Annotated in this window: 120 protein-coding genes and 2 tRNA genes (1 of these 122 running past the window's edge); 52 read left to right on the forward strand and 70 right to left on the reverse strand. The window is 38.9% G+C overall.

Annotation, left to right across the window (positions count from 1 at the left end; genetic code table 11):
- Positions 1 to 1398 (reverse strand): hypothetical protein (locus F3059_RS00005; RefSeq protein ID WP_151165878.1); only part of this gene is annotated, 1398 nt, incomplete at its 3' end.
- Between the two features lie 126 nt (positions 1399 to 1524).
- On the opposite strand from F3059_RS00005, the gene F3059_RS00010 reads away from it, so the two are divergent.
- The gene (locus F3059_RS00010) at positions 1525 to 1887 is read left to right on the forward strand and encodes a helix-turn-helix domain-containing protein (protein ID WP_151165879.1); all 363 of its coding nucleotides are present in this window, start codon (positions 1525 to 1527) and stop codon (positions 1885 to 1887) included.
- A 6-nt stretch (positions 1888 to 1893) separates the two neighbouring features.
- Complete coding sequence (locus tag F3059_RS00015) at positions 1894 to 2547, forward strand: alpha/beta fold hydrolase (protein ID WP_151165880.1); 654 nt, start codon at positions 1894 to 1896, stop codon at positions 2545 to 2547.
- A 312-nt stretch (positions 2548 to 2859) separates the two neighbouring features.
- Here the strand turns inward: F3059_RS00015 and F3059_RS00020 are convergent, their stop codons facing one another.
- From F3059_RS00020 to F3059_RS00050, 7 genes are all read right to left on the reverse strand, one after another.
- Complete coding sequence (locus F3059_RS00020; RefSeq protein ID WP_151165881.1) at positions 2860 to 12216, reverse strand: RHS repeat-associated core domain-containing protein; 9357 nt, start codon at positions 12214 to 12216, stop codon at positions 2860 to 2862.
- 2 nt (positions 12217 to 12218) lie between these two features.
- A complete protein-coding gene (locus tag F3059_RS00025) occupies positions 12219 to 12920 on the reverse strand; it encodes a hypothetical protein (protein WP_151165882.1) in 702 nt (233 codons plus the stop codon).
- A 2-nt stretch (positions 12921 to 12922) separates the two neighbouring features.
- A complete protein-coding gene (locus F3059_RS00030) occupies positions 12923 to 14689 on the reverse strand; it encodes a hypothetical protein (RefSeq protein WP_151165883.1) in 1767 nt (588 codons plus the stop codon).
- 22 nt (positions 14690 to 14711) lie between these two features.
- Positions 14712 to 20249 carry a hypothetical protein gene (locus tag F3059_RS00035; protein WP_151165884.1) on the reverse strand — a complete coding sequence of 1846 codons (5538 nt, stop codon included), beginning with the start codon at positions 20247 to 20249 and terminating at the stop codon, positions 14712 to 14714.
- Complete coding sequence (locus F3059_RS00040) at positions 20246 to 20767, reverse strand: hypothetical protein (protein ID WP_151165885.1); 522 nt, start codon at positions 20765 to 20767, stop codon at positions 20246 to 20248. Before F3059_RS00040 ends, F3059_RS00035 begins: the two co-directional genes overlap by 4 nt.
- Positions 20768 to 20769: 2 nt before the next feature.
- On the reverse strand, positions 20770 to 21273 hold the full coding sequence (locus F3059_RS00045; RefSeq protein ID WP_151165886.1) for an OmpH family outer membrane protein: 504 nt from the start codon (positions 21271 to 21273) through the stop codon (positions 20770 to 20772).
- A 558-nt stretch (positions 21274 to 21831) separates the two neighbouring features.
- A complete protein-coding gene (locus F3059_RS00050) occupies positions 21832 to 22041 on the reverse strand; it encodes a YgaP family membrane protein (protein ID WP_151165887.1) in 210 nt (69 codons plus the stop codon).
- 161 nt (positions 22042 to 22202) lie between these two features.
- On the opposite strand from F3059_RS00050, the gene F3059_RS00055 reads away from it, so the two are divergent.
- Positions 22203 to 22799 (forward strand): MCP four helix bundle domain-containing protein, encoded by a 597-nt coding sequence (locus tag F3059_RS00055; protein WP_151165888.1) that lies wholly within the window; start codon positions 22203 to 22205, stop codon positions 22797 to 22799.
- 159 nt (positions 22800 to 22958) lie between these two features.
- The gene (locus tag F3059_RS00060) at positions 22959 to 23924 is read left to right on the forward strand and encodes a sodium-dependent bicarbonate transport family permease (RefSeq protein ID WP_151165889.1); all 966 of its coding nucleotides are present in this window, start codon (positions 22959 to 22961) and stop codon (positions 23922 to 23924) included.
- 14 nt (positions 23925 to 23938) lie between these two features.
- On the opposite strand, the gene bshC is transcribed toward F3059_RS00060, so the two are convergent.
- Together bshC and F3059_RS00070 are read right to left on the reverse strand one after the other, a co-directional pair.
- Positions 23939 to 25528 (reverse strand): bacillithiol biosynthesis cysteine-adding enzyme BshC, encoded by a 1590-nt coding sequence (gene bshC / locus F3059_RS00065; protein WP_151165890.1) that lies wholly within the window; start codon positions 25526 to 25528, stop codon positions 23939 to 23941.
- A 154-nt stretch (positions 25529 to 25682) separates the two neighbouring features.
- Positions 25683 to 26309 carry a hypothetical protein gene (locus F3059_RS00070; protein WP_151165891.1) on the reverse strand — a complete coding sequence of 209 codons (627 nt, stop codon included), beginning with the start codon at positions 26307 to 26309 and terminating at the stop codon, positions 25683 to 25685.
- A 134-nt stretch (positions 26310 to 26443) separates the two neighbouring features.
- Between F3059_RS00070 and F3059_RS00075 the strand changes: the two genes are divergently transcribed.
- Complete coding sequence (locus tag F3059_RS00075; RefSeq protein WP_151165892.1) at positions 26444 to 27880, forward strand: T9SS type A sorting domain-containing protein; 1437 nt, start codon at positions 26444 to 26446, stop codon at positions 27878 to 27880.
- Between the two features lie 77 nt (positions 27881 to 27957).
- On the opposite strand, the gene F3059_RS00080 is transcribed toward F3059_RS00075, so the two are convergent.
- From F3059_RS00080 to F3059_RS00115, 8 genes are all read right to left on the reverse strand, one after another.
- Positions 27958 to 28272 (reverse strand): HPF/RaiA family ribosome-associated protein, encoded by a 315-nt coding sequence (locus F3059_RS00080; RefSeq protein WP_151165893.1) that lies wholly within the window; start codon positions 28270 to 28272, stop codon positions 27958 to 27960.
- 203 nt (positions 28273 to 28475) lie between these two features.
- Complete coding sequence (locus F3059_RS00085; RefSeq protein ID WP_151165894.1) at positions 28476 to 29819, reverse strand: T9SS type A sorting domain-containing protein; 1344 nt, start codon at positions 29817 to 29819, stop codon at positions 28476 to 28478.
- Between the two features lie 190 nt (positions 29820 to 30009).
- A complete protein-coding gene (locus F3059_RS00090; RefSeq protein WP_151165895.1) occupies positions 30010 to 30924 on the reverse strand; it encodes a glutaminase in 915 nt (304 codons plus the stop codon).
- A gap of 109 nt (positions 30925 to 31033) precedes the next feature.
- Positions 31034 to 31612 (reverse strand): hypothetical protein, encoded by a 579-nt coding sequence (locus F3059_RS00095; RefSeq protein WP_151165896.1) that lies wholly within the window; start codon positions 31610 to 31612, stop codon positions 31034 to 31036.
- Between the two features lie 52 nt (positions 31613 to 31664).
- Positions 31665 to 32174 carry a hypothetical protein gene (locus tag F3059_RS00100; protein ID WP_151165897.1) on the reverse strand — a complete coding sequence of 170 codons (510 nt, stop codon included), beginning with the start codon at positions 32172 to 32174 and terminating at the stop codon, positions 31665 to 31667.
- 37 nt (positions 32175 to 32211) lie between these two features.
- Positions 32212 to 32583 (reverse strand): hypothetical protein, encoded by a 372-nt coding sequence (locus F3059_RS00105; RefSeq protein ID WP_151165898.1) that lies wholly within the window; start codon positions 32581 to 32583, stop codon positions 32212 to 32214.
- Positions 32580 to 32999, reverse strand: a complete 420-nt coding sequence (locus F3059_RS00110; RefSeq protein ID WP_151165899.1) for a hypothetical protein — start codon at positions 32997 to 32999, stop codon at positions 32580 to 32582. The genes F3059_RS00105 and F3059_RS00110 overlap by 4 nt, the downstream gene beginning before the upstream one ends.
- 144 nt (positions 33000 to 33143) lie before the next feature.
- Positions 33144 to 33839, reverse strand: coding sequence for a hypothetical protein (locus tag F3059_RS00115; protein WP_151165900.1), 696 nt, complete (start codon positions 33837 to 33839; stop codon positions 33144 to 33146).
- A 517-nt stretch (positions 33840 to 34356) separates the two neighbouring features.
- Here F3059_RS00115 and F3059_RS00120 point away from each other — a divergent pair.
- From F3059_RS00120 to F3059_RS00130, 4 genes are all read left to right on the forward strand, one after another.
- Positions 34357 to 34635 carry a DUF2089 family protein gene (locus tag F3059_RS00120; protein WP_151165901.1) on the forward strand — a complete coding sequence of 93 codons (279 nt, stop codon included), beginning with the start codon at positions 34357 to 34359 and terminating at the stop codon, positions 34633 to 34635.
- The gene (locus tag F3059_RS13625) at positions 34632 to 35213 is read left to right on the forward strand and encodes a hypothetical protein (RefSeq protein WP_170264952.1); all 582 of its coding nucleotides are present in this window, start codon (positions 34632 to 34634) and stop codon (positions 35211 to 35213) included. The genes F3059_RS00120 and F3059_RS13625 overlap by 4 nt, the downstream gene beginning before the upstream one ends.
- A gap of 16 nt (positions 35214 to 35229) precedes the next feature.
- Positions 35230 to 36477 (forward strand): T9SS type A sorting domain-containing protein, encoded by a 1248-nt coding sequence (locus F3059_RS00125; protein ID WP_170264953.1) that lies wholly within the window; start codon positions 35230 to 35232, stop codon positions 36475 to 36477.
- Positions 36478 to 36678: 201 nt separating this feature from the next.
- Positions 36679 to 37911, forward strand: a complete 1233-nt coding sequence (locus tag F3059_RS00130; protein WP_151165903.1) for a pyridoxal phosphate-dependent decarboxylase family protein — start codon at positions 36679 to 36681, stop codon at positions 37909 to 37911.
- A 13-nt stretch (positions 37912 to 37924) separates the two neighbouring features.
- On the opposite strand, the gene F3059_RS00135 is transcribed toward F3059_RS00130, so the two are convergent.
- Entirely contained in the window at positions 37925 to 39298 is a 1374-nt protein-coding gene (locus F3059_RS00135) for an MBL fold metallo-hydrolase (protein WP_151165904.1), read from the reverse strand.
- 71 nt (positions 39299 to 39369) lie between these two features.
- Positions 39370 to 39663 carry a hypothetical protein gene (locus tag F3059_RS00140; RefSeq protein ID WP_151165905.1) on the reverse strand — a complete coding sequence of 98 codons (294 nt, stop codon included), beginning with the start codon at positions 39661 to 39663 and terminating at the stop codon, positions 39370 to 39372.
- Positions 39664 to 39771: 108 nt separating this feature from the next.
- On the opposite strand from F3059_RS00140, the gene F3059_RS00145 reads away from it, so the two are divergent.
- The 8 genes from F3059_RS00145 (at position 39772) to F3059_RS00180 (ending at position 51299) form a co-directional block, all read left to right on the forward strand.
- Positions 39772 to 40893 carry a glycosyltransferase gene (locus tag F3059_RS00145; protein WP_151165906.1) on the forward strand — a complete coding sequence of 374 codons (1122 nt, stop codon included), beginning with the start codon at positions 39772 to 39774 and terminating at the stop codon, positions 40891 to 40893.
- Positions 40894 to 41178: 285 nt separating this feature from the next.
- Positions 41179 to 43611, forward strand: coding sequence for an alpha-ketoacid dehydrogenase subunit alpha/beta (locus F3059_RS00150; RefSeq protein WP_151165907.1), 2433 nt, complete (start codon positions 41179 to 41181; stop codon positions 43609 to 43611).
- Positions 43612 to 43644: 33 nt separating this feature from the next.
- A complete protein-coding gene (murQ, locus tag F3059_RS00155) occupies positions 43645 to 44451 on the forward strand; it encodes an N-acetylmuramic acid 6-phosphate etherase (RefSeq protein ID WP_151165908.1) in 807 nt (268 codons plus the stop codon).
- Between the two features lies 1 nt (position 44452).
- Positions 44453 to 45160, forward strand: a complete 708-nt coding sequence (locus F3059_RS00160; protein ID WP_151165909.1) for an LOG family protein — start codon at positions 44453 to 44455, stop codon at positions 45158 to 45160.
- Between the two features lie 139 nt (positions 45161 to 45299).
- Complete coding sequence (locus tag F3059_RS00165; protein ID WP_151165910.1) at positions 45300 to 46763, forward strand: hypothetical protein; 1464 nt, start codon at positions 45300 to 45302, stop codon at positions 46761 to 46763.
- A gap of 77 nt (positions 46764 to 46840) precedes the next feature.
- On the forward strand, positions 46841 to 49015 hold the full coding sequence (locus F3059_RS00170; protein WP_151165911.1) for an SPOR domain-containing protein: 2175 nt from the start codon (positions 46841 to 46843) through the stop codon (positions 49013 to 49015).
- A gap of 90 nt (positions 49016 to 49105) precedes the next feature.
- Positions 49106 to 50689, forward strand: a complete 1584-nt coding sequence (locus F3059_RS00175) for a S41 family peptidase (RefSeq protein ID WP_151165912.1) — start codon at positions 49106 to 49108, stop codon at positions 50687 to 50689.
- Positions 50690 to 50732: 43 nt separating this feature from the next.
- A complete protein-coding gene (locus F3059_RS00180) occupies positions 50733 to 51299 on the forward strand; it encodes a DUF1573 domain-containing protein (RefSeq protein ID WP_223274512.1) in 567 nt (188 codons plus the stop codon).
- A gap of 72 nt (positions 51300 to 51371) precedes the next feature.
- Here F3059_RS00180 and F3059_RS00185 read toward each other — a convergent pair whose 3' ends face one another.
- The 8 genes from F3059_RS00185 to F3059_RS00220 all read right to left on the reverse strand — a co-directional run bounded on the left by F3059_RS00185 (position 51372) and on the right by F3059_RS00220 (position 59108).
- Positions 51372 to 53150: a T9SS type A sorting domain-containing protein gene (locus F3059_RS00185; RefSeq protein WP_151165913.1), complete on the reverse strand. Its 1779-nt coding sequence runs from the start codon at positions 53148 to 53150 to the stop codon at positions 51372 to 51374.
- Positions 53151 to 53363: 213 nt separating this feature from the next.
- Entirely contained in the window at positions 53364 to 53957 is a 594-nt protein-coding gene (locus F3059_RS00190) for a nitroreductase family protein (protein WP_223274513.1), read from the reverse strand.
- A 5-nt stretch (positions 53958 to 53962) separates the two neighbouring features.
- Positions 53963 to 54598 (reverse strand): helix-turn-helix transcriptional regulator, encoded by a 636-nt coding sequence (locus F3059_RS00195; RefSeq protein WP_151165914.1) that lies wholly within the window; start codon positions 54596 to 54598, stop codon positions 53963 to 53965.
- A 288-nt stretch (positions 54599 to 54886) separates the two neighbouring features.
- Positions 54887 to 56128 carry a M56 family metallopeptidase gene (locus tag F3059_RS00200; protein WP_151165915.1) on the reverse strand — a complete coding sequence of 414 codons (1242 nt, stop codon included), beginning with the start codon at positions 56126 to 56128 and terminating at the stop codon, positions 54887 to 54889.
- Entirely contained in the window at positions 56128 to 56502 is a 375-nt protein-coding gene (locus tag F3059_RS00205; protein WP_151165916.1) for a BlaI/MecI/CopY family transcriptional regulator, read from the reverse strand. Before F3059_RS00205 ends, F3059_RS00200 begins: the two co-directional genes overlap by 1 nt.
- A gap of 51 nt (positions 56503 to 56553) precedes the next feature.
- On the reverse strand, positions 56554 to 57663 hold the full coding sequence (locus F3059_RS00210; RefSeq protein WP_151165917.1) for an AI-2E family transporter: 1110 nt from the start codon (positions 57661 to 57663) through the stop codon (positions 56554 to 56556).
- On the reverse strand, positions 57660 to 58304 hold the full coding sequence (locus tag F3059_RS00215) for an alpha/beta hydrolase (protein WP_151165918.1): 645 nt from the start codon (positions 58302 to 58304) through the stop codon (positions 57660 to 57662). Before F3059_RS00215 ends, F3059_RS00210 begins: the two co-directional genes overlap by 4 nt.
- Positions 58305 to 58307: 3 nt before the next feature.
- A complete protein-coding gene (locus tag F3059_RS00220; protein ID WP_151165919.1) occupies positions 58308 to 59108 on the reverse strand; it encodes a TIGR00266 family protein in 801 nt (266 codons plus the stop codon).
- Between the two features lie 110 nt (positions 59109 to 59218).
- On the opposite strand from F3059_RS00220, the gene F3059_RS00225 reads away from it, so the two are divergent.
- On the forward strand, positions 59219 to 60385 hold the full coding sequence (locus F3059_RS00225; protein WP_151165920.1) for an MFS transporter: 1167 nt from the start codon (positions 59219 to 59221) through the stop codon (positions 60383 to 60385).
- Positions 60386 to 60414: 29 nt separating this feature from the next.
- Complete coding sequence (locus F3059_RS00230) at positions 60415 to 60912, forward strand: phosphoribosyltransferase family protein (RefSeq protein ID WP_151165921.1); 498 nt, start codon at positions 60415 to 60417, stop codon at positions 60910 to 60912.
- Here F3059_RS00230 and F3059_RS00235 read toward each other — a convergent pair.
- Positions 60869 to 61405, reverse strand: coding sequence for a shikimate kinase (locus tag F3059_RS00235; RefSeq protein WP_151165922.1), 537 nt, complete (start codon positions 61403 to 61405; stop codon positions 60869 to 60871). The two genes, F3059_RS00230 and F3059_RS00235, sit on opposite strands and share 44 nt — an antisense overlap.
- A 159-nt stretch (positions 61406 to 61564) precedes the next feature.
- On the opposite strand from F3059_RS00235, the gene F3059_RS00240 reads away from it, so the two are divergent.
- The 17 genes from F3059_RS00240 to F3059_RS00320 all read left to right on the forward strand — a co-directional run bounded on the left by F3059_RS00240 (position 61565) and on the right by F3059_RS00320 (position 76198).
- Positions 61565 to 61637: transfer RNA gene (locus F3059_RS00240), tRNA-Lys, on the forward strand.
- Positions 61638 to 61989: 352 nt separating this feature from the next.
- Positions 61990 to 63519, forward strand: coding sequence for a hypothetical protein (locus F3059_RS00245; RefSeq protein ID WP_151165923.1), 1530 nt, complete (start codon positions 61990 to 61992; stop codon positions 63517 to 63519).
- A gap of 660 nt (positions 63520 to 64179) precedes the next feature.
- The gene (locus tag F3059_RS00250; protein WP_151165924.1) at positions 64180 to 64935 is read left to right on the forward strand and encodes a toxin-antitoxin system YwqK family antitoxin; all 756 of its coding nucleotides are present in this window, start codon (positions 64180 to 64182) and stop codon (positions 64933 to 64935) included.
- A 169-nt stretch (positions 64936 to 65104) separates the two neighbouring features.
- Positions 65105 to 65614 (forward strand): hypothetical protein, encoded by a 510-nt coding sequence (locus F3059_RS00255; protein WP_151165925.1) that lies wholly within the window; start codon positions 65105 to 65107, stop codon positions 65612 to 65614.
- Positions 65615 to 66352 (forward strand): adenylate/guanylate cyclase domain-containing protein, encoded by a 738-nt coding sequence (locus F3059_RS00260; protein WP_151165926.1) that lies wholly within the window; start codon positions 65615 to 65617, stop codon positions 66350 to 66352.
- Between the two features lie 155 nt (positions 66353 to 66507).
- Positions 66508 to 67404 (forward strand): ExbD/TolR family protein, encoded by an 897-nt coding sequence (locus tag F3059_RS00265; RefSeq protein WP_151165927.1) that lies wholly within the window; start codon positions 66508 to 66510, stop codon positions 67402 to 67404.
- Between the two features lie 152 nt (positions 67405 to 67556).
- Entirely contained in the window at positions 67557 to 68471 is a 915-nt protein-coding gene (locus F3059_RS00270) for a hypothetical protein (protein WP_151165928.1), read from the forward strand.
- Between the two features lie 154 nt (positions 68472 to 68625).
- A complete protein-coding gene (locus tag F3059_RS00275) occupies positions 68626 to 69066 on the forward strand; it encodes a hypothetical protein (RefSeq protein ID WP_151165929.1) in 441 nt (146 codons plus the stop codon).
- A gap of 143 nt (positions 69067 to 69209) precedes the next feature.
- Positions 69210 to 69941, forward strand: coding sequence for an SH3 domain-containing protein (locus tag F3059_RS00280; protein ID WP_151165930.1), 732 nt, complete (start codon positions 69210 to 69212; stop codon positions 69939 to 69941).
- A 156-nt stretch (positions 69942 to 70097) separates the two neighbouring features.
- A complete protein-coding gene (locus F3059_RS00285) occupies positions 70098 to 70973 on the forward strand; it encodes an NmrA family NAD(P)-binding protein (RefSeq protein WP_151165931.1) in 876 nt (291 codons plus the stop codon).
- A gap of 35 nt (positions 70974 to 71008) precedes the next feature.
- Positions 71009 to 71491, forward strand: a complete 483-nt coding sequence (locus tag F3059_RS00290; RefSeq protein ID WP_151165932.1) for a gamma-glutamylcyclotransferase family protein — start codon at positions 71009 to 71011, stop codon at positions 71489 to 71491.
- 81 nt (positions 71492 to 71572) lie between these two features.
- Positions 71573 to 72295, forward strand: a complete 723-nt coding sequence (pxpA, locus tag F3059_RS00295; protein WP_151165933.1) for a 5-oxoprolinase subunit PxpA — start codon at positions 71573 to 71575, stop codon at positions 72293 to 72295.
- Positions 72296 to 72317: 22 nt separating this feature from the next.
- Positions 72318 to 73037, forward strand: coding sequence for a 5-oxoprolinase subunit PxpB (pxpB, locus tag F3059_RS00300; RefSeq protein ID WP_151165934.1), 720 nt, complete (start codon positions 72318 to 72320; stop codon positions 73035 to 73037).
- Positions 73034 to 73885, forward strand: a complete 852-nt coding sequence (locus tag F3059_RS00305) for a 5-oxoprolinase subunit C family protein (protein WP_151165935.1) — start codon at positions 73034 to 73036, stop codon at positions 73883 to 73885. The genes pxpB and F3059_RS00305 overlap by 4 nt, the downstream gene beginning before the upstream one ends.
- Positions 73886 to 73993: 108 nt before the next feature.
- A complete protein-coding gene (locus F3059_RS00310; protein ID WP_151165936.1) occupies positions 73994 to 74845 on the forward strand; it encodes a glycine/sarcosine N-methyltransferase in 852 nt (283 codons plus the stop codon).
- Positions 74846 to 74864: 19 nt separating this feature from the next.
- Positions 74865 to 75695, forward strand: a complete 831-nt coding sequence (locus tag F3059_RS00315) for a methyltransferase domain-containing protein (RefSeq protein ID WP_151165937.1) — start codon at positions 74865 to 74867, stop codon at positions 75693 to 75695.
- A gap of 98 nt (positions 75696 to 75793) precedes the next feature.
- Complete coding sequence (locus tag F3059_RS00320) at positions 75794 to 76198, forward strand: hypothetical protein (RefSeq protein ID WP_151165938.1); 405 nt, start codon at positions 75794 to 75796, stop codon at positions 76196 to 76198.
- A gap of 283 nt (positions 76199 to 76481) precedes the next feature.
- Here F3059_RS00320 and F3059_RS00325 read toward each other — a convergent pair whose 3' ends face one another.
- The 6 genes from F3059_RS00325 to F3059_RS00350 all read right to left on the reverse strand — a co-directional run bounded on the left by F3059_RS00325 (position 76482) and on the right by F3059_RS00350 (position 80002).
- Entirely contained in the window at positions 76482 to 76808 is a 327-nt protein-coding gene (locus F3059_RS00325) for a hypothetical protein (RefSeq protein ID WP_151165939.1), read from the reverse strand.
- Positions 76805 to 77662 carry an MBL fold metallo-hydrolase gene (locus tag F3059_RS00330; RefSeq protein ID WP_151165940.1) on the reverse strand — a complete coding sequence of 286 codons (858 nt, stop codon included), beginning with the start codon at positions 77660 to 77662 and terminating at the stop codon, positions 76805 to 76807. Before F3059_RS00330 ends, F3059_RS00325 begins: the two co-directional genes overlap by 4 nt.
- Positions 77663 to 77719: 57 nt before the next feature.
- Positions 77720 to 78280, reverse strand: coding sequence for a DUF4924 family protein (locus F3059_RS00335; RefSeq protein WP_151165941.1), 561 nt, complete (start codon positions 78278 to 78280; stop codon positions 77720 to 77722).
- Positions 78280 to 78900 (reverse strand): OmpH family outer membrane protein, encoded by a 621-nt coding sequence (locus tag F3059_RS00340; protein WP_151165942.1) that lies wholly within the window; start codon positions 78898 to 78900, stop codon positions 78280 to 78282. The genes F3059_RS00335 and F3059_RS00340 overlap by 1 nt, the downstream gene beginning before the upstream one ends.
- A gap of 89 nt (positions 78901 to 78989) precedes the next feature.
- The gene (locus tag F3059_RS00345) at positions 78990 to 79328 is read right to left on the reverse strand and encodes a hypothetical protein (RefSeq protein ID WP_151165943.1); all 339 of its coding nucleotides are present in this window, start codon (positions 79326 to 79328) and stop codon (positions 78990 to 78992) included.
- A gap of 56 nt (positions 79329 to 79384) precedes the next feature.
- Complete coding sequence (locus tag F3059_RS00350) at positions 79385 to 80002, reverse strand: hypothetical protein (protein WP_151165944.1); 618 nt, start codon at positions 80000 to 80002, stop codon at positions 79385 to 79387.
- Positions 80003 to 80058: 56 nt separating this feature from the next.
- On the opposite strand from F3059_RS00350, the gene F3059_RS00355 reads away from it, so the two are divergent.
- A complete protein-coding gene (locus tag F3059_RS00355) occupies positions 80059 to 80820 on the forward strand; it encodes a DUF1853 family protein (protein ID WP_151165945.1) in 762 nt (253 codons plus the stop codon).
- Here F3059_RS00355 and F3059_RS00360 read toward each other — a convergent pair.
- Positions 80810 to 81292: a glutathione peroxidase gene (locus F3059_RS00360; protein WP_151165946.1), complete on the reverse strand. Its 483-nt coding sequence runs from the start codon at positions 81290 to 81292 to the stop codon at positions 80810 to 80812. The genes F3059_RS00355 and F3059_RS00360 overlap by 11 nt on opposite strands.
- Positions 81293 to 81362: 70 nt before the next feature.
- Here F3059_RS00360 and F3059_RS00365 point away from each other — a divergent pair, with 70 nt between their 5' ends.
- The 12 genes from F3059_RS00365 (at position 81363) to F3059_RS00420 (ending at position 90161) form a co-directional block, all read left to right on the forward strand.
- A complete protein-coding gene (locus F3059_RS00365) occupies positions 81363 to 81995 on the forward strand; it encodes a heme exporter protein CcmB (protein ID WP_223274514.1) in 633 nt (210 codons plus the stop codon).
- Between the two features lie 12 nt (positions 81996 to 82007).
- A complete protein-coding gene (ccsA, locus tag F3059_RS00370) occupies positions 82008 to 82676 on the forward strand; it encodes a cytochrome c biogenesis protein CcsA (protein WP_151165948.1) in 669 nt (222 codons plus the stop codon).
- Complete coding sequence (locus F3059_RS00375; protein WP_151165949.1) at positions 82666 to 82887, forward strand: CcmD family protein; 222 nt, start codon at positions 82666 to 82668, stop codon at positions 82885 to 82887. Before ccsA (F3059_RS00370) ends, F3059_RS00375 begins: the two co-directional genes overlap by 11 nt.
- A 5-nt stretch (positions 82888 to 82892) precedes the next feature.
- Positions 82893 to 83336: a cytochrome c maturation protein CcmE domain-containing protein gene (locus F3059_RS00380; RefSeq protein ID WP_151165950.1), complete on the forward strand. Its 444-nt coding sequence runs from the start codon at positions 82893 to 82895 to the stop codon at positions 83334 to 83336.
- Positions 83337 to 83338: 2 nt separating this feature from the next.
- Complete coding sequence (ccsA, locus tag F3059_RS00385; RefSeq protein WP_151165951.1) at positions 83339 to 85762, forward strand: cytochrome c biogenesis protein CcsA; 2424 nt, start codon at positions 83339 to 83341, stop codon at positions 85760 to 85762.
- Positions 85759 to 86520, forward strand: a complete 762-nt coding sequence (locus F3059_RS00390) for a Rossmann-like and DUF2520 domain-containing protein (RefSeq protein WP_151165952.1) — start codon at positions 85759 to 85761, stop codon at positions 86518 to 86520. Before ccsA (F3059_RS00385) ends, F3059_RS00390 begins: the two co-directional genes overlap by 4 nt.
- On the forward strand, positions 86513 to 87016 hold the full coding sequence (locus F3059_RS00395; RefSeq protein WP_151165953.1) for a KdsC family phosphatase: 504 nt from the start codon (positions 86513 to 86515) through the stop codon (positions 87014 to 87016). The genes F3059_RS00390 and F3059_RS00395 overlap by 8 nt, the downstream gene beginning before the upstream one ends.
- A complete protein-coding gene (locus F3059_RS00400) occupies positions 87013 to 87987 on the forward strand; it encodes a geranylgeranylglycerol-phosphate geranylgeranyltransferase (RefSeq protein ID WP_151165954.1) in 975 nt (324 codons plus the stop codon). The genes F3059_RS00395 and F3059_RS00400 overlap by 4 nt, the downstream gene beginning before the upstream one ends.
- A 357-nt stretch (positions 87988 to 88344) precedes the next feature.
- Positions 88345 to 88533, forward strand: a complete 189-nt coding sequence (locus F3059_RS00405) for a type II toxin-antitoxin system HicA family toxin (protein ID WP_151165955.1) — start codon at positions 88345 to 88347, stop codon at positions 88531 to 88533.
- A 28-nt stretch (positions 88534 to 88561) separates the two neighbouring features.
- Positions 88562 to 88939: a helix-turn-helix domain-containing protein gene (locus F3059_RS00410; RefSeq protein WP_223274515.1), complete on the forward strand. Its 378-nt coding sequence runs from the start codon at positions 88562 to 88564 to the stop codon at positions 88937 to 88939.
- A gap of 15 nt (positions 88940 to 88954) precedes the next feature.
- A complete protein-coding gene (locus F3059_RS00415) occupies positions 88955 to 89311 on the forward strand; it encodes a helix-turn-helix domain-containing protein (RefSeq protein ID WP_151165957.1) in 357 nt (118 codons plus the stop codon).
- Positions 89312 to 89588: 277 nt separating this feature from the next.
- Positions 89589 to 90161: a Maf family nucleotide pyrophosphatase gene (locus tag F3059_RS00420; protein WP_151165958.1), complete on the forward strand. Its 573-nt coding sequence runs from the start codon at positions 89589 to 89591 to the stop codon at positions 90159 to 90161.
- Here F3059_RS00420 and F3059_RS00425 read toward each other — a convergent pair.
- Positions 90151 to 91914, reverse strand: a complete 1764-nt coding sequence (locus tag F3059_RS00425) for a MutS-related protein (RefSeq protein ID WP_151165959.1) — start codon at positions 91912 to 91914, stop codon at positions 90151 to 90153. The genes F3059_RS00420 and F3059_RS00425 overlap by 11 nt on opposite strands.
- A 142-nt stretch (positions 91915 to 92056) precedes the next feature.
- On the opposite strand from F3059_RS00425, the gene F3059_RS00430 reads away from it, so the two are divergent.
- Entirely contained in the window at positions 92057 to 92656 is a 600-nt protein-coding gene (locus F3059_RS00430) for a YceI family protein (RefSeq protein ID WP_151165960.1), read from the forward strand.
- 61 nt (positions 92657 to 92717) lie between these two features.
- On the opposite strand, the gene F3059_RS13630 is transcribed toward F3059_RS00430, so the two are convergent.
- From F3059_RS13630 to F3059_RS00555, 28 genes are all read right to left on the reverse strand, one after another.
- Complete coding sequence (locus tag F3059_RS13630; RefSeq protein WP_170264955.1) at positions 92718 to 92867, reverse strand: hypothetical protein; 150 nt, start codon at positions 92865 to 92867, stop codon at positions 92718 to 92720.
- A 75-nt stretch (positions 92868 to 92942) separates the two neighbouring features.
- Positions 92943 to 93365, reverse strand: a complete 423-nt coding sequence (locus F3059_RS00435) for a hypothetical protein (RefSeq protein ID WP_151165961.1) — start codon at positions 93363 to 93365, stop codon at positions 92943 to 92945.
- A gap of 22 nt (positions 93366 to 93387) precedes the next feature.
- Positions 93388 to 93618, reverse strand: a complete 231-nt coding sequence (locus F3059_RS00440) for a hypothetical protein (RefSeq protein WP_151165962.1) — start codon at positions 93616 to 93618, stop codon at positions 93388 to 93390.
- 125 nt (positions 93619 to 93743) lie between these two features.
- Complete coding sequence (locus F3059_RS00445; RefSeq protein ID WP_151165963.1) at positions 93744 to 95666, reverse strand: coiled-coil domain-containing protein; 1923 nt, start codon at positions 95664 to 95666, stop codon at positions 93744 to 93746.
- The gene (locus F3059_RS00450; protein ID WP_317132333.1) at positions 95653 to 96156 is read right to left on the reverse strand and encodes an ABC-three component system middle component 5; all 504 of its coding nucleotides are present in this window, start codon (positions 96154 to 96156) and stop codon (positions 95653 to 95655) included. The genes F3059_RS00445 and F3059_RS00450 overlap by 14 nt, the downstream gene beginning before the upstream one ends.
- A gap of 1 nt (position 96157) precedes the next feature.
- A complete protein-coding gene (locus F3059_RS00455; protein ID WP_151165965.1) occupies positions 96158 to 96748 on the reverse strand; it encodes an ABC-three component system protein in 591 nt (196 codons plus the stop codon).
- Between the two features lie 6 nt (positions 96749 to 96754).
- Positions 96755 to 96937, reverse strand: coding sequence for a hypothetical protein (locus F3059_RS00460; RefSeq protein ID WP_151165966.1), 183 nt, complete (start codon positions 96935 to 96937; stop codon positions 96755 to 96757).
- A 180-nt stretch (positions 96938 to 97117) separates the two neighbouring features.
- Complete coding sequence (locus tag F3059_RS00465) at positions 97118 to 97825, reverse strand: hypothetical protein (RefSeq protein ID WP_151165967.1); 708 nt, start codon at positions 97823 to 97825, stop codon at positions 97118 to 97120.
- 144 nt (positions 97826 to 97969) lie between these two features.
- The gene (locus tag F3059_RS00470) at positions 97970 to 99418 is read right to left on the reverse strand and encodes a hypothetical protein (protein ID WP_151165968.1); all 1449 of its coding nucleotides are present in this window, start codon (positions 99416 to 99418) and stop codon (positions 97970 to 97972) included.
- A gap of 135 nt (positions 99419 to 99553) precedes the next feature.
- Positions 99554 to 100174: an outer membrane beta-barrel protein gene (locus F3059_RS00475; protein ID WP_151165969.1), complete on the reverse strand. Its 621-nt coding sequence runs from the start codon at positions 100172 to 100174 to the stop codon at positions 99554 to 99556.
- Positions 100175 to 100331: 157 nt separating this feature from the next.
- Complete coding sequence (locus F3059_RS00480; protein ID WP_151165970.1) at positions 100332 to 100880, reverse strand: lysozyme inhibitor LprI family protein; 549 nt, start codon at positions 100878 to 100880, stop codon at positions 100332 to 100334.
- A 139-nt stretch (positions 100881 to 101019) separates the two neighbouring features.
- Positions 101020 to 101193 (reverse strand): GldL-related protein, encoded by a 174-nt coding sequence (locus tag F3059_RS13635; RefSeq protein WP_170264957.1) that lies wholly within the window; start codon positions 101191 to 101193, stop codon positions 101020 to 101022.
- 169 nt (positions 101194 to 101362) lie between these two features.
- The gene (locus F3059_RS00485; RefSeq protein WP_170264958.1) at positions 101363 to 102031 is read right to left on the reverse strand and encodes a fibrobacter succinogenes major paralogous domain-containing protein; all 669 of its coding nucleotides are present in this window, start codon (positions 102029 to 102031) and stop codon (positions 101363 to 101365) included.
- A gap of 31 nt (positions 102032 to 102062) precedes the next feature.
- On the reverse strand, positions 102063 to 102845 hold the full coding sequence (locus F3059_RS00490; protein WP_151165972.1) for a hypothetical protein: 783 nt from the start codon (positions 102843 to 102845) through the stop codon (positions 102063 to 102065).
- A gap of 199 nt (positions 102846 to 103044) precedes the next feature.
- A complete protein-coding gene (locus tag F3059_RS00495; RefSeq protein WP_151165973.1) occupies positions 103045 to 103995 on the reverse strand; it encodes a Fic family protein in 951 nt (316 codons plus the stop codon).
- Between the two features lie 34 nt (positions 103996 to 104029).
- Complete coding sequence (locus tag F3059_RS00500) at positions 104030 to 104404, reverse strand: hypothetical protein (protein WP_151165974.1); 375 nt, start codon at positions 104402 to 104404, stop codon at positions 104030 to 104032.
- A complete protein-coding gene (locus tag F3059_RS00505) occupies positions 104395 to 104772 on the reverse strand; it encodes a DUF3703 domain-containing protein (protein ID WP_151165975.1) in 378 nt (125 codons plus the stop codon). The genes F3059_RS00500 and F3059_RS00505 overlap by 10 nt, the downstream gene beginning before the upstream one ends.
- A gap of 12 nt (positions 104773 to 104784) precedes the next feature.
- On the reverse strand, positions 104785 to 105855 hold the full coding sequence (locus F3059_RS00510) for a S1C family serine protease (RefSeq protein ID WP_151165976.1): 1071 nt from the start codon (positions 105853 to 105855) through the stop codon (positions 104785 to 104787).
- Positions 105856 to 105967: 112 nt separating this feature from the next.
- Positions 105968 to 106531, reverse strand: coding sequence for a hypothetical protein (locus F3059_RS00515; RefSeq protein WP_151165977.1), 564 nt, complete (start codon positions 106529 to 106531; stop codon positions 105968 to 105970).
- Between the two features lie 30 nt (positions 106532 to 106561).
- Entirely contained in the window at positions 106562 to 106984 is a 423-nt protein-coding gene (locus F3059_RS00520) for a hypothetical protein (protein ID WP_151165978.1), read from the reverse strand.
- A 79-nt stretch (positions 106985 to 107063) separates the two neighbouring features.
- On the reverse strand, positions 107064 to 107489 hold the full coding sequence (locus F3059_RS00525) for a hypothetical protein (RefSeq protein WP_151165979.1): 426 nt from the start codon (positions 107487 to 107489) through the stop codon (positions 107064 to 107066).
- A 98-nt stretch (positions 107490 to 107587) separates the two neighbouring features.
- Positions 107588 to 108136: an RDD family protein gene (locus F3059_RS00530; protein ID WP_151165980.1), complete on the reverse strand. Its 549-nt coding sequence runs from the start codon at positions 108134 to 108136 to the stop codon at positions 107588 to 107590.
- Positions 108137 to 108223: 87 nt separating this feature from the next.
- A complete protein-coding gene (locus tag F3059_RS13765) occupies positions 108224 to 108493 on the reverse strand; it encodes a hypothetical protein (RefSeq protein WP_223274516.1) in 270 nt (89 codons plus the stop codon).
- Complete coding sequence (locus F3059_RS00535; RefSeq protein WP_223274517.1) at positions 108490 to 109053, reverse strand: alpha/beta hydrolase; 564 nt, start codon at positions 109051 to 109053, stop codon at positions 108490 to 108492. The genes F3059_RS13765 and F3059_RS00535 overlap by 4 nt, the downstream gene beginning before the upstream one ends.
- 97 nt (positions 109054 to 109150) lie before the next feature.
- Positions 109151 to 109672, reverse strand: a complete 522-nt coding sequence (locus tag F3059_RS00540; RefSeq protein WP_151165981.1) for a hypothetical protein — start codon at positions 109670 to 109672, stop codon at positions 109151 to 109153.
- A 65-nt stretch (positions 109673 to 109737) separates the two neighbouring features.
- Positions 109738 to 110118 (reverse strand): DUF2147 domain-containing protein, encoded by a 381-nt coding sequence (locus F3059_RS00545; protein ID WP_151165982.1) that lies wholly within the window; start codon positions 110116 to 110118, stop codon positions 109738 to 109740.
- Between the two features lie 92 nt (positions 110119 to 110210).
- Positions 110211 to 110903, reverse strand: a complete 693-nt coding sequence (locus F3059_RS00550; protein WP_151165983.1) for an inorganic phosphate transporter — start codon at positions 110901 to 110903, stop codon at positions 110211 to 110213.
- Positions 110904 to 111308: 405 nt separating this feature from the next.
- Positions 111309 to 111382: transfer RNA gene (locus tag F3059_RS00555), tRNA-Arg, on the reverse strand.
- A gap of 145 nt (positions 111383 to 111527) precedes the next feature.
- On the opposite strand from F3059_RS00555, the gene F3059_RS00560 reads away from it, so the two are divergent.
- Entirely contained in the window at positions 111528 to 112217 is a 690-nt protein-coding gene (locus F3059_RS00560) for a DUF6962 family protein (RefSeq protein ID WP_151165984.1), read from the forward strand.
- Here the strand turns inward: F3059_RS00560 and F3059_RS00565 are convergent.
- Genes F3059_RS00565 through F3059_RS13815 form a run of 4 tightly spaced genes read right to left on the reverse strand, consistent with a single transcriptional unit; the run spans position 112186 to position 114406 of the window.
- Entirely contained in the window at positions 112186 to 112983 is a 798-nt protein-coding gene (locus F3059_RS00565) for a TlpA family protein disulfide reductase (RefSeq protein WP_151165985.1), read from the reverse strand. The two genes, F3059_RS00560 and F3059_RS00565, sit on opposite strands and share 32 nt — an antisense overlap.
- A gap of 29 nt (positions 112984 to 113012) precedes the next feature.
- Entirely contained in the window at positions 113013 to 113390 is a 378-nt protein-coding gene (locus F3059_RS00570) for a response regulator (protein WP_151165986.1), read from the reverse strand.
- A 15-nt stretch (positions 113391 to 113405) separates the two neighbouring features.
- On the reverse strand, positions 113406 to 114275 hold the full coding sequence (locus F3059_RS00575; RefSeq protein ID WP_151165987.1) for a hypothetical protein: 870 nt from the start codon (positions 114273 to 114275) through the stop codon (positions 113406 to 113408).
- Positions 114275 to 114406, reverse strand: coding sequence for a hypothetical protein (locus F3059_RS13815; RefSeq protein WP_262713923.1), 132 nt, complete (start codon positions 114404 to 114406; stop codon positions 114275 to 114277). The genes F3059_RS00575 and F3059_RS13815 overlap by 1 nt, the downstream gene beginning before the upstream one ends.
- A gap of 194 nt (positions 114407 to 114600) precedes the next feature.
- Here F3059_RS13815 and F3059_RS00580 point away from each other — a divergent pair, with 194 nt between their 5' ends.
- The gene (locus F3059_RS00580; RefSeq protein ID WP_151165988.1) at positions 114601 to 115191 is read left to right on the forward strand and encodes a YqgE/AlgH family protein; all 591 of its coding nucleotides are present in this window, start codon (positions 114601 to 114603) and stop codon (positions 115189 to 115191) included.
- Here the strand turns inward: F3059_RS00580 and F3059_RS00585 are convergent.
- Positions 115154 to 115343, reverse strand: the final stretch of a protein-coding gene (locus F3059_RS00585) for an aminotransferase class IV (protein WP_151165989.1). 698 nt of this gene lie beyond the right edge of the window; only the last 190 of its 888 coding nucleotides appear in the window; its start codon lies off the right edge, out of view — the gene reads right to left on this strand; the stop codon is at positions 115154 to 115156. The two genes, F3059_RS00580 and F3059_RS00585, sit on opposite strands and share 38 nt — an antisense overlap.

The following is a 115343-nucleotide window of genomic DNA, read 5'->3' on the forward strand; positions in this document are numbered from 1 at the left end:
TAAGTAGTAGTTGTTCACAAGGCTGATTGTCCACCGTTTTTGGTTGCTGTCGTTTATTCTCAGCTTTTTCCTGATTTCTCGATTGGTAAAGGTTTTCTTGTTTTCTACTTCCAAGTAGGATTTGATCTGTTCTAAGTAGTTTCTGCAAGCTCCGTTGAGTTCATCGGATTTGCGGAGCAGGATTTCTTTTAATAGCTGGTTGGTGGCTTCTACATCTTCTAAAGTGGTTTCGATATAGATTTCGCCTGTTTCTTCATCTGCTTTTTGTTCTCGCTGGTGTTGGTGGTAAAAGGTGACGGCTTCGATAAATTGCAAATAGTGGTTGTTGGTTCTCCTGGGCTTAAAGACTTCTTTGGGGATTTGCAGCAGTTCAGCGAACGGGTTTACTACTTTGATCGGTTCAAGTAATCGCTGTGCATTTTGGAGGAGTTTTGCGGCTGCTCTTTCTGCTTCGGTGTTTACTTTTCCTGCACTTAGTTTTCGCTGGTAGTCCATGATCCGGCTGTCCTGTTCTTCGCTTTCATCCAAGTAAATGAGGAAGGATCTGTTGGCATTGTCTTCGTAGATCTGTTCTTTGGTGGTGCAACCGCTCACACTTACCGGACCTTCTACTATGAGGTGCAGGGTTTTGGTTTCTCCTTTGGTGTTCTTGTGGGCTACTGTCTTGCTGATTCGTTTTTTGGATTGTAATTCTCTGAGTGGATAAAGCACATTTTCTGCTCCGTCTAAGTCTTCGATTAAGATCAGTTTGTTTTTCAGTTCTCTTTGGCCGAAGTAGTAAAAAGCGTTTTCTGATAATGTGGTTATTTCAATGCGATCTTCTACGGGCATCAGTTCCCCAACTCTTTCCTGCAGGTGGGTTTTTCCGGTTCCTGAACTTCCAAGGCTGACTATGTGCAAGGGTTGTTCTCGTTTCCTGCTGGTGAAGATCAGGAACATGATCAGGCGGTTTATTTCTTCTCCCACTACTCCGCTTTGCCCGATCAGTTCGTTGGTTCTTTCAAGTAGGTTTTCAGATTTCAGGAGAGTTTCGGCTTCCTTGCGTTCATCATTGCTCAGTTTGGGCGGCTCGTAGGGTTTGGGTTCGTTCTCCTTGATTTGCTTCATCCGGTATTCTTCCAACTGGCCGGTGAGCTCGGCCATGCTCGCAGCAAGTACACTGGTTCCGATCTCTAACTTTTCTGCGGCTCTCCTGATTAGCTTCTCGGTCTGGTTGTCGTTGTACAGGTCTAAGTTGTGCCGCACGGGTGGAACGCTGCTTTCTTTGAGTTCGATTTTCAAAGTGCTGCGCATCCTGTCCAAGCCTTCGAGTTTGATTCCGCCAAGCACGGTGAGTTTGAGTAGATCGTTTTGGTAGATTAAGCTTTCCGGGTTTGTAGTGTTGAACTTTTTTGCCATAGCTACAACTTTTTGTTGAGATTATTTCCACAGCAAAAGTAAAGATTGGTTTATTATTTCTCAACTGTATTTTCTCTTTTCTTTCCACTTATTGCTAAAAATTGAGTATATCTCTACCTTTGTAGCATGTCCATTGGTGAGAACATTAAAGAGATTCGCGAGAAGAAAGGCCTGCTCCAAAAGGAGCTTGCGGCCGAACTCGGTTTGGATAAGTCGTCTTATTCTAAACTGGAGAAGGGTTTGAGAGAAGTAAAGGTTTCAGAGCTGCAGAAGCTTTCTAAGCGCTTTGATATGACCATTGATCAGATCGTCAACTATGAGGGCGACATCCCTTCTGAGGTGTCTTTAGAAGATAAATCTGCGGCCGAACAAAACAGGCTCTTCAACGAGCTGGACGAGGACGACAGACAAACGGTCCTGAAGATCGTGGATAAAATGCTCACCACTAAAAAGTTCAATCAGTTCTTTCAGGAGAATATTGCGAAGTAAGTCACTATGAAATGCTATTGCATCAGTGGTTTAGGCGCAGACAAAAGAGCTTTTCAAAATATAGAGTTCGGTTTCGAACTAATTCATGTGGACTGGATAGAGCCTAAAGTAAAAGAGAGCTTAAGCAGCTACTCCCAAAGGCTATCCACCCAAATTGATAATTCAGAACCATTTGTTTTATTGGGTTTATCTTTTGGGGGCTTGATCGCATGTGAGCTTTCAAGATTATTAGCTCCTGAGCAAACGATTTTAATTTCCTCGCTTACCAATAAAACAGACTTACATCCTTTTATTCAATTGATTTCCAAAACTCATTTACACCGACTTATCCCATTTTCAAGATTGAAGCCTCCCATGTCATTAACGTACTGGCTATTTGGCATTAATACTTCCGCTAATAAAAAGCTTCTGAAGTCTATCATTTCCGATACTAATCCCAAGCTTTTAAAATGGTCAATTGATAAAATTTTGAGTACTGACCTGGTTGTAAAACCTTCTAATTTACTCAGGATTCACGGAACCAATGACAGATTAATTCCTGCTAAAAAAGCTTCAAACGTTCACTGGATAGAAAAAGGTGGTCACTTTATGGTTCTTCAACAAGCAACACAGATCAATAAGGTGCTTTCCTTTTACGCATTAAAAAAGCCCAAACTGTAAAGCCTGAGCTTTTCTTACCATATTCTCGAAGTCAACTTATTTCTGTCATGTATTTAAACAACAGATAAATTTCAAAACCAAGGATCAACAAACTAATACTAGTAATAGCTAGATTTCTACTATAGCGTTTACCATTTTTCCAAACAAAGAATGCAATTATACCTTGAACCAAAATCAAAGGAATACACATAAATATGCTAACTGGACCTGCAAGAAAATTCCCCTTGCTTAAGGTACTTAAGAAGTATACTGGTACTCCACTTAGTAGAAGGAAGACAACAGAGAGCCATTTATATGGGATTTTTTCTAGTGTCATTTTACACCTTCTGATTTTAGCTTATCTGCAGCTTCGCCTATCTTCTTATCTGCTTCTTTACCTGGACGAGCTAGGTCAAAATGTGGGGCATCATCTCCTTCACCTATCGGGGAAGAATCATAAGCACCCTCATAATATTCAAATTCATTAGAAGGGTTACTCAATTTATCCCCTTCAATATCTATCCTCTGTATTCCCCCGATTTTTCCATCAGCCTGATATTCCTTCAATGTTTCCATTAAACTTGACTCATCTGATATAGGACTACCAACAAGAGAGAGGTTATCTACTTGTACTCCTCGATCTGCTAACTCTATAGCTACATGAGCCTGAAGAACGCTTCCGTAACTGTATCCTGCTAAATTTAATTGTTCACCTTCTCCGAGTGGATTAGCTGCTAAATCTTCTACTATCGCATTGGCAGTGGCTTGAATCATGTCAGAGGTGACTTTATCGAACATGCCCTTACTGAAGTTCTTAAATTCATGCGTGAACAAGATATCCCCCATTTTGCCATGAGTAGCACTCATGGTTCTCACATCCTGTATTCCTTTGCTTTCCCATATATCATTAAACCGCTGCTTATAATTCCATCCATCTTGATCATTTCCTGCACCACCAACAAAATAGACTCTTTTCCCATCGGGATCAATCGCCTGAATTGGAGTATTTAAAACAAAATTATAAGGACTAGCAAAAGGATAATCTTGCTGTGCAGGGTCTGTACTCAACCATCTTCCAATACGAGGATCATATATTCTAGCCCCGAAGTCTAAAGAGTTTCCCGATCCTTTTATCTCATCATCCCTTTCCATCCCGTTAAAGCCATAACGATATTCAGGAGAGTTGTAAACACGCCCGGGTTGCATCATACCAAAGGGATAGTAATCCTGCCATGAAACCACTTCTGCTTTTAGTTTGTCACTGCCAACTTTAACTATTTGTATATCATCAACATATGCAGGAGTAGATCCAACATTCTCAAAAGTAATACTCCAGTTTTGAGGGCCCATAAAGCCATCGGATGTTAAATAACTACCACTCGAAGTAGTTTGAGAAATGAGTAGATTTGTTGATATTTTAACTTGTCCGGATACAACACGATACGCTACTGCATAATTTCCAGTGGATAATGAACTAAATGCTTTTGTAGATAAGTCTCCTCCATTAAGTAATTCCATTCGTCCATTTTGGAATACAGCTCCGTTGTTTGAAGACCATCCATGAGACTGGTTATGATCAAAGTGGTGATTCTTGTACCAACGGCCCGCGGCTTGTTGTTTACGATCAGTGACTACGGTTCTTACGTTACCCAAATGATCGCTGATTTCGTATTGTTTTCTACCATAAGTGTTGCTGTAAACTGAAGGTGTATTTTTAGATACTGGATCCGGTAGTGCACAGTTTATACACGTTTCTTCATCGGCCAGGTAGTTCCCTTCCCGCGATGAGCCGTAGATATTCACTTCATTCAAGCTTATATTGTGAATTCCTTTCCTTATATCTTCTTCGTATTTGTAAACCATCAGTACATTACCCTGAGCATCTCTCAAATATATGGTTTTTATAATTCTTCCTGCATCTGAAACTATTTTCATTATACGATTTCCCGAGGCATCATATCTAAACTCGAGTGTAATGCCTCTATTATTAAGGATCACGCGTTTGATCTTGCCGTTTGGATTCCACTCAATATCGAGGTTCTCTCCACTATCATGTATCAGGTTGCCAATTGCGTCATAATCATAATTTGCTGTTGTGGAGGAAGGAAAGTCATCTCCTGCTGATGCGGTAGCATTGTCTTCTACGCTGGTGAGTTTGTTGAGGCTGGCCGGATCTGAATAGTTGTATTCTAATTCATCAAAGGTGTTTCCCTGGCCATCGCTCCTGCTCAACTCCTGAAGGTTGCCGTTCAGGTCGTATCCATAATCTGAATCAAATACGCCTGTGTTTGAATAATGTGAGGTGGCCTGTAAATCCAGCTCTTGTAAGGTATTACTGCGAATTCTGTTCCAGTAATCGTAGCTGTACATATTGAGTTTAGCGCCTATGGCGTAGTTACTTCCTCCTGTGTTTTGACCGGCTCTTGTGTTGGATACCCAGTAGCGAATATTCCCGTTATAGAGATTATCGAATTTATCTTCCCATGGAGATCCGGACTGATTGAATACAGGCATTTGATCTGAAGCGTTTACAGGGCTACCTCCCGAGGTGTAATAACCACCTATATTTGAGCCTTCACGTTGGTAGTCTCCGTTGTAATAGCCTAATTCCATAGCGTACTCATCCGGTGCTGCTGAGTGGTTTTTCTCGAACAAACTGAGTGGGGTTATATTGAAATTTGAATAAGTACCACCATCATAAACGGCCATCGTTTTAGTGTATACTGTAATAATATTTGAAGTTCCTCCATTATTACTCGCCCAAAGGCCATCACCTGCATTGCCGATACTGTTGATCTGCTCCACAATTTCAGTAGCGATATCTACTGAATCTAGCTCATCGAGGTATAATGTAGAACTTATGGCATCAACATTACCTATCCCATAAACTTTAAAATTCATAGAAGATATAGAAGGACCAGGCTGTGTAATTTCATCTACTTTGAACTTAGCTGCATAGAAACCATCTCTACCGGGATCATTTTGGAAAAGTGAATGGTTCATGCTCTTGAGCCAGCCGTGAACCGTGTATGCATTATCATTTCCCTGTACTGAATACTCACCCAGCTGTTTCCTAAATAAGGGGCCGTGTTTATAGTACTCATAAGAAGCGTCTTCATCCCAAACTTCCCCGTTGAGTGAAGTTTGCACATTCGTTATACGGTTATCAGCATCGTATTCGTATTTATAGAAAAAAGATTCATCTCCAATATTTCCACCGTAATTATTGACTTTTACCATGTTTACATTTCCACTTATTTGATCATATTCATACTCAATAGTTCTAAAGCCAAGTGGGTAAATATCTTTTATTAGCAATTTTACATTGCCTTGAATATCATAACTATAATATGTTTTTACAGGATGATTAGGATCTATTTGATCAATAGATTCTGTTTTCCAAATCCTGTTTCTTACGTTTTCAAGAGTTATAGTACCTAAACCACTAGATGCAGGGTCAGTTACCTGTACAGTGTTATCTGTCCCGTAGAATGTTTTTGTTACATTATTGACACTTGCAACTCCATTTGCTAAGCTATTAAGACTAGACCCTGTATAGGGATAATAAGAATCATTTTCCACTAATGGTTTGTAGTAGGTCCTGAAATTATTTACTGAGCTAAACTCTACCTCACCGGAAGCTATCACCCGATCTAAATAATCATAAATGGTAAAAGAGGCTTTGTTATCGATTTTTTGTTGTGCGTTCTGGCTCATTCTCAACTTTTTCTTGTAGTTGTAGATAAACTCTGTCACGCCTCCATCAGGTGTCTTTTGCCAAACAACCTGTTTCAAAGAATTGTAGCGGTATTCCGTTACATTGTCATGCTGGGGGAAAACCGGATTTAACCCATTTTGCCTGTAATCCTGGGCCTGATTAATCTGTGATTGATTCAACGTATTCACTCCTTCAGGCGGTACAGTAGAAATAAGGTTACCGGCCCTGTCATAATAATAGAGTGTATAGCCATCGTAGTTAACCTGATACGTATAAGACAGGTTATCATCCATATTGGCAATACAATCATTATTATAACTTGCAATAAGAGCTTGTTTTTTCGTTTCTAAACATGATGAGAGATAATCAAAAGTTTGATTGGCCACATAATTCGCAAGATCATCCTCACAGGTAATCGGCTCTACCTCAGGTAACGGCTCTTTTTCATCGGGATCTTTGAACTCCCAACGGAGGCAGATTTCGCAGGCATTTACAGAGTTACACGGGCTATCTCCATCCACAAAGTCAGATAAATCATCACCCCAACCATAATGTTCTTCATCAACTATAGTATACCATCCTAATCCATTTGGATTAGATCCTTGTGATTGATTATAGAAAAAAGACGAAGGACTATTTAACTGATTAATGTTACTTTGATTAACCTCAAACACTACATGAAAATCATTGACAGGATCAAGCCTTATATCATCAAAGAAATATTCCCAACCATTAAACTGCATAGGAAAAGGAGAACCTGAAGAGTTTCCGGAAATTGTTAAAGGTCCGCTTGAATAAGGAAAACTCGAGTACTGTGTACAGGCTGAGTCTCCTAAAAAATAATCAACAATTGGCTCTCTCTCTTCTTTACACTCTAACCTGAACCTGATTCCTTCAATTGTTTTAGAAATAAAACCTACTGGAGATATAGAATTTCCTGTAGAAACGTCAATTTGATCATGAGTCATTCCATAAACTTCTACAATAGCTCTGTAATATGCTCCATTTATTAAAAAGTTTTGATCTTTTCTGAATAGGTCAACTTCTCTAACCGTTTCATAACCTCTCTCAGTTGTGGATGTGGAACACACATTTCGATGAAACGGTCTATTGATAACTAGATCCTCTAATGCATCTTTCCAAAAGTCAGATACTTTATCATTAAATTCTGATAAATTCGAGGGTGTCAATTCACTTCCATGGTAATCCCCTTCAACCAAATCGTACCCGTAAGGACAATCTCCCAGTGGTATATCATCAATGTATGTTAAATCACATACAGGTGCAAGATCACCTAATAAATATGGAAGGTTATAATAATAATTGACCACTTCAAATTCACCGTTATTCCCAATTGTAGCAGGTACATTACCACTCTTTAATAACTTCCAGGTAGTTCCACTAAAATCATCTGATGATCTTGCCTTTACAACAATATCAACAGAACTTCCACCTGCATGTTCTGCAAATACATTAGGTGTGCTCCATGTTTGATTGATTTCATCTACAATATCCTGTTCAAAACCAGAAGTTTGCCATGAAACAGCATTATCAGTGATATAATTGAGGTTTGTCAATACGGTATTGCTATTAACCTGGGTTTCCTGACCCATTTCAAGCTGAAGGCTCTGACCTGTAGATCCGCTCCCTACGTTTACCGTAGCCTTTAACATGTTATCATTATCTGAAAGATTCTGATAATAGTACCATGAAGGATGATCTTTACAAAAACCATTAACTTTAGGGACAGCATGCATGATTTGGTAATCATCAAAGTAGAGATCGACCAAAGCAGTTTGCGTTACGTTTTCTGTGAGGCTACCATTACTAAAAATAGGGCAGGTCACATTAGGATCTGGTAAGAATGACCAGGAAACTTTATGATCTGAATTCCAGTTTGTACTGGCATTGTCGCAATGGAAAGCAAAATTAATTTCAGTGATTTGATCATCAGAAAAATCATTTGGATCAGATCCGGGGTCATAAATAACTGAAGTTACAACAGTTAAATTAGCATAATAACCAGAATTCACTCCCTCAAGATCGTAGAAATAATCATCTGTTTGTTGGACAAATCTTAAGTTTGATCCATAGGATGCATTTGGATGAATTCGAGGATCAAAAGGGTTTCCACCTCCTCCCGGATAATTTGCCAGTAACATAGAGTTTGCCTGGCGATAACTTCCTTTGAGTTCTTCATTCCATGATGAATGAATAAAATTAATAATATCGTCTTGTACAACATCAACTTCACCTGCTTGAGAGTATTCAGGTACACTTGGTGGATTAGCTACCCTCTTTATTTTAGGAGTATATAGTAGAGAACGCTTATATGCCTCCTGTTCATTGATCACTTCATCAGTAATACAACTATTACTGGCTGCATCACTAACGCAATCCACAGTAAGTCCGCCCGGGCAATTGGGACAGTTATCCACTAAATCACAAAAATCGGTAGTACAATTAGATCCACCACTACCACAATTGGTACAGTTCTTTTCTTCGAGCTCAGCTACTTTCTTAATAACCTCCATTTGACACCCTTCGAGACAAGTCAGAGCTAAGTTATTTTCAATACACTCTCTTTCTTCAGGAGAGAATATATCATTCCAGCCATTTGCTTCAGGCCCATATAAATTAGGATTAGTTTCCAAATTAACAGCCTGCTCTTCATTGTTAATGGCCATTTCGTAAGATAGCCTTTTAGCCTCGCAAGCCTCTTCACACTTCTCGATCATTTCATCAATAGCCGAAGTGGTGCTCTGACTACCATCTATAGTTGGTACGCTTGGAGGATCATTTAACCCTTTGAGACAATCACAGGCATTTTTTGCTAACTCTTTCCTTATTTCTGCTTCAGTCCCGCTTGTTTGAACTGCAGAGGGATAGAGGTTCGTGTTGATACATTGCCAGTTTTTAATTTCTGATTGATCAGTAGTGCTGGTCGAATTTACAGAAACCGACACTTGATTTATCTGGCTTGAGTATGGCGTTAAAGGAGCAGGTAAAGAATATGATGTAATTGCTCCGTCATGATAGTAGATAATTTTTGCAAAGGGGTCATTCTGCATAACTGCAATAGCGTTCTGCTCTTCTGGACTGTTCCCTCCAGGTGTATATTGCACGATATCAAAATAATTTCCACAAACTTTACCATAAGGGTCAGATCCTATACAGTCGAAAAAGTTTTTCATAACGTCCAGGTGTTGATTTGGTGATGGAGCCGGTGTAGATGGTCCGGTTGCACTCCCTCCTGTTCCCTGACTCAACATTTCCACTTTTTGGATATTCCCATTGAGCATTTCTTCATAAGCCAGTATACACGACATGATTTCACTGGGTGTCATTCCTTTATCACAAATCAAGAAATCCAACCAATCATTAACATCATTAAAACCTCCACTTTGCAACAAATTGTAACTCGTCAGGTCTCCGGGAGCAATTTCAAGGTAATCGGTATAGTCGTTACCATTATCTAAAAGATAATTCTGTTCTTTATCTGCAATATCGATCACCATTTGTGTTAAATCATCGAGTTGCTGAGCGTAATTATCACCATCACAAGTAAATGAACCTTCGTCTGGACAAGAAAATTCATCTGGAGTAAAAGGGCCGCAGCAGTTATCATCAGGCGTCATCTCCTCAAATGATGTAGTTAAATCTTGTATTGCATCTTCAAGTACTCCATCCCCGTTAAAAACTTTAACCTTCCGCTCAATAACATAAGATCCCATTGGAAGGTAAACTTTGGGAGATGGTGCTATACCTGATAACTGAGATAATTCTGAAAAGTGTATTGAGTTATTAACTGATCCATCAGGATTGAACAGCCAATTTGCTCCATCAACAGAAGTAACAACGCTGTTATTTAGTGCTGCTAAATTTCCTATAGCTCCAAAACTATTCAGCTGGGTAATATCACCGCAGTTATCAAATGGCCCTACAACAAAAGAAAGCGTAGCATTTCGATCTGGATCATCGGGGAACTCAACTGATCGAACGCTTATATCAACTTTATAGCTGCAAGAATAACAGTATCCGCAATCGCTACAACCATTACATTCAACTCCAAATGAAGCCGGTGTAAATGAATAATTGAGAGTAACCGGAGTTACTTTATCAACATTGTTTCCGTTTATTTCTGCACTTTGTCCGCCAGAAACAACAATATTGGTTGAGCTAAAATTCTCTTGACCTGAGTTAGCTGATTCAGGTAAACTACCATAAATATCCAAAAAATTATTACCTCCAACTCCCAATAAATTATCCAGAACTACATCATTGTCAAGAAAACTGGCAAGCATTTTCCCGCTCTTCGAGTAATATTTCATTGTTCTAACCCCGTTTGGATCAATCGAAAGAACCTTGTAAGTGTTTTTAGCAAGTGGAGCTTCACTACCAAATAAGCGATCTAGTTCAGATTGGGCCGGAGTTCCGTAAATGTTGGTTGTATTATGATTATCAAGTGGATCAAGAGAATTATTTATTTCGAGGTTTTTTCCCGGAGTTGATTTCTTGTAAACTCGTCCTGAAGGATCGTTTTTATACACCGTTCTCGAAACCACATTTTCAGCTTCAGGAATTACTTCTGAAGAAAGCTGGTCTACGTTATTATCACTGTAATACTCCCTTGCAGCCGATGTATTATCAATAGTTAAAGGATTAAAAGTGTTGGCATCGGTATCAAAATCCTGAGCCGTAAGAGGGTTTCCGTTCTTTGTTGCTACTGATCCGTCATATCCCAAATAATGCTGTTCCACAGGACTAGGTAATACAGATAGTGACGGTCTTCCCATATGATCATAAGCAGACTCCTGTTTCATTACATAATTACCAGAAGATATCCTGCTCTGTTTCTGAATAGGTTGATTTAGACCATTTGCATAGGTAATTGACTCACTTGATTTACCGTGCTCGACATTGACCTTTTTATATTTCCAGTTGACATCATCATCAAAGGCTGCATCAATAAAAAAGTAACCTGAACTCTGCGAACCTGAGCCTAATGAGTAACTCGATAATGATGAATTATAAGTTAACGTCAATGAAGGAGAGCCTGAAGTATTTAAAGTGAAGTGAGTACTAGCCCCCTGTACATCGTTAGCTATATCTCCTCCCCCTGTCCAATCAGAATAATTGTTAATTCTCTCTTCTTCGTCAAACTTGTTACCAATCCCTCTAACTCTCCATGCATAAAGCCCCCTGCCATCAATAGGAGTAAAAGAGTATTGATTGTCGTCTAAAATTACTCGGGTAGCGTTTTTCCAATTGTAATCCCATATTATGTTATAACCTCCATTTCCATCACTTTCTATACCTGGTTCTGCTTTGATTATCTCAACCTCGTATTTTTCAAAATGATATTTAGTGTTTAACCCTACACTTGGATCAGAATAATTAAAGTCATCCCATTTCAAATTAATCCTGTTACAAGCACCATTATGGTTATTTACACAACTGGCATTAAGACCGACAAGCTCTATTTTTGAATTTGTGAATGAATCCTTTCCGGATATTTCAAAGTTGTCTTCTTTGAAAACCTTTACAATCGCTTTTTGACTGAAATTATTTTTAGAAATATTGCTGAATTCTACTGAATAACTCCCATAACTAGAAACTTCATACTCAATCACACTCTTTGTTCTATTTACTACACCTCCAATATTCAATGTTCCACTTTTTACAACATTACCTCCGTTATCTTTTATTTCGATAAAAACAGAAGCATTCCAACTACCTGAGCCTGGTGTTACAAAACCCACATCTGTAGCTAATTCAACTTTTATCTTCTGATAATTATCTATTATTTGGTTATAAGAATTAGCTAGAGATGATGGATCACTCACAGAAAAGCTCACCGTAGGTAGCCCCCCACTATTAGTAAGCAACTTCTCACTAATTACCTGAGGATAAACAGATAAAGAGAGTGTAGAAAAGACAATTATTAGAGTAAGTTTATATAATAGCTTCATAGTTATTGAAGTTTTTTCTGTGTAAGGTTAATGATGTTGTAATCGGAGTATTTTTTTAACAGTGTATTTAAGGTTACTTGTGAATGACATTGTCCATCATGAAACTTATTTAAAATGTATTCCTTCATCACTAAGTCAGTTTCAGGGTCTTTGTAAATCATTTTACTGTAGGTTACAGTATTATATTTCAAATTGACATTAGACTCTACTTTTAATAACTCAACATTTTCAAAGGCATCTTCTTTCATCTGCAAAGCCCATGATATAGCTGATTTACTTTCCTGAAACTTTACAAGATCAAATTTTCTCCTTGCAGAATCCAAAACCGATTGAAAACTATACTCTTCTGGATAAACTGCATTTTCTTTTTTATCTACGTACTTGAAAATTAGCTTTTCATCCTCATGCAGAGCGGTAACCTGAATCGAGTCAACATTGTAAACAGAGATCAATTCATTTTCAAAAACAATGCTTTTACCATTGTAACTGACATTAGCAATAGTCTCATACTCCTGATTATCATTCAAATACCCCCTATTCACAAGATTGAAGCTTATACATTGATTCGCTGTTTTCAACTCTTCAAAGGCAGAGTATTTGACAATCTTATCAAAACACTTCTCTTCATAGGAAGGAGTCAATATTTGAGTCATTCCAAACAATGTCATCAGGTTAAATAATATTACTGTAAGGCAAGTTTTCATAGTTACCAGTTTGATATACCTTTTTGGTTATTACCTCCTTCGGAGATTGTTTGCATTCCTTCTTCTGTCTCTACAAGAATTCTTCTCAAATTCCCTCCACTGTCGTACTGATAAATTTTAGCAAAATGCTGATCAGAAAATACAGCATTCAATCTACCTGCATGATCATACACATAACAACTTGAAGAAGATAGAGAGGGTTTGATAACAACATCATCAATGTGTGCATTTATAGAACTACTATTATCATAATGAAGACCAATAGACAACTCAGAGCCTAAAGACAAACCTTGAGACTGAAGATCAGTAGGCTCAATTATAGCTTCAACAAGACACCATCCTGAAACACACTTGATAATATTAAATTGCTTTTTAATTACAGTAGAGGTAACTGTCCAATCACTATTCACTTCAACAGCCCATAACTCAAGGTTATTATTGTATATAAAATTATTCCCTTTTGATTTAACCCACATACGTGTAGTCAAGCCGGAATTTATAACGTTAGCTGTTACAGGTTGAGCATCCTGATTCTTTTTTCTCAATACAAAGGCATCTACAGATGTTCCTCCACTAGCATTAGAATGCAAGTCATAAAGTTTCATACATTTTGTACCTGTATGAGCAAATTGAGTTTCAATAACACCATCTACAGTGTTATAATAAGCACCGTTATCAAGGGTCGATTCAGCAACAGGAGTAATGGTATGATCAGGTATTACATATTCATTCTCGAAATCCTGATAGTAAACGGCATCCTTTTGAGCATTTTGAAAAACTGCTGAAATTTTGGAGTTATCGTATGACTTATACAAAGCTGAGCTTACTATATCACTGGCATTAACTTCCTCTTCAGGTTGACCATTTGCTGATCTTTTATCAATGCGTGAAGTCGCAAACCAATCTCCACTTGCACTTACACTTGGATTATCCCAATCGAAAGGAACATAGCCAAAAGTTCCCCGATCAAACATTTTGTAATTGCTACCTGTTTGGTTAGCCAGAAGATCATCATCTAGTGAATGATCGTAAAGGTAAGATGCCCTAACTCTCCATTTATTTCTTTCGCCTGTTTCATATTGATTCGCGTGATCCTTGAACCTTTCAATATCAGCTTGGCCTGCGGTTGATGATCCGTTAAACTCAAAAGGATACTCCTCATAATCATAATTCCATACATCTGAGAGCATTTTTGCTTCTGTATGTATTACTCCGGGATTTGATTCTAAATCCTCCTTTAAACTAATGCAACCAAGTGAAATATCATCAACACAATCACTATATGACATAAATACAAGTTCCCCATTATTTTGGTCTACTGCAAACTGTCCCTGATCAGATAACATCGATTGGCCTGAAGACAAATCCGGTACAGAAATTCTATCATCGCAGCACCCGTAGTCTCCGTTCGATTTTTGAAGGATTACATTACGACAACGTTCTGTACATGTATAACCTGTGGCGCATGGAGTGTACCAATAATAATTAATATCTAACCCTTTTGCACAAATTTCATGTCTTCCTGAATAGTAAAAAGTCAAAGTGATACTTGATCCAACTTGAGCGTTATAAAGATTTCGAAAAGTTCCATTTCCCTTATCAATCCGAACTAAAGGAATGCAGTTCGCATTATTGATATTTGTAATAGTCAATATCGCCTGATTCCAATTACTTGGATGTTGCGTTACCGTAAAATCAAAATCACAAGATAACATCCTTGTACTCAACAGAGTTAGGAAAATAAGTAATATTAATATCTGTTTCTTCATATTGAAAAGGGTTGATTAGTAATTACCAGGTCCAGGCTTGTTCTTCACAATGAATAGTTTTAGTTCCTCCACCACTTAGAATAACAACTATTTCTTTAATTGCGAGATGTACAACACCAGGTACACCATTTGCTGCAGGTTCATAATAGATATCATATACAATCTCCTTAACATCAGCGCTTGAATAGTTGATATTTATGTTAAGAGCATTACCCCAACTAGAAAAATTCGTTAGATCTACGTTGTAAAACGGACCTGATACAGTATGATCATTATAATAAAAAGATCCGGGTGTAAAGTTTATACTTCCTAGCTGATTCTGCATTGCTTGAGCAAGCGGATGATTAGGATCCAGGTTGGATGTGTATGACATGTAGTTCCCGTTTTGGGTAAGAAATACTGTTTCACCAATTGTCGTTGTTAGGTCATTAGTATAACCACTTTCATGAACTTTTATTGAGAGTATTGAAGAGCTAATCTGACCACTTGCATTGCCGTTATACATTGATTTAGCCAGGTAAACTCTATTCGTAGTGTTATCGACCTCATCTATATGAAATAACTCTGGCTCACTTAACCCAGGATCTCCATTGAGTTCAATAAAGTCTCCTTTCACAAAATTACTTAGTTGAGAGCATGCGACATTTCCACCTGCATCAAATTGCAAATAATATCCATCATTTGAATCGTAACCTCCCGTTATAGATCCACCTACAGGAGGCAATGTAATTAAGTCCTCATTCACATATGATGGTCTCAGGTTTTTGTACTTCCAACTTCCCTTGAATTTTTGGGTGGTTAAAGTATTATTCATCTCAGGAGGTGCATTTGTACTGGCGAGATAATCTGTAAAGTCTTCACTTTCAGATGTCACAACTGCTTCACCGGTATAATCATCAAAAACAAGATTTTCAGTAACTTTTTTTCGACCTTCTTCAACAGCCGTTATCTTTTTGAGAATGAAGGGGTGTGATACAATTTTAGTTATTGCATGTTTCCTAAGGTTATTTTTTGAAATATTAGCAGATATGCTTGCAGAAGCTGGTATTGGAGCAACAATTGGAGTTACTATTGGCGGTAAAATAACTCCAAAATTCATTCCAGTTAGCATTACATCAACTCTTCCCCCAAATGAAACATCATCTAATTTTTGACTGAATCCGCATATTTCAGCTTCAGTCCCTAGTTGATTCACTGGTACATTGGTGATTTTTAAATCTTCACCCATTAATTTCACGGTTCCATTTTGATCATAATAAGTATAATCCTCTCTACTGTAAAGAGTATTGTTACCATCATATTTTGTCGTACTTTTTGGACTACCATGTCCTTGAAAAGTATGAAACTCAAATCCCTGTGATAAATACCTAGTTTTCCCAGTATAACTTACACTGACTCCAATATTTCCAAAGCTTACACTTCCTGCCAAGCTGGTTGGCAAGTCTCCCATAGGACCGTTATCAACTTCTAATTGAGTTTTTTTACTTTCAAAACCAATATGGTCTTCTTTGACGGTATGAAATTCATGAACTGTTTTACCTGTTGTGTTTTTTCCTTTATAAATCGGCTTAACCTCTACCCTTGAATAACCTATACTGGGGGATGGAAGTACACCTTCCCCTATCGGGCCTTCCTGACTGTACATATCTCTTCCAAAAAGAATAGCCTGTAGATTTCCCTGACTACCTCTTTCAATTGGAGTTACTAATGCATTTTCTTTACGACCAGATGAGGGTTCATTAGTAGCAACTCCACTAGAAATAATTTCATCATCAGCATTCGTAGTAGTGTAAGAATATTCAGATCCAAGCAATATTTCCCCATGATTATCTGATGATGTTCCTTCATCCATGAATAACAATCGTTTTACACGAAGTCCTCCTCCGAGTTTACTGTAATAAGTTCTTGACGAAGACACCGATCCATTGTATTTATATTTCCTGAAATGACCGGAAGGAACCGCCAATCTTACCATTGACATATCAGGCTGAAAATATTTACATACATCAAAAGTGGAAAAGCTATATGCTAAAGCGCTTAAAAAGGAAAGCCCCAGCGCTTCTTCATCACCTGAGTCAACGGATGAAGACATAGAAGAAGCATTCGAACCACCATCTATTTTTAATTTTCTCTTTGTTTTATAATATGACTTACAAACTTTTTGAGGCATCTCTCTCTTCGAAGTAGTTCCTGAATATGAAAAATGCCACTCATTACTTCCCAGAGAAGATGGAGTCTTAAACCTAAAGAATATACCATATGAGTCATATCCATAACTATCCGGTCTGGCATACCCCTCAATAAACTCCGTATCATTCTTTTTATAATTAGGAGACTGGCCCAGTAAAGCATATAGATAACTAAAATACAACCGTTCTTTATTCACTAACTGATGTCTAAATAAATCATCCGTTAGCTCTTTCTTTTGACTAGAAGTTAAATTGTTAAAGTCATGAATTCCGAGCGATGAAAGATCCAAATAATATTTCCGGGTAGAATAATCTTTTGCTTTAGGACTGGTATGTTTTAATCTGACCATCACACTTGCATTCTTATTTTGCACGTAGTGATAATCATTCTCTTCATATTGGATAACCATCTTTCCACCTGAAGGCAATTTTATTTGCTTGAGTAGATATGCTGCAGGATCAGATGATTTATAATCTGGGTTCTGATAAGTGTAAGGGAAAAACTTTTCAAGGTCAGTCACATGCGTTCCCTGAAACTCGCTATCTAAATAAGAATAATCACGATAACTTCCCCATCTGTCAGAATTTACAGGGCTGTAAGGAGGGTTTGAGTTACCGAAATTACCGGCAGTGTACCATCCTACTCCTTTAAAATCAACATAATTCCCGGAGTTATATGGAGCTGGATATGAATTAGGATAATCATAAGTGAATTCGTATGGTGATATCTTGCTTTTCACAGCCCCACCAGACTCAATATAAACTCGTTTAAGTGTTAACTTTCCTCTATTTCCTGTACTGTTATTTAACACATTAGGAGTTAAGTCATAATCATATTCAAACTTCACTACCTTTTCCGGCTGTGCTCCCGATTTAGGCTCATAAAAATAATTAGAAGAGCCACTCTTAAATTCACAGTTATCAATTGCATATAACTCGATTCTATCTAGCTTCTGTAACGCTCCTGAAGGTTGACTCAAATCTGCATCAAGTGCCTGAGCAGCAGTTGCATTATTCGGAACTCTAGCAGGCTTACCATCATTTCTGTCTTTTGTAATAAAAAATGCTACGTGACTCTTAGATTCAATCGAATGGATATAATAGACTTCTTTTTCACCGTAGGAAAAACTTCCCATATCGTCATTATCCTCAGATAAGCTTCCAAGGGAGAAATTAACTCCCTTGTACGGAGACCTGTAACCAAACCACTTATTTCCTGATTGCTTTCCTCCGAATTCTCTCTTATAATTTACCTTCGTATAATTTCCAAAATCATCACGGCTTGGGCCATTGCCTGTCCTGTCAATATAATCCTTAGAAAGCATTGAGGTCAATAAAAAAGCTGTCGGATAAGAGTTACCATCCTCAACTCCTGATTTCCTTAGTGAGTTTGCATCAATATCGCTTGCAGAACCGGAAACATCCTCAAGTACATTTTGAACAGCCCATTGTGGTGATGAAGAGAGCCCACTCCCTTTAGGGAATGAATATTGTAATTCTTTCTCGTTTCTGACATAAGCAGGTAAACCATACACCTGTTTATTTCCATCGGGAGTTGTCATCGCAAATTCACCCAAGCCATTTTCCTTGTAAGTTGATCTTTCAGTGTTAATATCCACAATTGAGCCATCACTATCTATTATCTTTAACTCTTTTTGGTTGACAGCATAATGAGTATTGGATGAATTTGAAACACTACCATTTGCTTCTTTATCAAATGCAGTATTTTTAGATGTTTCAATATATTGACTGCGTTGTTTCGATTTATTCAAGCTACGGTAATCGGCTCTGTTTGAACCATTAAAAGGAATATCAATATCTGCATTAGAAAGAGAGGATGTATTAGTTAAGTTCCCCTTTAACATGGGTTGGTTCCAACTAAGATCGTAATACCCTGCCTTGTCCCCTGAGTTTCTAAAAAAATACTTTTCGTTAGATTTTGGAAAATCAATATCATTTAGAAAAACTAAATTATCTTCTTTCCACTTATCAGTCTCAGTAGAATGATAGCTCCCCCCAATTCCACCTCCAACTCCAGCAGTCATGTTATATGGAATAACACCTGGAACTGGTCCAATGATAGCAGGAATATCTGTATCAATACTTACATCGGCAGAAACATCAAAGCTATAAGTTTTATTTTTTTTATAATGTCCAAAATCTCCTCTAAAAGCTCTGAAACTACCATTACCAGCAAGTCCTGAATAAGAGAAATTATCATTAGAAGGAATTGGATACCCGATCACACTTTCTCTGGGCTGAAAAGTTTTATCCATTTCTAAACCAAAGTCCATTGCCGCATTTGGATCAGAATCATACCCCTTTTCATTATGAAAATATCCATAAGCATTTAGTGTGTTTTTCTCTTCAGTATTTTGTTTAGTAAAAGTACCAAATATCCCAGCTTCAAAATTTAGTGGCAACATCAAGGGGTTTACCCCAGCTTCAAATGCAATTTCAGTAAAAAAACCTTTGTATTGGGTCTGTAACGAGGGATAAGGCTGAGTCTTCATTGACATATTTGAACTAAATGAAAATGAATTTATTCCTGTTCTATTACCACCAGATTGAGATTTTTTAATGGCTGTTAATATTTTTTTTGTTTCTCCTGGCGATCTCAATAATTTGCCAATATTACCTGAGGTAAGCGCTTGGATATCGGCTATAGCGAGAGTAAGTTGAGCATTCTTTGTAGCTTCTTCTTTTTGTTTTTTCCTTTTTTTGTATGTGACAGCGTTCTGTAGAATAGCAGCAGGGTTTATTGATGGATTAAATCCAAATTGTCCTGCTGAGTATGTTAAATTCAAATTAGCAACGCCAGCAAAATTGAACCCCATACTAAGTGTTGTTTTGAGGCCAGTGTAATTATTATAAGACTTACTGGCACTTCCTGAAACACCCAGATTGCCAAATTTCATAACATCCATACCCAGTCTTGTCCCTGCACTTACTGTCCAGTTTGGCTCTGTTCTGGAATGCTGTACAACTTTTTGAGACCCATCATATTCATCAGGGTAGCCGTTCTTCACTCGATCAACAGACCCTACATTGAGATCCCATCCTAAACCTACCCAACTGGAAAGTGAATTTGTATTAACCTTTGAACTGTTGTAAGTGAGGTTCAATGGATAGCCGTTAGGAATCTTTAAAACTGGTAATGAATAATTAAAGCTTCCATTAAATGTATTTACTGCATTTGAAGAAGTTATTGGTGAAAACGAGCCATATTCAGGCATTTTAGAATGGCCTGTAATTGCATAGGTAATTGATGGTCTCCACATCTCTATTAAGAAAAGCAAAATCAAACAAATAGCAGATAAACGCTTTCCAGTGGTTATTCCTTTTAATTTAGGTCTTTTATTATTAATCATTTATAGGATAAGTTTTTAAAGTGTAGTTGATATTCAGGTATACCTTCATGTGAAAAAATAAAGGAATATTCTTCGCCTTTTTTCAGTCTATTAAAGGTTCCAATAAGTCGAATCTTATTCGATTGAATCGGTCTTTTTTCTTTAATGAGGAGTTCATTATCAATCCTCAACCCTGTGCTATTCTCTACTTTAAGATTCCCATTTCCATGTTCTTCAAAAGCCCAGTTTAAATATTTGAAAATCCTCTCTTTTTCATTTTCAAATTCTTCCTGAATAGAAATGTCTAAGTACACTGTAGAATACTTTCTATCCTTACTTTTACCTTCTATCAGGTTTAAAAAATCATTAGGAATTAAGATAAAGTCATATTTTAACTTACTTCCTGTAATTGTCTTCGATAAATAATCACTCTCTCTTATGTAATCAAACCACTCCCCGCGAGTGGCTGGATCATTACTACAGTTGGTTAACATGATGAAAGTGCCCGTTAGCATAAGAAGTGACAGAATCCTTTTCATAACTAATCCTGATTAATGTATTGAAGTACATCACTGGTTATATTCATCTTATCATTTCCATACATAACACTTCCGTTTTCTGTTGCTCCAATTATCAAATCAAAATCATGTTCATCACCATACTTCCTAACTTTAGAATTAATTAGGTTAAGTATTCCAGCAGACAACTTTTGTTCTTTTTCAGACACTTTTTTCAATTCTTGCTCTCGAAACTCTTTAAATTGATTCTGCATCTTTTTAAAATTTTGAACTCTAAATTGAGATGCCTCATCATTTTGGCTGGTTTGTCTTATATTCTGATACTCTACAGACAATACATTCTTAAAAGAATCTACCTGTGTCTGGCTTTTTGATTTAATTCTATCAAGTTCATTAAGCATATCTTCAGTTCCCTTATATTCTGAAATTAAAGTTGATGTATTAATGTATGCTATTCTATTTTCTGTTGAGTTTTTCCCGCAACCAATAGACAGTATTGCAAGAAGTAGCAGATATGAAATTTTCATTGAGTGACTTTTGAAAAATATTGATGGGGTCAAAAATAAGCGCTACACATGTCGGGTTTTTCGCTTTCGGCTGGCGGATTTTACTACATTTTCATGTCGGTTTTTACGCGCCTCTTATGTAGGCTAGAAATATCAAGTGATTTAGAATATTACAGATTTGTTAGATAGAACTTTCTAGAACCAAACCTGCATATTCGACACTTTTTTAGAATTCACCTATTTCTTTAGGAGACATGATATCAATTATATTATGTTTCGGTTAAATCCGATATCTATCTGTGGTTGTTCAGGATTCTCGTGTTTCTAACATATTTAAATCACGAGTTACTGGAAAAAGCCATTTTAAGGTGGTTTTAGCGGTTAAAAGTTGTTGAGTAAGGTATTTATATATTTGGATTTATTTCAAACACATTCTTTAATAAATTGACAAACTGGATTTTACAGAAGTCACACAAGGTTACCAACATGTTTGATACATTACCCATTACCAAAAAAAGCCTATTCACTTTGATAATGAATAGGCTTTTTTTACATCATTTTTAACCGGAAGTCAACTAATCAGCCTTTCTCAGCCGAACAAGTATTGATACCAAAAACCGTGTATAGACCACAAAAGCCAAAAATACTGGTGATCACAAATGCTCCGGCTAAGACAAGCATTATAACTCCTTCCGCACCAGGTAAATCCTGAGTGAAATACATTACTATAAAAATCGCTGCCAGAACTAATCTGGTAACAGTATCAACACTTCCCATATTCTTTTTCATAACGACTATTTTTTTACAATCTGCTTTAAAGATATAAAGTTATCTGCATACATAACGCTTTAATAATTAAAAATTGATCCTTTGTAGAGAAGAAAGATTTTACAGCAACATTAGTGCGTGGTGTTTTTACTATATTTACAAAATAAACACATTCAACAGCTATGACGATATTCAACAAAATCAAATGGATTCTCGCTATTCTGGTAGTATTTGTATTGATCGTAGCGACAAACCTCATCGATAAACGCAACTTCAAGAGCATTAGAGATTCCATCGTGACTATTTATGAAGATAGGCTCATAGCTAAGGATATAATCTATGAGGTTTCTACAGCAGTCCAAAAGAAGGAAGTAGCTTTAGTTACAAGTGATTCTGCGTTTTATAAATCTGAAAACGAAAGTGTCAATCACAGTATAGATAATCAAATAAAGAGGTATAAAAACACCAAACTAACTGAGCAGGAGCGAAAAGTATTTGAAGACCTCAAAAAAAATATTCAGTTGTTATTAGACGCTGAAAAAAGCAATGCTCCAGATCAAAGAATCCAGGAAAATATTGAGGATGTTAAGAAGAATTTATCAGCTCTTTCTGAAATTCAGCTCGATGAAGGCAAAAGACAATTAATGCTCAGTAAGCGAGCTATGGACTCCATTGAATTATTTACTGATATCGAAATATACATTCTCATTGCACTGGCTATCTTAATACAGATAATTGTGGTTTATCAGCCTAAGAAGAGAAGACAAGGCGATTATTAAACATAATTTATTTTCCTTATCAGTTTCGTTCAATTCAGCCTTGAATAACCCGATAACTCTCTATCACTACATTAAAAATGTAACTTAGTTTTGCCGCCAATTATTTCGAGAGCCTGGGAGGCTTATTGAAATGATGTCAATAAACTAAACTATTTTAGAATGACCGGATTATTTGAGAATTTGACAAACCCTGCACTGCTCTTTTTTATTCTGGGTGTTGTGGCTTCACAAATCAAAAATGATCTCAGTATTCCGGAGAATTCTTCTAAGTTCATCTCTATCTATCTCTTGCTTTCTATTGGTTTTAAAGGTGGAAACGAATTGTCGCACAGTGATGCCGGTGGTGAAATCTACTGGAGTTTGTTGCTGGGGATTTTCCTGGCGGCTGTAGTTCCAGTTTTCACTTACTTTATTCTGAGGCGTAAGCTCAACACAGAAAATTCCGGGGCTGTTGCAGCAGCCTATGGATCTGTAAGTGCTGTGACGTTTGTAACGGCCATCTCATTTCTCGAGTTTAAAACAGCAACTTTTGGCGGACACATGATTGCTGTAATGGCTCTGATGGAAGCTCCAGCAATTGTAGTGGGAATCATGCTCATCAACACGTTTAGAGACTCAAAGGATAAAGATGATAAAATATCTTTTGGAGGTGTTCTCAAGCATTCACTCAACAACGCCAGCGTATACCTCATCATAGGAAGTTTGATCATCGGGTACCTGGCTAGCGATCAACAGGCTGAAGGTATCAAGCCTTTCACAACTGATATCTTCAAAGGCTTCCTCTCTGTATTTCTACTCGATATGGGAATTAGGAGTGGCCGTCATTTAGGCGGAATAAAAGAAAACAGTTGGTTCCTCCTGCTATTTGGTATTTTCATTCCGTTCGTGAACGGAACTGCGGCTCTTTTGCTCGCCTCATTGATAACCGAGTCTGTGGGTAACATACTACTCTTTGCTATTCTTGGAGCAAGTGCTTCTTATATCGCGGTTCCGGCAGCAATGAAAAACGCAGTACCAAAGGCCAATCCGGGGATTTACTTGCCGATGGCATTAGGAATCACCTTCCCAGTCAATGTCATTATCGGAATTCCATTCTACTTTTATTTGATTGAGAAGATTCTCTGAGAGTTTTAACAGTTTTAGCTCCTCACAACCGTCAGCTCAAAACACATGGGGTCGAGATGGTTCTGAACGTCACTGATCACAGAAATACCGTGTTCACAAATGAGTTGCGTCACGTTCACAATTCGCTCCTGAAAAATGCCGTTGGGTTCAATCTCCGCTTTAAGATCATCGATACGCTGCATGAGCACGTCATTGTTGCGTTTCTCAGCACGTAGTAGTTTCTTTTCCAGATTATTGATGTAGTGCAAATGCTTTACTTCGGCTGCCTCAGCACTATCGCGTAAAGTTGGATCAGCCTGTTGCATACGCTCTCTTATTCGGTCAAAAATTGCACTCAAATCCTGTCGCTCGCGCTGAAAACTCAGTATTTCACGCGTTGCCTGTTTCACGACTTTTTTAGCCAGATCGTGATAAGGTTGAAAAATCTCAAAAGTCTCTAGCTCCAATTGATGCTGCTTCTTTTGCGCTCTTTCGTTCAGAACCAGAACCGAATTCCGCAACAAGACCATTGGGTAGAAAACGTCATAGGCATCAAAAGCGCGTTTGAGCTCAAGCCAATATGCCACCTCAGCTCCACCACCTATGTAAGCGAGATTGGGCAAAATGGTTTCCTGATACATCGGTCGTAAAGCCACATTCGGACTAAACCGCTCAGGATGATTTTCCAATTCCTTGAGAATTTCTTCCTCTGAAAAACTAATCTCAGTATTCAGAATCGTAAATTGATCGCCTCCAGGTACAATGCGCTCTCGCAAGCCATTTTTGAGGTAAAACAAGTTGATTTCACGTGGAGTAACCTGTTTTTTGTATCCCAGTTTTTCGAGATCATCAGCCGCATCTTCGATCAGCGAATTGGCTTTTTGCTCGAGAATATCACGCTTCATTATCGGGATGAAAGCTTGCTTTAAATCTGCATCATCCCCATCAACTATGATGAGTCCGCTATCTCCAAACAAAGAATCAACAATATGATGCGTAGCCTGTGCTACAGTTGGTTTTTCATATGCTTCTTCAAGTATTTTGTACCAGTCAGATCCTCCGTTAAGCCTGCTCGTGTCTTTTTTCAGCGTTTCGAGTACATCAGCAATGCCATCAGTACTGAAGCGTCCAACAGCACCTTTTTCGTTGCTTTGCCAGGAGTATTTCTTACCAAAAACGGTGGTGTGATTAACTTCATCAAAGTCGTGATCTTCACTCGCCATCCAGTAAACGGGCACAAAGTTGTAATTGGGATGTTTTTCTTTGAGTTGTTGAGTAAGGTTGATGGTGCTCAAAATCTTCCAAATGAAATAGAGCGGACCAGTAAAAAGGTTGAGCTGGTGACCGGTAACCACGGTAAAGGTATTTTCATCGCGGAGTAGACGGATGTTCGCTAGAGCAGGGCTCTGACCGTTACCTGCTTCAATGTATTGTTTTTCCAGTGAAGTAGCAAGCAGTTCGCGGTTAACACTTACCGACTTACGATCCTCAATCAGTTTTTCAAATGACTCAATTTCAGGCTCATACTGGTAGAAATTAGAGAGTGATTTTTGTTGATCGAGGTAATCGCGAGTGAGCTGATTCAACATTCCCGCGACATCGTAGCGAATACATTCACTGGTCATATTAGTTGTTCGTGTTTCGTTAATTGCTGATTATCTGCAGATTAAAAAACTCAATTTTTATCCACCGACAATTCAACTGAGCAAAATTAATAGAATTAAGCGGCTTCGCCTTTCAGCAGAATGTATTAACGCACTTTTAAGAAGATGGTTTATCTCATTTAGTTTTGTACTTAGTCAGATCCCATATTTCAGCTCCGAATTGTGAGTTGTAAATCACTTTACGTACAATTCCCACAGAAGGAACAAAATAAAAGTCCCGGTCATAGTCAAATACATCCTCGTATTGTTGAGATGCCAAAACAGTCATTTTTTCAACATCGTAATAAAATGTGCCGGCAATTTCAAGACTGTCATACGTTTGGCCTACAATTAGACCATTGAAATCATAGCCTTTTTCTTTGTCAACTATGTAGATTGGCTGGCCATTTTCTCCCCAGTTCCCTCCACCATTGTATTTCATGTGATTAGACCATAGATAATGATTGAAGGTATCCCCTTGCGTTACGTTATGAAATTTGAGTTTAATGAACTCATTTCTGGAACAGCTGCCCATACATGTAGAGGTGTAGCCATTTTCTGAATTCGTTAAAACTACGCTGTCAATATGTGAACTGTCTTTTTTATAAATCCAGTACGATCCCTCATTAAAGGAAAAGTTGCTTTTTAGGCTCTCATTCATTTGAGAAAAACGAATATTGGACTCCTCTTCTTCTTCCTTTTTACATGATGAAAAAACAAATGCGATTAGAATAATCAGGATGGTTTTGGAATTTAAAATCATTTTTAATGGGTGATTAATTTGGGTAAAATTACTGACTATGATCCAGAACTTCAAATAATCAACCCTCATAGCAAACTATACAAAGGACCGATAGCGTTTTTCATATATATTTACTCACAAATCAAGAACTTATTATGTTAAAAACACATCTAACACTCGCTTTTGTTATTTTATCCTTTTCACTCATATCACAGGTAACTGTCAACCCCGTATTGGATACTCAAAAGTTAGCAATTTTACCTTTTGATTACGCTCAGGATGGTACAGAAATCCCCCAATCAGATATTGAAACCGGCTTTTTTACTTCTTCAAACTCGATGAAAGCTTTCTACGAAGAAGCTTCTTACGGTAAAATGACAATTGACGGAACCGTTTATCCTTACAGGACGAACCAACCACCATTATTTGGTACAGGTTACACAAATTGCTATCCGGTAGATTCGGTTATCGCCAATCAGCCCGATGTAGATTACAGTATTATCGATAACATCATTCTATTCGCTCATGATACCGTAAGTGGCAAATCATGTGGTGCGGGAAACAGTTCATCAGAAAAACTTCCTTTCACTACTCCTGATGGTCAGCTAGAGTTTAGAAGGAGTGGATTTAGAACTGAATTTTATTTTCCGAACGACTTTTCAAATACAACGAGTAGCACAATTGCACATGAATTGATGCACAGCTTTGGAAATGGCTTTCATTCTAATTCTTACGTAAAGGAAAACGGTGAGTGGAAAGTTCAGGGATACGGTAATGTATTCGATATCCTTGGATTGAGATCACAGGCGAGTCACCCATGCAGTATGTTGAAACACAAACTTGGATGGCTTACAGATAATGAAATTGAAACGGTTGTAGAATCAGATACTTTTAGGATTTATGCCCTGGAACAAACCTTGCCCGGACAAACTCAAAGCTTGATCATTGAGCTTCCTAACCAGGTGGATCTCCAGCCTAATGATACATTTAAATTTGACCGATTGTACCTCGAATACAGAGGTCTTACAGGATTTGATTCTCGAACGGCTCTCCAGAGAAGAGTTAGACTCAAAGACAACACCTATTACCCGAATGATAATCCACACGGACTGTCAGTAATTGGCGTTGACTGTGAATCAATGGGCGAATGCTTACCGATGCTCATCGACATGCACCCTGATCCAATAGGTGGAATTGGTGCCAGTTATTTTCCGCACGAAGCATCAGATGCTCCACTAAAATTGAACGAGACATATGATGTTGAAAATAATCAGATCTCAATGGAAGTGGTTAACGTGAGCGAAGGGAATTACATCGATGTGTACATCTCGATGCCATCTAATACAGGCACAGAAACTGTAAAGTCAAACGATATCAAGGTGTACCCTACACCTGTTAAGAACATTCTCAATATTGAAGGTCACGAAGGTCGTGTATCTGTTGATGTTTATGATATGTACGGCAAGCTCATTCTTTCTGAAATAACGAGCAAGACCTTAGATGTAAGTGATCTCGCTAGTGGTATGTACATCCTTGTGATGAAAGACTTAACAACAAACGAGCAGACACAAAAACGCATAATCAAGAACTAATAGAACAAAAGAAAGCACTATAATGAGAATTCTCGTTATAGTGCTTTTGTTTTTTGGTAATCAATTCAACGAGATATTTATTGATCTCTCATTTTACCTAATGCAGATTTCAATGTTGCCTTCATTTTGTCTACCGCTTCATCGAGTGCAACTTCCTTAGAGCTGTTTTTGCTCTCAACAAACATGGGCTTCATCCCTTCTACTCTTGCTTCAATTTTACACTGAATATCATTTTCACCACCTTTATCAGCATTCACATCAGAAAGATGAACTTCAACACGGGTTATTCTATCGTCAAAGTGCTTTAACTCGTGATTAATTTTTTCTGAAACACCTTTTTCAAGTGCCTCAGAACCCTGAATATTCTTGTCTGTATTGAGTTGTATCTTCATTGTATTTTTATTTATTTGTGATTTATTCTATTTCTGATTGGATAAAAATCAATTTTGTTGCTAATTTAAAAACTCCATTAAAGTACTCAAGAGCACTTTAATGGTCAGAGCCTGAAAGACACTATAAATACGAGTTTTTATACTTCAAAGTTCAACAGTAACACCTTATTTGCAAACTCACTGAAGTACTGAAGCGTACAAGTTTAATTTACTAATACTTTCTTAGTAGTTGTACCCTCCTTCAAATCTATTTTGAAGAAGTATAGTTGAGGATCTAAATCAATTTCAAGACGATTAATCCCCTTTCTCAGAGTTATATTCTCACGTGAAATTTGACCCAGGGAGTTTGTCATAGTCAACACACCTGCTTTAGGACTTTCTATAAACACGTATCCTGACGATGGATTTGGATAGACTTTTATCTGACCATCGCTTATTGAATTCTTATCGATGGCTACTGGAACATCGTTTTCCTGAATGGATAAATCTGCAGACCAAATAATATCAGGTGAACCATCATTATTCATGTCACTGGAATGTACTGAGCTTATAGTAGTTGAGGCATCGTGAATAAGAGCTGGATCATCAAAATTCCCAGTACCATCATTCGAGTATAGATAAAGATTAAAGTCTTTAATCAACACAATATCCAGATCACCATCATTATCAAAATCATTCAGCGTACCAGACCTAATATTAACTGCTGAGCTATCAATAATTTGCAGATTAGAAAAATTACCATTCCCGTCATTTTCCATCAATCTGGCACCACTGGAGTTATTGTCCTCACTGAATAAATCTACATGGCCATCATTGTCTAAATCATCTAATCGAACAAAGAGATTAAACGAACTAGGAATTTGAGCGCTTCTGACAGAATCATAACTTATTGCACCATTGTTATTTTTATACACAGATATATTTGCACCGCCAGTAACAACATCTTCAAAACCATCAGAATCGATATCACTTATAGAAATATCAAAAAAATCCTCTATTGGTCCAGATATTGTTTGAGAAGTAAAATTTGCCAATCCGTCATTGTAATACACTTTAAATGTAGTACCGCCAATCGCAACAATGTCTAAATCATTGTCATTATCAATATCAGACACACCGATGTCACTTTCAAAAAAAGGAAATGAATCTATCACCTGTGGTGAAAATGATAAAGAGTTATTTTGATATAAAGTCACTGAATTTGTAGCATCACCAATACTTACAATATCCAGCCAGTTATCGTTATTAAAATCACCAACTGCAAAATTTGTAATTTGACTATTGCCACCTGCAATTGTAGTCTCCTGGCCAAAATCAAAATCGTCCTGATTTAAATAATAAGAAATAAGACTATTAGCAGAAAACTTCTTTGTTACTAATATATCCTGCAAACTATCATTATTAATATCTGCCGTGGTAATATTTGTTATTAACCCGGTATTTGATTCAATTAAAGTTGGAGGTGTAAATTGTCCATATAAGTTTGATCTAAAAAGCAGTAAAACTGAAATCAGTGTTAAAGAGGCTAATACTTTAGTCGTTTTCATTGTTTCTGGACCTTAATATAATATGATATTACTCAGCTAAGAAATGTTGATTTAAGAGTACATTCCGATAATCTTGTGACAAAGGTAGACACAAAGAATATATGATGCCAGCACATTTCATAAGCTTAGAGAATCCTACAGTAAGTAGAGCTCATAATAGCTTACGGCTACCTGATCGAATATATAGTTTTTAAAAAAGAGACAGTTCAGAACCGGTTGTAAATTCTTCCAAAAACCTCATTCCCTTATACGAATTCCCTTTTTTATTCAATTTCGGACTCCAAACCGCAATGGAGTATTGATCAGGATGTACTGCTATTATACCTCCTCCAACTCCGCTTTTGCCAGGCAGACCTACCTTAAACGCAAACTCTCCCGACTCATCATAAAAGCCACAGGTTTGCATTAAAGCATTTACTCTTTTTGACTGTCTTTCGTTCAGCACTTCCCTGTTACTTTTAGGGTCGATTCCGTCATTCGCTAAAAACAGGAACAACTCCGATAGATCTCTGCAGCTCATCTCCAACGAACATATATCGTAATAAAAATCGAGCACATCTGCAGGTTCATTTTCAATCTTGCCGAAAGACTTGATGTAATTGCACAAGGCTATATTTCTGTATCCTACGTCCTTTTCTGATTGAGCTATCTTTTTCGAGTAATCGACAGAATCATTATTAGAAATAGACCTTACAAAATTGATGAAGTCATCCTGTGGGTTCTCTAAGTTACTCAAAAGAATATCTGTAACCACCAGAGCACCGGCATTTAGAAACGGATTCCGCGGAATACCCTGATCGGCTTCGAGTTGAAAAAGTGAATTGAAGGCCGTCCCCGATGGCTCTACGCCAACTCTGTTCCATATTTCAAAATCGAGAATACGGTAAGCCAGGATCAACGAAAGTACCTTTGAGATACTTTGAATAGAAAACTTTTCTTCAAAATCACCCGCTCCAAAACTTCCACCGTTAATCGTGGAAATATGTACACCAAACTTTGAAGGATCAACTTTCGACAACTCCGGAATATAAGATGCCGTTTCGCCCTTTCCCTCTAAATTCTCAACTTCCCGGTAAACATCAATTATTAAGTCTTCAAAATTCATTTGGTAAAATTAATTGTACTCAGTGGTTTAGCAAACGAAACCACAGGTTGATACTGTAGTACAATAATGACTGTACTTTGTTTTAGTAGTTAGTTATTTGCAATAGTTTTTATTCTTTGTAGCGTGTTTCTTTTTGGAGTAGCCATCTATTATTTTTCATAATAAAATGCCTTTGAGTTACTGTTCCCTCATAATTTTCATAAATTATTTCCTTCTCAATCATTTCTTTTTTGCCCGTTGATATTTCTAATACTCTTTCAAGTCTGTCAAAATGAGTTAAGTCATAATACCAATATTCAACTCTATTATCCAAAGGGTAATGAAATTCAGTATAATGTGAATTGGCATAGAAACCATTGTATTTATGAAATGAAAAAGAAGAGTCTGATTTAGTAAATTTCAGTGATTGGTATATTGAGTCTTCAAACATTTCTAAAAATTGAATTAAGTGCCCACTTTCAGAATATTCAAATAATAAAAATCTATTATTTTGAAATTCAACATTTACACGAGACATTCCTTTTACTTTGTATTTCGAATTGAGACTGTCCGCTTTCTGTTTAAATTTAAATATTGAAAATACAGAATCACGGTCAGGGTAGTTGTGTTCTTCCATATGTAAAAACACATCCTGTGCTATTAGTGAATTAGTGAAAAACATCAGCATGAAAATCAGCAACTTATTCATTTTAAAGTCTTATTGATTAACATTAGCAAATGAGTATTGATATGACCTGTATTTATTCAATTCTGTATTCTTTCATTTTGTCTAAATGCTGATTGAGTTCTGTTTGCGGTTTCAGTGTACTGTCTTTCGGTTGTGTTTTTGAAAAATCCTCTCCTGAACACAACTTATCAACGTCAAGCCTAAAGTCATAATGTCCATTTTGTACTTCAATAAAAGGAAAGTCAACATTTTCGCCTTTCAGCGACTTTGTTATCAACAAGTCTAATTCTAAAGAGTAATCTGAAAGACTTGTATTAACGTAGTTCACTAATCCATTATTCAAGCCAATTTCTACAGCTATAAAATTTGAAACCACTTTTTCATTACAGATTCCTTCGAATACTTTGTTTGTCATGAGTTTTTGGTATAAAAAAGAATAAACTTCGGGAGGCGCTTCAAGTCCGTAATGCAAATACATTTCTTTTTCAGTCATATCATCAGGATTTAAACCACTTGGGTTTTTACTATCTGCTGAACATGACATCAGAATTATTAAAATGAATATGGTTTTAAATTTTTTCATACCTCCCAGGCTAAAAAACGAGAAAACTCTCGATGCACTAAGGAATTAAACTTATTTCATTTTCATTCAGGTACTCATAAAACTCATCTCTTTCCTCGAAAGCTTTTACTTCACCATCTGCTTTATCTAAAATATAAAAAGACAATGACTCACTTTGCATATTTAGATCGACTTTAGCTGTGACATACTTGAATCCATTATTATATGAAACAATATGAGAAGGTATAACTATAGGTCCATTGTCACTTCCATCATTAGACTTAATAATACAAGTTGGAGCATCTGGGATGTATTTATATCCATGCCCTAAATCAACTCCAATATTCCAATTGCATGATTGTATGAATACAACTATGAATGCTGGTATAACTATTTTAATCAAACGTTTTTTGAAACAGCTTATACTCATTTAAAATTCATTTTTAATCTTGATATTAAAGCCCTTCCTTCAAGATATGAACTCAACGACCAGCTAAAAACTAGAAGAAAAGCGATGAGGGCAATTGCTATTTGAACTACTCTTTCATTTACATGAAAGCCACATATGGTAAAACCTAAAATTGAACAGAAAGTTATAACATAAAATAATTTGCTAGGATGTGTAGTAATTGACAATTCCCCCTTCTCTATATTGTAAGTTCCGCTAACCTTTGTATAGCTAATCACCAGTTTATTAAGCTGAGCCAAACGAGTATATTCACCTTTTATAACCCCATCTTCTATTTGTCCTTCAAAGCATTTCCTTAATTTATGATCACTTTTAAAACTATTCAATAATAGTCTTAGCTTTTCTGGTTCAGTTTTAAGAGTGAATTTATTCCTCATATCAATTAAGTTGCATCAAATGTTTAGCATCTTAAAAATGTAATCTTTTCTAAACTCTGCCAACTATAACAAATCAGCTACGTAGAACGAACCTAGCGATTAGCCCCATATTTTTCTTAGTTGCTGTTGTGCAATCATGCTTATTTATTTTAATCCATAGTATCCTAAAATAACATCCCATCCGGTTCCTTTAGGTATCTGAATTATGTTCATTGAGTTATTTGGTTTTATTGTTTCTGTTAAAACGTGTTCCGGCAATTTATGGTTTTTAGAGTTGACGTGAAACATGTAGACCATTCCTCCAATGATGAAAACATTTGCACGATGTCCTGACTTAGTTCTAATTTGTCTTGGATGAACAATAAGATCTTTAGGCATGGATTTGTCGTTAACATAAGTCATGAAGAAAATCGGATAGTCGTCTACTTCTCCTGGATTCCCATCATAAATCATCTTTCTTATTATTTCTTCATGAGGTCCAAGCTTTATGTCGCTAAAGAATGGTCTCGAAGATATACTAGACCTCCACAATATTGATAAAAGGAAAATCTTGAATTTAAGATATGAAATGTTTTGGCAAGTCGTAAAATGCACACCGTGTTGATTTTTGAAGTTTTCACAAACGGGATTTTCATTTTCTGGAAGGCGTCCACCGTAAATTGCTTTTCTTGCGTAATCTTCATATTTGCTACCAAGTAGGGTATTGTCACAATCAGCACATAAAATTCCTCCCTCATATTCACCTGTTGAGGGTTTCTTAGTATAGCCTTCTCCCTTTGCTCTTTCATGTGGTGAAAATACTCTAATCTTATGTTTATCGTCATAGAGATCTCGATACATGAAGTCTGGAATTATATGAGACTTCTTAATTAAGGTTTTATTTTCCTTACAAAGATTACAAGTCATTGGTTTCGTATGTTGCACAACTACCTTATATCCCCACAAAAAATAATCTCACCCCTCAATTTCAAAGGTAATAAACCAACTTTTAGTAGAGTTTCATTCTTCGACTATTACCGTTTTCATAATTACTAAATTTTCTTTTAACTACCAATACCTCCTTTTAATATGTTAAAAAGATCAGGTAAACTCAACAAGTCTATAAATCACCAGGCTTACTAACTTTCTAATCTCAACACTCATAATTCATCATCCATAATCAAAACTTAAAAACTCCCTCCTACTTCGACTTCGTCCTTCGGCTCCGCATTTCGACTTCTCTCAATGCACCGCTCAGGACAGTGCTCAGCATTCGGGTATTAAAACTCAACAAACCAATAAACTTTAAACACAAAAAAATAAACTTTATTAAGTTTTAAATTAATTTTATTTAATTTTGACGCAATATAATTAACAAATGAGCAAAAAACGTCAATTACCAGTCAAGTGCCCCAGTTGTGCAAAACCGCTGGAAGTAAAGCGATTGCGTTGCGAAAACTGCGAGACAGAAGTGGATGGCTCTTACCCGTTACCTGCCATTTTACACCTGTCAAAGGAAGATCAGGAGTTCATCCTGGAGTTCGTCAAAAACAGCGGCAGCCTCAAGAAAATGGCGCAGCACATGAACCGCTCTTATCCACTCGTGCGCAACCGATTAGATGAAGTCATCGAAAACCTCAAAAAACTCGAACAATGAAAAAACTATTAAGACCATTCGATTTTATTGCCGGGCAAACGGCCGTTATCTCCGGAATCATTTTCGCCATCCTGGGCGGAGTATTGGCCCACTACCTCTCAATTCACTTTAACGGATTGTTCAACCTCAAATACATACAACCACAAACATTTCCCTTCAGCCAAATTGCCGAGTCTGTCTTTGTTGTACTCGTCCTGGCAACAATCGAATTTCTCATTGTACGCCTGTTTTTCAAGCGCCCAACTCGCTGGATCGATTACTTTGGCACCTCACTCCTGGCCAGAATACCCATCTACATCATGGCCGGTTTGTTCCCCGCTTTTGGGCTGAGTGAAGAGTATTTTGTCAACATGCTCAATGAACTCTCAACTAATGGTCAGATCCCGGACACCTCAAACCTCCTCATCTTCTCGCTTATCAGTCTGCCACTCCTCGTCTATTCCGTTTACCTCTACTATCACGCCTTTGCTGTTAGTGGCGGAATCAAAGGAGCAAAAGCAGTTATTTCATTCATCGCAGCAATCATCCTTTCTGAAATCATCATCTACCTCACATTCCCAGCCCTATTCTATGTTTAATCCAACAATTAAAAACATGAAAAAGCAATCAATCCTTTTACTCGCATTCCTTTTACTGAGCTACATTTCAATCGCTCAAACAGCAGAAAATATCACCTTCATGCACGAAGGGAAAACCATCTACGGAACCTTCACAAAACCCTCGACTGGATCTGACCACCCAACCATTATCATCAATCCGGGGAGTGGCGCCAACGACCGTGACGGAACCATCCCGATGGTTGGCGGCAATATCGCCTGCCTATATCCAAACTTGCTAAACGATACCTTAAAGCCCTATGCGCAGCTCGGTGAAGCACTCGTAGATTCTGGATATGCCGTATTGCGGTACGATAAAGTAGAATACACCTACAGTTCATCACTTGGAGAAGTGACTTTCGAAAAACTTTGGTTGCCCGTCAACAGCGCCATCAACTACCTTAAAACACGCAGCGATGTAGACACCAACAACATCGTACTCATCGGGCACAGCGAAGGATCATCACTCATCTCCTACATCGCCAAAAAACGAACCGATGTCAAAGCACTCATCTCAGTTGCCGGTCCGCGCACTCCATTCGATTCGCTACTCGCTTATCAAGTCGTGCACTTTGCCGATACGTGCAACGGGAACGTCAATCAGGCAGTAATGCAGTCCAACCAAATTCTGCAGTATTTCAACACGGTCAGAACCAATAGCTGGGATTCTACCACTCCGCCATTTGCCGGTGTTCCCGCATCAGAGTGGTACAAGTATATTCAGATCACAGACTCCGTAGCGATCAATTACAACCAGGCTAATCTGCCGACACTTTTCCTCGGCTTAGAACGGGATCTAAACGTACCCAACGAAGAACTCACACGATTTGAAAACGAAGTGACTATCACCAACGACTTTTGGATGATTCCCAACCTCAACCACTACATGACAACTTACAGCAGCCCTGATGTTTCCCAGGCTCTGACCGATACCATTATTCACTGGTTGAGAAAAAACGTATTGATATCAGCAGTTTCATCTACCGAAAAACAATTTCACAACTTCCAGCTCTACCCCAATCCTTTCCAGTCGGGCTTCACCATCAAAATTGACCAGGCTCACGATAGCAATTGGAATCTGACTATCAAAAGTATCACGGGAAATGAAATCCTGAACAAAACGCTGAAAAGTGATGGAAACAGAATATCACAAAACCTCCAACTACCAAATTTAACGAGTGGAGTGTATTTTGTGAGTCTTCAAAACGAAAAACAACAGGTCACAAAACGGATTGTGAAGCTATAATTTTCAATTTATCTTATTAATAATAGTCACGAAGGTACTAAGGCACAAGGTCTTACTTCGTTCTCTTTGCGTCTTTGCGACTCTGCGTGAAATACCATCTCTTACCAAAAACTCAACAACCCCAAACCTGACAAAACTCATTATTCAACCCTTTTCATTGTCTTATTTTTGTCGCCCAATCAGAAATTTGGACAATTCATTATGAGCAAGATTTGGAAAAAAAGGTCACAGGAAGAGATCAAGTCTGTCGTTTTCAAGGCACTTGAAGACAACGTCAACTTCAGCGAGCAAAACATACTGGGTATTCCTGCATCGTACCTCGATGACAAGGTTTTCAACCAGGACGCTTCATTCGTGAAAGACGCTCCTTTTATTTCCACACTCATTCAGAACCCAAACCATATCGGTTGTCATACACTCGGCTCTTCCGAGTCATTTTTCAAAGGCACTCAACAAATTGAAAAAGAACTGATCGATATCTGCGGAACGGATATCCTGAAAGGTGAAACAGGTGAGTATGACGGTTACGTGGCATCGGGCGGAACTGAAGCCAACATCCAGGCAATGTGGATTTACCGCAACTATTTCATGCAGGAGCGCGGAGCTTCACGAGAGGAAATCGCCATCATTGCCAGTGCTGACACGCATTACTCTGTCGATAAAGCCGGCAACCTGCTGGCTCTGACCGTGAAAAAAACACCAGTCAATGAAAGCCGCCAAATCGAGCACGACTCACTGCGGAAAACGTTAAAAGAAGCTCAAAACGAAGGTTTTAAACACTTTATCGTTATCAGCAATATGATGACCACAATGTTTGGCTCTGTTGACGACATCAACGTTTACACCGATGTTTTAACTGAGTTGAACTGCGATTTCAAACTCCACGTTGACGGGGCTTATGGCGGATTTTACTACCCTTTCACCAACAAAAACGAAGACCTCACTTTTCAAAATTCGCACATTTCATCCTTCACGCTCGATGCCCACAAAATGGCTCAGGCGCCTTACGGAACTGGAATTTTCATCATCAGGAAAGGCATGATTCACTTTGCCAACACCAAGGAAGCCAGTTACGTGGAAGGCGAAGATTATACGCTAATCGGAAGCAGATCAGGCGCTAACGCGGTTGCCGTGTGGATGATTCTGACCAAAAACGGTCCGTACGGCTGGCACGAAAAAGTTTTCATCCTCCAAAAACGAACCGGCTGGATGTGTGATAAATTAACCGAACTAGGCATCGAATATTACCGCCACGAATACTCGAATATCGTAACCATCAAGAGCGAATTCATCGAAGAAGAAACTGCTCAAAAATTTGGATTAGTACCTGACAATCACGCCAATCCAAACTGGTACAAAATTGTGATCATGGAACACGTAACCATCGAAAAATTGAGCCTGCTGGTTGAGGACATCAAAAGTCACATGAATTAGTGTTTTGTTTCGGTCAGAGCCTGTATGTCAGGCCCATTTTGGTTTCCTCAGCATCAAGGTTCAACGTGTCTTTTAGTTTCAACGCGAGGCAGTGTGAAGCCATTGGCTCACCGTGATTGAGAAATACCTTTTTAGGTCGTTTTTCAAACTGGCCTACCCAATCGAGTAAATCGGTTTGATCTCCATGAGCTGAGAGCGTATTGAGATGCTCAACTTTTGCTTTCAACTGGTACCAGTCACCAAAAAATTTAAGTTCTTTTTCGCCATTCATGAGCGACCTTCCGCGAGTTCCCTCAGCCTGGAAACCGGCAAGCAATATCGTATTATTTGGATTTCCCATGTGCTTTTGGAGGTAATACAAAATTCGACCACCTGTGATCATTCCGCTACCCGCCAAAACGATTTTCGGTTTTTTATCCTGAATAATCATTTGCGAACGATAATAATCTTCAATCATCGTGCATTCATCCTGCATCATTTGCACATCTTCATTGCTCAGCAAGTGCCAATCGGGAAAGCGGTAAAAGACCTCCGTTGCACTCTTCGCCATCGGGCTATCGAGATAAAACGGAATACGCGGAATCTTCTCCTGCTGACGGAGCTTAGCAATAAAGTAAATAATCTCCTGGGCGCGCTCCACAGCAAAGGTGGGAATCATCAAAATACCTTGTCTGTCCAATGTATCGAGAATTACACGTTCCAACGCTTCAACCGGATCTTCATCAGGGTGATTGCGGTTTCCGTATGTCGATTCTAACACGATATAATCGGCTTTTTCCAACTTTTTGGGCGGATACAGTAAATGTGGTTTTTGCCTGCCTATATCACCGGAGAAGACGATCGTATCTTCTCCTAATTCCATTTCAACCATAGCCGCACCCAGAATATGTCCGGCATGATGAAACTGAAACTTGATCTCCTGATCGATGAAAACATACTCCGAATTATCGTGAATCTTAAAGAGCGGAAAAACCAACTCGGCATCCTGTCTGTCGTAAAGCGGTTTGGCCTCTTTGTGGCTCGAGTAGCCACGTTTGTTAGCATCTTCAGCTTCTTCTTCCTGGATCTTAGCACTGTCGAGCAGAATAATTTTCGCCAACTCAGCAGTAGGTGCTGTACAGTGAATTGTACCTGCAAATCCGTTTTTCACGAGAGCAGGCAACATCCCGCAGTGATCGAGATGAGCGTGTGTGAGAATGACCGCATCGATTTCTGACGGATTAATAGGGAAATCATCCCTGTTCTTCAGTCTCAGTTCTTTCAGACCCTGAAACATTCCACAATCTACCAGTACCTTTTTATTGTTGTAGCGAACCAGCGTTTTGGACCCCGTTACCGTTCCGGCCGCGCCCCAAAATTGCAGTTTAGCTCTTGTCTCTTGTTGCATGAATAATTGAAATTGATCTTCTCAAAGATGGTTAATAAAAGCTTGTGATTGCAAATTATAAGCTAAAAGTATCAAATCAATAAGTCAATTGTAACAAAAAGCAAATCCGCAAAAAAACCAGAGAGGATAAACCATACAGGAACAGAAACATCAGTCCCTTTGAGAATCTCCTGCATTTTCTCAGTCTTTGTGGCAAACAGCGTGATCAATTGAACTCCAAGAGATTGTAGCACAACGAAAAGAACAGTTTTAGCAGACAACTCAGTACTGAAAAGAGAGCTGCTTATGAAATAAAACAACCACACTCCAAAAATGCGCTGTGGAATGAGAATTAAACTGAAAAATAATTTGAATTTGGTGTTCATAGATGGAATGCTTTTATGAAAAATGGTGAACTAAAATGCACTTTTAAAATTATTCATCCAAAAAAGTAACTATCGCCACATTACCTCAAATCCCTATCTTAGCCGCCCATGAAAACTGTAGTGATAGGACCCGCCCATCCGCTTCGCGGAGGAATTGCATCCACAAATGAAGCCTTTGCCAGAGCCCTGCAAAAAGCGGGACACGATTGTACGCTCATTTCGTTTTACATGCAGTATCCCAAATTCCTGTTCCCGGGAAAAACTCAGTTTTCGTCAGATCCAAAACCTACTGACATATCAATTCATCACACCATCTCTTCTATCAATCCGCTATCCTGGTGGGCAACAGCCCGTCAAATCAAAAAGCTCAACCCCGATGTTATCTTCATCCGCTACTGGCTACCGTTTATGGCTCCGGCCCTTGGAACAATAGCGAAGTTTTTGAAAAACCGCTGTAAAATCATCGGGATTACAGATAATGTCATTCCGCACGAAGCCAGACCTGGCGATAAACAATTCACCAACTACTTCATCAATCAGTGTCACGGCTTTGTGACGTTGTCCAAAACGGTTCTGACTGAAATACAGGAATTCACACCAAAGCCGTCAATTTACCTCCCACACCCGCTCAATGAGCAATTTGGAGAGGCTGTTTCGAGAGAGGAAGCACGCGAAAAACTCAATTGGAATCAGGACAAGAAATTCGTTTTGTTTTTTGGTTTGGTCAGAGCCTACAAAGGCCTTGATCTTCTCCTCAAAGCATTTGGTGAGAGTCAGCTCAAAGAGAGTGATATCGAACTGCAAATCGTTGGCGAATTCTATGACAGTCCGGATACGTACACAGACTTAATCCAAAAACACGATCTCACCGGAAAAGTGCATATCGACAACAGATTTGTCCCTAACGAGGATGTCAAACTCTATTTCAGCGCAGCCGACCTGGTCGCTCAAACTTATCATACTGCTAGTCAAAGCGGGATTACTCAAATCGCTTACCAGTTCAACACCCCGATGCTCGTCACCAATGTTGGCGGATTAAGCGAATTTGTGCCACACGAAAAAGTTGGCTTTGTGGTTGAAAAGGATCCGACCGAAATAGCAACGGCTATAAAACGCTTCTTTGATGAAAACCTCGCTCAAAAATTCAAGCAGGGCGTTGAAGAAGAAAAAGAAAAATACCTGTGGAGCACTTTTGTGAAGAATATTGAGGAGTTTAGTGATTCACTGTAGGTTGGCGATTAGTTCAATTTGAATTTGTAGGATTGCGATGCATCGCAATCCTACAAATTGGAATAGACAAACCTCCCAACTCCCTAACCTTCCAACCTTTAATTGTCATAAATTAAAAATATCTCTAAATCAACTTTAGAACTTCTCTCAACCTTCTCCTCAACCTTGACCTCGACCTCAACACAATATTAAATACGTAATAACACTCGTTCTCAACAATCTAAAAAAAGACAGTTTTTTGTATCTTCGCGCCACTATCGTTCTCATCTAATAAGAAGACTATACATGGCAAATACAAAAAACGAAGGTGCTGAAGTGGAAGAACTCACACAGCAAGAGTTGAAAGAAGAGATACTAGCCGATTTTAAACTGGCGAATGAAAGTAGAGAGGCGAGTTTACTTGGTCGTAGAGAAGTTCTAACAGGAAAGGCCAAGTTTGGAATCTTTGGAGATGGTAAAGAAATAGCGCAAATAGCATTGGCTAAACAGTTTCAGGAAGGTGATTTCAGATCGGGATATTACCGCGATCAAACATGGATGCTCGCAGCGGGTATCATCACACTGGAATCATTTTACGCTCAATTATACGCACACGCTGATATCGAATTTGATCCGGCATCAGGTGGTCGACAAATGAATGCCCACTTTTCTACTCGTTCTCTCAACGATGACGGAACGTGGAAAGACTTAACAGCTCAAAAAAATACTTCAACTGATATAAGTCCAACAGCCGGACAAATGTCTCGCCTCCTCGGACTGGCACAAGCATCAAAAGTGTACCGTGAATCGGGAGCGCTCAAAAATGTTGATTGGACATCTAAGTTCTCGAAAAACGGACAGGAAATCGCTTTTGGTTCTATCGGTGACGCCTCAACATCTGAAGGTGTATTTTGGGAAACCCTCAATGCTGCTGGTGTTCTACAGGTTCCGATGGTGATGTCTGTTTGGGATGACGGATACGGCATTTCAGTTGAAAAGAAATACCAAACAATTAAAGAGAGCATTTCTGAAGCACTCAAAGGATTCCAACGCACTGATGACGCACCCGGATTTGAGATGCTGAACGTAAAAGCATGGGATTATGCCAACCTCTGCCTCACTTACGAAAAGGCAGCTGAGATTGCGCGCGAAAAACACATCCCAGTACTCGTTCACGTTGAAGAAGTTACACAACCACAGGGACACTCGACATCTGGTTCGCACGAGCGTTACAAGTCTAAAGAGCGTCTCGATTGGGAAAAAGAATACGATGGAATTGCTCAAATGCGCAACTGGATTCTGAAAAAAGAACTCGCAACTGAAGAAGAGCTCGATCAGATCCAAAAAGACGCCAAGAAGCGTGCCCGCGATGCTAAGAAAACAGCACTTCAGGAATTCCTCAAGCCGATAAAAGCTGAAAAAGCTGAGGCCATGAAACTGATGGAACCGGTAGTTGCAGCAAGTGCTAACAAAGCATTTTTAAACAAAGACGTCAAAGAGCTCAGCGATAACAAAGAGCCATTGCGTAAAGACATTATAGTCGTTGTAAAAAAAGTACTCCGCTCAACGAGAAATGAGCAGAGCAACGAGCGCGATCAACTTTTAAACTGGTTCAGGAATTACGACCAAACCAGCAAAGATCGTTACGACAAACACCTCTACTCTGAGAGTGACCTCGCAGCGACTAACGTCAAAACTGTTCACGCAACTTACCCTTCAGAACCGGAAATGAGAGACGGTCGCGAAATACTACGCGACAACTTCGATTACATCCTCAAAAATCGTCCTGAGGTGCTCATCTTTGGTGAAGACTCCGGGAAAATTGGTGGTGTAAACCAGGGACTTGAAGGATTACAGGAAAAATACGGAGTAGACCGCGTAACCGATACCGGAATTCGCGAAAACACGATAATCGGTCAGGGAATTGGTATGGCGATGCGCGGCTTGCGCCCAATCGCTGAAATCCAGTACCTCGATTACCTCCACTATTGCATTCAGGTACTTTCTGATGATCTGGCAACATTGCGCTACAGAAGTGCAGGTGGGCAAAAAGCGCCACTCATTGTCAGAACCAGAGGTCACCGACTCGAAGGTATTTGGCACAGTGGCTCGCCAATGGGCATGATCATCAACTCTGTTCGCGGAATACATGTTTGCACACCACGCAACATGGTTCAGGCAGCCGGAATGTACAACACACTCCTCGAAGGCGATGAACCGGGAATCGTGATCGAATCGCTCAACGGTTACAGACTCAAAGAAGCTGTACCTGAAAATGTTGGCGAATTCAAAGTTGAACTCGGCAAAATAGACGTGGTTAAAGAAGGTGAAGACGTAACAGTCGTAACTTACGGCTCAATGGTAAGAATGGCAGAAGAAGCTGCTAAAAGCCTCGCTGAAGCAGGAATCTCAGTTGAAGTGGTTGATGTACAAACACTACTGCCATTCGACCTGAATCACGAGACTGTTCAATCACTTCAAAAAACGAATCGCGTAGTATTTGTCGATGAAGATGTACCGGGTGGAGCATCAGCTTACATGATGCAACAAGTATTGACTGAGCAGGGCGGTTACTACCACCTCGATTCAGAACCGGTAACGCTTACAGCGAAAGCGCATCGCCCGGCTTACGGATCTGACGGTGATTACTTTAGCAAGCCATCAGTCGATGATATTTACGATGCCGTTTACAACCTCATGCACGAGTTCAATCCGGCAGAATATCCAACTATTTACTAAAAAGTTGAGGAGGGTTCGCCCTCCTTTTTTACGATGAGTAAAACAACCGAATCAACTTCGCACTACGATCATCTGGAAAAGATGAGCACGAGAGATTTACTCGTGAACATGAACCGTGAAGATGAAAAAGTAGCTGCTTCGGTCAGAGCCAAAATTCCTCAAATTGAAAAGCTGGTCGATCAAATTGCAGACAGAATGCTTTCAGGCGGCAGGTTGTTTTACCTGGGCGCGGGAACCAGCGGCCGACTCGGGATTTTAGATGCATCGGAATGTCCGCCAACATTTGGTGTTGATCACGGACTTGTAATCGGGTTGATTGCCGGAGGTGATGGCGCAATCAGGAAGGCTGTAGAGAAAGCTGAAGATGATGCTGAACTGGGTTGGAAAGATTTACTCGAATACGACATTTCAGAAAATGATTCTGTAGTTGGTATCGCGGCATCAGGCACAACGCCATATGTTGTTGGGGCTCTGAAACACGCCAACGAAAAAGGTATTTTAACCGGTTGCATAACCTGCAATGAAAATACACCCGTAGCAGCTGCAGCTCAATATCCCATTGAAGTAGTTGTAGGACCTGAGTTTGTCACCGGAAGCACGCGGATGAAAGCCGGGACAGCTCAAAAGATGGTTCTGAACATGATAAGCACAAGTGTCATGATTAAACTTGGTCGTGTTGAGGGAAACAAAATGGTGGATATGCAATTGAGCAACGCCAAACTCGTTGAAAGAGGAACCAAAATGGTGAGCGAAGCAACCGGACTCAGCAATGAGAAAGCAAAAAAAGAATTGTTAACTCACGGCAGTGTTCGCAAGGCTGTGCAGGCTAATAAAAAGTAACATGAGTAAAGAAGACAAAGTCAAAAAAGCATTTGAAGATAAAAGCTGGAACGAGATCAAAACAACCGACAGCTGGCAGGTCTTTAAGATGATGAGCGAAATCGTTGAAGGCTTTGAGAAAATGGGAAAGATTGGTCCGTGTGTTACTGTTTTTGGATCGGCACGTACCAAACCCGATACGCGCTACTACGAACTCGCTGAGCAAATTGCGTTCAATCTCACTCAGCAAGGCTACGGTGTCATCACAGGAGGCGGACCCGGAATCATGGAAGCAGCTAACAAAGGCGCCAATCGCGGAAAAGGAAAATCTGTTGGACTCAACATCGATCTCCCCTTTGAGCAACACTCAAATGAATACATCGACAACGACAAACTCATCAACTTTGACTATTTCTTTGTTCGCAAACTCATGTTTGTCAAGTATTCACAGGGCTTTATTGTGTTGCCCGGAGGCTTTGGAACGCTCGATGAATTATTTGAAGCTCTTACTCTTATTCAAACAAATAAGATTGGTAAATTCCCGATTATTCTCGTTGGAAAAGAATTTTGGGGCGGAATGCTCGACTGGATCAAAAACACATTACTCGAAAAGGAACACAACATCAGCGAGCCCGATATGTATATCTTTAAACTCGTTGACACAGCCGATGAAGCAATAGAAGAAATAGACAGCTTTTACTCCAAGTACCTCCTTCGTCCAAATTTCTAGATCAACAACCTTTCAACACGTTATGAACAAGGTTACGAACAGGATATTCACATTTTTTTGTTCAAACTTTGAAATAACACTCGCGCGCAGCAGGTATGTGATCGAATAGCTTTGTGAAACACCAATTAAGTGCAAAGCCATGTTTAAGTTTCTCTTACTTCCACTGCAAATTCTGCTCGTTGCAGGAATCACGTCAGTTGTTTCCAAAAGCATTACCATCACCCAGGAAGCACCTGATCGAATTGATACAATGAGTTCCTGTACAGTTTCAGTGACTGTAAACAAAGGTGACGTTGAAGGCTTTGCTAAATTTCAACACCTTTTTCCTTACGGAGTAGAAATTGAACCCATCGAAACGAAAGGTGCCACTTTCACATATGCTCAACGCAAAATGAAACTCATTTGGATGGCACTCCCTGAAGAAGAATCTTTCACCGTAAAATACAAACTCACTGTTACCGATCCTTACGTGGTTGAAGTCGATTTAGGTGGAACGTTTTCTTACCTCGAAGAGAATAAGCGCATGACTTACACCGTGCCAACTGAAAAACTGAATGTTGGCCCAAGTGAAGAGGAACTCAAAAAGCAGCGCAATCCTTACGCTTATGTTTACCGCGAAGTTGAAGATTTAGGCGACAATCGATACAAGATAAAGATCAACGTCAACTCGCAATATTTAGATGGTTTTGGTAAAATTCAGGATGTAGTACCCTATAAAGCTACTGCTGAAGCAAATAATAAGAATGAATCTGTTTTTTCACAGGTAGACGAAAAAGTGAAATTCGTTTGGATGAGTCTGCCTGAAAATGATACATTCTCAGTTTCATACACCGTTGACTTATCTGAGACAGAATCTAAAAACGTGGATGATATCAGCGGAGAGCTCTCTTTCCTTCACGAAAACAAAACACAAAAAGCTGAGATCATGAGCGAGCCTCCATCAGGAGAAGAAGAACAACAGATGCTCGCATCAAACGAAACACCTGCCGAGGAAGAAACCAGCACTGAAGAAGCAGCTACCGAACAAAAGCAGGAACAAGAAGAAGAGCTACCAAAAGAAGAAGAAACACAACCACAGTCAGAACCGGAGACCGAAGAAGCGGTTGCGGAAAAGCCGGCTAAAGAGGGCTCTGACCGTGAAGAGAAAAAGCAAAAACCCAAAACTGAACAGCAAATATCTGATGAAGAGCTGGCTGATAAATACCTCACTGAAGATCAAAAAACTGACGAATCAACCACACCTGATAATTCATCAGTAGCTGAAACAAAAGAACAAGGCGAAAAAGAGAAAATAACATCTGTTCAGGATCCGGTTAAAGGAATTGAGTACCGTGTTCAAATTTTGGCGGGTCACAACAATGTGAAAGCGCCATACATCGAGAAAAAATACAATTTCAACAACCAGTTTTTCATGGAAAACCATCAAGGCTGGATCAAGTACACAACGGGTAGTTTTGGTATTTACAAACAAGCACGTGACGGACGCGAAAACATCAAATCATCATTCAATTTTCCCGGTCCGTTCGTTGTAGCTTACAATGAAGGCGATCGTATTACTGTGCAGGAAGCACTTATGATCACCAATCAAAAATGGGTTCAATAAGATAAATTTGGTATAGTTTGACAATTATTGCTTACTTTAGATCAGTTTTACAGCCTTAAAATAAAACCGACCAAACTGTGAGATTGATTTTACGCCATACAGTAGCACTATTTTTATCACTAATAACTCTTGTAGCTACTGGTCAAAACACTCAGGATAGCCAGGAGACAAGCAACGATTCAACAGACACTGAAAAGGTGTGGAAGCCAACATTCACTTTGGGTAGCGGTGTGCTCACTTACTACGGTGACCTGAGTAAAGGATTTAGAATTAACAGACCCTCAAACAGCCAATTCGCATTTCGATTAGGTGTTGAGCAAAAAGTCACCAATTACCTCGATGCTGAACTCTACCTCCTATACGGTAATGTAGCTGCAAATGAGCGTTCGCTAAATTTTAATCGCAACTTTAGTACGTCAATAACAGCCGGTGGTGTTCAGGTTAAATACAATTTCCACCACTTACTCAAAGAAAACCGAACCGCAGAACCTTATGTAGGAGTTGGTTTTGAAGCACTTGAATTCAACGCCAAGACAGATCTTTACGATGAGTACGGAAATACTTATCACTATTGGGATGATGGAACAATCAGAAACCTCCCGCAAACAGCAGAAAATCAAAACAGAGCAATTCGCATACAACGCGATTACGAATACGAAACTGATGTTCGCGAGCTCTACTCTGAACAACTAGGCTACTACGATAATTTCGCTTTCGCCATTCCTGTTAGTGCGGGAATGAGCATCAACCTCACGTCTCGCATGAGATTTGATTTTGGAGCTACTTACCACTTCACTTTCACCGATAAAATGGATGGTTCTACGCCTTCACTTTGGTCAGAACCGAAAGGCGACTCACAAAACGACCAACTCCTCTACGTTGGAGCAGGATTTAGTTTCAACTTCAATAAAGACAAAACAACAAAATCAGGTCCTAAAAGCGACCCTTATGCTAATGATGATCCTTTCATCGCTGATGTACAGGACGACCTGGACCAGGATGGAATCGTAAATCTTTGGGACCAATGTCCAAATACCCCGGTTGGCATTCCGGTTGATGAAAAAGGTTGTGCCGTTGACACCGATGGTGATGGCGTACCCGATTACAAAGATGAAGAGTTGAATACTCCTCAAAATACACCGGTTGATTCACTTGGTGTGGCACTTTCTGATGAAGAACTAGCAGAAATGGCTCGCCAGTTCAATGACACAACCGGAAACTACTCACCTATTGATAATGAAACTTACACGGTTGATGTTACTGCTATCAGAACGCAAAGAACCCGTAACGTTCGAGACAGAAGCTATGCCGTGAAAATTGGTGAATTTGACGAATCAATTCCTGATGAGCTGATCAACGAAATTTTATCGCTGCCAGATGTTGAAACATTTGATAAAGACGGAACCATCATTGTTGCACTCGGAGACTACAACTCAATTGCTGAAGCTACGGCTAAACGTGGTGAGTTGAAACAACAGGGAATAGACAGTGAAGGTGTTATCTCGAGAGATAAACTCGGCAATGTAAAAGATATCGCTGACGCTGGCTCTGCAACATCTTCCGGTTCTCAATCTGGCTCAGGAGGAACTTCAACTGGCAAGTCAACTGGTACAGGCTCCGGCTCTGACGGTGAAAAAACACGCAGTCTTGAAGGCAAAACGGTCGATAAAAACAAAACAGTTTATCGCGTTCAAATTGGAGCATTCTCCAAAAAGCCTGATAGAAGAACATTGAGTAATGTTCCAAATCTGGTTTCCTTCAAAGGAAAAGATGGGTTGATCAGAGCTTATGCAGGTGAGTTTACAGACTACAAAAAAGCTGCTGAACTCAAAATCGAAATGATCCAAAAAGGATACGATGGCGCATATGTTGTTGCCTTGAAAGGTGGTGACAGAATCACACTTCAGGAAGCTAAAGCAACAGTTGTTCAGGATGATCTTGGCGTTCCAAAAGACCGCAAGCTCACTGAAGATGAAAAAGAAAACAACCTGAGGTTTAAAGTTCAAATTGGAGCTTTCAAGAAAGAAGTTCCTACTGCTACGCTTGAAAAATACATGCAGCTCGATAACTTAGAGCAAAAGCAACAACCAAACGGTGTTACAAAATACGTAGCCGGTAACTTTAAATCTTATGAAGCTGCAAAAGCATTTAAAGATGAATTGAGAAAACAGGGATTTGACGGAGCCTTTGTTGTAGGGGAATGGAAAGGTCAAATCTTCTCAGCAGAAAAGGCTATAGAGTTGTCTAAATAACAACGCTTAACTTTATTTAGGATTTTCAAATTATTACATTGCGCCAAAATTAGCGTTATAGCTATTTTGGCGCGATTAATTTTTAGACTTATGCGAAAGATACTTTTCACCGGATTATTAATCCTTGCTTTTACAACGAATGCTCTTCATGCTCAAAAAGATGCTGAGGCTGAAAAGAAGATTCAGAGTTTTTTGAGGTATGTAGAACTGGCTTATGTAGATTCTGTCAATGCCAACGAATTAGTTGAAACAGCTATTCGATCAGTACTGGAAGACCTGGATCCTCACTCGGTTTATATTCCTAAAAAGGATGTAAAAAGAGCCAATGAACCACTCGTTGGAAAATTTGAGGGTGTTGGTATTCAATTTAATATTCTCAAAGACACGATTGTTGTTGTCTCTCCTATTCCAGGCGGACCCAGTGAAAAGTTGGGAATAAAATCAGGGGATAAAATTATCAAGATCAATGATTCAACTGTAGCCGGTGTAGGATTTACAAATCAGGATGTAATTGACAACCTGAGAGGTCCTAAAGGATCTGAAGTTGATGTGGCAATAAAAAGAAGAGGAGAGAAAAAGCTTCTCGATTTCACCATCAAGCGCGATAAAATCCCGATCTACTCTGTTGATGCGAGCTACATGGCCGAGCCTGGCGTTGGGTATATCAAGCTCAACCGTTTTGCTGCAACTTCAATGGATGAAATCAACGAGGCTATGGACTCGCTAAAAGATGCCGGAATGGAAAATATGATTCTGGATCTTCGCGGCAATAGTGGCGGCTACCTCAATGTGGCAATCGAGTTGGCTGATCAATTTTTAAAGGACGATCAACTCATCGTTTACACTGAAGGTCGCGCTTTTAAAAGGGCTGAACAATACGCCACTAAAAAAGGAAAATTTGAAAAAGGGAAACTCATTGTCCTTATCGATGAAGGATCAGCATCAGCGAGTGAAATCGTTTCTGGAGCTGTTCAGGATTGGGACCGCGGAATTGTAATCGGTCGCAGATCATTTGGTAAAGGACTGGTTCAAAAAGAGTTCAAACTATCTGACGGCAGCGCTCTCAGGCTGACAATTTCTCGCTACCACACTCCAAGCGGAAGATGTATTCAGCGCCCTTACGAGGATGGTAAAAAAGCGTATTATCAGTCCATCTATGACAGATTAGACAATGGCGAGCTCGTGAATCCTGATAGCATTCACCTCCCCGATTCACTCCATTACGAAACACTTAAAAAAGGTCGTACAGTTTACGGTGGCGGTGGAATCATGCCCGACATATTTGTGCCGGCTGATACATCGCGCGGATCTGACTATTACGGAAAAGTTATTCGCAAAGGAATTATCAATGACTTTTCTCTCGATTATCTCGATCAGAACCGAAAAAAGCTCGAGCGCAAATACAGCTCTGTGGATGAGTTCATCAACAACTTTGAAGACAAGAATTTAATGGATAAGTTTATTGCTTACGCTGAGGATGAAGGTGTAGAAAAAGATGAAGATGAAATTGAAAAATCAAAATCGCTGTTGAGCAATTCGCTGAAAGGACTTATAGCTCGCGGACTTTACGGCTCCAGTGCTTATTATCAATTAACCAATAAAAGTGATGATGCTTTCAATAAAGCACTAGAAACTTTCAAAAGTGATTGGTTTGATCAACTTGAAACAGAATAATTAAAACAGTTTGCTAAATTTGAACGACTAAAATTGATAGACTATGAATGATCAAATGAAAGAAAACATCAAGTTCGCGCTGCTAGTAGTAATCGCAGCCACTGTAATCTACGGAACCTTCATCAAAGAAGATCCTATCCCGAGAAGATCTAATACTGCTCAGGCATCAAACAACAGAAGCCAGGCGCAAAACCCTGCTCAAAACAACCAACAGCAAAGCATGCAACAGCAAATGCAGGAGCAATTGCGCAAACAGCAACAGCAGCAACAACAAAAGCCTCAGGGTCCTCCAACATCATTGAAGTTTGCACAAAAAGCTCATGACTTTGGTCAAATCAAGCAGCAAACAACAAATGAAAAAGTATTCAAATTCACGAATACAGGCGATAACCCGTTGATCATTCAATCAGCTAAAGGTTCTTGTGGTTGTACTGTTCCTCAATATCCTAAAGAGCCAATTGCTCCTGGAGAAGAAGGAGAGATTAAAGTTGTTTACAAACCCGGAAAACAAAAAGGTCGTCAAAGCAAGACGGTTACAATCCAGGCAAACACAAATCCTCCACAAACGATTCTCAACATTACAGCTAATGTTGAAGAGGTTGAATCTTAATTCATACGATTTATAACAAATAAAAAAAGGCCCGTCATGCGGGCCTTTTTTTGTGTCTTTACATTGAGAATCCTATCGCTTAATGAGCTTTTCAGTATAGACGTTTTGTCCATCAGAAATCTGAAGCAAATAAACTCCATTCGTAAACCTATCGAGATTAATAGTCGTCAAAGAAGATTGTATTCTACTCTCGAAAACCATTTCTCCAAGCAGGTTGAAAACCTGAGCATTGTAAGATTCTATATCGCCTTCAATTTCCAATTGGAAAACTCCGTTGCCCGGATTAGGATAAACCGAGTAGTTTACAGAATTCAAAATATTGCTCACCCCTGTTGTGTTACAATTTGGAACAGTCCACGCGTTATTATCAGAATAGCTACATGTAGCTTCGTTTGAAAAGTGTAAATCAAAATTCGGTGATTCACTCTCAGAAATATTGTTTACAGTGATCATTTGCGGACTACCATCAATAGAAAATGATTCTGCAACACCAGCTCCATCAAATTCAAGAGTTCCGCCAGATGGTGCATATTCATAAGTTACAGTTAAATCAACTGAATAGCTACTTCCCGAAGTAGAGCAGTAAACACTATCAATAGAAACCCCTGTTATAGCACAAGACTGAACAGATTCAAAAGCTCCAATGTCTACAGTCCCACTCTCAATTCTATTTGTACCGTAATAATCATAACTCCCGAGTACATAAAGATTATTTCCGGCATTTACAGCAGGTGAATTATCAGTTGGAACATAATCAGTTCCCAATTGAGGTGAGCCGTGAAATTCACCGTTACTCGTTCCATTGCAAAATGTTGTTGAATGATCAGGTCTTATGTTGTTGATCAATTCAACCGTGTTTGGACAGTTGGATACAACTCCAGTTCCAAATGTGCTGGTGGCATTAGTATTATTATCAACGAGGTTATTCGAAGCCAGGAAATTTATTATCCCACTAGCCTCACCAACAACAATTGGTGATGGATTAGTTCCGTCTTCAACATTACTGATTACCGTACAGTTTGTCATTTGAACATCCAAAACATCATTACTTGCCTGATAAAATCTAATTGCAGAGCCGCCTTTTCCCGTGTATTGAGAATTGTCTTCAATCTTGTTATTGGCAAACAAACAGTTAGAAACTAAAGCCAATCCTGATCCGCCTGTCAGGGTAACACCTGTCACAACATTGGCTGTTGTGTTATTAGTTATCAGGCAATTATCTAAAACAAACTCTCTGTATTCATTCTGTGTGTATTTAGTGCGTATTGCAGCTAAAGCTCCAGAGGAACTGTTTTTAGTGATATTACAGTTAAGGATTTTAATATCTCCAGCGTGTTCAGATAAATAAATGCCACCTCCCTGATTGTTAGGCCATGCACTGGAGTTGCCATTACCACCTGTAATAGTAAATCCGTCAATTACCGTGTTCTTCACACCTCCAACGTAAAGGACATGATAAGTATTATCGCTCCGTGTAGTTTCATCAGGATCTATACTCGGGTTATCATTTCCGTACAAATCTCCGCTGAGGATAGTTTGATTGCTGATAAAATCTCTTTGATCCAATGATGTTTCGTTTCCTGCAAAACCCCCAAAAAGATAAATCGAATCAAATACAACCTGGAAATAGACATTTCTTGTAGAATCATCTGAAGGCAAATAAACACCCTGAGCAACCCAAATACTATCTCCCTGGTTCGCATTGTTTAGGCCGTGATGTAGATTTACAAATGCATCATTCCAGGATGATCCATTTTCAGCTCCTGTTGCATTGATATCTACATATACAATAGAGGCAAATGAATTTATAGCTGCAAAGAGAGCTATCAAACAGAGTAATCTTTTACGCATAACTAAAATTTTTATAATTATTAGCGTAAAAGTATGTTCGCAATACAACCTGCTATTCAATGAATTGCTGAAACTCAATTATGGGTTGCTAAATAAGGAGAGTGAATCAAAAAGCATAAAGAGATAAAAACCTTTAAGCAATATTTAATCCAGTTTTTTTAGCTTTTTAAAACTGAAAATTGCAAGATTTTTTAGTTATGATAAACTCCCTAATTATTCAGTGATGAACTCAGTGACCTTTCGTCTCTCGAGTCGCATTGTTTTGCGAGGCCATTCGATTTCAGGATAGCCGATGAAGAACATCCCGAGACAGATATCCTTCTCTCCTATTCCCAAAAACTCTTTCATTTCATCAGTGTATGTGAGTCCGCCTGAACCCCAGTAAGCGGCCAAGCCGTAAGCACTGCAAGTAATGTGCATATTTTGAACAGCAGCAGCAACAGCTGCAATCTCCTCTTCAACCGGAATACTCTCTTTTTCGTCACGTTGCATTACGATCGCTATAACAGCTGATGACTTCAATGGACGATCTCTCAGCTTCCTGTATTTCATCTCTTTGAACTTCTCGGGCGGAGTGATTTTTTTATACGTTTCGCTATGCCATTCTGCAAAGCGTTTCAACCCGTCTTCCATGAAAACTTTAAATCTCCATGGTTGAGTAAGCTTATGAGTAGGTGCCCAACGCGCATTTTCGATTAAAACCTCAATTAACTCTTTATGTACTTTACGATCAGAGAATTGCTCGGGATAGATACTTCTTCTCGTTCTAATACATTCATTTATCTCGCTAACATTGAACCGCATCATTTCGTCTAATCTTTATTATCGTTTTGCAAAGTTATTTCATAAAACTCATCCTCTAACACAGGAAAAACAACTTTGTTATCGTAAGCCCATTTAACCAATCCAACAGTGCTGTGAACATCTAACTTCCTGGAAAGTTTGTAGCGAATATTTTCCACGGTACGCTGACTCTTACCCAAAAACTGAGCAATCTGTTTACTGCTACTATCTCGACACAACCAATACAGCACATCGTACTCTGCCTGTGAGAGTTGATTATTAATACTGGTATGATCAAATGTGGGAATGGAGTCTTCAGCATTAAAACGGTCAGATCCGATGGAGTTCAAAATCAGGAGTAAATCCTCAGGGCCTGAGTTTTCGGTCACAAAATAGCGAGTACCAAAATCGCGCTGAAGGATGGGAATATGGACAGATGATTGAAAACCCATTGCGATCACTACCTGGCGCTGTTCCCTTAGCACTTTCGCCAATTTGTAATCGCACCAGGCAAGTTCCGGTAGCTCACAAACCACAACATCTCCAGCTTCAACAGTGGTTTGATGAAACTCTTCCACTGTCAAAAGCTGAACCTGATGCTTTGGTTTTAATAATTCCAACAAATGCCTGCCAAATAGCTTATTCTCTACAACTACCCTAACCACCTTTCAAAGGTAAGAAGGATTTGTGTATAATTGAATAAGTTTCTTACAGGCATTCTCTCAAGGGGTCAATGGGGGGAGTTCGAGACGACTATATTACGGCATCAAATATTGTTCAATAAATAAAAAAGGACAATGAGTAAAAATACTCATTGCCCTTATTTCATGTTTTAAAAGCTTATTAAGCCAAATTTAATTGGTCAACATATAACTATTTAGCTATTAATAAATTGACATCTGTATATTATTTTAAATAATAGTTATAGTTGATTCATTAAAATCTTGTAATGGCTATTTTTTCTTCTCGCTTTCCTCATTTTCACCTTTTAAAGTGAAACGAATTGGGATATTGTATTCAACCGGAACAGCATGTCCATCTTTATGAACTCCCGGTTCCCAATCGGGCATATTAGCAATTGCATCTTTAGCAGCCTGATCAATTTCAGGGTTTACTCCTTTGAGGACTTCAATATTTTTCACACTGCCGTCCTTATCAATAATGAAGCGGCAATAAACGACTCCGTTTACACCTTCTTCTTTTGCTGATTCTGGATAAACAATTGCATCACCCAGGTACTTGAAAAGAGCTTCATTTCCACCGGGAAATTTTGGGTCAATTTCAATATTTTCAATATCCTCCGGTTCTATTTCACTTTGAACAGTTTTGGCCTGTTCTTCTTTTTGGTCGAGTTTATCTTCAGTACACGACTTTAGCATGAGCGCTGAACCACCAACAATGGTGATTACAGTAAATAAGCGTAGCCAATGAATAGGCTTTTTTGATTTGTTGATCATATCGATTCTCCGTTTTAGTGGCGACTCCTGTGCAAACATCGAATACAACGAAACCGCGCGAATTCCGAGTGATGCGCTCAAAAGCACCTGTTTATAATCGTTAATGTTTTTCTCATTCTCTACAATCCCCTGATCGGCAAGAAACTCGTGGTTCATCTTCACCTGTTTTCGCAACAACCAAAAGAACGGGTTGAACCACGCTATAACCTGAAAGAACTCTACAACTAGCAGATCGAGATAATGAGCTTGTTCTACGTGGATTCTCTCGTGATTGATAATGTAATTGAGCGATTGCTCTTCTTTGAATTTTTTAGGAATAAACACCTTATTCAGGAATGAAAACGGTTGCTCAAAATCTCCCATGTAAACGCTTTCATGCGTTTCAACACTTTTACGCGTTTCTAAAAAGGCAGTGAGTGTGTTTTTCAATGATAATACAACACCAATGATCAGAACCGAGACAAGCCCGATTAGTAGGTAATTGGTTTGCTGGTTCTGGCTCTGACCATTACCCTCACCCACTACAAACTCTTCCATATTCACAGCGTAGCCCTCAAAAACCGTGATTGACTGCGACCACGGCATAAAGTAGAGTGCAACAAAAACGAATGGAACGAGAATTAAAAAGAATCGGTTGAAACGAAACGTAGTGGTGTTTTTCAGCAATGTAAAATAGAGCAATGCCGAAATTGCAATTCCGATGTTTAGCCAAATGATGGGTTCGATAATCTGGTTCATCACTTCTCCTTTTTTATGTCGTTTAATATTTCATCTAACTCGTTTACTGAGAGTTCCTTCTCTTTTAGGAAAAAAGATAGCATGCTTGACGGACTCCCCTGGAAATAATTTCCGAGCAATTTTTTTACTTGTTTTTTCGCGTAATCTTCCTTTTTGATTTTCGGGAAATATTGATGTGTGCGACCGTAACTCCTGTGATCGACAAAACCCTTGTCTTCCAGGATGCGAACGATCGTGGATACTGTATTGTAAGCCGGTTTGGGATCGGGTAAATCGGCCAGAATATCTTTTACAAATGCCTGCTCCTTTTGCCACAGCACCTGCATGATTTCTTCCTCGGCTTGTGTGAGTTGTTTGGAGTTCTTCTTTTTCATACTCCAAACTTATAACTAAATTTTTAGTTTGTCAACTATTTTTATAGTTAATCAATCTTCATCACTCACCTCACTCGTCATGCGCTTGATGAATTTAAACTCTGAAAAGAACTCTTTAGCGACAATCCTGATAAAGCTGTAAGCCGGTACTGCTATTACCATTCCCACTATTCCAGCGAGCTGACCAGCAACCAGAATAACGAGAAAAATTTCGAGCGGATGTGCTTTGATAGAATTGGAAAAAATTAGTGGCTGAAAAACGATGTTATCGGTCAATTGAACTATGAGGAAAACAGAACCCACCTTTAATACAAATGGCAAAAGCTCAGTTGAGAATTCCATATCGAGGTTTGAGGTAATGGCAATGATGAGTCCGAAAGCGGCTCCAATCAACGGACCGATGTACGGAATAACATTGATCATGCCGGCAAAAAAGCCGATCACCAGCGCATTCTCCACTCCCAGTATTGTGAGCGATACACTAACAAATGTCGTGATCAGGCTGACCTGTATAATGAGTCCGATGAAATAGCGCGTGAGTGTTTTTTGTGCTCTTTCGGTTACCTTTTTGGCTTTTTCCAGGTATTCATCTGGAACGATGGCATCGATGAGTAAGTGCAAAATCCACCGGTCCTTGAGCAGGAAAAAAGTGATGAATGAAATGGAGAAAAAGGCCAGCACAAAACTTCCAACTCCGCTCATCACCGAAGTAAAGAATGTCGGGATCTGACCGATATCGAGAAATGATAAAATCTTCTGCTTCATGTAATCACGGCTGCTACCCGCATCACCGGAATGCAAATTGAATTGTTCGATTTTGTCCTCAATGAAAGTCATGGAAGGATTGAGCGCCTCGTAAACATCTTTGAGCTGAACCTCAGATAAAAGCTTGATTTCCTGGGCTAAAAGTGGTGTAAACACATTCACGAAAACCGATAAAACAGTGTAAACGAGAAATATTGACAATAACGCTTTTAGCCAATTGGGAAGGTGAAATTGCTTGATTTTCACCCGATCCAAAATCCGCATGATGGGCGTGAGAACGATACTGAGCACGATGGAAATGATCACGTAAATAACGATATTGCGCACGTACCACAACACAACTAACACGAATAGCGTGAATAATATCCCGATTATTTTCCTCAGCCTCGAATTCATTTTACAAGTTTTAGAAGTAGTTCCGGCTCAATTTTATGCGTTCCGTTGTATTTGACTAAATTAAAATCAACTCCTTTTGATTTGAGTTTTGAGGTAAATTTTTCCAGTCGCTCCTCAGAGATGAATTCGTCTTCATCGCCCACAACGAGTTCAGTATTACAATTATTCAAAATGCTTATTCCTTCTTCGTTCAAAACATCTTCGGGAATATCACTCGCCCAGCAAATCAGCTTTTCAACATGAAAAGGTGTTTCCACCAGCCATCTGCACAGCGTTGGAACTCCCTGGGAAAATCCAATCGCCACGATATTGTGGTTTTTGTTCACTCCCGCATCGGTCAGAACCGAATTGAGCAATCGTTTATTATCAGCGATATCGACTTCCCTGTCATCTTTCGTCATCCAGCTCGCCACGACTCTGCCGCTGGTTCCCTGTAGATAAAAACGGTGCATTCCTTCAGGCAAAATCACTACTGATTCTTCATCGACAAGTTTGAGGAATTTACGGCTGAAAAACTCAGCCAGCATTCCGTAACCGTGCGTTGCAAAATACACGGTTTTGGTTTTTTTCGTGATCTGACCGAGTTGATAATAGCGAACCGTTTTATCAAATGAAAATTGCTTTTTCTCTACTTCACGCATGCATTAAAACTTGTTGTCGCCACCAATCAAATCTCCCAGTCCGCCAAGGACACTTCCTTCACCTCTTCTCTTTCCACCCATCTTAGGAGTTGATGCGATAATACGCTCTGCGAGTCGGCTAAACGGCAGTGACTGAACCCAAACTTTTCCTGGACCAGTTACCGAAGCGAGAAAAACACCTTCACCACCAAAGAACGTGTTTTTGATTCCGCCCACGTACTCGATATCATAATCGACATCCTTCGTAAAGGCGACCAAACAACCGGTATCAACTTTAATTTTTTCTCCCGGTTTTAGCTCCCGTTCAACGATTGTTCCACCGGCATGGACAAAAGCCATTCCGTCACCTTCCAGTTTTTGCATGATGAAACCTTCACCACCAAAAAATCCGCGTCCCAGGCGCTTGCTGAATTCAATCCCAACCGAAACTCCTTTGGCCGCACACAAAAAAGCGTCTTTTTGACAAATGATCTTTCCGCCTTTTTCACTGAGATCGAGCGGAATCACTTTTCCGGGATACGGAGATGCAAATGTGACGTGACTTTTCGTGTGGCCCTGATTCGTGTAAGCTGTCATGAATAAATTCTCTCCGGTCAGAACCCTTTTCCCGGCCGAAAACAGTTTTCCCATCAGGCCGCTCGACTGGTTTGAGCCGTCTCCAAAAATGGTATCCATGTGGATGTCATTGTTCATGCTCATGAGTGCGCCCGGCTCAGCAACTACCGCTTCCTGCGGATCGAGCTCGATTTCAACACACTGCATTTCTTCGCCAATAACTTTATAATCTATTTCGTGGTTGTTCATTTTTTCGTGTTTTGATTATTCTCATCGAAAATAAAAACTACTGTTAAATCTCTGACAAAAAATAGCCGGAAAAGCTTTTACTACTCCTTAAAACACTTCCTTTGCACGCTATGATTCGCAGATACGGGAAACAGTTTTGGATAATGTGTGCCAGCTCAGTATTTTTCTTTTCGAGCTTCAACATGATCATTCCCGAATTGCCCGCTTATCTCACTCAACTTGGCGGTGAAGATTACAAAGGTTTAATCATTTCGCTCTTCACGCTCACAGCAATGCTCTCCAGACCTTTCAGCGGCAAATTAGCCGATAAAGTTGGCCGAATTCCTGTCATGATATTCGGGTCGGCTATTTGTTTTATCGCGAGCGGACTCTACCCGCTAATTGGCGGTGTTGCTTCTTTCTTGCTGTTGCGGTTTTTTCATGGATTCAGTACCGGTTTTAAACCAACCGGAACCTCAGCTTACGTAGCGGATATCATCCCTGCCAATAAACGCGGTGAAGCGATGGGAATTTTGGGGATTTTCAACAGTACCGGAATGGCATTAGGTCCGTCCATTGGTGGCTGGATTGCGGCCAATTACACAACTGACATTCTCTTTTACACAAGTGCCGCATTTGGCTTGATGTCTGTTCTCGTTTTGGTGGGACTGAAGGAGACCGTGAAAAAACCCGAGCCCTTTTCGCCAAAGCTGTTAAAAATGAAAGTCTCTGAGTTTTACGAACCACGTGTTGTGGGTCCGTCAATTACAATGATGCTCACCGTTTTCTCCTTTGGCATTGTACTCACGATCATTCCCGATTTTAGCGTTTACCTGGGATTTGAAAATAAGGGCATCTTTTTCACCGTATTCGTGATCGCTTCGTTGTTCATCAGGCTGATTGCCGGCCGGGCCAGCGACCGGTTCGGACGAGTAAAGGTTTTGCGTTTTTCATCGATCAGCGTTTCCATTGCGATGTTGTTGATCGGATTTGCTTCAACGCAATGGCATTTGATTGGTGCAGCAGTATTGTTTGGAATGGCTGTTGGAACGAATAGTCCAACCGTTTTTGCGTGGACCATCGATTTGAGCCGCGAAGAAGCCAGGGGGAAAGCCATGGCTACTATGTACATCGCATTGGAAATTGGAATTGGCACGGGAGCGCTTATATCAGCCGCAATCTACGACAACGATCCCGCCAATTTCTCCTGGGCTTTTTGGATGGGATCGATCAGTGCCTTCATCGCTTTCCTCTATTTGTTTAGCTGGGAAAAACGGTATCAGCACAAATACGAGTAATTCTTAAGTTTGTAAACACAACGAGCATTATGAACAAGAGCAAGATTTTAAACCACGAACAGATTCAGCAAAAGATTGTACGCATCGCTTACCAAATCGTGGAAAACAACATCGAGGAAAAGAGTTTGTATTTTGTGGGTGTTGAACCGCGCGGCTCCATCCTTTGTGACCGGTTGGCTACTGAGGTGAATAAAATCAATTCTGCTAAAATTGAATCGGGAACCATCAAGCTCGATAAGGATCACCCGCTTGAGAAGGACGTTCAGTGCTCGCTGGATCTGACCGAAACGAAAAACAAAACCATTATCCTTATTGACGATGTGCTCAATACCGGCAAGGCGCTGATTTATGCGGCCAATCACCTGTTACAGTCAGAACCGAAATCGATACAAACGGTGACGCTCATTGACCGCAGGCACCGCCTCTTCCCCATCCGTGCCGATTATGTGGGATTGACGCTCGCCACTACGCTGCAGGAACACATTAGCGTGGAGTTTGGCGATGAGGATATTGCGTGGTTAAAGTAGTTGCCAGCTCATTCAGTTTTTGCGCATTGAGACCTTTTGCCGGAATTTCAAAGTGTGCCCGTTTGTAATACGGCTCTCTTTTTTCCAGCATTTCATCGATGAACGCTTTCAATTCCTCATCATTTTTTCCGGCAATCAGGGGACGTTTCGATTTCTCATTTTTGAGTCTGCTCGCCAGGAAAGCCGGCTCTGCCTGGAGGTAAACCACTACTCCGTTCGCGAGCATCCAGTCTATATTCCCGTGAAATACCGGTGTTCCGCCACCTGTTGAAAGCACGTAATGGTCAGATCCACTGAAATCGCGCAAGCGTTGATTTTCGATCTCCCGGAAAGCATTCTCGCCCCTGGTTTCAAAGATTGAAGATATAGATTGTTGTTCTTTATCTTCAATGAGGTTGTCTAAATCGTAAAAAGGAATTTCCAATTTATTGGCGAGTTTCTTGCCAACAGTGGTTTTCCCTGATCCCATAAACCCGATGATGAATACTTGCATGAATTTTTTTTACGGTTCAAAGAAAAACATAACTCCCTCACGGACAAAACGGAAAAATGGCTGTTAAAACGTGGGACAAAAAAATATTTAGAAAAAAGTAAAAGTTGGTTTGTGATTTAAAACAGGGCTTCTATATTTGCAGTCCCATTTTGGAAAGGAGATCTGGTAGCTCAGTTGGTAGAGCATCTCCCTTTTAAGGAGAGGGTCCTGGGTTCGAGCCCCAGCCAGATCACTCAAGTCTCAACTGCTCAGTTGGGACTTTTTTTATGCCCAATTTTTCGATTTCAGGAAGAATTTGACTTTTTGCTCCAAATTTTAAGCTTCCATTTATCAGCTTTTTGAACTCATTTTTACCATTGAGAAGTTTAAATAGTTTAGAAAAACATCTCACTAATTTTTTTAGAAAAAATCTTCAAAGTTTACCACACCCTGCAATCATTTGACTATCTAACAGTTAAATATTAATCTTCATCTATTACCCAGTTTGAAAAAGCTCGCATTTCACTGAGATATTATTTTACCACCCTATAATATTAATAGAATTAATCTATTTTAGCCCACAAATTAAACTTAACTTATTAAACATGAGAACTATTGTAGCCACCTCTTTACTGGTACTGGCATCTATTTTCAGTTATGCACAGTTAGATTACGTAAAACGTTTTGAAACAGAATTAAAAGATGACTACATCTCTGAAGAGATTTACGACTTCAGTGAAAAAGGCGTTATACTATTAGCATTATCAAAAGATCAGAACCGCGGTGAACGAGAATGGAAAGTCGATCATTACGATACTGACTTCAATTTAATCAACACACATACATTCAATGTCGACAAAAGATATTACAGGAGTCACAGTAGCAAAAAAGACAATCAAATAAGCATATTGCTAAGGCAAAAAAGGAAAGGTAAAATTGGAATATTAAGTATAGACCTATCCTCCGGATCTGTAGAGATGGATATAACAGAGGTGAAAGTACCTAAAAAGCTGGGCATTTACGAAATGTATTCTAATGGTAATATCACCTTTTTAAGAGGTCAAGTATTGAAATTTTTCAATTATGAGTATGTCAATATCAAGGTAGATCATAATAAGGCCAGTGCAGATATTGAACCTGTTCAAATACCGGGAGTTAAATCAAGACACTTAAGAACTGAGAGTATTAGTGTAGACGATCTTAGTAACAATGTATTATTTCATGTAACAGAAAAAGACAGATCTACAAAAAGGATGATTTCTCATTTTATAGTGTACAATGAAAATGGGGAAAAACTCGACAGATTCGAACTCCCTGATGAATCGGGAAAAAGTATCAAAGATTTATCTTCTACCCAATTGAGCAAAACAGAAAGAATCATAACCGGAACATTTGCAGAGGAATGGAAAGAATCATCTACCGGAATGTACATTGGGAAAATGAACAAACATGACATAGAATACATTAACTTTTACCCCTTCGTAGAATTAGAGAATTTCCTCAATTACCTACCTGAAAGAAAACAGAAACGCCTCGAAAAGAGGAAAAAACGAAAAAAGAGAAAAGGTAAAGATTTTGACCTCAATTACCAAATAGCCTCTCATAGCGTCATCGAGGTCAATGATGGAAAAGAGGGCTTTATTTACATTGGCGAGGCTTATTTCCCAACGTATCGCAGTGAAATGTATACGACTACAGATGCCAACGGTAATGTAACAACACATACTCGTTCAGTTTTTGATGGCTATCAATACACCCATGCAGTTATCGCAAGATTTGATGAGGAAGGAAATAAGCTGTGGGATCATATTGTAGATCTGCATATAAGTAGGAAGCCTTTTTATGTTAAGCGATTTATTTCTATTGCTGAGGATAAGCAAGTCGGTATTAAAGCTACCTATTCATCTGATTTTAGAATTTACGTGAAAAAGTTCTCCTTCGATGGTGAGATCACATTAGACCAGGAGTCTGAACAAATCGATTTTGGAGAGGGTAACAAAGTAAAAAGAGCAGCTGCTGATATAAGCTACTGGTATGATAACTACTTCATTGTTCACGGAACTCAAAAGATCAAAGAAGACGGTCTTTTCAACAACCGCAAAGTCTTTTTCATGAGTAAGATTAAAGTGGATTAGAAAACATCATTAAGTTCAAATAACAGGCATCGTTTGACACGAAACTACGAAGTGTAAATGGCTATTAAGATCTAAATACTCCTGCGATCATATACTGCTATCATTTATAGTGATAATAGGAAACAGATAAAAAAATTAACCTCATTTAAATAAACCCTTTTGAGGCCACAAATGACTCTAAGAACTCAAAATAGATACAGAGTTAATTGTACCTTCTTGCTTATGCTCAGTGAACAACTTTTAAATCATTATTACAACTTAACCCTACAGGAATTTGGTGGGTTTGAAAGTTAAAAACAAACCTCCTAACTTCCCAACTCCAAACCTTAGAGATTCTAGAAGCTCTTTGACCCTCGTGACACGAGGAACGGGGCTCTTAACAACTAAATCATCAAGCAATCCCAATACATTATTAGAACTTCTCTCCTCCTAAACCTAAACCTCGACCTTCACAGCTAACAGTTAACATCATCATTTGCTACTAGTTGGATTATCGAAATTTTTAGCACGTTATAAAATTCTCTATTTTTATGGTTTTCCTATTTCAAAATCAGTCATCCCACCACCGTCTTAATTTCATGGGACTGACCATGGCGAAGCCGTGTTTGGTGGGGAGTTTAAAATAGTCTTTTTTCTTAGCTTTAAGATGTTGGGAACAATATGAAAAAACTTATATACATAATATCATTCACATTCCTCTTTGGCTGTTCTGACCCGAACAATATTAAAGTGATAGAAAAATATGCAGACGGATCTCCAAAGTCAGTTAAAGTCCTTTTTGACAATAATGATAGTAACAATTATATTATCAAAAACTTTTATCCAGACGGAACACTTGACTTTGAAGGGAAAGTCAGCAACAACAAGTTTGTAGAATATAGAAAGGCATATTTTGAAAATGGAAATCCTAAAGAAATTGTCAAGTTATCAGACTCAACAAATTTAGATTATTGTTGCCCAGACGGATTTTACAAACACTACTATAAACATGGTCAGCTTAAAGAAACATATTTCAAAAAAAATGGACTATTCAACGGTCTTGCCATAAAATATGATTCTCTTGGAAATAAAATTGCGGAGTACCAAGTGACTAATGACCTGAAAAACGGAATAACAAAGAAATTCCACGATAATGGAGCAATAAAGTCAATTAAAGAATACAAAAATGATACTCTCGTAGGAACTGCTTACTATTTCACAGAGTCTGGTGATTCATTGAAAAGACACGGAACTAACAAAGGGAAGATAGATTTTCCAATAAAATACTGGAAAGACAATGGGAATAGTTTACTTGGAGTATATCACAACGACAACCATTACCAAGTTAAATGGACTTGGATTGACTCTGTCGGAAACATAACTAAGACTGAAATAGCTGATACAGTAGATGGCCAATTTGTAACTCCAGACTATTAAGAAAAAAGCCCAGCAGCTAACAGCACCTAAGTAAACATGGGGCAGATAGTGGTAAACGCAAAGCACTTCTCTCCTATCTAGCTTTTTAACTAGCAGATAGAAAATAACTTCATAGCGCCCTACGTTTTTTACCCGAGACCGTTATGGGCAAGCTTAAAAACAAAAACATATGGACAAAATAAATTACGCCTTAGAGTCATTTAAAAACATTCAAGACTTAATAAAATTTGCTGACCAAAAAGCAGGAGCAGTTTTAATTGTAGTAGGATTAATTTTTACGGCTTTTGTCCAATACCTAGAAAAGTTGACTTTTTCAGCTGACAATATGACTATAATTGGAACGATTACCTTTATTACAGGACTTGCTACTTTAATTTGTATGATAGTAGTTCTGTACTATTCCGTTTTCAAAATTCTCAAACCAAGATTTGCAAAAAACTATCAAGAAGGTGAATTATCTACCTTTTACTTTGAGCATATTACTATAGTAAATAAAGAACTTCACGAAAAATATAAAAACATAAGTGATGAAAGTATGTTGAAAGACATTATTGACCAGCAGATTGAGGTTTCAAGTATTCTAAACGAGAAGAATGAAAATTTAGCAAAATCATTTATTTGGCTCTTTGCAGCACTTTTCGCTTCAATAGTTTTTATTATTCTTTCAATTCAGTTGTAAATGGCACTTATAGACGATATAAAATCAAAGGTAAAGGCAATCCTTGATGAAAGACTTGAAGTAACGGATGTGACATACGTTCCTAAACTTGACGACCCAAAACTAACCTTTGGGAATACAGGATTGAAGTTCACAGGTTCTTCATTGTTCATTGACATTCGCGGTTCTACTTCCGTATTGAACACTCATAATAAGCCTGTTGTAGCTAAGCTTCATATGGCATTCTTTCACACCATTGTGAAAATAGCAAATAATCTTGATGGCAATGTAAGAAGTTTTAATGGAGATAGTGCACTAATATTTTTTCAAGGAACATACAAGGAAACTGTTTCTAATGCTGTAAAATGTGCGATGCAAATAAAATTTATGATTGACAATTCGAAAGATGGAATAAATGAATTGCTTAAAAAGTATTCTAAACTAGATTTTGGAATTGGGATTGACGATGGCAATATCGTTTGTACAAAAGTTGGAGTTGGTGGTGAACATAATAGAGATATTTTTTGGATTGGAAACCCAGTAAATAAATCTACTGTATTAGGCGATAACAGCAAAAAACCTAATCACATAGCAATCTCAAAGTACGTTTATGACAATCTTTTAGATTGGGCTAAATATGGCAAGAAGAAAAATTATTTCGGACAGGAAGAAGATGTTGATATGTGGACGCGTGGCACATTTACTTACAATGGGAAAATTGAATATTATTATTACACGGGTTGGCATTGGGTAGTGTAAAAAGCCAGCCCATAACAGCGTATATAACTTATGCCGGGGAAAGTGGTAAATTCAAGCTTTGTACTTTTAAGTAAATTTGGTGTAAGCCGACAAGAAAGTGTTTCGAAAACCGCCACAAGCCATATGCAAAACGTTGTGCCACATATAAAACGACAATGAGACAGATTGCTCTGATATTGACTTTAATTCTTTCTTTCATTTCTTGTGGACAAACAAAAGACACTGAAATAGAATCAATTCTTCTTGACTGTTTGGTTAAGAGTTATAAGGAACAGCAAGTCAATATTAACCAAGAACTTGACGAGCTCGAAAAGTATTTAATTGGTAGCAAATCACTTAAATCTTCCGCAGGACAATCATATTATGATTTCTACCAAGAAATAGCAGAACTCAACGATATTCCTGCGACTTTGGATTATGACAGATTTGAGAACATTTACAAATTGACACCAAACGAATTTTATTCAGCTAACTGCTTAGAACAGCTCAAACGGCTTGACTCTACAACTATTGCTAATTCTAAATACAGCCAAATGACGCTTGCGATACAAAACGCAGCTCAAAACGAAGTTTCACCTTCAAGTATCGCAAAAGCAATAACAAGCGTCTTGACACCTTCAGACTTTGACAAGCAATATTTTAGAGCAGTTGCACTATTGACAATTGCATACACAGCCAATTCAGACGTTGGGCTACAAAGACAATTAAAACCAAATGACAACGAAGACAATGCGACCTATGAATCAATATTGGTGACATTGACAGAAGAAAACCAAATTACTCTGAATGAAAACGAGATAAGTCAAGAAGAACTAAAAACTACCTTAACTGAGTTTATTAAGGCTAATGGGGCAAATCACGTAATTAACTTTCGAGCTGACAAAGGAACTTCCTACGACTTTTACTTAAAGATTCAAGACCAAATTGGGTCAGTCTATAACGAACTTAGAAATGAATTAGCAATAACAATGTATAACCAAATATTCAAAGAATTGACTGACGACCAACAGAATGAAATTAAAAGGACTTATCCGACAAGAATAAAAGAATAAAAAAATACGTGGCACAACAATGGGTATAAAACATAGGGCGGACAGTGGTTTCCGCAAGTTTGTAGCTCTTATCCAAGTTCGTTTCGGGCGGACAGTTAAGTGCTTCGAAATGCCCCACGTTTCTTAGCTGCAAAACGTTGTGCAACATTGAAATGAAACCAATCCAGATATTCATATCGTCATTGACTTTTATTATTCTCTTTTCTTCCTGTTCAGATAAGAAGGGACTAAAATCTGTCTATGGACTTCAGAACGACACTATTGTCAGTATCAAGAACTACGACAGAGATGGACGAGTAATATTTGACAGGACAACCCAAATAATTGAGAGTTGGGACAACGGATTAATGACTTGGATGACAGCGAAAGAGTTTAAAGGGAATAGGCAAACCTATGAGTATTACGCCCACTCCAATTCAGGTTTGAGAATTACGATTTTCGATTATGACCAAAATGGAGAATTAAATGGTGAATTCTCCAAGTACTATAGTTCTTCTAATGAAAAAGGTCGAAATCCTTTTGGAGAAATTTACGCAATAGAATCTAGGGACTCATTAAAATCCTACCTACAAAGCTCCATACCTGACAGTGTCCTTTTTTCAAATCACCAAGGAGCAAATAATGAAAACACCGAATATTTCAAATCATACACTGATTCACTTAGTCTTAAAGTGAAAGAATATTGGACAATTGTTGAGGGTTCAGAAACAAGAAAAACGATCAAGAAATTTGATGCAAAAGGAAATCTTATTTACAAGTACAACAAAACACAATGGAATGAAGGAATTGAAAAGTTTCAGTACAACCAAAACGGAGAATTAATTGAAGAACTTAAGATTTGGGATCCTGAGAATAATCGGTTTCAAAAAAAGGAACACTACTACTCAAACGGACTTTTACAAAAGACTCTGTTTTATCACGACACAGCATTGGCATTCAAGTACGAGTATTTCTATAACGATACACTTCTAGACAAAGAAATTAAGACGAGAGTAACAGAAGCTGAACATTTCAAAGACAGGAAGAAAATTGAGACAACTGAATATCGATACGAATATTTTGAATAAAAAACGTTGCACAACAGCACCTAAAAAAACATGGGGCGGACAGTGGGTTCCGCAAGGTTCGTTCTTCGTGGCTACCTTTGTCACGGGCGGACAAGAAAGTGCTCCGAAAAGCCCCACGTTTCTTAGCTGCAATACGTTGGCGGTAATTTAAAAAATGGACGACAAAACAGAAATAATTACCTTTCATGCTAATGACATTCGAGTCGGAGTTTTAACGAGTCGACTGGACAGTTTAGATATTCAATACGACCTCAGGGAGACAACCACTTTCATGGAGCCTGCATATCAACTGAAAGTAAGTAAGGAAAATATTTCGACTGTCAACACCATTTTGAACGAAATCACCGACTGGAACAGTTCCAACGAAAATGATTCAAGTTCAATATTTGGACAAATCAGAAAAGTTGGGGTTTATTTCACATGGTTTGCAATCATTTCGGCTATTGGACTTTTGATTTACATGACATGGTTAATCTTGAATGGTGAATTACCAAGAATTGCATGGACAGGAGTCGTATTTATGACTATTGCTATTGGTTTTATCGCTTATTTAGAACTGAGAAAAAAGAAAAAGACTACCGCCAACAATGGTTAAAAAACATAGGGCGGACAGTGGTTTCCGCGAATTTCGGGTTCTCAGTAAGTTTGGTTTCGGCCAGACAGAAAAGTGCTTCGTAGCGCCCTACGTTTTTTTACCCGATACCGTGTGCCATATAAAAAGACTACAACTGAAAAAGAATGATTAGATCACTCATCATATTATATCTTTTGTCATTTAACCTGACCAACGGACAAGAGCTTCAGAATGGACTTATTTTACCTGAACAGAATGAGGACGAAGAAATCTGCTGCATTTATTCGCCTGAGAATGGTTTTACAGTTTATGACCGGCCAGACGGAGAAAAAATCGGTCGTTTAACAAGAAATGTAGACCAAAACGTTGGAGACCAATCTTTTTATCGTATTTACTTTGTCAATCATAGGACTAAAACAGAAACACAAATTGGATTAGAACACTTTCAAGAAATCGCTTATGAAATATGGGCATTGACCTATTCAGAAAGAAAAGACGGATTTGTTAAAATCACATATGCCAATCAGGATTTTTGGTTAAAGCAAAGCGATATTGAAAATGTTGGGTTTGAATTAGTTGAGTGGCAGTCTTTTCTTGCAGACAATGTTAATAATCTATTGGGCTATTATGCCAATGACCCAGGACTAAATCTAAGAGAAAAACCAAATACAGATTCAGGAATAATAAGAACTTTGAAAGGTGACACTAACCAAATTTCACCGACAAATGAACATCACGGACTTTGGACAAAGGTTAAAGTAATTATTAGTAAAGAACATCCTTGCGCTACCGACTTGACAGAAGAAGAAAATATCATTGAAGAATTAGAAGGGTGGATAAAGATTGTGGATGATAATGGACTTCCGAATTTATGGTACTATTCACGTGGATGTTAAAAAATACGGCACACAACATTACATATAGCTTATGGCGGGTAAAGTGGTAAAATCAAAGTTTTCGGCTCTTAGTGAAGTTCGTCTCAGTCGGACAGCAAAGTGCTTTGAAAAACGCCACAAGCCATATTCGAGACCGTTGTACTGCATTAAACTAACATGAAAAGAATTCTTGTAACAGGAGCGACAGGAAACATTGGACATGAAGTTGTCTACTATCTGAGTGAGTTGAAATATGGCTCAGAGATTTTCGCTGCTGTCCGGAACATTGAAAAAGCAAAAAAGACTTTTGAAAAGCATCCTAATGTTCATTATCGACTTTTTGATTTTGAAAATGAAGACGCTTACTCAAAAGCATTCCACCAAATCGACATTCTTTTTCTGTTGCGACCTCCTCATATATCAAACGTTGAAAAGATCTTTCGGCCATTGTTAATCTCAGCAAAGGAAAATGGAATAAAAAGAATAGTGTTCTTATCTGTACAAGGAGCAGAAAAAAGTAAAGTAATCCCTCACAACAAAATTGAACGATTAATCCTGGAGCTTCAATTCAACTACATTTTTGTTCGACCCAGCTATTTTATGCAAAACCTGACGACTACCTTGCTTCCTGAAATTGTAAATAGAAAATGTATCACACTACCTTCAGGTAAAGCAAAATTCAATTGGATTGATGTTAAAAATATTGCTGAGGCTACAGCAATTCTTATCACACAATTTGAGACCTATCAAAATCGAGCCTACGATATAACAAGCAACCAAAACAAAAACTTCGGTGATGTTGCTGATTTAATGTCTAAATTAACAGGAGAAAGAATACGCTTTAAAAGCATCAACCCTATCAGCTTTTACTTCCTAAAGAAAAAAGAAGGAATGAAAGGTGGATTTGCGATGGTCATGACAATCCTTCATTTCTTACCAAGACTTCAATCAGAACCTGAAATTTCTGATAATTATCAAAAGCTAACAGAAAAAGCCCCAACCACATTACAAGATTTCATTGAACGAGAAAAAGATAAGTTTAGCTCCCCGTAACAACTGATAAAAATTTTTTACAATCACAACACCACATGAAAATTCACCCTCAACAAAACCTGGTCTTCACTTACGGAACGCTAAAACGCGGTTTCCCAAATAACTCTATCATGAAGGACATTCAGGCTTCCTTCATTGCCGATGCAAATACCAAATCCAAATACCCTCTATTACAGGCGGGCAAATGGAATGCTCCTTTTCTCATTCATCATGAGAATTATCCGGGTAGTTTTCACGTTCAGGGTGAGTTGTTTGAGGTTGATGAAAAAGGCATGTCTGTTCTCGATGAATTTGAAGGCGTAAACAATTCCTATTACAAAAGATTGAGGATTGAAGTTTACACCCAAAACAAGGACGGATTTCAAATCTCCAAAAACGCCTGGTGCTATTTCCGTTATCAAAAATCTGCACAATTACTGGCTAACACTTCCGGCTTTCTTCCGTTCTTTGGAAATGAAGAATTGAAAAAATATACGCCCGTGCACCTCCGGCCATCAAACTGGAGAGAAAACAAGTAATCGTGCTTGTGCGGTAGTTGAAACACTCTATTTTTGGTCAGATCCAGTGGATCTGACCATTAAAGTTGACATTCATTTTTCATGAACAAAAACACGAAAATCGATTTCAATTGTGACCTCGGTGAGGGGCTCGATAACGAGCATTTGCTCATGCCGTATCTCTCATCCTGCAACATTGCTTGCGGAGCGCATGCCGGTTCTGTCGAGGTAATAGACAAAGTGATTGAATTAGCGCTTTCGCACGGTGTGAAAATCGGGGTGCACCCCTCCTATCCCGATAAGGAAAATTTTGGTCGCGTTGTCCTGGAAATGACGGATGTCGAGTTACACGAAAGTCTGAAAGATCAACTCCAGCTTTTCAAGGAACGAGCCGCTATGCAGGATGCCACAATTCATCACGTGAAGCCGCACGGAGCCCTGTACAACTTGATTGCCGTTGATGAAGAAAAGGCTGTGATAGTCAGCAAGGCCGTAAAGGCTATTTTTGATGACGTAAAACTCTATGTGCCCTTTAATTCAAAAATCGAAAAAGTGGCCCGGGATCAAGGAATTGAAATCATTTACGAAGCTTTTGCTGATCGCAATTACAACGATGATTTAACACTGGTTTCTCGGTCAGAACCGGACGCCACAATAACCGATAAGGAGCAAGTCGTAACGCACGTGAAGCGCATGTTTGAGGAGTCGAAAGTGAAAACAATTCAGGACAATGAACGTGACATCAAAGCTGAGACTTTTTGCCTGCACGGAGACAACGAAAAAGCAATTGAGATTTTAAAAACACTACATCAGGAGTTTCTGTAAATCACTGATTAAATAAGTAGAATTGAACCAGTACGAGCTCACATACAAACCTTTTGGGACATCAGCCATTTTGGTTGAGTGGCCTTCGAAAATCGATGAAAACATCATTCAGGATATTGTCGCTTTTGAAAACAGTATGGAGAAAGGAAAAGGTATTCTCGATACGGTTATCGCTTACAACTCCCTCACAATCCGGTACGATCACAAGATCGATTATAAATCTGAAGTCGCTAAGTTGAAAGAACAGTATAAAGCGAAAAACAAGCCTGCCGAGCAGAACTCGAAATGCTGGCAAATTCCGGTTTGCTACGACACGGAGTTTGGGCTGGACCTGACCGAAATAGCCGAAACAAAAAAACTCTCAGTCGAAAAAGTGATTGAACTGCACACGAACCCTTCTTACCTGATTTATTTTCTCGGGTTTCAACCCGGATTCTTGTACCTTGGCGGCTTAGATGATCAGATCCACACGCCACGCAGAGCATCTCCAAGATTGCGTGTAGCCAAAGGTTCGGTTGGAATTGGAGGCGCGCAAACGGGCGTGTATCCGCAACAAACATCAGGAGGTTGGAACATTCTTGGAAAATCGCCCATCAATTTCTTTGACATCACTAAAGAGCAACCCTGTTTTGCGAAAGCGGGAGACAGAATTCAGTTCGTATCGATTGACAGAGAAACATTTCATGAAATAGCTGCGGAGGAAGAAAAAGGGAATTACGAACTCAAATTTCAATCACTGTGATCAAGGTACTCCACGAAGGAATTTACAATACTATTCAGGATCAGGGCCGTTTTGGATATGCTAAAATGGGAATTCCAACATCGGGCTATTTAGATGCTTATTCTGCAGAATTGGGAAATGCTCTATTGAACAATCAAAAGAGCGATGCAGTCGTTGAAATCACTTTTGGACAAGGTAAATTTCAGTTCAAAAAACCCACCGTTTTTTGCCTCACAGGCGGAGATTTTTCGCCAAAGCTCGATGGAAATTTGCTCGAAATGAATCAGGTTTACAAAGCCCAGCCCGATGCTGTTTTATCGTTCGGTAAACGAAACTCCGGAGCCAGGACATATTTGACTGTACAGGGCGGTATTCAATCAAAAGAGGTGTTGAACAGCCGCAGTTTCTCAAAAGGAATTACACAAATCCGACTACAGAAAAATGACGAGCTGAGGATCCAAAAACAACAGCCTATAAGTGATACAGGGCATTCGAGAGTCAAAGAGCATGAGAAGCATTTTGAATCTGAAGATTTAGCGTGTTTTGCCGGTCCCGAGTTTGACCGATTAAATGACAAACAAAAAAAGCGACTGTCAGAACCGTTTACACTTTCGTCAGACAACAACCGGGTTGGGTACCGCCTCAATGAAGAGCTTGAAAATGATTTACACCCCATCCTCACCTCATCAGTCCTGCCCGGAACTGTGCAGCTCACTCCATCAGGAAAACTCATCGCATTGATGAACGATTGCCAGGTATCGGGCGGTTACCCCAGAGTCTTACAGCTATCAGAATACGCTATCTCCAGAATGAGCCAGAAAATGGCCGGTGAAGAAGTTCGGTTTACGATGCAGGATTTTAATTTGTAGGAATGCGCGACAATCCGCAAATCGAAATGCAATAATGCATACTTCCATATTCAAGAAATAGTCAGCAGACCGCTATATTAATCAACATATAATTAGCGATATTATGCTATGACGCGAATATTTTGTAATTATGGGGACAGAAATCAAAAAAACGAATACATTTTGAATAAAAGTCAAAGTTACGGAGATGCTCCAACCAAGGTTAGAAAAACAGATCATTACAAAAAAGAGTACATCCAAAGTTTTGTAGAAAAATGGGATGAATTGATCGACTGGGAGGCCCGACAAAAAGGAGAAGGAAAGTTTTTTTTGACAGAACTCAAAAAGCGCAACAAGCACAAAATCCTTGACGTAGCAACCGGTACAGGTTACCATTCTGTAGCACTGATGAAAAATGGTTTTGAAGTGCGAAGCGCTGACGGCAGCCCTGAGATGCTGGCCAAAGCCTTTGAAAACGGTAAAAATGCTGGTCAGATCCTCACGACTATCCAGGCCGATTGGAGATGGCTAAACCGCGATGTCCACAGCCGTTTTGACGCTGCCATTTGCCTGGGTAACTCCTTTACCCACTTGTTTTCAGAAAACGATCGAAGAAAAGCTCTGGCAGAATTTTACTCAGCCCTAAAACACGATGGCATCTTAATCATCGATCATCGTAATTACGATGCTATCCTCGATAACCAGGACTTTACCACAAAACATACTTACTACTATGCAGGCGATAACGTAAAAGCTGCTCCTGAGCATGTCGATAATGGTCTCGCAAGATTCCGCTACGAGTTTCCTGACGAATCAGTTTATCACCTGAATATGTTTCCATTAAGAGAACAGTACGTGAGAAAACTACTGAAAGAAGTAGGATTTCAAAAAATAACCACTTACGGAGATTTCCAGGAAACCCACAAAACCGATAAACCCGATTTTTTCATTCACATTGCAGAAAAAAGTTACAATCAATAAACATTAAAAGATACAGTTCATGGCATCACAAGATCTCGTAAAAACAACAAAAGACTATTACGACAGCACAGACGCTGATGAATTTTATTACCGTGTTTGGGGAGGCGAAGATATTCACATCGGGATTTATGAATCGCCCGATGAAGACATCTTTACAGCCAGCGCGAGAACGGTTAAAAAGATGACCTCACTCCTGCCCGCCATCGATGAAAACACAAAAGTGCTGGACATGGGCTCAGGTTATGGCGGTTCTGCAAGATATCTCGTGTCTCAATTTGGTTGCCATGTCACCTGCATAAACCTGAGTGATACAGAAAACGAAAGAAACAAGGTCAGAACCAAAGAGAAAGGACTTGAAGAGTACATTGACATACACTCAGATAATTTCGAGAAAATGCCCTATGATGATGAATCTTTTGATTTAATCTGGATGCAGGACGCCATTCTACACAGCGGAAATAAAGAACAGGTATTCAAAGAAATTCAGCGGGTATTAAAACCAGGAGGTCATTTTATTTTTACTGATCCCATGCAGAGTGATGATTGCCCTGATGGTGTATTAGAACCAATTTTAAAACGTATTCACCTCGGTGAACTCGGTTCAGTAAAAAGGTACAGGCAATTAGCCGCAGCAAACAACCTGGAAGCAGTCAACATTCTTGAAATGCCCGATCAACTTCGCCAACATTACACGAATGTTTTAAAAGGATTGAACAATCAGAGAGAAGAGTTAACTGAAGTATGCAGCGAAACCTATCTTGAAAACATGGAAAGCGGCTTGAACCATTGGATTGAAGGCGCCAAAAAAGGCTACCTAAACTGGGGCATTATTCATTTACGAAAGAAATGATTTGGGTATTAGTTTTTAGTAGTCCCGCATATTAAAGTGAGGAAAGTTGGGTAAAGTTTAGGATATTTACTCATTGAGAACTAAATAAAAATAATGTTATGGAAAGAAATAAATACGACACCCTTTACAGTGACGATAACGTAGTAAAGTATAACGACTGGTCAGGGAGGCATTTTAAATCTGAGAATGGAAAACTTATAGTTGGAATCTTCTTTACTCATAGAGAATACCCGGAAAATTACTCAGGATTTCCTCAACGAAGAATAGTATTAACTGTTTTTTCATTTGAAAACTTGAATATAGATATACCACTTTATCAAGCCAAAAATAACTTCCTTATACTGACAAATAAGGACTTTCCAGACTTAGCCTTTACTTACCGGGTAAAAATTGATGAAGATGCAAAATCAGCAACTATAATAGTTGAAGATTATCCTGAACTAGAAAAATCACTAATGACAGAAGATGAAGAAAATGGCTTAACTGTAGATTACGACAACTAATATCGGGTACAAATAGCTCCTTTTATGAAAAAGAAGACATAAAAAGTTAGCGTCCCCGCTACCACACAATTTCATAACATCCCCTTGAGATTTCCATCGAAATTTAATGATCAAGAACTACCAAACTTTGAAAATAAAAGGAATTAATAAATCCTGAATTTCAATATATAGGTATGCGATGCATCGCATACCTATATATTGAACTAATGACAAGTAGATTCACATTCTCAATAAGGCTTAACCATAGCGCTACCGCGCGATTTTATCGCGTGGGTCATGCTTCTTACCCCACCTCCTTCTCCAATCTTTCCTTCACGCCCGTTTCATCATCCGCGATGTCGCGATCTTCGATGAAGATCACTTTTTTATTTTGGGCTTTTAGGTCTGCCTGCATTTTCGCTTCAAGGTGATAGCTATCAGTGTGATCGTGGCTGTCTTCAATGAGGTAGATCGCTACCTGTTGATCAGGAAAATAGAAATTGAGGAGGTACTCGCCCATTTGAACGAACTCCTCAACCGGTTCTGGAGGGAGCAACTCGCGCAGCTTCACGTGAGCCGCGCTCTGGTGTTGCATCCAGTAATCGTCTTCTAAATAAAAGCTGTCCATCATTCACCAAACACTTCGCGGAAAGCAAAAACCTCATCCAGTCGAACACCTTTCTCAGTGTGTTTGACCGTACACAATTCGTTTTGTGAATCGTGCTCGAGGAACAGCACGTAATTCTCATCGGCTGCTTTTTTCAAAAACTTATCCTTCTCATCGAGCGTGAGTAGCGGACGCGTATCATAGCCCATGACAAAAGGCAACGGAATGTGCCCTACTGATGGCAACAGATCGGCCATAAAAACGAGCTTTTTTCCTTTGTAATTGATGTGCGGAATCATCTGCTTATCGGTGTGGCCGTTTACGTACAACACGTCAAATCCCAGCGGAGTATCCGTTAACATATCACCATTCGGTACATCAAGGTGATTGAGCTGTCCGCTCTCTTCAATCGGTAAAATATTTTCTTTCAGGAACGATGCTTTTTCTCTCTGATTTGGTTCAGTGGCCCATTTCCAGTGATTCTCGTTACTCCAGTATTTCGCATTCTTGAAAGTGGGTAGCAACTTTTCGTCCTTTGTTCGCTCAATCGCACCACCACAGTGATCAAAGTGAAGGTGCGTCAAAAACACATCCGTAATATCATCGCGGTGATAACCTTGCTCCTTAAGCGATTCGTCCAGTGTGGGTCCGTGCGGATGGTAATGACCAAAGAACTTTTCGCTCTGCTTGTCACCCAGTCCGGTGTCGAGCAAAATCAGCCTGTCACCATCCTCAATAATCATGGAACGCATCGCCCACGTACACAAATTCTTTTCATCAGCCGGATTTGTGCGGCTCCACAGTTGTTTTGGCACAACGCCAAACATCGCTCCGCCATCCAGCTTAAATTTTCCTGCTAAAAGTGGTGTAATTTTCATAATCGCTAATTTTTCGGTCAGAACCTCTATAGCCGGCTTTCCGGGCGGTTCTGACTGTTAATTTTGTTGTGGCTTTGGCAAAACCATTTTTCCTTCGCGCACATCCTGGTAACGCTTGCCGAGGTAAGTGAGCAAGTTCGAGAATTTTTTCACTTCCTCCAGCGTTTCATCTGTGATTTTCTTCTTTTTCATGCGCAGTACCATCACTCCATAAATTCCGTTGAAACAAAGCTCAATAGGGTTCTCGACAGAGTTATCAGACTTCTTCTTCAACTCCACGATTCCCGGATAAGCCTCCTCAAATAGCTTTTGATAGTCCTTGTCGTTGAGCGTTGTCATGAGCGCGTTGTGGACATAGGAAAGCTCCCCGATTACCTGGTAAACTTCCTCCACGTGGCCTTTCTCAGCCATGTTCTGGCTCTCCATTTCGTGGAGCATATCTTCGTACCAGCGCATGAGCTTGCCGCGATCTCGTCCTTTGATGCCCTGCTTCTCGATGAGCATCTCCTCTACCAGCTCCTTGTTGAGCGATAGAGATCTGAGTAAATCCTCAGTGTGATAGAGATACAGCACGTACTCTATAATATTTTCCTGCAGCTTTTTTTCGTGTTCAAGCATTATTGTTGATTGCTTAGTTCTGCTTCACCATCGTAGCGGTCATTGAGTCCTTTGATCACCTGATCAGTGATATCTACCTGCTCACTGGACCACAAAATGTTACTCGATATACTTTTACTCAACACTACTTTGTAATTGTGTTGTTTGGATATTTCATCCATGTAGAGCGTAACAGAATCGGTTACGCGCTGCGTGAATTCCGTTTCAGCTTTAGCGAGCGAGCGGGAAAGGTTGTCCTGTAATTCGTAGAGTTTTTGTTCGCGTTTTTGAAGTTCCTGCTGGCGAGCCTGTCCTTCAAATCTGCCTAGAGTTGGTGCATCACGCTTCAGTTTCTCGTAATCATCCATCAACTCACCCTCTTTGGTTTTGATGCGCGACTCAAATCTCGCCTGTTGTTTGCTGAGTTTCCCTTCCAGCTCAATGGCGAGTTCGTACTGTTTCATGAGGCTATCGGTATTGACGATGGCTACGACAGGATCTGACTGTTTTGAGCTGTCTTTTTCTTTTTTACCTGATTCTTCTTCAACGATAGGATCTACATCTGCGAGGTAGAGTCCGCCAAATACGATTGCAGCTAAAAGTGCAATTGTGCTAAAAATGAGAGATACTTGTTGCTTCACGGTTTTCAAATTTTAAACAAAGGTATAAATGCAAAAAAACTCCTGCCACAATGTGACAGGAGTTTCAGGTAAGTCTATTTTAATTCTTTTTATTCTCCTTTAGAAAAGCTGAGTTGCTTTGGAAAACTGTAATCTGAAGAAGTGTTGACAGTTTTCATTTCATATTGCCCATTGGCATTCTCAGTTAACTGGATGTTAGCTACTTGCTTTTCGCCATCTAAAACAACCATGTGAGCTGTTGACTGATCGATTTTTCCATCGAGCTTGTAAGTTTCACCACCAATCATGATGTTTCCTTTAACGTAAATATCGTTCTGGTTCAGTTCAATTGTTGCCTTGCCTGATTTCAGCTTACCGTTGAAGTCGCTCGCCATAATGGAAACTGAAAATGCAAAAATGAATGTAAGTGCTAAAAATATGCGTTTCATAATCTTTGGATTTGAGTCAAATATAAGTGAATTTCCTTTTCTATGACGTATGGGCACTAAAGAATGTTGTCTGGATCAATGTAGAAAACATGATCGATTAACTCTTCAAATGATTCTGCATTTTGATAGCTTCGGTCGCTGTACGTGTTAGCCATCAGCTTGACATAACTGGGAATATCATTTATTGCCACATATTCGATGTGTACATTCCCAAAAGATTGTGAGGCTCTTTCATTTTCGTTCAGATGCCTGCGCGGTTTGAGATAATAAACCTGCTTTTCTTTTACGAACTCATTGATTTCACTCAGCGAGCGATGAGAGCTTTGCACTTTGTACTCATCGAGATCGGTTACTTTGTCTTTAATGTACTCGAATAAATGAAAGAAGTTGTCAAATCCAAAAATATCACTGTAAGTGAAATAAAAGCCGTTTGAAGCCTGGGAGTTGAAGATGTGTAACCTGACAGTTCCCTCGATATCCTGCTTGCGCAATTCGTAGTTGTTGCGCAACATTTTGATGTAGGGAACATACTTCTTGTTGTACAACCAATCGCTGTACTGGAATTTTTGACGAGGAGTGCGTTCAATTACTTCGCGAAGAATTTCAACTTCTCCCTTTTCCTCGTCACGAACTCTACCTTTGAGCAGGTTATTTAGTAGCTTCTTAAAATTCATTTCGGTGGGGATTGAATGACAAAGTTGGGCTTTTTTATCTGTATATTAGTATCAGGATGTTTCAAAATAGAATCAAAGATTATATTTACTGGATGATTTCCAACCCGTTTTTATTAACGGTAAAGGGAAAAAACAACCTTCAAAATGAAATTACTCATGATTGGTCAGAGCGCTTTCATGACGAATCAAAAACTCTAACATCACGAAAAAGGCTCGGATTCCTCTATGAGGACCTCATCTCACACCTCATCACTCAACACCCTGGCTACGAAATTATTGACCGCAATATTCAGATCATTGAAAACGGAAAGACTCACGGAGAAATAGACTTTGTGGTTCTGAACAAAACCACCGATCAACTCATACAACTCGAAAGTGCCGTCAAGTTTTACCTCTTCCATCCGCAATCGGGAATGTGGATCGGACCAAACGCAAATGATAAATTGCATCTCAAATACAACAAGCTGATCAACAAACAGCTCAATTTGTACCGCGACTTTGAAGAGTTGATTCCGTATAACATCTCAGAAAGTCAGCTGTGGACGAACGGAATGCTTTTCGTTCCACCGGGATCTGACTATCAACTACCGGAATACGTCAATAAAGATGTTGCGATTGAAAACTGGTTCTTTGAAAGTGATGAGGAAAAACCCAAAGGTGTTCCCCTCAACAAAAACGAGTGGATTATACCTACTGATAAAATCCACTCGCAATTAGCTATGAAAAGAAAATCTACTTTGGAAAAATCTTCAATGTTACTCAACACAGAGAGCAACAAAAAGTTTTTCTCAGTTCCTGATAATTGGCCTACTTCTTGATGAAATTAATGATTTCATCTGTTGCCGGAGTTTCCTGTGGATGAACATGACCTACATATTGACCGTTTTCATCGATCATGAACTTTTGAAAATTCCACTCTACCGGAGCATCTTCCACACCGTTTTCATCTTTTTGTGTGAGCCATTGATAAACTTCGTGTTGATCGTCACCTTTCACTGATACTTTCGACATCATTGGGAAGGTCACATTGAAGTTCGACTCACAAAAAGTCTTGATTTCATCTTCAGTACCGGGCTCCTGATTGCCAAAGTTGTTAGCTGGGAAGCCCACTATTTGAAAGCCGTCTCCACCATATTCTTCGTACAATTCCTGGAGTACGCTGTACTGAGGAGTGAGTCCGCACTGTGATGCCGTGTTCACTACCAACAACTTTTTTCCTTTGAAATCAGATAGTTGAACATCTTTCCCTTCTATATCTTTAACCGTAAAATCATGAAATGTTTTTGCCATACTTTTGCGTTTTGATTGTACCTAATATTACAAAACTTTAGTCTCTTTGTTCAACGAATTTACAGCCTTATTGTCAAAAGAAGTTAAACTGGAGTGGCGCAATAAATTTGCCCTTGGCGGATTGTTGCTCTACGTGGTTTCTACGGCTTTTGTCGCCTACCTCAGTTTCAAGAAGATTGTTGACATTCCGGTTTGGAACGCGTTATTCTGGATTATTTTCCTGTTTGGCGCTACCAATGCTGTAGCCAAAGCTTTCGTGCAGGACTCCAAAGAAAAGCAGCTCTACCTCTACACGTTGGCGAGCCCCCAAGCTATCATATTGAGTAAAATGGTTTACAATGGACTCTTGCTGTTTGTTATTTCGGTTCTGACCTACATTGTATTTGGTGTTTTAGTGGGAAATCCCGTTCAGAACCCAACCATGTACCTCACCGCTTTGATTTTGGGTTCAACAGGGTTTTCGGGAACGCTTTCTTTGCTATCAGCAATCGCCTCCCAAACGCAAAATAACGTTTCACTTTTGTCGATTTTAGGCTTCCCCATACTACTCCCCCTCCTAATGACTTTGTTAAGACTTTCTAAAAATGCTGCCGATGGTATTTCGTGGACTATGAGTCTCAACTATGTATGGATTCTACTGGCGCTTAACGCAATCGTTTTCGCATTATCCTATCTATTATTTCCATACCTTTGGCGCGAATAAAATCAACTCGTTTTGGCAAAGAACTGGTGGAAAGCAGTTGCGGTAATTTTGGTCCTTTTTGCATTGATAGGCGGGCTTTTAATTGATGTCCCCCGACTGCCGATTCTCAACGAAACAATTCGGAATCTCTTTTATCACGTAACCATGTGGTTTGCCATGATGATTCTCATGACGGCATCCGTAGTTTACAGCATAAAATATTTAAGATCAGGGAAAGAGCTGGATGATGCCAAAGCCAAAATTGCAGCTGAAATAGGTTTATTCCTGGGTGTACTGGGAATTGCCACCGGATCAATTTGGGCCAAATTCACCTGGGGAGCGTACTGGATCAACGATCCCAAACTCAACGGAGCGGCCGTAACCATCCTGGCTTATTTCGCTTACATGATTCTGCGCAACTCGTTTGACGATGAAGAAAAGCGTGCTAAAATATCAGCCGTTTACAACATTTTCGCCTACGTATTGCTCATCGTTTTTCTCATGATCTTACCCCGCATGACTGATTCACTCCACCCCGGGAATGGCGGCAACCCTGCCTTTAGCCAGTACGATCTGGATAATACGATGCGCATAATTTTCTACCCCGCTATTATCGGATGGACGCTCATTGGAGTTTGGCTGGGTGAACTCAAACTTCGCCTGCATAAATTACGTATAAAAAAGCTCGAAGATGAACTTTAAAGGAACTGCTATACTCGCATTGATACTTTCTTTATTTTCTGCTGTTTCGGTCAGAGCCCAGCAAGGCGTAGAAATGGCTGATACCATGCGTTCTGAAGGAAAGATCTATATCGTGGTGGCGGTTATAGCCATCATTTTCATCGGGATTGTGATTTACATGATCTCGCTTGACAGGAAATTATCGAAACTCGAGAAAGAACTAAGAGATTAAAAAAGATGAAGAAAGCTCATATACTCGGCATTATTATTATTGCAATCGCAATCGGTGCTATTCTCACCACATTGTCTGATTCAAGCACTTATGTTGCCTTTGATGAAGCCTTTTCCAATCCCGGTGAAGAATACCACGTTGTGGGAAAGCTGAACAAGGAAAAAGACCTCAATTACGATCCGCAAACAGATCCCAATAAATTTACCTTTCACATGATCGATAACGAAGGAAAGGAAAAGGAAGTGGTATTGCACAAAAGTAAACCGCAGGATTTTGAGCGATCAGAGCAAATTGTACTCATCGGCAAGGCACAGGGTGATGAATTTCACGCCAAGGAAGTGCTCATGAAGTGCCCATCGAAATACAACGATGGAACTGAAGGGTTCAAGACTGAGGAAGAAATGGAACAAATAAGAGCTGAGGAAGAATCGAGTAAAGCGAGCATTTAATCATGATAGAATACGTGGGCGAAAGACTGTGGGCCGGATACCTCGGCAACACATTTGTTATTTTGGCTTTTGTTGCGGCCTTACTGGCAACTGTTTCTTACGCATTAGGAGCTATAAAAGGTGATAAAAACCACAGTTGGAGAAAAATAGCGCGGTCGGCATTTTTTGTGCACACCTTCTCGGCAATCGGGATTGTTGTTACGCTACTCATTATGCTCGCCAACAACATGTTTGAGTACCACTACATTTGGCAGCACTCAAACAGCGATATGCAAATGCGCTACATCTTTTCGGCCTTTTGGGAAGGACAGGAAGGAAGTACCATTCTTTGGGTCTTTTGGCACAGTATCGTTGGTCTGATCCTTCTCTACACCTCAAAGAAATGGGAATACCGCGTGATGGCTGTTTTCAGCTCGGCACAGGTGATGCTACTCACCATGATTTTGGGTGTCTTCATCTTTGAAAAGCAATTCGGGAGCAACCCATTTACCATGCTCCTCCGCCATCATCCTGATTTTGCCAATCTCCCTTTTCTTCAGAACCCAAACTACATTCAAACTATTGACGGTAGCGGACTCAATCCACTACTCAAGAACTACTGGATGACCATTCACCCGCCAACACTGTTTCTCGGGTTTGCACTCACGCTCGTTCCTTTTTCCTATGCTGTTGCAGCACTTTGGAAAGGGAGTTATAAAAAGTGGGTAAAACCAACAATTCCGTGGGCTTATGCAGGAGTTGCTGTGCTCGGACTAGGAATTTTAATGGGTGGTGCCTGGGCTTATGAATCGCTTTCTTTTGGCGGCTTTTGGGCATGGGACCCGGTTGAAAATGCATCACTCGTACCGTGGCTCACCTTAGTTGGCGGAGCACACCTGTTGCTCATTCAACGCAACAAAGGTGCTTCACTGGTGTGGAGTTTCCTGCTTTTGATCCTTACATTCTTCATGATCCTCTACTCTACTTTCCTCACAAAAAGTGGAGTGTTGGGTGATACATCCGTTCACGCCTTTACCGACCTCGGACTTTCAGGTCAGCTCGTGTTTTACTTTGCCTTTTACGGAATAATCGGGTTTGGATTACTGATTTACAGACTCAAAGACATACCCAAGAAAAAAGAGGAAGACGCTCTTTGGTCGAGAGAGTTCTGGATGTTCGTGGGCGCTCTCATTCTGCTCCTTGCCGGATTCCAGATTACTTTCTCAACGAGCATTCCGGTTTGGAACAAGTTGTTCGGAACCGAAATGGCTCCACCGGCCGATCCGATCGAGCACTACAACAGCTTTCAACTGCCGTTTGCCATCGTGATCGCATTTGTGATCGGCTTTACGCAGTACCTGAACTACCGCAAAACAAATTTCCGCAACTTCATCAGCAAAGTATTGCGCGATGTGATCATCGGATTGGCGTTCACCATCGCGATCGGATTGGGAATGGGCATGAAAGACCCGCTTCTACTCCTCTTGTTATTCGCCACACTTTTTGCATTGGCAGCTAATGTCGATTACCTGTTCAGATCCACTCGCGTTCAGCGTGTAAAATCAGGTTCGGCAATTGCGCACATCGGTTTTCTTTTGGTTCTGATGGGAGCACTGATCTCAAACGGAAATAAAGAAATTATCTCTGAAAACACTTCACAGTACGATCTCACGTCACTCGACACCAACTACAGCAACAAGGAAAATATCCTTTTAATGCTTGATGACACGATGGAAATGGCACAGTACAACGTGGTATTCCGCGGGAAGGAAAAAGAAGGGATTCACGTCCACTACAATGTCGATTACCTCGACAAGGAAACGAACGAGAAGAAGTTTACGCTGCGTCCGTTTGTTCAGCTCAACGAGCGAATGGGAAATGTAGCCGAGCCATCTACGCGTCACTACTGGAACAAGGATATTTTCACGTACATCAAGTATGCTGAATTAGAAGACCGTAAAGAACCACAAAGCGACAGCTACGAGGAGCCGCAGGAATTCAAAGTGTCAATTGGTGACACTATTTATGCCAACAGTGCAATTTTTGTTTTCGACACGTTGAAGGTGGTTCAGAACAAGGAACTCCGCGACAGCCTTGAGCTGCACAATCACGACTTGCTCGTAAAAGCTGAGCTCACAGCATTTGATTTTGACACAAAAAGCCACAAGCTGGAAACGTATTTTGGTACGCGCGGCAGCAAAATCGTTACCATTCCTGATGTTGACGACAACCTGTACGTAAAAGTGGAACTCTTCAACATCGATCCCGATGAAGAGCAAATGGAGTTCCGCATCTTTGAGAAAAAGAACAAGATCAAGGAATTCATCATCATGCAGGCCATGATCTTCCCGTATATCAATATTCTTTGGATCGGGGCAATTTTGATGGTGATCGGTACCGTAATCGCTATTGTTTCGCGCCTTGTGAAAAAACGCAAATCGTCATGATGCGCATTGCCATCATCGGTACAGGAAATGTAGCGTGGCAGTTTGCAAATGCTTTTCGCGAAAAGCACAACGTTGAATTCATTTATGGTCGGAACGCTAAGAAAGCCGAACAGCTAGCTCAATCGGTTGAAGCTGCATTTTCGACTTCTTTCAATCAAATTCCACGAGATCTGGATCTCTACCTCATTGCAATCTCTGACGACCAAATTGAATCGGTTGCTGGTCAGATCCCTGAAGTGAGCGGAATCGTTGCACATACTTCGGGAAGTGTGGATCTGACCGTGATACCACACGAAAAAAGTGGCGTTTTTTATCCGCTTCAAACACTTTCAAAGGAAAAAGTTGTCGATTGGAAAAAGGTGCCGCTCTGCGTGGAATCTCAGCATGCGGAATCGCTGAAAGCTTTGACCGAGCTCGGATCTGACCTGAGTAAAAATGTGCAACAAATCGATTCACAACAGCGCAGAGCTATTCACCTGGCGGCTGTTTTTGCCTGTAATTTTTCCAATCACATGATGGCCAATGCACAGGAACTTTTGCGGGAATCGGAACTGGATTTTTCAATCCTAAAACCGCTCATCGAGGAAACGGTTGAAAAGGCACTTGAAGTAGGTCCTGATAACGCGCAGACTGGTCCAGCTATTCGTGGTGACGAAAAGACGCTGGAAAAACACCAGAATTTACTGGAAAACCACGCCCGACTACTGGAAATTTATAATTTGGTCAGCCAAAGTATTCAAGACACGCGGCATGAGTGAGCATTATCTCAAGAAACTTCCCCAAATCACGACTTTAGTATTTGATGTTGACGGTGTCCTCACCGATGGATCTGTCACGTTAATGCCTGATGGTGAAATGATAAGGACACTCAACACGAAAGACGGGTTTGCCATGAAGCAGGCTGCTAAGGCTGGATTACGCATGATCGCAATAACGCGCGGCAGCTCACAAATCGTGAAGGACAGTCTGCTCCGTTTGGGATTTGAAGATGTGGCGCTCAACATCATCGACAAGTTAGACAAGTACGATGAATACCGTCACATTTACGACTTGCAGGAAGATGAAGTCCTCTACATGGGTGACGACCTGCCGGATTTGGAAGTGATGCGCGAGGTTGGACTCCCAACCTGCCCAAAAGATGCAGTAAAAGAGGTACGCGATGAATGCGTGTACATTTCACCGTTTGATGGCGGGCGAGGTTGCGTTCGCGATGTTATTGAAAAAGTCATGCGTGCAAAAGAATTGTGGTCATGAAAAACTGGTTGAAAACAATACGCCCGATCAATTTACTGATTATCATCATCACGATGTTGTCTTTGCGCTACCTCGTGATAGAACCTGTACTGGTTCAGCTATCAGCAATGCTCAAAACCGAGCTCGTTCTGCAAATGACCGTACTACAGTTTTCTCTTCTCGTACTCTCAGTCATTTTAATTGCAGCAGGTGGTTACATCATCAACGATGTTTATGATGTAGAAATAGATCGCAAAAACAAGCCTGGAAAGAACAAAGTAGGGCAACAAATAAGCGAAAGTCTGGGACTCAACGTCTATTACATTTTGACAGCTACCGGAATTATTACAGCGCTCTCACTCGGTTTTTGGCTAGGCAATTATAACCTGGCATTACTGCACATAGCAGTAGCTGCTTCACTTTGGTTTTACGCAACAAACTTTAAAAAGTCATTCCTGATCGGGAACCTAATTATCAGCTTGTGTGTAGGTTTGATTCCGATTGTTGTCGGGTTTTACGAAATTGTACCATTACAGGAAGAATATTTCCACCTCAGCGAAAAGTATAAAAACTTCAACCTCAACTTTTTGTCTTACTGGATGATCGGGTTTGCCGTATTCGGATTCTTGGCAACGCTCGCCCGCGAGATCACCAAAGACATGGAAGACAAAAAAGGTGATATTAGTCAGAACGCGAAGACATTGCCCATCGTAGCCGGGAACGCCATTGCTAAAATCGTGGTCGTGTTGGTATACGGAGCCATGATCTACGGGCTCTACCACATTTACGTGACCCACTTAACCGATAGCTGGACATTCTGGTATTTTAGTCTGCTCGCGTTACTCCTCACCGTTATGCTCATCCTAACCGTACTGGCCAAAACCAAAGGACATTACCACAAAGTGAGCAACCTCAACAAGGTTACGTCAATCCTGGCGATCCTCTATCCTATTGGTGTAGCGTATATGCTTTATAACAGTAATTTGCTGTAGACCTTAATGATTCTACATGTCTTAATGGTTTTAAAAGCTAAACATTAAGTAATTAAGGTTCATTAAGAGGATTCTTCGAAATAGGGGGAAATAGACCCTCCCTTTTGGTCGAGCGAAATAAGGAGATATAGGTATTTCTCATAATAAATAAGGGTTGATGATTTCAACCAAAAAAAAATAAATAATTCCCTTTTGTCTTATCTAAGACCTGAAACAGGTTTTGGAAACCTGTCAGGTCTTTACTCAGTTGCTTTTTTATACATTTCTTCTACCACACTCAAATTTTAAAAGTTGAAAGCCACCATTATTTATGGAAAGTAAATAATTATTTACTTTTGTAAGGAGTTAGTATTACAGATGAAGTGTTCAAAGCTATATCGTATTCTGACAAAAGATGGTTGGTACCCCTACTCTCAAAAAGGATCTCATGTGAAAATGAAGCATGAAACAAAACCTGGAATTATTATATTTCCGAACCACGGCAGTAAAGAAATTGGAAAAGGATTAGAGAAAAAAATATTAAAAGACGCAGGCATCAATAAGTAATAGCATGAGGAGGAAAAAAGAAATAATAATGACAGTTGAAAAAACTGATACGGGTTTTTCAGCATTCTCTAATGACTATCCCATTTTCACAACCGGTGAGAATGTTCCTGAATTGATGAATAATGCATTTGAGGCTGCAGAATTGTACTTTGAAGATGAGGATATCAAGTTAGGTCATGAAGACATCAAATTTGAGATTGATTTCCAACAATTTTTTCAATTCTACAGAGTGTTAAATGCAAAGTATCTCGCTCAAAAGATAGGTATGAATGCTACCCTGCTTTCTCAATATGTACAGGGACATAAAAAACCATCAGAAAAACAAACAGAAAAAATTTTAAAAGGAATTCATGACATTGGCCAGGAATTATCAGGAATAAACCTGCTCCACAAAGTTAGAAAGTAGTCATTCTTAAGTAATATGAATTTAGCACCTATTAGAAATGAACAGGATTATCAAATTGCCCTCAACAGGCTCGAGGAAATTTTTGATGCTAAAAAAGGAACTGAGGAAGGTGATGAACTGGAAATTCTTTCCATACTCATCGATAAGTATGAAAATGAAAACTTCCCTATTGAAATGCCTGATCCAATTGAGGCTATTAAATTCAGAATGGAGCAATTGGGAATTAAGCAGAAGGATCTAGCTGAAATAATAGGATTCAAAAGCAGGGTCAGTGAAATTCTCAGCAAGAAGCGAAAACTAACTTTGAAAATGATCAGAAAACTCAATACGGCACTCCACATTCCCACTGATGTTTTAATACAGGACTATTAATCAGATTAAATTTTCAACTCTTACTTTTCATGTAATATTTTAACACCATAATCGGCAAATTACCGATTAAGGTGTTTTAAAATTACAGTTTTGATTCTTTCTTTTTGTTTTTTAAAACACCATATCTCGGCTCCGCTCGATAGACGGGAAGCTTTTTGTCAATCTTTTTTTCTTGACCTCGACCTCAGCCCTCCCTAAACATTAAACTCTCAAACTTTAAACAAAAAGACATTATTCCCATACTTTTGGCGCAACTCAAAATTTCTCTAAACAAGCAATGTTCAACAACTACAACATCATTTTGGCGAGTGGATCTCCGCGCAGAAAGGAACTGCTGGAAAAGATGGATATCGCTTTCGAGCAAACGTCTCTCGATATCGATGAGTCATTTCCGCATGAATTGCCGGCCAATGAGGTGGCAGAATACCTGGCGGTGGAAAAGTCGATGGCTTTCCGGGATCTGACCGAAAAGGAGATTCTGATTACGGCCGATACTACGGTGATTCATCAAAACAAGGTGCTCAACAAGGCGGCTGACAAAGCTGAAGCGCGCGAAATGCTGGAAAGGTTATCGGGTAGTGAACACGAAGTGGTGAGCGGAGTTTGTGTGCGCACACGGGACAAAAAGATCTCGTTTTCTTCCACTACAAGTGTGAAATTTCACGAACTCACAGATGCGGAAATCGAACACTACATTGAACGGTATGAGCCGTTTGACAAAGCGGGTGCTTACGGCATCCAGGAATGGATCGGGTTGATAGGCATTGAGGAGATTGAAGGTTCGTACTTCACGGTGATGGGTTTACCAACTTTTGACCTCTACGGGGCGCTCAAAGAAATCACGAGCTGACCTTATTCACCAACCCCATTTTTTCGAGTAAGAAGGAAGCATTCATGTTCTGGCAAACACCATCGCGGAGTTTGTAATCGAACTGTAGCTGGTCGTTGACGAACTCTACTTCAAAACTCTTGTTCACGATTTTTTGCAGGTGTTTTCCTTCCAGTTCGCACAGGCTGAGATCGTGCGTGGCGATGATTCCGCGCGAGTTGTACGACAGCAGTTTTTCCAAAAATGCCTCGCTCCCTTTCGCCTTATCGGCCGAGTTCGTTCCCTTGAGGATCTCATCCAGAATGATGAACAATTCCTGCCCTTTGTCAAGACTTTCCACAACAGCTTTGAGGCGTTTCAGTTCGGCAAAGAAATACGACTCGTGCTCTGCGAGTGAATCCTCTGTACGCATACTGGTAAACAGTGGTACGGGCCTGAATGCGAGCTCTTTCGCCACAACGGGCGCTCCCAACATCCCGAGGACCATGTTGCTGGCAATGGTGCGCAAAAACGTACTCTTCCCGGCCATGTTGGCTCCTGTCACAATAGCGAATTGCTGACTGTTGACGAGTGAAAAATCGCTGGAAACGCGTTCGTTATCAGGAATGAGCGGGTGACCGAGTTGCTTTGCTTCAAATCCGGTATCGGTCAGAGCCGGGTAAACGAATGATTCATTACGCATTGCAAAAGCTGCGATGCCGTTGTACGCGTCAAAATCGGTGACGGCTGTGAGCCAATCGCTGAGTGATGCGGCATTGTCGCAGTGCCAGTTGGCCAATCGGTGGATCAACAAAAAATCCCACAGAAAAAATCCGTTGAGTACGGTTCCCACGATCAGGTTGGCGCGGCTCTCCACGAGATCGGTGATCTTTGAGAGTTTTTGCAAACGGTCAGAGCCCGAACCAGCAGGCATTTTGACTACTTTGCTATCGGTTCGGTTTTGTTCGAGTATCTCGATTGCTTGCTTTACAGCACTTAAATCGGAGACGAAATCGGTGAGGTCGCTGAATTTTGGGTTGTTCGTTTTGTACTGGCTCCCCACGATCATCATCCCGAGGAGAAACCAGTAGAGTGAATACACTTCAGGGATCTGACCAATAATGCTGAGAATTGCCACGATGAGTGATCCCACAGAAAAGATGATCATGAGCGGCAGGTACCAGCTCGTTGATTTGATGCTCTCCCCGATCCAGCTTTTCAGTGAATCGTATTTTTTGGTGCTCAGCTCAGCCGATTTGAGGTGCGCAAAAAAGGCTGAACGCATCTCGTGCTTTGGGGCGTATTCTTTGATGAACGACTGCCGGCCTGCTACATCGTTTGGCTCTGACCGAAAATTCATCAATAATTCCTGCAACCTCAACTTGCCTTGTTCACTGGCCGAGGCGTTGAGTAAGGCAAACAGCGATTTTTGACCAAAGAGGTCGAGATCGGCTGCGTAAGGATGATCGAGTGAAATGGATTTTACGGGTTTGCCATCGGTTTGTTGAAAGTTGTGTTCCAGGAGATCGAGTTCTCGCTGGTTGTAGCGGATGAGTTCTTCAGCAAATGTGATTCTGCGCCTTAGTTTTTCATCCACTTTCACGAGGGCAAAAAAGCCGATGAGCAGCAATAGGCCAACGGGAATGGTGGCTGCGCTGTACCACGAAAAGTACATCCACAAGACGAGTGCGATAAATATAAGGAGCCGGGACAGGGAGACGAATCGTTTGCGTTTGCGGTGACTGGCAATATGTGCCTGTGCTTTTTGAACTTGTTCGCGGTAGTTTTGTTTCATGTATTCATCATTACTTCATCACAAAAATGAGATAAGTTCTGTCGCTACAAAGATGCTTTTACGAAAATTTAACTTTTAACGCGATTGTTATTTATATGTATATACATACATTTGTAATCTCATTAATTAAACTAAAGACAAAATGAAAAAATTAGCACTGACATTAAGTATGGCCGCTTTTGCGCTTACAACATTTGCGGGCGGACCTGCTAAGAAAGAAGCGAAGATCAACACTGAGGAGAGTAAACTACAGTGGATTGGCGAGAAGGTAACCGGAACGCACAACGGAATTGTAAAAATTGAAGAGGGAACGCTTGAAGTTGCAGACGGCAACCTCACTGGCGGAACTGTAAAAGTTGACATGCGCACGATTGAAGTGCACGATTTGGAAGGTGAATACAAAGGCAAGTTGGAAGGTCACCTGAAGAGTGAAGACTTCTTCTCTGCCGAGAAACACCAGTACGTGACTTTTAAGATCAATAAGTCTGTAGAGAAAGATTTGGAAGACGGTAATACGCACATGGTAACTGGTGATTTAACGATTAAGGGAATTACGAAAGAAATTTCTTTCCCTGCTCGTATCACGATGGAAGAAGGAACATTGAAAGCTTACGCGAGTTTTGAATTGGACAGAACGAAATGGAAAATCAAATACGGATCTGGCTCATTTTTCGATGACCTTGGCGACAAAACAATTTACGATGATTTCCAGGTGAAATTCAACATCACCGCTTCAATGTAAGATACTGAAGACTTTTTTAGAGTTAGGATAAATGGGAAGACCACCTGGAAGGGTGGTCTTTTTAATTTTTACAGCCTCTTTTTTCACAAGTTAATCTTTCACTTGTGTTTACCCAGTGACTGGGATTATCATTAGTATCAAATCCACATCCTGTGGTTCCACCTTTTTGTCCTTTATGGACTTCTCCTGTAGGTTTATGTTTTACTGCCATAATTAATGATTTTTAGAAATTTAATTTGCTTAAAGATAAATAATAAGATTTTATAGCCAAAGAATCAATATTCAATTACTTAGGTAAATCCTCCTCCAAAACATAAATACTATCTTCGATTTTCACATAATCATTTCTACTTTTAAAGTAAAAGTAAAACCTAGTTGTATCATATTTACCGTTGTAAGCCTTATGAGTTTTCTTAACCAAGTCCTTTGATACTGCAAATTGATAAATAATCTTTGAGCCAACAATTCCCTCTAAAATTATCATGTTATCTACAGTAAAGCTTTTAGAACTCCCTTCCCTTGATTTTGCTATAAGCTTTATTGTCCCTTTTTGATTAATTGATATCTTTTCTACTTCTTTTGGACACTTTAATCCCTCAGACCAATTATCTTTCCAATTACCGTCACTTCCCTTACCAAAATGATATTCATCAGCATATTCTTTATTAAAATCCGGATTTTGCTGTTTAAATGTCACAAATAATCTCATGATGAAATTTTCAATCTAAATTTTATTTTTTCACTGTAATCCAATCAATAATAGTCCCATCACAATCTGGAGCATTTGGACAACTGATATACTCATCTCCATATTTATCTTTAAAAACCTTGAAATCTCCTACAGTTATTACTTTGCCACAGTGGATACATTCTCTCTTATCAGCAAGATTGGGAGGATTATTACCAAATGGGTAATTCTCGGTTAGATATCTTTGTTTATCATTAATTTCTATTTCTTTCATGACAATCTAGTTTTTTCTTTGCTGTACTGATGAAATGTGTTTAACATTAAAAAAGTCATATACCTGATAGTCAAGGATCAATAACAAGCTTAGATTGCGGAAATCGTTGATTGTCCTATATCTTTTTAGTTTTCTATTTTTAAAGTCTTATTAGTTTCTGTATAAAACTCTCCTACACATAACTCAGAGTCATTTAATTCTGGTGAAATCATTGATGTTGTAATAATAATCTGGTGATTCACTTCCAACTCCTTTGAGATTTTGACAAGCTCTTCCTGAAAACTTTGACTTCGGTCAGGTTGCATACCCTTATCTTCAATATTATCACAAAGAATAAATCTTGGTAGTCGAAAGAATTCTTTCTCCAATGAAGCAAAAAAGATTGCAAAACGCACGCTGTTCTTTAAATATACATTGGAACTTTCCGAGAAATTGTTTTCCCCATCTAATGAAAATGTATTTCTGTCGAAATCTAGTTCTATTTTGCTGCCCGTTTTAAACTCATCTTGACGCCCCAAATCACTATGCAATAATCTTAAAGCATAAGATTGTATTTTTTGATAGGCACTTTGCAGTCTATTTCGTTGATGTGATTCTTTGGATTTAATACTGGCAGTTAAAGCTTCAATCTTTGAACGAAGACCTGCGAGTTCCTTTCTCAATACTTCAATTTGTTCTAAGGCACTTAATTGTTTTATTAAATATTCATTTTTTGATTTGAGCTCACCTTTTTTAATGAGTAAGTCATCAAATTCTTGATTTCTTTGAGTTTTAGTTGTTGATAGGGCTTCGTTCAGGTCTTCTTGAAGTGCTCTTACTTTTTGTTCGAGAGTAGGGTAGTTAGATTTAAGTTCAAGAAGTTTGTGTTCTTTCTCTAAATACAACTTTTTAGACTCTCTAATTTGATTGTCTATTTCTTGTTGCATTCGTTTTATTTGAGAAGAGCCTTTGTCTTCTGGTAATTGCTGTTTGCAAAGCTCACAATGATTTTCATCGATTACAGGTTCGAGAGGTGATAGACAATTTGGACAATGATTCATTTTAAGATCATCAAAAGTTTCTCGAGTTAAAAGAGAATCAGATAATGCTGCGGCTCTTTTTTCTAAACTTCTCAAAAAGTCTTTAGAATCAAGCAGCTCAAATTCGTAGTTGTTAATCTGTGATTGAAGAACCGATAATTTTTTTCGGGTTGCAAGAAGATTAGTTTTAATTGTTACTACTTTCAGTTCCGTCTCTTCGCTTTCACTTTTTAACGTGTCTTCGTTATTCGAAAGCTTTTCTAGATAATTATCAATACTCTTAACCTGTGTATTGTTTTCTTCAATTAGTGCCTTAATTGTTTCTACATTGGTTTCATTATCACTTGATTTGAAGATTTGTTCTATTCCTTCAAATTGTTTCTTTTTTACTTCTTGATCTTTTATTGATTCTCTCAACTCAATTTTCTCAGAGTACAAAGTGTCATCATAGACCCCAAATAACAAATCTGCGATTGTTTTTCTCGTAATTGACGAATCAAAAGTTTCAGTCATTAAGAGGTCCAATGTCATACTCTTTTGGTCGACATATAACATTCTTAATATCTGATGCATAGTTATATTGCTATCAACATCTCCCCTTAGTTCAGGAAATCCAAGTGCAGTAAATAGAGCGTTTGAGAAGCTTTTTTTGCCCGTTGATTCAACTCGTCTATATGGGAAAATCTGCCACCCTTCACTACCTGCTTTTGATGCTTCTTCATAATTGCCCCAAAAAATTGACATTGGCTGGTTTCCTGATTCACTTACCGTTCGCTTTACAGTAATTGGCTCAGAATTGATAAAAATCTCCGCATAAACATCCTTGCAATATAGTGCTGCGGTAGTCCATTTTTTAAAATCACCTCCTAAGACAAAAAATATGAAATTACCAATGGTTGATTTCCCTGCACTATTGTTACCACGAATTATGTTTATCCCATCGTGGAAGGTCTCATTATATGCAACTTTACCGTCATGAGTAAAGATGACGAGTTTATTCAGCTTTAAAAATGGATTATACTGCGTCATACTTGAATTCAATTAGGTTAGTTTTTACTTTAAGACCTAAATGACCATAGAGATTAAGCGATGCAAGCGGTCCTGTTATTAGGGTAAGTAAATTTTGATTTGACTTAAATTCTTCTTGAATCCTAAGAGATAGTTGCTCAGTTAAAGGAATGTCTGTTCTTTTAATTTTGCCATTCTTGAATTCTCTTGCGTCCAAGAGTGAATAAGATACTAGGGCTTTCATCGCAGAAATTTGAATTTGCTCCATTTTGAAAAAAAGGCGTTTACGATCTATGACTCTTTCATATTGATTCATTTCTGCTTTCAAGTATTTTCTATATTTCTTGAATCCCCGAAAGCTTTGTATTTCTAAAAGCTCTGCTGGAAAGGCTAGATAAAAATCAAGAATCCTAAGCTTATCTACTTCCATAATTTGTTCAGTTTTTTCAGTTATTTGAAGGATTCTGAACATAGTATGGTACAAATCATATGCAGGGCTGTAGATTAACATTTTAGTTCCATTTTATATGACAGTTACCCATTAGAAAATATATCATTCCACTTATCTCATCTTCATATAGTTTAAGTAGATTTTCGCCTAAAAGGTCTTCCATAGGGTTAATTATGAATTCATCAACTAATTGGTTGATGAAGCTTTCAGGGTGCTCTTCTGATAGCCTTGGATATATGTGGTCTTCAAACCTTCTATACACTTTGGCAAGCAAGAAGGCATAAATTTCTTGTGCTGTTTCAGAGTGCTCATTTTTAAGAAGTTTTTTGCTGAATTTTTCTTTTGATCTTTCTGCAAAATTTAGATAGTTCAACCTGTTTCCATTTTCGAGCTTCTTCTCTAGACCGATCACTTCTTCATCTTTTGCATATGATTTGAAGTGTTGAAGTTCTTCAATCATCTCGGTAATCCCTTTAGTATTCTTTTTCTCCTCTTCTAGTTTGTCATAAAGTATTTGGAGTTGAGATTTTCCACCAAAGGACATCCGTCCAATATTTATGGTTTGTTTATTGACATCGCGACCTGCCATATCGCCATTTTCAACATTATTACCTGATTGAGTTACTTCGTTTGTATTATCAGTGTCAGCCATTTGAGATCATTTATTGACATCACGACCTGCCATATCGCCATTTTTCACTTTGTTTTTGCTTTGCTTAACCTTATTGGTTGAATTATCATTGATTGTCTTCTTAATCGTTATTACCTTATTTGCAACAAACAATGCAATCAGCAGTCCCAAAATTGAGCATATGCCGGCAATTATATTAAAAGTCTCCATTTTTAAATGTCTTTCTTTGGGTTAATTGTTGTCGACTCACACGTGCAATAGACATACTCTACTTCTCTGTAAAAATAACAAACTCAAACAAAACATACCACCCCAGGTCAAAATTATTTTTTGACTGGTAGGTTATTTAAGGAACTTTTTGGAGTTATAGAATTTGAAAAGAAAAAGCAATTAAAGGGTATTCCTCCTTATGTATTTCCGCTTTATGTTTTTATTGCTGTCTGATAAGCCAGACATAAGAAGCTCTTTGTGATCTACTTCTATTTTCCAGCTTTCAGATTTCCCTCCTCCCACGTGAGGAATTAAGGTGACCTCAGGTCTGTGGCCGTGGATGTGCCAATAGCCTGTCAACCGTTCCCCTTCAGGACTGAAGTTGATGTAAACTCTATCCCAACGGATGAATAACTTGTGTTTATCCTTACTATCGAAATCTGACAAAACAGATTGCCCTTCCTTCGTAATTTCAACTAAATCCCAAACACCTTTCAGGTAGTCGGCAGGAGACATTGGTAACTCTTTAATTGGCATCAAGGTCACCTTGACGTGCATACCTTCTTCCTCGCGCTCCCAAAACATTTTCTCAGCTCCAAACGAAACAGTAAACCCACCAAACTCATCAGTTATATCTAATGAGTCAGTAGCTGTGTACATGTTGCTTTCGGCATCGTAACTCCAATTGCCTTTTCCATTTTGAAGCCAACCGTTCCCGGCCTGGTATTTCCCATCAGGGTTTATTCTAAACCACTTGGCTACTGGGGTCATGTTTTTTTCACCGACTGAAACTTTCTCCACTTCCCATAAACCTGTTAGGTTTTCTTTTTGAGCGTAAGTGTGAAGGGACAGGAGTACCAACAAAAAGAACGTTATATTTTTCTTCATTTTATGGATTTTATTTTAATGTAAGCATTTTCAATGTTCTCCTTACACCAGGGTTCTGACCAATAATTAGCATTTCAATCTTTTAGCAAATGCATTTTCTACTTATTAAGCAAGTGTGCAGATAAGCGAACATGAGAGTATGCCTCATTCTATTTTTTTCGCTAGATAAAGCGGAAGTTCCTCAACAGCTTTTTCTAATTTGTCTGCGTTATCCTTCCTTTTGGTTTCATCCTCAAGGTGGTAATTGTAATTCAGAAACAAATAATACATTACCATTCTATTGTAATCATCCAGGCTGTTATCGCTTATCATTTCAAGCATTCTCGTTTCAATTTCATTTGAGAATTTTGTTTCAGAAAGTGCCCTTCCGAGTCTGCCAATGCTACCATAATAATGATTTTGACTTGGGTTTTCTATTCTAAAAGAAATACCAAATAACAAATCAGTTACATCTATATCCAACTCTTCCAGTTCTTTTATATACGTCTTCCTTCCATCCCAGGCATAACTTCCATCACTTGCCCTTTCAAAGCGGTCATTCATGATATCGAGGTGTGAACGAAGAAATGTTTCCCAGTTTACTGTTTGAGCTGACAAAACAGCAATATTCATTGCGTGAACTCTCGGTCTGTTATCCATGCTACAACCTCCAACGACTATTCTGCCTCTTTTCAATTCGAGTTCAGCTTCCTTAGAATGATATCTACCTACATACTCTTCGAACTCATCGTCAGAACCTCCCTTCTCAAGGGCCTCTTCAACTGCATCATCTAGTAGAGAGGAAAACTTCTTTTGTTTTGATATTGAACTATCGATTAAAGGTATTCTCAATGAATCCCACACATCATATCTCGCCCAGTAATCACTGTAATCCTCATCTTCACTGCGTTCAGGCCTATTCGTCTCTCTATGAACATACTTCATGAATTTTGAGACTTTAGAGGGGTGTTTTGATTCATACCTAACTCCAGTTCTCTCAGCATCTTCCCTAAAAACCTGAGAAGATGTATCTACCATACAATCTGAATACTGAATCATTCGCGCATAAACTTCAGGAATTGGTTGTTTTTCAAATTCTGATGTAAAATAAAATCCTCTGATAGATTCATCCGAGTAACTATCACCTTCCCAATAATTGAACACCCATGACCCTTTAAAAGATCGGGCATTGATCTCAGGACTTTCTTCCAACTGTATCTCATAATTTTCAACAGTGCTACTAAAGTCAACTATATTTTTGTCTTGATAATTTTTGTACTTGAACTTTACGACCAGCAAGTCTTTATCAATCGTGGATTCTGAATATTTCTCAATGAAGTCCTCAAAAGACATATTATTTTCCATATCCTTTTGAGCTTCTCTTATATTGCCTTCATCTAAATCAACATAGTGAGCTTTTGCCTGGTACTTTGAGTAATAAGTTTTGTTTAGATCACAGGCTCTGAATTTGATATTGAGCGAATCCACAATGAATTCAAGCTGATCCATTGTATTACTGCTGTACATAAGGCCATTTGAATAAATCTTAAACTCCTGTCCGTAAGAAAGTAGACCGGAGGCGATAATTAGCATAATAATTGTCAATCGTTTCATAGTATTGAATTTTAAATTGGTGTAACTATTATTATCACGCTAAAATCACCTGTACTCCTATGTGTGAATTTAACAAATCACTCCTTACGAGTCAAAATTATTTTTTGGCCATTAGGTCTTTTCAAGAACTTTTATTTACCCAAGGAAACTAAACACCAATGAGATATTGTGGAAATAAAGTGTTTGAAGTTCGGGGTGTCCGTTGACATTATGTAGTCCGAAAGAATACCTCAACTCAGGTGCGAAATTGAAATGCTTTAAGGGTTTATCGACTCCAACACCAAAGTCGATGGCAAAATCGTAACGAGTGGGAAACTCTGTTTTGCCAGGTTCTTTCAACAAAAGCGGGAGCTTGACATTTGGACCTACATAGAAATAAGGACTTAGCTTTTCTTTATTGTCTTTGAAAAGAAAATGAGTCATAAACTCGAGGCTAACCGGCATTACCTCGTAATCTAGTTGTGAGCCGTCAGCTCTGTCAAGTTCAACTTTGCTATTGTTAAAAGACAACTCAGCTTTTGGAGATATGTGGAACAATTCAGAAACGCTGTAATCTGCCAGGACTCCTAATCTAAAACCGAAGTTGTTGGTCACAGATGCGTTTTCCGGCAGTTTATCATCATCGAGCAGATTGGAATAATTGAGTCCGAGGTTAAAACCGTACTTCAATCGCTTTTCATCGATTGAATCTGAAGACTGAGAGAAAATTGTTGAACTACAAAACAGCAATGCGATGGCTAAAACTACTTTTTCCATAATTTTTCTATTTACGAGTTGAGTAGCGTTTTGCCATTGAATTCGTTTAAATAAGCTAACGGACTCGTTTCGTTTATATTGTAGCAATTCCGGATTGAAACAACCGTTCGGTTCTGACAAAAAAATGATGTGAAGCTAATTTTTGACCGAACCGGTTTTATTCCGTTTTACGATTTAGGTAATGATAGAACTCCACTACCCTGTTCCTGGTCAGATCCAGGGTTCTCAAAGCCGCAAATACTCGTTGGTTTGTTCCGCCACCGGAGTAGTAGTCGCTCATGAGAAGTACATTCAACTCGCGTTCAGAATCCCTGAACTCTATCCAGTTCTTTTGTGATTGACTCAGTACTTTTTTGTCTTTCTCGTTTAAACTTCCCTGTAGTTGTTGATAGTATTTGTTCATCAGCTCGTCATACTTTTCATTGGCATCGAGAACAGAGAGTACCATTCCGTTTATTGAGTGGTCGAGATTTGTAATGAGCCTTCTTCGCTCTTCGATTTTGAAAGTATCGACAGTAAACTCAATTTGCAAAAGGGTATGTTGATGCCGAACATCGCTCTCTAGTGAATCTCTCAATCTTTGGGCCGATGCCTTCACTTTATTTTCAACTTTGAGAGAGTTCGCATCTCTCAACTTGCCCGATGTTTGTCCAACGCAAGCAACACCAACTATCATCAGTGATACGGTAAGTAGAATTGTTTTCATTGTTCAGTTGTTTGGTTTGCAGTTGAGCGAATATAGTGAAAAGTTCAACTGTCGTTTTGATACATTGCTGAGAATTGGGCTAAACAAAAAAGCCCGTCATTTTCAAGACGGGCTTAAATTCGTTTAAGAATTATTTGACTCAGCTTTTACCATATCGATATACTGCATAAACAGGAATGAAAATCAATGCTAGTCCGCCTACTCCAAATACAAGACCAATTGTAGCTCCTGGCCAATGCATGAATTTGAATAGCAATCCCAGTAGTGTTAAACTGGAAAACAATGCGCCAAAAATATAAGCTGCCTTTTTCATAAATATAGTGTTAAGTTGTCCTACTCTTAAGGCTTTTCAGATACTCCCCGTTTATTCTTGTGGTTGAACGGCTCCACTTACTATTAAAATGCATTTTGATTAAATATTAAACTCATGATTCACTTTTGTAAATAAGTTGAGTTAAAAACTTATCATTTCATAGAAAATCTCAATCATCTTTTATGCAGCGTATGGATAAGCCATTCTCCTTATCTCCTCTGTACATATAAAAAGTACTCTCTACAGATGACAAACTCGAATACCAGGCATCATAATCGTTATAGGAGGTACTACTCCAAAAATCTGCACCATTACCTTTACCGTTAAAACCATCTGAAAAACCGTCTTCAGTTCTTGAACCTGCAGCAATACCAGTAAAGCCGCTTTTATTAGTCCCATTACCGTCATCTTCCCATCCACTTTCACTTTTCAATGAGTTTCCGGCAACACCTTCACCCCCTAAAAAACCAGCTAATTCTTTCCATTCTGAATAACTGGGAACATGCCATCCCTCCGGAGCAATTCCCCGAGGATCATTAACCGCATACCAATTGTACAATTTCCCATACTCTTCTTCATTAGCTGAATCGTTCTCGTAATAGCACCAAGCTGCTGTGCCATCTTCTTTTGCTTTGTTCCATTCCTCATCAGTTACCGCCTGAGGAATAAGGTCTCCATTGCGAAACTTGTGAACGTTTAAATTTTTCGTCATCCACACCTGTTCACCAATTACAACCTCATCAATGGGTTTGATCTTATGGTCATGTATCGACACACCAAAACTCATCAGAATTAGTAGAGTTAATAGTGCAGTAAAAGTTTTAATTTGCTGTTTCATAGCGCAAAATTTCAAAGTTGAATTTCCTAACTCATTCGTTTTGGTCAGATCCACTAATGACGTATTCCCACGACTCCTCATTTATGAATTCAAAACTGAAAGTACTCGAATAAACTTCACGATATCTCTTCGTGTCCCAGTCTCTCCTGGTAACCGAATAGTTGATTTCACCTTTCTCTCCGTCAAGCTCATATTGGGTTTCACAGCCGCAAATAAAAGTAGTTAAGCCATCCTCAGAATCTTCCCAAATCATTTCAGGTTCGCTGGTAATATTGAGTTTATTATCGATGATCAAATTCACGCTATCACTTCGTAATGAAACAATAGAATCCAATCTTTTTAAAGAAGCATAATAGAGCTTTTTGTACTCCTCTTTTAGACTATCAACTATTCTATGAGAGCTATTCCGCGGTCTGACTGTATGCACAGCATCGAGTTCTGACCGTAAAACATCCAGAGAATCCTGTACTCTAAATTCAGCATTGTTTTTCCAGGTTTCAATATTCAGCTTTAGCCGATTTGAATCAGTAATTTCACCGTTTTTTTCAATGTGCCTTTTCATACTTTCTCTCCAGTCAAATTCTTTTGATTGAATGAGTTCTTCATAATAAGGCTCGAGTACTGCTTCTCTGAAGTAAATCTTGAGTGAATCCTGCAACTTTAATTTGGTTCTATCGAAATGATCAATGATATGCACATAGAGTGCTCCTTTAACATCGTTTGAGGAAATATCATCACATTCAGGTGTGCCGCTAAAGCAAGAATGCAAAAGCAAAGAAAGAGAAAAGAGGACGAGAGTTAGGTTGTGTTTCATCCAGTGCTATCATTTATCAATCATAAATGAAGTAGGAAGCTGTAAAACTCGCATTCTGTTTATATTGAATCAACTAATCAACACATGAATGCTATTGAATGTACAATATATGAAAAATAACCTATATAAAGTGTAGAAAACCAATGGAATCTGATAAAAATAGTGAGAGAGACCAATTCAATGATCATGCAATCCGCTGTTAGAATTTATACTTTGTTTTTTTCTTATCCCCGGTTTTGTTGAAAATATCGAGTTCAACACCTTTCCTCAAGTCTCGGCTGGCTGTAGCTGCTGAAATATCTTTAAAGACTTCCATATAGTCTTTCCTTGTAAACTCTCTTTTATTGAGTGAAACGAAATACTCTAATCGATCCTGTTGAGTAACTATTCTATTTTTAAAGTTCAATACTTGGTCTAAGGACTGATCTAAAACCCCCAGCATATATTCGATAAATGAAGTTGAATTGCCTGCTTTATCACTATCAGAGAGAGCTTTATAGTATCTATCCTGATCATTGCTGATCAACGTTTCAAAAGGTAAGTATTCAAATAAAGGGTATTTCTGCATGAGAATTAATGTTTGCCACAACCGTCCCATTCTGCCGTTTCCATCTGTAAACGGATGAATAAATTCCATTTCATAGTGAAATACACAGCTTTTTACTAATTCGATTTCTTTAGATAATTTTAAATAATTGAAAAGCTCTTTCATGAGAAATGGTACATTTTCATGAGGCGGTGCGTAGTGTTCAACATCAGACCCTTTAACTATTCCAACCCCCTTTTTTCTATATTTACCTGCATCATCAACTAATCCCTGCATTAGTTTTTTATGACAAGCCAAATAGGACTTTTCATCCAGCGGGTTGTAACTTTTGATTTGTTCATAAACCTGAATCGCATTCATCACTTCTTCTACATCCATTTGTGGACCAACTACTCTCTTATTATCAATCAGAGCTGTTATCTGCTCACCGGACAATGTATTTCCTTCAATCCTCAATGAAGACTGAATCGTTTTCACTTTGTTTTCCTTCCTTAACTTAGGAGAAGGTTTATCAAGATGTGCTTCATTGATGGCTCCTATTTTTTCAGAAATAGAAGTTATAATCTGTAATGTTTTAGGTGTAATGTCGTAAAGAGGCTTCATCTGATAGTATCATTTGATAGTATCAAAGATAAGATCATTCTGTACAAATAGAAAGAATTTGCAAAATGATGATCAGGGTAAAGATCACGAATTGAGGGATCGTAATTTTGAAAATTTCTCTGTGAATGAAGGCTGCAATGAATAGGCTTGTGAGAAAATTGATCAGAACCAATCCAACTGGGAAATAGACTGAAATACCGGGTAATTCGATAACTTCAGCAGATGTCAAAACCTGAACAACTCCAACAGCTAACAACAGGATTCCACCCTGAAAAATCATTATTCTCAGCGACCCGATCATGATAGGGTTGCTCGTCAACTTTTTCAATTCCGGTATTTGCTTCTTTTCCCCATAAACGTTGTGCGCAATACTCATAAGCACAATCAAAATACCTGCAGCTATTCCCATCTTACTCCGGCTTTCATAAAAATATCCTTAATTTCATTTTCGATTGGGAATGGTTTTAAAAGAGGCACATTTGATCCTCCCGGATTTCCAACCGGCACTTTTCCAACAAACGACTTAACTCCACCGAAAATCAGGCGCGGGATCTGACCAAAAACCTCATTTGTACTCTTGATCTTAAACCCGAATTGAAGCATTTTCAAATGCACAAATGAATGAGCGTAAGGATAACGCTGACCGATGATATGGGCTTTTTCCAGATGTCTCCAGGCCGTGGTCAGATCCCCAACAATATAGTTAGCTTCGTATTTCTCGAGTTCCTTATCAAAGTAAAGTTTTAGCGATTTAGGGAGTGATGTGTAGAGTTTCATAGCTCGATACGATCAGTTTGTTTTGATGATATAAACGAAGTTTGAAATCGATTCAACCTGCTCAGACAACTCTTTACCAGCTAGTTTAGCATCAGTTTTATTGAATTGAGTAACTCCCGATTCAAACAAGAAATCTTCGATATAATTCGATTTGATCGCATACCCGACCTGATCAGCAACATCTGAACTTATCTTAGCCGACACAATACCGATCAACTCTCCGTTTGAGTTGAAAAGCGGACCTCCACTATTCCCTTCCTGAACGGCAGCAGAAATCTGATATTCAGAGATACTATTCTTAAAACCAGTCAATGAGTTAATAATTCCGTCAGTGATTTTCACTTCAGAACCCATAGCGCTTTGCATGGGATAGCCGAGCGTGAAAACTCTTTCAGCTTTGATCACACTATCAGAATTAAGTAGATTGTAAGGTGGTTTTTCGAAACTAACAAGCTTAGACTCTACTCTCAGCAATGCTAAGTCAGATGACTCATCCACAGCTACAACTCTAGCTGTAACAGGAATTGAAAATTCTCCCTTAATCCCAATTACCTTAACAGATTCAGCTGTATCAACAACGTGATGATTTGTGAGAATATATCCTTCATTATTCACTAAAAAGCCTGTCCCCTGAGATGGACCTTTTTTATTTTGAACAATTGAACTTCTATTTATCGGAAACTCAAGACTTTCTTTATAACTAAATTTTCTTTTAATTTTATCAAAGGACTTTTGAATTTCTTCTGGCCCTTCAACTTGACTAATATCTCCTTTATCAAAAAACAAATAATACTCTTTATTTGACTCGATATTCAGGGTAACTTGATCAATTCTATCTACCATAGTCCAATCACTGGTTACCATAATATTACCTGTTGAATAAATTTTATAATCTATTTGGGTTTTCCAAGGTAGATCAAGAGGCCTTTGATTCTGAAACTCAATTATAGCATCAGCTGCACATCCAATAATAGCATTACTTCTGATTATATGAATGATAGACGACTCCGGTTCATTTCCATTTTGAGAAAATCCAATACTCGAAAGGAGTATTAATAGCAATAATAAAACAGATCTTTTCATAGTTTGGTTGTTTTGATTATTGAATATCCGTTATTTTAAATCACGGTTATTTACAAGGGATAAAACTAACAAAGTCAGGAAAAAGAACGCTTTTTTATCTGAAATTTGTAATTCACATCTTCTCTTTATTTAAGCTATCAATGATGATTGCGGCTTTTTGACAGGACTTTTCATGTTGCTCACAGAGCATTTGATAAGAAAGGATTAATTTATCAATCGCCAATTCATCATTTGGTCTTACTTCGAGAGCATTATTAAAATGCCCAATTGCTATGAAAGGCTTTTTCCGGTTTAAGCTTGAAAGCCCTTTATTGATACTTTCATCATAGATTTTGACTTCTGATTTATGGTGCTTAACCGTAGTATTGGACTCTGACTGAAAAGCTAACAGTGAAAAAGCTAAATACCCAATAACTGTTACAACTATCAAAACAGAAAAAAGTAAGACTACTCTCAATCTGTTTTGACGCTTAATCTCATTACGGAGTCTTGATCTTATTTCTTTTCTCTCTTTATCAGAAAGAGGTTTTTCTGGAGTTTTTAATTTTTTCGAGTAGAGTCCTTTTAATTCTTTTTGACTGCGCTTTTGATCAAAAAATCCCTTTCGCCTATTCAATAACTGCCTGTTATTCTTCAGGGTATTGATCATTGTATGTATAGATCCTTCGCCTCCCACTCTAGTTTAATTATGATTGGTTATTACAACTTAATCCACTAATAATAAGCCATTAATAAATACGACATAAACACCTAAAATTGCTGTCACAATAAATCCAATTATTGCCAAGCGAAAATAAGTTTGATAGTAGGAAAAGCTTATTTTAAGATCAGCAGATAAATCCTCAATTTTCTTTCTTTTTTGAAATAGCGCAAACATATCCACTGTCTTTTTGAAACTGTTATCGTGATAGCTTATATTTAAATCTTTTAATTCAGATCGGTGTTCATCTATTAATTTTCTACTCAATCCCAACCATGTATTAAAAAACAAAAACCAGTAAAGAACGAAACCTAAAAATCCCCAAATAATTGGTATGAAGTTTCTAGATGGCGGATTGAGCGTTAATATCAAATAAATACACCCGAAGAATAGCAACAAGAATAATATATTATGCTGGTTCGTAGTCATTTCTGTATAAGTTAGGACTATATAGAGTTCTGAGATTTATTAACTGTTTAACTCTAAATTATTCTTCAACGTATAACACTTAACTCTTCCTTGTCACTTTCAATATCTTCCTCGGCTCTTTACCAAGGCCCTCAGAAAAATGAAAAATATTTATTTCATCAACTTCATCCAGCCCCTTAAAAAGTTCTTTAGTTGTTATTGTCAAACGCGGATTACCGATATACTTAATTTCTTTTTCAATCTTTCCTGAGTGATCATCAACGACATAAAATTCTTCTATAGCTCCGGGGTAAATGGAACATCTGTGTCGGTATATTTTGATTGTATCAGAACTCTTTAAACTATCTATCTCTAGATGGTGATAATCCCAAAAGGAAAAGTTTTCAATTTCACGAGAATCATAAATGACTTCCTGATTAAGCTTAATCAACCAATAAGAAGCAGAGTCTGCAACACTGATAGTGATGAAACAAAGATTAAAAATGGCAATTAGTAAGTATTTCATTCTACTCAAATTGTAATTATCAGTCTATCCTTATCCCCTTATGTCTCTATACATTAAGCGTATAACTACCGATAAAAACTAATTATAAAAATAGATTCTTACCATAAAAGCATACTTATACCCTTTACTCCAAATTGCAATGCCAAGATGGCGAACATAAATCCTACTCCAATCATCAAAGCAATAATTATTTGGTTAACTCTTAATTCAGTCTTCAGATTATTGTCGTCCGGTATTACTTTTGTTCCAGCTATATAATCTCCGATTCTGCGTTCTGGAGAGAAAAGTGAAAAAATCACTTCTACAGGCCAAAAAACCAATGTAACATTCCTAAGAACTGACCTAATTGGGTTTGCTATCTCGCCTGTCTTATTATTCACAACCACAAACCCCAGAATTCTTTTAGCTGGGCTTTTCCCTTTGATTGCGTCTTTATTAAAGTAGATTGAGAAAATCGTTAGACCAAAAAAGAGTGGAATGACAACAAGCCATTCAGGTAAGTTTGAATCAGAAGGATTTCCTACTATCAAATAACCTATTCCCATTAGAGTACAGCCTATTATTGCAATCCCAAAAGTCATAATGATATGGTCTAAAAGCATTGAGACTATTCGAATTCCTGTTTTTTTATTCTTCTCGTTTGCCATTTTTTGAAATTTTCCCAGCGGTCTTCGTATGAAACGTAGGTCATTTGCTCGCTAATTTAACAAAATTCAAATTGCATCTTCAACTCTTCACTCCTCCCCCGAATCAAACAGTTTTTCAAACGCGTGGTACACGGCAATGTGCAATGCATCTCCGTGCGTTTTGTCTTCTAAAAACTCGTAGTACAGCTTTGTGTTTTCCTCCTTATTCTTTTCCAACTTATTGAAAAGCTCGAGGGCTGTCCGTTCCATGACTTCGCCTTCTTTTCCGACTGCTATGTAAATCGATTTATCAGCATTATAGCCGACAGGTTTTTCCGCTAACAGACTTTCATCATTCCACCACAAACTGGGACTCACGATAATGTAGTTGTCAAATAGCTCCGGTTTTTGAATAAGATTTCTGTGGCTAGTAGTCCACCGAGTGATTGCCCTATGATCGTTCTTGTTCCGCTGGTTCTTAAGTTTGCCCCGATAAACGGTTGCAGTTCTTTTTCCAGAAATGCGATGAAATTTGCCGACTCACCCGAACTCGGGAGTTCTTTTATATCCTGTTCATTTTGAGAAGGAAAAGTGAAATCTCTTTTCCTGTCCACATTGCTTATTCCGACAACGATTGACTCCGGAATCATGTTTATCCAGGAGAACGAACCGAACTGAACAATTCCCGAAATATGAATAAAATCTTCATCCTTTGAACCGTCAAGCAAGTAAATCACCGGGTAATTCTTCAAGCTGTCCCCCGAATAACGCAAAGGCAAATAGATATTCAACTCCCTTGTTTCGTTCAATAACGCAGACTCAATCTCAATCGTTTTGCCGATTGAAAAATCGGTTTCACTGATCTTTTTGGGCAACGACTGGCTGTGCGATATGCCGGTGATTAATAATACGATTAGCGTTAATATGTGCTTTTTCATTTATTCTGGTTAATGAGTTTTGGTAAGCATTAACCAGCTAATTTATGATTTATAATGAGATCTTTTAGACTATAACCTTCCCTAAGCGTAGCTTTGGTCAGCTACAGCTTTTAATTTTCTGAACCTTCCTTTTATTCTTGTTAGGTTCTGATACCGGAAATGTTTTATATAGTCGAGTTTTAAAACTAAACTCTCCCTGGTAATAGGTATTCAACCAATTGCTGTATTCGTGTTTTGGATATTTTGAGGATTCATCAAAAAACAATTCATCCTTGTAATTTGCCCATTTAGCTTCATTAAAAAATGAAATACTGGTATTTGTATCAGTTGAAAGCTTGGAATCAATTTGACAAATTACTTGTTTGATTCTCTCATAATCAAACACTATCGAGCTATCAACAACTATAAAGTATCGGTTATTATCATTATCAAACTGAACAACTGATGCATTTTTAATTTTTGGAAAGGTTCTTTTTTCTGTTTTTTCACTGACTCCGTTTTCTTCCTCTATTGATGGCTTCTCTGAAATAGACTTTTCTGCTTTATTTGACTCTGAGCTTTCAAAACCTGAACAAGAAACGAAACCTATGATAACTATTAACAACAAAGTTCTTTTCACAGATAACATGTTGATGGTAATACTCATAACCCTTTAATCTCTACGAGAAACTCTTACTTGTTCTTTTACTCTTTTTTGAAAACAATGTCAATACTTCCACATTCGTATTTAACATTTAGAATCATAGTTGTGTTATTTACACTCTTTAGACGAAACTGTGTTGATCCTTCCTGTTTTTGACCATTTTCAATGAGGTCATACAGCTTGATAGTATTTTGATCTACTCTGTAACTTGCTTCTGCAATACCTTCTGCAGATTTAAACTCTGCCTTGCCATTTTCTTTAAACTGAAAAGTATTTATTGGAAAATAATCTACGCTTTTACAACTCTGATCTGTTGTAGTTACAGATTGAAACTTCCAGGTACCAACAATTTCATTTTTGTTTTGGGCAAAACCTATTCTCAAAATGAATAACAAAACGATTATTGAAATGAGCTTTTTCATTATGGCTAGTATTATTTTGATTGACTTTAATCAGGAATTAACGGATTAACGATGTGAAAGTACAAAAAAGGAGGTTTGGCTTGCAGATGAAATTATGCTTTCCCCTCAAAAACCCTCGAGTTCATTTCCTGAATATCTTTAGCTGATATTTTCCTTTCAGAAACATAAAATGAGCTGATAATGGCTGCTACATAAAAGAAAATCATGGGCAAACTAAAGCTTGCAAAATAACCTATCACCAGGCCGGTAAAACCCAAAGAAGATAGAACCTCAAGAACTGAGAGATCTGACTGGCTTGCTGTAAAAAAAACAATAGCGAGCATGTGTCCTATAATCAAACTGATGAGTGAAAATGCAATTGAGAGATAAGTGAACTTTTTTTCTATTCCTTTTCCAAACTTACGTACTGTTAAACTGATCAGGAATCCTATCACTGCTGCAGTAATACTCAACATCATCCCGAATGCATACGCAAAAACACCCCATAAAACACTTCCTAACAGTGCAACAACGGCTCCGGCTATTACTGCCTTGTCCCAGTTCTGTTCATCGATAAGTCTGTCGTATTCCTCAGCCGGAATTTTTGATTTCAAATCTTTTGATGAATAGCCGATGTGTTCATCATCAACTCTGTCTTTTACTGAAGTATCTTTTTTGAAATCAGGGCAGGTTTCATCAAAAGTCGGTTTCTCGTCAGTTAGTCCGCAAACAACACCTGTTTTAGTATCGAATTTTCTGTTCAGGCATTTCTTGCATAATTCGAGTCTTTGTCTTTCTGTAAGCATAGGGTTTCAAATTTGAACCCGAAAACTACGAAGAACTCATTTAATAATGATGTGAATATTTATCAGGATTACTCGCGTGATCCTTTGCGGTCGAAATTCTGAATGGAAAGCCTCATTCTATGAAAGCTTTTAAAGTGCCGTTAGGCACGACTTAAAACTAACTCTGGGTTTTAGCCCAGAGTTCATGAATCTGCATATCTGGTAATGAGAGTTTTAGGCGCGGGGCACATCAACCAAAGTAAGGATTATTTCATGATCCTTTGCGATCGAAATTCCGAAAGGAAAGCCTCATTCTCCGAATGAGAACCTTTTTTTATGAGCAAATAATATCATGCGAGCATGGATTATTTGCTCATAAAAAAAGCCTTTGAATCAAGATTCAAAGGCTTTCCTTTCTTGTGCTTGTGATCGCGGCAGGATTCGAACCTGCGACCGTCTGCTTAGAAGGCAGATGCTCTATCCAACTGAGCTACGCGACCAGTTGTTGCCGTTTTCAAACGGAGTGCAAATTTAGATATTTTGAGCATACTCGAAAGCCTTTTGTTTCAAAAATGGATTCGATTCCAAAAACTTCGCATTATGTTCCTCCCGCTTAGCTCTCTTTTTTTACTTATTTTTCGCGGTATGGAACAGCCTCCCATTCATTTGTTCGACATAAAAATCCAGGAACCGGTTACTAGTCTCACCGATATTATTGTGGGAGTCGCCTGCCTGATAGCCTTCCAACTACTCCGCTCAAAAACTCCTGAAAACAGAATGTTTTTCTACTTCCGCATGTTTTTTCTACTCACCGGAATTGGCACAATACTGGGCGGATTACTCGGCCATGCTTTTCTCTATACTATCGAAAACGACTGGCTCAAAACTCCCGGATGGCTCATCAGTATGGTGGGCGTTACCATGATAGAACGCGGCTGTATTGAGCACTCAAAAAATCTGCTCAAGCCAAATTTATTGCGCTTTTTTAAGGTTCTGAATATTGTAGAATTGCTCGTTTTTATGGCGCTCTCTTTCTACTACCTCGATTTCTTTTATGTGCAGGTGCATTCAACATACGGACTCGTAGTCGTGGTTTTTGCGTTCGAACTCTACGTTTACCTCAAGACGAAACAACGTGAAATAATTTATATTCTCTTAGCTGTTCTCTCAATGGTGATTTGCGCAGTTGTTTACTCGGCAAAAGTGGCGATTCATCCGTTTTTCAATCATGCCGATTTAGCTCACGTGTTTATGCTTATCTCTGCCATTCTGTGCTATAAGGGAATTTCCAGGATGCAAAAAATCAGTTACGGTCAGAGCCAGCAGACCTCTTGAGTTCCTCGATGTGGCGCGGCAGACTATGCGTCACCATGGTTTCGTTCGAGCCCAAAACATAACGGACAATACCTTTCTCATCGATCAAATAAGTTCGCGGATATCCCAAAACAAAAAAGCTCCTGGCTCCCGATTTAGTAATTGTGTAATGCTCAAAATCGAAATCTGAAGTTCCCTTTAATTTCTCATCCACAGAAAGCGCTACAAACTGGATAGTAGAATCATTTTTATACTTCTCTTTAACTTCATTGAGCCAGGGTTTCTCCAGCCTGCAGGGTAAGCAGTTGTTAAACCAAAAGTTCAAAACTGTAATTTTCCCCTCTAAATTTGAAGGAGTAAACGTTTTTGAACTATCTCCGGAATAAGCTGTGAAGTCAGGTGACTTTTCGTTGATCATTTTTAAATTACAGTAAGTACTGTAAGCCTCGACTGTTTTTTCTTTACCGGTTGATAGGTAAAAGCAAGATTTGTTTGTACTCTCCCATTCCTGTTTGAAATACGGGTTCGGTTCTGACCGATAAACATATTCTCCATTATCAGTGGTGATTTTCACAATTCCATCATTTGGAACTTCAACTTCAATGCTGTCTTCAAAATAGTGAACGATTCCTTTTGGATCAAAACTTACAGAGTTGATGATGGAATCGTTTATCTTGAAATATTCAAATGAGTAACTCTCGAAACCTTTGGTTGGCTCCGGATCTGACTGTGAAAAAGAGAAAAGACTAAAAGAGAGAAAGAAAATTAGAAAAGTAGATTTGAGCATAGTTCAGGTTTTGCTCAAAACTATAAAAACTAGAGTTTAGCTAAAAGCTTCTCAATATCATCGCGTTGTAGAGGCTTTGTAAAATAGTCGAGCACATTATTATACTGTTCTGCTCTTGAGAAATCCTCAGGACTGGTACTGGATGATAGAATAACGACAGGCAATTCTATTTTTTGAGACTTCATTCTGTCTAAAAACTCCCATCCATTAAGTCGTGGCATCATAAGGTCCAGGAAAATGATATCAGGATTATGATTATCTAATTCTCTAAAAGCAATTTCAGGATCGGTGTAATCAATTGTTTGATTTTCTACCGATACCATTTCAAAAACTTTTAAATTGATAAAGTTTGTGATCTTTTGATCATCGACCAGCAAAACTTTCAATACGTTTGATCCCCTATTCATAATTAAAAACCGAAACTACATTTTATCTGAATTGATATCAAATACATTGACAATCTCTTCAATGCTTTTGTTTATAACAACCTGTAATGCTTCATCCAAATCTTTAGCAGATTCTTTCATTTTTGGTAGAATTTCTTCCTCAAACTCATCACCTTCAACAAACGAAATTAAGTCAAGGAGCCCCATCACTCTACTTAACGGCTCTCGCACCTGGTGAGCGTTTAACACTGACAACTGCATCAATTGCTCATTTTGGTATCGTAGCTGTTTAGTGCGTTCATCAATGACATTCTGTTGATCACTAATGATTTGATTAATCCAGTTATTCTTTTGTTTGATAATATCAACAGCTTCTTCGAGTAGTTTGTTTTTTTCTACCAGTTGCGCTTTGGTGATGAGTTCGTAATATTTCAATGTAAAAAGATCGACAACTAAACCCAGTATTTCTGTCTCTTTAGAAGAAAATTGATTGTTCTCATCAGCTATCAATGATGTTACCGCACAGTAGTCTTCGTACTGAAAATTCCAACCCCATAATACAGGATTTTGAACATCATCTCCAATTAAGGAATTAGCCTGCTCAGCATTCAAATTTTGACAAATTGGAACTCCGTTCTCTAATAAACCTTCTTCAAAATTGAGAACTTCATTTTCCCAAAATTCAGTTTCATTTTCATCTTTTAAAGGAAAGACAAAATAGTAATGGTCAGATCCAACTACAATATGAACTCGCAGAGCATTGAAATTGAATAAATACTTGAGATACTGATCAAAAACAGAAGATAACTCATCAATATTTTTTGCCGCATTGAGTTTACGGGAAAGCTTGGAGACAGACTCATAAGCCACTCTGTAAACTGCGTTGGATGTATTGCGAAGCATCATTATGCCTGCACCTCCATTAATTCGTTATCGATCTTAATTCCTGATATAAAAGTTTTTTTAGTGTCATCATAAATAGCTTTTACTTCCTCGGTAGCATCTTTGTATTCAACAATTTCACATCTGCTCATCATCAATCTATTTAAATGTATCTACACTAATTTAGTTAATGCAACAATACAAACAGGGAATGTTAAAAAGTGTTTAGCTCATATTTATTTAATTTTCAAACTTTACTGAAAATAAAAAGGGATTAGTTGATAAAAAATAAATTGCATCAAACAATTTCACTACTTAGATTCGTTTAGTAAAGACAAGAAAAAGCAATATGAAATTAGACGCTGATTTTTTCGACAACATAAATTACGAACTCCAAGAGCCTAAAGCTGGAAATATCCTTATATCAGATCCATTTTTACCTGATCCAAACTTCAGCCGAACAGTTGTACTGCTCACTGAACACAACGAAGAAGGCAGCCTTGGTTTTGTCCTCAACCGCGAGTCAGATTTCAAACTGAGCTCTATCATAGATGACATAACCGATTTTGATGCCAACATTTATGTAGGTGGTCCGGTTGGACTCAACCAGCTCTTCTACATTCATAGAATGGGTGATGTGCTGCAAAACAGCAAGAAAATCATCGATGGTGTTCACTGGGGCGGAGACTTTGATCAACTCAAGTTTTACATTGAAACAAAGCAGGTAAAACCGGGAGATATTCGCTTTTTTGCAGGTTACAGCGGTTGGTCTCCGGGTCAGCTCGAAGCCGAGATCAAGGAAAAAACATGGATTGTGGCTCCGATCGAAAAAGAGCAAATCATGAAAGAAAGCGAAGACTATTGGAAAGAGATTCTCTCAGGACTGGGTAATAAATTCAAGGTCATGAGTAATTTTCCTGAGGATCCGAATCTGAATTGATTCGTTCCACTTCGGCATCAGCAAACTGGTTTAGATAGTCAACAAGCTGGCACGAAAACTTGTTAAAGAAGCGCTTGTTTCTATAAGCTAACGCCCAGCGAATTCCCGAACTGCAATTTGTGAAAAACACCTCATCAGCCATATTCAGTGTT

It is taken from the genome of Salibacter halophilus (assembly GCF_008806325.1).
GTDB lineage: Bacteria > Bacteroidota > Bacteroidia > Flavobacteriales_G > Salibacteraceae > Salibacter > Salibacter halophilus.

What these genes read in the sequence shown, in the direction of transcription:
- F3059_RS00480 (WP_151165970.1), bottom strand. Translation starts at nt 100,880, where the DNA reads ATGAAAACAATTCTACTTACCGTATCACTGATGATAGTTGGTGTTGCT.
- F3059_RS00120 (WP_151165901.1), top strand. Translation starts at nt 34,357, where the DNA reads ATGAGCAAAAAACGTCAATTACCAGTCAAGTGCCCCAGTTGTGCAAAA.
- F3059_RS00530 (WP_151165980.1), bottom strand. Translation starts at nt 108,136, where the DNA reads ATGGCAAACGAGAAGAATAAAAAAACAGGAATTCGAATAGTCTCAATG.
- murQ (WP_151165908.1), top strand. Translation starts at nt 43,645, where the DNA reads ATGAGTAAAACAACCGAATCAACTTCGCACTACGATCATCTGGAAAAG.
- F3059_RS00255 (WP_151165925.1), top strand. Translation starts at nt 65,105, where the DNA reads ATGGACAAAATAAATTACGCCTTAGAGTCATTTAAAAACATTCAAGAC.
- F3059_RS00485 (WP_170264958.1), bottom strand. Translation starts at nt 102,031, where the DNA reads ATGAAACAGCAAATTAAAACTTTTACTGCACTATTAACTCTACTAATT.
- ccsA (WP_151165951.1), top strand. Translation starts at nt 83,339, where the DNA reads ATGATAGAATACGTGGGCGAAAGACTGTGGGCCGGATACCTCGGCAAC.
- F3059_RS00145 (WP_151165906.1), top strand. Translation starts at nt 39,772, where the DNA reads ATGAAAACTGTAGTGATAGGACCCGCCCATCCGCTTCGCGGAGGAATT.
- F3059_RS00375 (WP_151165949.1), top strand. Translation starts at nt 82,666, where the DNA reads ATGAACTTTAAAGGAACTGCTATACTCGCATTGATACTTTCTTTATTT.
- F3059_RS00325 (WP_151165939.1), bottom strand. Translation starts at nt 76,808, where the DNA reads ATGATGGACAGCTTTTATTTAGAAGACGATTACTGGATGCAACACCAG.
- F3059_RS00235 (WP_151165922.1), bottom strand. Translation starts at nt 61,405, where the DNA reads ATGCAAGTATTCATCATCGGGTTTATGGGATCAGGGAAAACCACTGTT.
- F3059_RS00285 (WP_151165931.1), top strand. Translation starts at nt 70,098, where the DNA reads ATGAAAAGAATTCTTGTAACAGGAGCGACAGGAAACATTGGACATGAA.
- F3059_RS00455 (WP_151165965.1), bottom strand. Translation starts at nt 96,748, where the DNA reads ATGGCTGACACTGATAATACAAACGAAGTAACTCAATCAGGTAATAAT.
- F3059_RS00380 (WP_151165950.1), top strand. Translation starts at nt 82,893, where the DNA reads ATGAAGAAAGCTCATATACTCGGCATTATTATTATTGCAATCGCAATC.
- F3059_RS00535 (WP_223274517.1), bottom strand. Translation starts at nt 109,053, where the DNA reads ATGAAAAAGCACATATTAACGCTAATCGTATTATTAATCACCGGCATA.
- F3059_RS00160 (WP_151165909.1), top strand. Translation starts at nt 44,453, where the DNA reads ATGAGTAAAGAAGACAAAGTCAAAAAAGCATTTGAAGATAAAAGCTGG.
- F3059_RS00450 (WP_317132333.1), bottom strand. Translation starts at nt 96,156, where the DNA reads ATGTTAATCTACAGCCCTGCATATGATTTGTACCATACTATGTTCAGA.
- F3059_RS00565 (WP_151165985.1), bottom strand. Translation starts at nt 112,983, where the DNA reads ATGCTCAAATCTACTTTTCTAATTTTCTTTCTCTCTTTTAGTCTTTTC.
- F3059_RS00105 (WP_151165898.1), bottom strand. Translation starts at nt 32,583, where the DNA reads ATGAGTATAAGCTGTTTCAAAAAACGTTTGATTAAAATAGTTATACCA.
- F3059_RS00415 (WP_151165957.1), top strand. Translation starts at nt 88,955, where the DNA reads ATGAATTTAGCACCTATTAGAAATGAACAGGATTATCAAATTGCCCTC.
- F3059_RS00330 (WP_151165940.1), bottom strand. Translation starts at nt 77,662, where the DNA reads ATGAAAATTACACCACTTTTAGCAGGAAAATTTAAGCTGGATGGCGGA.
- F3059_RS13635 (WP_170264957.1), bottom strand. Translation starts at nt 101,193, where the DNA reads ATGAAAAAGGCAGCTTATATTTTTGGCGCATTGTTTTCCAGTTTAACA.
- F3059_RS00260 (WP_151165926.1), top strand. Translation starts at nt 65,615, where the DNA reads ATGGCACTTATAGACGATATAAAATCAAAGGTAAAGGCAATCCTTGAT.
- F3059_RS00500 (WP_151165974.1), bottom strand. Translation starts at nt 104,404, where the DNA reads ATGGGAATAGCTGCAGGTATTTTGATTGTGCTTATGAGTATTGCGCAC.
- F3059_RS00400 (WP_151165954.1), top strand. Translation starts at nt 87,013, where the DNA reads ATGAAAAACTGGTTGAAAACAATACGCCCGATCAATTTACTGATTATC.
- F3059_RS00270 (WP_151165928.1), top strand. Translation starts at nt 67,557, where the DNA reads ATGAAACCAATCCAGATATTCATATCGTCATTGACTTTTATTATTCTC.
- F3059_RS00310 (WP_151165936.1), top strand. Translation starts at nt 73,994, where the DNA reads ATGACGCGAATATTTTGTAATTATGGGGACAGAAATCAAAAAAACGAA.
- F3059_RS00055 (WP_151165888.1), top strand. Translation starts at nt 22,203, where the DNA reads ATGACGATATTCAACAAAATCAAATGGATTCTCGCTATTCTGGTAGTA.
- F3059_RS00545 (WP_151165982.1), bottom strand. Translation starts at nt 110,118, where the DNA reads ATGAAAAAGCTCATTTCAATAATCGTTTTGTTATTCATTTTGAGAATA.
- F3059_RS00095 (WP_151165896.1), bottom strand. Translation starts at nt 31,612, where the DNA reads ATGAATAAGTTGCTGATTTTCATGCTGATGTTTTTCACTAATTCACTA.
- F3059_RS00315 (WP_151165937.1), top strand. Translation starts at nt 74,865, where the DNA reads ATGGCATCACAAGATCTCGTAAAAACAACAAAAGACTATTACGACAGC.
- F3059_RS00020 (WP_151165881.1), bottom strand. Translation starts at nt 12,216, where the DNA reads ATGAAGCTATTATATAAACTTACTCTAATAATTGTCTTTTCTACACTC.
- F3059_RS00320 (WP_151165938.1), top strand. Translation starts at nt 75,794, where the DNA reads ATGGAAAGAAATAAATACGACACCCTTTACAGTGACGATAACGTAGTA.
- F3059_RS00100 (WP_151165897.1), bottom strand. Translation starts at nt 32,174, where the DNA reads ATGAAAAAATTTAAAACCATATTCATTTTAATAATTCTGATGTCATGT.
- F3059_RS00220 (WP_151165919.1), bottom strand. Translation starts at nt 59,108, where the DNA reads ATGAACAACCACGAAATAGATTATAAAGTTATTGGCGAAGAAATGCAG.
- F3059_RS00075 (WP_151165892.1), top strand. Translation starts at nt 26,444, where the DNA reads ATGTTAAAAACACATCTAACACTCGCTTTTGTTATTTTATCCTTTTCA.
- F3059_RS00245 (WP_151165923.1), top strand. Translation starts at nt 61,990, where the DNA reads ATGAGAACTATTGTAGCCACCTCTTTACTGGTACTGGCATCTATTTTC.
- F3059_RS00050 (WP_151165887.1), bottom strand. Translation starts at nt 22,041, where the DNA reads ATGAAAAAGAATATGGGAAGTGTTGATACTGTTACCAGATTAGTTCTG.
- F3059_RS00150 (WP_151165907.1), top strand. Translation starts at nt 41,179, where the DNA reads ATGGCAAATACAAAAAACGAAGGTGCTGAAGTGGAAGAACTCACACAG.
- F3059_RS00505 (WP_151165975.1), bottom strand. Translation starts at nt 104,772, where the DNA reads ATGAAACTCTACACATCACTCCCTAAATCGCTAAAACTTTACTTTGAT.
- F3059_RS00410 (WP_223274515.1), top strand. Translation starts at nt 88,562, where the DNA reads ATGACAGTTGAAAAAACTGATACGGGTTTTTCAGCATTCTCTAATGAC.
- F3059_RS00575 (WP_151165987.1), bottom strand. Translation starts at nt 114,275, where the DNA reads ATGATGCTTCGCAATACATCCAACGCAGTTTACAGAGTGGCTTATGAG.
- F3059_RS00280 (WP_151165930.1), top strand. Translation starts at nt 69,210, where the DNA reads ATGATTAGATCACTCATCATATTATATCTTTTGTCATTTAACCTGACC.
- F3059_RS00130 (WP_151165903.1), top strand. Translation starts at nt 36,679, where the DNA reads ATGAGCAAGATTTGGAAAAAAAGGTCACAGGAAGAGATCAAGTCTGTC.
- F3059_RS00520 (WP_151165978.1), bottom strand. Translation starts at nt 106,984, where the DNA reads ATGACTACGAACCAGCATAATATATTATTCTTGTTGCTATTCTTCGGG.
- F3059_RS00475 (WP_151165969.1), bottom strand. Translation starts at nt 100,174, where the DNA reads ATGGAAAAAGTAGTTTTAGCCATCGCATTGCTGTTTTGTAGTTCAACA.
- F3059_RS00225 (WP_151165920.1), top strand. Translation starts at nt 59,219, where the DNA reads ATGATTCGCAGATACGGGAAACAGTTTTGGATAATGTGTGCCAGCTCA.
- F3059_RS00395 (WP_151165953.1), top strand. Translation starts at nt 86,513, where the DNA reads ATGAGTGAGCATTATCTCAAGAAACTTCCCCAAATCACGACTTTAGTA.
- F3059_RS00465 (WP_151165967.1), bottom strand. Translation starts at nt 97,825, where the DNA reads ATGAAGAAAAATATAACGTTCTTTTTGTTGGTACTCCTGTCCCTTCAC.
- F3059_RS00015 (WP_151165880.1), top strand. Translation starts at nt 1,894, where the DNA reads ATGAAATGCTATTGCATCAGTGGTTTAGGCGCAGACAAAAGAGCTTTT.
- F3059_RS00445 (WP_151165963.1), bottom strand. Translation starts at nt 95,666, where the DNA reads ATGACGCAGTATAATCCATTTTTAAAGCTGAATAAACTCGTCATCTTT.
- bshC (WP_151165890.1), bottom strand. Translation starts at nt 25,528, where the DNA reads ATGACCAGTGAATGTATTCGCTACGATGTCGCGGGAATGTTGAATCAG.
- F3059_RS00080 (WP_151165893.1), bottom strand. Translation starts at nt 28,272, where the DNA reads ATGAAGATACAACTCAATACAGACAAGAATATTCAGGGTTCTGAGGCA.
- F3059_RS00215 (WP_151165918.1), bottom strand. Translation starts at nt 58,304, where the DNA reads ATGCGTGAAGTAGAGAAAAAGCAATTTTCATTTGATAAAACGGTTCGC.
- F3059_RS00115 (WP_151165900.1), bottom strand. Translation starts at nt 33,839, where the DNA reads ATGTATCGAGATCTCTATGACGATAAACATAAGATTAGAGTATTTTCA.
- F3059_RS13815 (WP_262713923.1), bottom strand. Translation starts at nt 114,406, where the DNA reads ATGATGAGCAGATGTGAAATTGTTGAATACAAAGATGCTACCGAGGAA.
- F3059_RS00495 (WP_151165973.1), bottom strand. Translation starts at nt 103,995, where the DNA reads ATGAAGCCTCTTTACGACATTACACCTAAAACATTACAGATTATAACT.
- F3059_RS00135 (WP_151165904.1), bottom strand. Translation starts at nt 39,298, where the DNA reads ATGCAACAAGAGACAAGAGCTAAACTGCAATTTTGGGGCGCGGCCGGA.
- F3059_RS00045 (WP_151165886.1), bottom strand. Translation starts at nt 21,273, where the DNA reads ATGAAAATTTCATATCTGCTACTTCTTGCAATACTGTCTATTGGTTGC.
- F3059_RS00460 (WP_151165966.1), bottom strand. Translation starts at nt 96,937, where the DNA reads ATGGAGACTTTTAATATAATTGCCGGCATATGCTCAATTTTGGGACTG.
- F3059_RS00040 (WP_151165885.1), bottom strand. Translation starts at nt 20,767, where the DNA reads ATGAAAAGGATTCTGTCACTTCTTATGCTAACGGGCACTTTCATCATG.
- F3059_RS00060 (WP_151165889.1), top strand. Translation starts at nt 22,959, where the DNA reads ATGACCGGATTATTTGAGAATTTGACAAACCCTGCACTGCTCTTTTTT.
- F3059_RS00085 (WP_151165894.1), bottom strand. Translation starts at nt 29,819, where the DNA reads ATGAAAACGACTAAAGTATTAGCCTCTTTAACACTGATTTCAGTTTTA.
- F3059_RS00090 (WP_151165895.1), bottom strand. Translation starts at nt 30,924, where the DNA reads ATGAATTTTGAAGACTTAATAATTGATGTTTACCGGGAAGTTGAGAAT.
- F3059_RS00140 (WP_151165905.1), bottom strand. Translation starts at nt 39,663, where the DNA reads ATGAACACCAAATTCAAATTATTTTTCAGTTTAATTCTCATTCCACAG.
- F3059_RS13625 (WP_170264952.1), top strand. Translation starts at nt 34,632, where the DNA reads ATGAAAAAACTATTAAGACCATTCGATTTTATTGCCGGGCAAACGGCC.
- pxpA (WP_151165933.1), top strand. Translation starts at nt 71,573, where the DNA reads ATGAACAAAAACACGAAAATCGATTTCAATTGTGACCTCGGTGAGGGG.
- F3059_RS00165 (WP_151165910.1), top strand. Translation starts at nt 45,300, where the DNA reads ATGTTTAAGTTTCTCTTACTTCCACTGCAAATTCTGCTCGTTGCAGGA.
- F3059_RS00345 (WP_151165943.1), bottom strand. Translation starts at nt 79,328, where the DNA reads ATGAAACGCATATTTTTAGCACTTACATTCATTTTTGCATTTTCAGTT.
- F3059_RS00350 (WP_151165944.1), bottom strand. Translation starts at nt 80,002, where the DNA reads ATGAATTTTAAGAAGCTACTAAATAACCTGCTCAAAGGTAGAGTTCGT.
- F3059_RS00290 (WP_151165932.1), top strand. Translation starts at nt 71,009, where the DNA reads ATGAAAATTCACCCTCAACAAAACCTGGTCTTCACTTACGGAACGCTA.
- F3059_RS00335 (WP_151165941.1), bottom strand. Translation starts at nt 78,280, where the DNA reads ATGCTTGAACACGAAAAAAAGCTGCAGGAAAATATTATAGAGTACGTG.
- F3059_RS00230 (WP_151165921.1), top strand. Translation starts at nt 60,415, where the DNA reads ATGAACAAGAGCAAGATTTTAAACCACGAACAGATTCAGCAAAAGATT.
- F3059_RS00390 (WP_151165952.1), top strand. Translation starts at nt 85,759, where the DNA reads ATGATGCGCATTGCCATCATCGGTACAGGAAATGTAGCGTGGCAGTTT.
- F3059_RS00425 (WP_151165959.1), bottom strand. Translation starts at nt 91,914, where the DNA reads ATGAAACAAAACTACCGCGAACAAGTTCAAAAAGCACAGGCACATATT.
- F3059_RS00420 (WP_151165958.1), top strand. Translation starts at nt 89,589, where the DNA reads ATGTTCAACAACTACAACATCATTTTGGCGAGTGGATCTCCGCGCAGA.
- F3059_RS00355 (WP_151165945.1), top strand. Translation starts at nt 80,059, where the DNA reads ATGTTTCAAAATAGAATCAAAGATTATATTTACTGGATGATTTCCAAC.
- F3059_RS00440 (WP_151165962.1), bottom strand. Translation starts at nt 93,618, where the DNA reads ATGAAAGAAATAGAAATTAATGATAAACAAAGATATCTAACCGAGAAT.
- F3059_RS00190 (WP_223274513.1), bottom strand. Translation starts at nt 53,957, where the DNA reads ATGATGCGGTTCAATGTTAGCGAGATAAATGAATGTATTAGAACGAGA.
- F3059_RS00035 (WP_151165884.1), bottom strand. Translation starts at nt 20,249, where the DNA reads ATGATTAATAATAAAAGACCTAAATTAAAAGGAATAACCACTGGAAAG.
- F3059_RS00430 (WP_151165960.1), top strand. Translation starts at nt 92,057, where the DNA reads ATGAAAAAATTAGCACTGACATTAAGTATGGCCGCTTTTGCGCTTACA.
- F3059_RS00550 (WP_151165983.1), bottom strand. Translation starts at nt 110,903, where the DNA reads ATGCTTACAGAAAGACAAAGACTCGAATTATGCAAGAAATGCCTGAAC.
- F3059_RS00185 (WP_151165913.1), bottom strand. Translation starts at nt 53,150, where the DNA reads ATGCGTAAAAGATTACTCTGTTTGATAGCTCTCTTTGCAGCTATAAAT.
- F3059_RS00010 (WP_151165879.1), top strand. Translation starts at nt 1,525, where the DNA reads ATGTCCATTGGTGAGAACATTAAAGAGATTCGCGAGAAGAAAGGCCTG.
- F3059_RS00175 (WP_151165912.1), top strand. Translation starts at nt 49,106, where the DNA reads ATGCGAAAGATACTTTTCACCGGATTATTAATCCTTGCTTTTACAACG.
- F3059_RS00205 (WP_151165916.1), bottom strand. Translation starts at nt 56,502, where the DNA reads ATGAAAAAGAAGAACTCCAAACAACTCACACAAGCCGAGGAAGAAATC.
- F3059_RS00525 (WP_151165979.1), bottom strand. Translation starts at nt 107,489, where the DNA reads ATGAAATACTTACTAATTGCCATTTTTAATCTTTGTTTCATCACTATC.
- F3059_RS00570 (WP_151165986.1), bottom strand. Translation starts at nt 113,390, where the DNA reads ATGAATAGGGGATCAAACGTATTGAAAGTTTTGCTGGTCGATGATCAA.
- F3059_RS00210 (WP_151165917.1), bottom strand. Translation starts at nt 57,663, where the DNA reads ATGAATTCGAGGCTGAGGAAAATAATCGGGATATTATTCACGCTATTC.
- F3059_RS00250 (WP_151165924.1), top strand. Translation starts at nt 64,180, where the DNA reads ATGAAAAAACTTATATACATAATATCATTCACATTCCTCTTTGGCTGT.
- F3059_RS00360 (WP_151165946.1), bottom strand. Translation starts at nt 81,292, where the DNA reads ATGGCAAAAACATTTCATGATTTTACGGTTAAAGATATAGAAGGGAAA.
- F3059_RS00490 (WP_151165972.1), bottom strand. Translation starts at nt 102,845, where the DNA reads ATGAAACACAACCTAACTCTCGTCCTCTTTTCTCTTTCTTTGCTTTTG.
- F3059_RS00200 (WP_151165915.1), bottom strand. Translation starts at nt 56,128, where the DNA reads ATGAACCAGATTATCGAACCCATCATTTGGCTAAACATCGGAATTGCA.
- F3059_RS00275 (WP_151165929.1), top strand. Translation starts at nt 68,626, where the DNA reads ATGGACGACAAAACAGAAATAATTACCTTTCATGCTAATGACATTCGA.
- F3059_RS00470 (WP_151165968.1), bottom strand. Translation starts at nt 99,418, where the DNA reads ATGAAACGATTGACAATTATTATGCTAATTATCGCCTCCGGTCTACTT.
- F3059_RS00510 (WP_151165976.1), bottom strand. Translation starts at nt 105,855, where the DNA reads ATGAAAAGATCTGTTTTATTATTGCTATTAATACTCCTTTCGAGTATT.
- F3059_RS00405 (WP_151165955.1), top strand. Translation starts at nt 88,345, where the DNA reads ATGAAGTGTTCAAAGCTATATCGTATTCTGACAAAAGATGGTTGGTAC.
- F3059_RS00435 (WP_151165961.1), bottom strand. Translation starts at nt 93,365, where the DNA reads ATGAGATTATTTGTGACATTTAAACAGCAAAATCCGGATTTTAATAAA.
- F3059_RS00030 (WP_151165883.1), bottom strand. Translation starts at nt 14,689, where the DNA reads ATGAAGAAACAGATATTAATATTACTTATTTTCCTAACTCTGTTGAGT.
- F3059_RS00025 (WP_151165882.1), bottom strand. Translation starts at nt 12,920, where the DNA reads ATGAAAACTTGCCTTACAGTAATATTATTTAACCTGATGACATTGTTT.
- F3059_RS00580 (WP_151165988.1), top strand. Translation starts at nt 114,601, where the DNA reads ATGAAATTAGACGCTGATTTTTTCGACAACATAAATTACGAACTCCAA.
- F3059_RS00560 (WP_151165984.1), top strand. Translation starts at nt 111,528, where the DNA reads ATGGAACAGCCTCCCATTCATTTGTTCGACATAAAAATCCAGGAACCG.
- F3059_RS00180 (WP_223274512.1), top strand. Translation starts at nt 50,733, where the DNA reads ATGAATGATCAAATGAAAGAAAACATCAAGTTCGCGCTGCTAGTAGTA.
- F3059_RS00070 (WP_151165891.1), bottom strand. Translation starts at nt 26,309, where the DNA reads ATGATTTTAAATTCCAAAACCATCCTGATTATTCTAATCGCATTTGTT.
- F3059_RS13630 (WP_170264955.1), bottom strand. Translation starts at nt 92,867, where the DNA reads ATGGCAGTAAAACATAAACCTACAGGAGAAGTCCATAAAGGACAAAAA.
- F3059_RS00265 (WP_151165927.1), top strand. Translation starts at nt 66,508, where the DNA reads ATGAGACAGATTGCTCTGATATTGACTTTAATTCTTTCTTTCATTTCT.
- F3059_RS00110 (WP_151165899.1), bottom strand. Translation starts at nt 32,999, where the DNA reads ATGAGGAATAAATTCACTCTTAAAACTGAACCAGAAAAGCTAAGACTA.
- F3059_RS00125 (WP_170264953.1), top strand. Translation starts at nt 35,230, where the DNA reads ATGAAAAAGCAATCAATCCTTTTACTCGCATTCCTTTTACTGAGCTAC.